Raw genomic sequence first — 112,738 nt, 5'->3', positions numbered from 1 at the left:
GCAACTGCGCCATAATGCCTGATGCGACGCTTAACGCATCTTATCAGGCCCACAAAAAGCACTGTTCCCGTAGGCCGGATAAGGCGTTCTCGCCGCATCCGGCAACTGCGCACTAATGCCTGATGCGACGCCTGCCGCGTCTTATCAGGCCTACAAACGGCATTATCTTTTTTGGTAGTCACACTCCACTAACACCAGCAATAACTGGCTTAGTGCCGCGTAAAAACCAAAGCGGTCATACTGTCGACAACGCGCAGCAAACTCTGGTAACCATTCCCGCAGAGCCGTCAGTGTTTTTTGCCGCAAACCGTCGATTCTTCGCGCAGGAACGGTCCCCTCTCCCAGCGAAAAATGCAGATGACTCAACAACTCGAGATAGATCGCCAGATGATCTGCCGGTTCGTTGAAATTGCCGCTGGTTTCCATCCCCGCCTCAACTAACAAGCGTTTAATCTCTTGCTCGTCCTGTTTGTAGGCCGATGCATACGGCAGCGCCGCTTGTTTGTCGGTCATCAGAAACAGGCCGCAAAAGTCAGCGGCCAGTTCCAGACGGGCATCGTCACGTACTGTCAGAGTGGCAATACTGTTTTCCAGCCCATTCACCGCCGCAGTGAGCGGAGGTTCGCTTTTCAGCAACGAAAACCATTCAGCCATCTGCGCACTGGCGATTTGCGTCAGTTGTTCATCGTCCAGTTCACGGGAGAACAACTGCGCCAGCCAGGCGTAAACACAGGCAATCTGTTGTGCTGTCAGCGTGGTCATGATTTCACCTGCGACGCGGGAACATATTCGCACTGCGCCACCATCTCCACGGGGCCGTTAAACGCCGTCACCTGCTCCACTGTTCCGTTGTACTTCTCAATTTCCACCAGCGTAGTGTGCGCACTGGTCGCCTGCGCCAGCTGCGAAGTACCGATGTCGATGGTCAACACGTTGGGGTTACCGTATTTGCACAGCGCCCCTGGCTCGCCGCCTTTGTCCGGATCGTACCATGCCCCTTCGTGAATTCGCGCCACGCCGGGTGCATAACGGTCAGAAACCACTGCTCCAGCCAACACCTGACCACGAACGTTAAAGACGCGTACCACATCACCGTGACGAATACCGCGCGCGCTGGCATCCTGCGGGCTAATAAATACTGGCTCTTTACCCGCTACGGTATATTGCTGACGCAGAGTTTCCGACTCACATAACTGCGAGTGAAGTCGGAAATCCGGATGCACAGATTGCAGATGCAACGGATACTTCTGCGAGCCAGGCCCACCGTGGGAGCGTTCGATTTTCTCAAACCACATCGGATGCCCCTGACAATCGTCGTAGTTCATGTCGGCGATGGTTTTTGAGTAGATCTCAATCAGGCCACTCGGCGTGCCCAGCGGTTCGAGATCCGGATCTTCGCGGAATGCCTGGTGGCGAACAAACATCTGCGGATGGTCAAACTCGACGTACTCTTTGTTATTCCAGAAGTCATCAAACGCTGGCAGATGAACGCCGCGTCCTTTGCCTTGTTGTACACCTTCCTGCCAGATGCGTTTCAGCCAGCCCATCTCGTCCAGCCCTTCGGTAAAGGCTTCTTCGCGATTAAAGCGGCGGCACAGCTCGCGGAAAATATCAAAGTCGTTGCGCGCCTCGAACTGCGGCGGCACGACCTGTTTCATGGCGATGATGCCACGATTGGAGTGGTTGCCGTACTGGTCGAGATCGTTACGCTCAAACTGCGTGGTCGCAGGCAGCACGATATCGGCAAAGCGGCAGGTTGAGGTCCACTGGTTATCTATGGCGATAACCGTTTCCAGCTTGCGCCAGCCTTCAATAATGCGGTTGATCTGCTGATGGCGATGGAACGGGTTAGTTCCGGCAAAAATACACATTTTCAGCGGCGGCAGTTTTACCGATTTACCGTTCCAGTTGATCACTTTCCCCGGTTCGAGGATCGCATCGATAAAACGGGCAATCGGAATGGTGCTGCTGTAGCCTTTGTAGTCACTGTTGTCGTGAACAGGCGGAATCGACGTAGAGCCGGAGAAACCACTCAAAATAACGCCTTTACGCCCCGGCGTGCCTGCGCCGTTATAGTGCCAGCCAAAACCAAAACCACCACCTGGCAGGCCAATTTGCCCCAGCATCGCCGCCAGAACGACAATCATCCACGCCCACTGTTCACCGTGCTGCATACGCTGTACGCACCAGCCAGCAATAATCTGCGTTCTGTTCGCCGCCATCTGCCGTGCCAGCCCACGAATGGTTTCGGCATCAATGCCGGTCAGTTTTTCTGCCCATGCGGCATCTTTCGGCTGACCGTCTTTCTCACCCAGCAGATACGGCAGGAACTGCTCAAAACCCACACAGTAGTTAGCGAGGAAGTTTTTGTCGTACAGGTTTTCGCTGTACAGCGTATGCGCCAGCGCCAGTTGCAGCGGCACGTCAGTTTGCGGGTTAACCGCAATGTGCTTCACATGCTCGCGCCCCAGATACTCATGGGTGGATGTAACAACCGGATCGATGCTGATGACCTCAATTTCACCGGCGGCGACTTTCGCTTTCAACTGCTCGTAATATTCATAAACATCGTGATCCGGGCACCACCAGTTCGCCTGCTGGTTTTTCAGCAAATCGGAGCCCCACAGCACAATGGTTTTGCTATTCTGCAATACCAGCGGCCAGGAGGTTTGCTGTTCATACACTTCCATTGAGCCAACCACGCGCGGCAAGATCACCTGCGCAGCACCGGTAGAGTAATCTCCGCCCGTACCAACGCTATTACCATGCAAGGCAATAGCTTTCGCCAGCATCCCCGAAGCGTTATGGAACATCCCCGTCGATTGCCAACCACTGGCGGTCAGCAAGGCACTCGGCCCGTGAGTTTTCTGTACGCGTTCCAGTTCTTCATAGAACATGTCGAGGGCTTCATCCCAGCTCACGCGCACAAAACGGTTATCACCGCGCTGGGAGGTGTCGCTCAGATGGCGCTTACGCAGCCAGTCCACGCGTACCATCGGGTAACGAATACGCGCCGCGTTGTGTACATGATCCGGCAATCCGGCGATCATTTTCGACGGATATTTATCCAGTTCGAACGGTTTTGCTGCCACAAAGCGACCATCCTTCACCGTCGCTCGGATAGCCCCCCAGTGCGACCCGGTAAGAATGCCCTCTTTCGAGATGACAGCCTCAGTCGCCGCTTGCGCCGCAGTCGCACGGCGCGGCGTTAACAATGACGTCCCCAGCATCCCGGCGACGGTTAAGCCGCCGAGTTGTGCCAGAAAACGCCGACGTGATGCCTGAAAGAGATCGTTATTGTTCATTATTTTTCTTCCTTCTTATCGCCGTGAGCCTTACCTGCGGTGTCAGACGCATTCATTTGCAGATATTTCAACAAGGTGCGTTCTTCACGTTTATCGAGGCTGGTAAAGCCAATCATGCCGTTGAGCGTGCCGATCCAACCGTTAGCGTCAAAGTGGGATATTTCCGGTGCGCCGTGGCACTGGTTACAGGTGCCGTTGTACAGCGAATCCGCATAAGCCCAGATCGGTTTGATATCGTTCACCATGTCGCCTTTCTTCATCCACGCAGTGGCCTGCAACTTGCTCCACTCGGTATTGGTGTCGGCAACGGTGGTTTTCTCCAGTGTTTTCACCTGCTGCTGCACATCACCACGAATCGAGGCAACAAAGATGCGTTTACCTGGGAATTGGGTGAGTACACGCTGACGTCCTGCACTTTCCGTCCAACCAGTGATTTCAATTTGCAGCCAGTCGCCGTCACGTTTAAGGACTTTCACTTCCGAAGCAGGCAGCAGAGAACCAGAGGCTTCTTTATCGCCTTTCGCCGCATAAATTGGCTTAATATCAATAGAGTACAGCGTGTCACCACTGTCATTAGCACTGGCGCGCAGCTCATCGAACTGCTTACGGAAGCCGCTACTCATATCCGGTAACTGGTGGGCAATACCTTTATGACAGTCGATGCAGGATTGATTATCTTTCGCTGCCACCTTCATCTGACGTGCCGCTTCAGGATGCTGCTTCGCATGATCCATCGCATCGTAGTTATGGCAGGAGCGGCAGGTTGCCGAGTTGTTTTCTTTCATTCGCGCCCATTCACGCTCGGCAAGTTCCGCGCGTTTGGCTTCAAATTTCTCAGGTGTATCAATGGAGTGGGCAATAAAGGTCTGGTAAATGTCGTTGCTCGCTTCCAGTTTGCGCTTCACCATGCCTGGAATATCCGGCGGGATATGACAGTCATGGCATTCAGCTCGCACGCCGGAGGCGTTCTGGAAATGCACCGACTGTTTATATTCTTCATACACCGGTTGCATACTGTGGCAACTGACACAAAATTCGGTTGTGCTGGTGACTTTGATCCCAACGTGTGGCAATACAATCAGCGCAATGCCAATCACAATCCCAGTAGCGACCAGCGCCAGTACCGACCAACGAGCACTGGGTCGGCGTAGCGCGTTCCAGAGTTTCCGCATAATAGCCCCTGTAAAATTATGGTTTAGTGAAGCGATCTTAATGAGCAAATATGAACAGCGGCACTGGTCAGGATGAACGGCTTACGGCAGAATATGAACAGATATGAACAGAATGAGTAAAACCCTCTGATGCCACATCACATTGTTATTGTTGAAGATGAGCCGGTTACCCAGGCGCGATTACAATCTTACTTCACTCAGGAGGGGTATACCGTTTCCGTTACGGCGAGCGGTGCCGGGCTGCGGGAAATTATGCAGAATCAGCCGGTGGATTTGATTCTGCTGGATATCAATTTGCCCGATGAAAATGGCCTGATGTTAACCCGCGCCCTGCGAGAACGCTCAACGGTGGGGATTATTCTGGTTACCGGACGCAGCGATCGGATTGACCGTATTGTTGGGCTGGAAATGGGCGCAGACGATTACGTCACCAAACCGCTGGAGCTGCGCGAACTGGTGGTACGAGTGAAAAATTTGCTCTGGCGAATCGACCTCGCGCGACAGGCGCAACCGCACACTCAGGACAACTGCTATCGCTTTGCCGGTTATTGCCTGAATGTGTCGCGCCATACGCTGGAGCAGGATGGCGAGCCGATTAAACTGACCCGCGCAGAGTATGAAATGCTGGTGGCATTTGTGACTAATCCGGGCGAAATTCTCAGCCGTGAACGTCTGCTGCGTATGCTCTCTGCGCGTCGGGTGGAAAACCCTGACCTGCGCACCGTCGATGTGTTAATTCGTCGTTTACGCCATAAACTCAGTGCGGATTTACTGGTGACACAACATGGCGAAGGTTATTTCTTAGCCGCTGATGTGTGCTGATAAAAATAAACCGGACGAAATCCCCCTGGTGACAGCGAGCGGCGGATATGTTCGCGGTCGGCATTTTTCGGCGTCATGACTAAAATCGGTGGGCTGACATTATCAGACACCGATTGCCCCTGTAATTGCCTGATAGCCTGCTCAACCGCCAGTTCCCCCTGCCAGACCATTTGATCGCTGGCTGCCATAATCACTCTTCCCCGCTTCAACCCGCGATACACCTGATGTGAAAGATAAAACGACACCACGGTAAGCGGCGTTTTCAGGTTGCGCCCTTCCCCCATTGCCGCCTCTGCCGCAATGGCCGTTCCGGCAACGACGTCGATTTCTGGATGGCGTTCCAGCATCTCCTGCAACAGGTTACGCTGGATTTCAATATCGTTATCACCGAGCGCAATATCAACAATACGTACCGGGCTTCCGGCAATGGCTGCGCGAAAACCCTCTACCATCTCCTTACTGCCCCCGGCGTTATCGGGGCCGGGCATCAACAGCACGTTCAGTGGTTTACCGTGCGCCCATTGCACCAGATATCGCCCTGGTTGATAGCCCATCTGAAACCAGGGCACACCAACGTGGCTTTTCACCTGGGGAGCATCAATAGCATTCACCAGTTCGATCACCGGCAGATTTGCTACCTGCTTTTGCAGATCGGGAAATGACGTCGTGCTACTACCGAGCAAAATGGCCTCTGCGCCCCACTGTTTACACTGGTCGATTTGTGCTTGCTGGGTAGCCAACTGGCTGTAGCCGCCTGCCTCCAGCACTTTTAAATCCACACCGTAGCGGCGAGCAGCCTCCTGCATACCATAGTTCAACGATAACCAGTATGAATCTTTCAAACTGGGATAAAGCGCGCACAGTTTCCATGCGCGTTTGGCTTTTAGCGGCGTAGAGGCTTGCACCGTGTAATGCTGTGCATCATGCCAGCGCAACAGGTTATCAGCCGAAAATGCCGATAACATGAAAAGGGAAAGTAGTAACAATAGCAGTACGCGCATGATAGCCTCATCAATAATAAGGCTTTATGCTAGATGCATTCCGCTTTGCGACTCAACCTTTTTCACCTAAAGTGCACCGACCGTGAATTTAACCCTGACCCGAAGACTCTGGATGGGCTTTGCCCTGATGGCGCTGTTAACCCTGACCAGTACCCTGGTGGGATGGTACAACCTGCGCTTTATCAGCCAGGTGGAAAAAGACAACACTCAGGCATTGATTCCTACCATGAATATGGCGCGCCAGTTGAGCGAAGCCAGCGCCTGGGAACTTTTCGCCGCGCAGAACCTGACCAGTGCCGATAACGAAAAGATGTGGCAGGCGCAGGGGCGAATGCTCACCGCACAAAGCCTGAAGATTAATGCGTTGCTGCAAGCGTTACGGGAACAAGGTTTTGACACCACCGCTATTGAACAACAGGAGCAGGAGATCTCCCGTTCGTTACGTCAGCAAGGGGAACTGGTGGGACAGCGTTTGCAACTGCGCCAGCAACAACAGCAACTCAGTCAGCAGATAGTCGCCGCCGCCGATGAGATCGCACGCCTGGCGCAAGGTCAGGCGAATAATGCGGCAACCTCCGCCGGAGCGACCCAGGCCGGGATTTACGATTTGATCGAACAACATCAGCGTCAGGCCGCAGAAAGTGCACTCGATCGGCTGATTGATATCGATCTTGAGTATGTTAACCAGATGAATGAACTGCGCCTTAGCGCCCTGCGGGTGCAGCAAATGGTGATGAATCTGGGGCTGGAACAGATCCAGAAAAATGCGCCAACGCTGGAAAAGCAGCTCAATAATGCGGTGAAAATTCTGCAACGTCGGCAAATACGCATTGAAGATCCGGGTGTTCGTACTCAGGTAGCAACAACGTTAACTACCGTTAGCCAATATAGCGATTTGCTGGCGCTGTATCAGCAGGACAGTGAAATCAGCAATCACCTGCAAACTCTCGCCCAAAATAACATCGCCCAATTCGCGCAGTTTAGTAGCGAAGTCAGTCAGCTGGTCGACACCATTGAGCTGCGTAATCAGCACGGGCTGGCACATCTGGAAAAAGCCAGTGCACGCGGGCAATACAGCCTGTTATTGCTGGGATTAGTTTCTCTTTGCGCACTGATTCTGATCCTCTGGCGCGTGGTTTATCGCTCAGTCACGCGCCCTCTTGCAGAACAAACGCAGGCGCTGCAACGCTTGCTGGATGGTGATATCGACTCCCCTTTCCCGGAAACCGCTGGCGTGCGGGAACTGGACACCATCGGGCGGCTGATGGATGCGTTTCGCAGCAGTGTTCATGCACTGAATCGCCACCGCGAACAGCTGGCGGCGCAGGTCAAAGCGCGTACAGCTGAATTGCAGGAACTGGTGATAGAACACCGACAGGCACGGGCGGAAGCAGAAAAAGCCAGCCAGGCAAAATCGGCGTTTCTGGCGGCGATGAGCCATGAGATCCGCACACCGCTGTACGGTATTCTCGGCACCGCGCAACTGCTGGCAGATAACCCCGCACTTAACGCCCAGCGCGATGATTTGCGGGCGATTACCGACTCTGGTGAATCGTTGCTGACCATCCTCAACGATATTCTCGATTATTCGGCTATCGAAGCAGGCGGCAAGAATGTTTCGGTCAGCGATGAACCCTTTGAACCGCGCCCGCTGCTGGAAAGTACCCTGCAATTAATGAGCGGAAGGGTGAAAGGTCGCCCGATTCGCCTGGCAACAGAAATTGCCGACGATGTACCGACTGCGTTAATGGGCGATCCGCGGCGTATTCGTCAGGTCATCACCAACCTGTTGAGCAACGCCCTGCGTTTCACCGACGAAGGGCACATTATCCTGCGTAGTCGCACTGATGGCGAACAATGGCTGGTCGAAGTGGAAGACAGCGGCTGCGGTATTGATCCCGCGAAACTGGCAGAAATCTTCCAGCCATTTGTTCAGGTTAGCGGCAAACGCGGCGGCACCGGGCTGGGGCTGACTATCAGTAGCCGTCTGGCCCAGGCGATGGGCGGCGAACTGAGCGCCACCAGCACGCCGGAGGTTGGAAGCTGTTTTTGTTTACGCTTGCCGTTACGTGTTGCCACTGCACCCGTGCCAAAAACAGTCAATCAGGCGGTACGTCTGGACGATTTGCGTTTGCTGTTAATTGAAGATAACCCGCTCACCCAGCGAATTACTGTCGAAATGCTGAACACCAGTGGTGCGCAGGTCGTTGCAGTAGGAAATGCCGTGCAGGCTTTAGAAACACTGCAAAATAGTGAACCGTTTGCTGCCGCACTGGTGGATTTTGATCTACCGGATATCGACGGCATTACGCTTGCCCGACAACTGGCACAGCAATATCCGTCGCTGGTTTTGATTGGCTTTAGCGCCCATGTCATTGACGAAACACTGCGACAGCGTACCAGTTCGCTATTTCGCGGGATTATCCCTAAACCGGTGCCGCGTGAAGTGCTCGGTCAATTACTGGCGCACTATCTCCAACTGCAAGTCAATAACGATCAACCACTGGATGTATCGCAACTCAATGAAGATGCTCATTTAATGGGGGCGGAGAAGATCCACGAATGGCTGATATTATTTAAACAACATGCCCTGCCGCTTCTCGATGAAATCGACATTGCCCGCGCCAGTCAGGATAACGAGAAAATAAAGCGTGCCGCACATCAGCTAAAAAGCAGTTGCTCGAGTCTGGGAATGCGTAGCGCCAGCCAGCAATGCGCACAACTGGAGCAGCAGCCATTATCTGCCCCCCTTCCACACGAAGAAATTACACGCAGTGTTGCCGCTCTGGAAGCATGGTTAATAAGAAAGACCTGAACGCGATTTGAATCAATATCAGCCAGTTAAGAACAACTAGAATAGTGGCATTTGGTATGCAACTTAACGGACTGGCAAAATCATGGCAGAGAAAAAAAGAACCCGCTGGCAGCGGCGGCCAGGCACGACGGGCGGCAAATTACCGTGGAATGACTGGCGCAATGCCACGACCTGGCGTAAAGCGACGCAATTATTACTGTTGGCTATTAATATTTATATTGCCATCACGTTCTGGTATTGGGTGCGCTATTACGAAACGGCAGGTAGTACGACATTTGTCGCCAGACCGGGAGGTATCGAAGGCTGGCTACCGATTGCCGGTCTGATGAATCTGAAATATAGCCTTGCAACAGGTCAGTTACCGTCCGTCCACGCCGCCGCGATGCTGTTATTGGTCGCTTTTATCGTCATCAGTCTATTACTCAAAAAGGCCTTTTGTTCATGGTTATGCCCGGTTGGTACGCTTTCGGAATTAATCGGCGATCTCGGTAACAAACTGTTTGGTCGGCAATTTGTCCTTCCCCGCTGGCTGGATATTCCTCTGCGCGGCGTGAAGTATTTGCTGTTGAGTTTTTTTCTCTATATCGCGTTATTGACGCCCGCTCAGGCGATTCACTATTTTATGTTGTCGCCCTACAGCGTGGTGATGGACGTTAAAATGCTCGATTTCTTTCGTCATATGGGGACCGCGACATTAATCAGCATGATCGTTTTGCTGATTGCCAGCCTGTTTATTCGCCATGCCTGGTGTCGTTATCTTTGCCCATATGGCGCGCTGATGGGCGTGGTTTCGCTATTATCGCCGTTTAAGATTCGTCGCAATGCCGAAAGTTGTATCGATTGTGGCAAATGCGCAAAAAGTTGCCCATCACGGATCCCGGTCGATAAATTAATTCAGGTACGAACAGTGGAATGTACCGGCTGTATGACTTGCGTAGAGTCATGTCCGGTAGCCTCAACATTGACCTTTTCACTGCAAAAACCTGCGGCAAATAAAAAAGCCTTTGCGTTGTCTGGATGGTTAATGACGCTACTGGTTATGGGGATTATGTTTGCGGCGATTGGTTACGCAATCTATGCGGGAGTATGGCAAAGCCCGGTGCCGGAGGAATTGTACCAACGCTTAATTCCGCAATCGCCAATGATTGGTCACTAAATTAGCAACAAGCGGAACATCACCTCGCACGGGGTGATGTTCACAAAATCACATTATTTTGATTTTGACATCATAACTTTCAAGCCCGGTCATTTTTTCTCGTGCGGTGAAGCGAATTTCAGAGACTTCTTTCCCTGTATTCTTGTTCAGCTCGGCGATTTTTTGCGCGATAAAGTCGGCGATTTCCGTTTCGGCTTGTTTTTTTAACTCTTCAATATTCACTGTTAACCTCTTCTGGTCTTAAAAGACAGCAACACGCCAGTAAGGTGTTGGTTCCCGGTACCCTGGTCAGGTAAGAAATGTTATAAGCCATCTCCCCGAAAGATTCAATAATCAACAGGTTATCGCTTACTATACGTACAGCATTGAAGAAAAATAAGGCAGATATAAAAAAGGCTCCACGAGGGAGCCTGATATTATTTTGTGAAATCCAGCGGCGCATGGTCAGTGCGTATTTGCAGCGCGACGTTATCAAAGGTGATCATCGTCGATTTACAAAAAATGCACTTTGCTCCTAAAGGATTTCGCTCCGTCACATCGAATGCCGATGTGCGGTACTGTGAACCATGGCAACATGGACAGCGGAAATGGAGATGTTGAGTAATAACGGCAACCTTAGAGCGTAACAACGTTCGCTGCCGCGGGACCACGTTGCCCCTGCTCAATAGAAAATTCAACTTTCTGATTTTCGTTCAGCGTGCGGAATTCATTGCTCTGGATGGCAGTGAAATGGACGAAAACGTCTTTGCTGCCATCATCAGGAGTGATAAAGCCAAAACCTTTATCTGCGTTAAACCATTTTACTAAACCAGTCATTTTATTAGACATATTTTACTTCCTTCATTTTGGGCCTTTCGGCAAACAGGGCTTTAATACAGAAACTACTTAGTGTTCAGGAGAGAGACTCAAAAGAAGGGGATAATGCCTGATAATGAGAACTGCTTTAGTAAACTACTTTGTATGCTGTCTTTCAAACCGACGCAGCTATTAACGCATGATAATTGAGATTAAGCAAATTTTATTTTAGCCGTCCGGCGGTCTTAAATATCGCTGGCTTTATTTTATTAACCCCGTATAGTGCAGCGCAGTATTTTCAGTAAGGAATTTGTTTGTCCCGTAAAATGACAGGAATTGTCAAAACCTTTGATCGCAAAAGCGGCAAAGGATTCATTATCCCCTCCGACGGTCGTAAAGAAGTCCAGGTCCATATTTCCGCATTCACTCCCCGCGACGCAGAAGTGCTTATACCAGGATTACGCGTGGAATTTTGCCGCGTAAATGGCCTGCGTGGACCAACAGCGGCAAATGTTTATTTGTCTTGATGGAGAGCGCACGCTGGTATGCGTGCTTCATTCACGATTTGCGTAAAACCGGCCAACGAACACATGCCCTGCGCATTTCGCTCTTCACATCCTGCCAGGGTCAGTTTCACCTCTCCGGGCGGCTTATTTAATGACAGCGGCGTTTTATTACGCATCTGCTGTAAAGTCTGGAAGACCAGCGAAACCTGAATCCACTGGCTGTTATCGCTGAGCCGACGCCAGCGTTCAAACACTAGTTCACCACCTGGCGGCGTGTTATCCGGCTGACCTGGAAGCGTCCAGTTGAGCTCCAGTGCGCCGCCGAGATTTGCCAGATTAGTATCGTGTCCGGCGATAAACAGCACTGAAGTGGGTAATGTCACACCATACACCTGTTTTTGCGGTGGATGGGGCGCCAACGCTGTCATGATCAAATCCAATAACGGGGTGGCGCGACTGCGGGCAACCTCTGGTGTGCGTTGCAGCAAATAAAACTGCGCGTTATGTAGACTTAGCAAGGTGTTCCACTGGTGTGAATCGGTGATCCTTCCCCACCCCGGCTCCGGCATTCCCTGTGCTTGTTGCAGGAGAAATATCTCCGTCAGCATTGATGCGAGGCTTACCGCACCGGTTAATGAGACATTGTCGGCGCTCACCTTGAGTTCCGATGGTAATGCCTGCGTTAATGAACAGCTTTCGTCCTGTTTCTTACGGTTAAGGCACAAGTTTGATTGCGGGAAATTAAGCACCCGTTCCAGTTCGCGAAACGCCGTTTGCCGATGCCCGGTAAAGTCAGCAATTGACCCTCCTGCCCTGCTGAGGATCGCGTCAGTCACGTTCGCGTTATCCAGTTGGCAAACGCCAGTTTTTAGAGGATTAAATAACGGATCGGGACTGGACGTATCTGCCTGGGTATGTACGGTTATTGCACAGTCAGGTGCCAGCCCGGCGGCGAAGGCTTCGCCTGTTTTACGGGTACGTTCGTCGACATCAGCAATAACCGCGACCTGACCTGGCTGCGGGCAGCCCTCTTTTGCCAGCAATCCGTCGGCCACCAGACGCTGGCGTTGGTAATGTCCGAGATAAGCGATTAACTCACCACCGCGCGGTGTCAGCCAACCCAGTTTTACCGGCCAGGTTGGCCATGCGTCTGGGGTGACATCCTGCATCAGTTGCGTGGCCTTGGTTGGTGCACGCACACCGTGACGACTGACAATCACCACGCTTTCCAGCTTCAGCTCCGGCTCACTCTGAGCGAATGCAGATTTCGGTGTTAACGGAATCAGAAGAGATAAGAATGGGATCAAGATCGCTTTCATCGATATGTTTCCGCTTTTCATATCCGACATTATTGATTGCCTGATGCGACGCTAATGCGCCTCATCGGGCTTACCTTCGTTAACTTTTCAATCGCGGGTCCAGCCATACCAACACAAGGGTGGAGAGCGAACACATCAACAAAATGCCGACGAACCAAAGTAAATACCACATTGTTCCTGCTCCTTAGTACAGCTCGTTTTCGTTACGGCGGAGAGTTTCTGTCGTCATGCGCCCCCACATTTTGTAGTAGCTCCAGAGAGTGTAGAGCAACACAATGGGCAAAAATATCAGCACGATTACCAACATAATGCTCAGCGTCAGCTGACTGGAAGTGCTGTCCCACAACGTCAGGCTGGAGATCGGACTCACGCTTGACGGCATGACAAAGGGGAACAGCGTGATGCCTGCCGTGAAAATCACGCCAAATTGCATCAATGACGCCATCAAAAATCCCCAACCCGGGCGACCACGATAAATCGCCATCACCGTCAGCAATGGGCAGAAGAACCCCAGCAGCGGGAAGATCCACAAAACGGGCGATTCGACGAAATTATTCATCCAGGCACCAGGTAGCACTGCCACCAGTTTCATTAACGGATTGGAAGGACCGTTAGCATCCTGGGCGAGCAGTACAAAGCCATCAATACCAACCCACAGCCAGTAACCCGCCAGCAAAAAGCACAGCATCACCAGTAGTGCGGCGCGTTTGGTCGCCAGCTGTGAACGCAGATGAATCACACCAACAGTTTTCAGTTGTAACCAGACGCCACCTTGCAAAATCACCATCCCAAGACTGAGCAATCCACACAATAAAGGGAATGGCGTCAGCAGTTGCCAGAAGCTGCCGAGATATTCCACGCGTAATTGCGGTGTGAAGGCAAACGGCACACCGAGCAGCAAGTTGCCGAATGCAATACCGAAGACTACCGGCGGCACCAGACTGCCGATGACCAGTCCGGCATCCCACATTTTACGCCAGCGTGCATCGGCGATTTTTCCGCGATAATCAAAGGCCAGCGGGCGGAAGAACAGCGAGCACAGCACCAGAATCATCGCCACATAAAAGCCGGAAAACGCCGCTGCATACACTCTGGGCCAGGCGGCAAATAATGCCCCACCTGCGAGGATCAACCAGACCTGATTACCTTCCCAGTGCGCGCCAACGCTGTTTATCACTATCCGACGTTCATCATCATTACGCGCCACCAGCGGCAGCAGACAGCCGATCCCCATGTCAAATCCGTCGGAGATCATAAAGACCACCAGGATCACGCCAATAAGCAGCCACCAGATGAAGCGCAATGTTTCATAATCAAACATGATTTTCTCCTTTACCCCTGTTGCTGCGTCGGTTGTTCACTCTGCATCGCGCTCGGCCCCAGACGGGCATATTTCTGCATCAGGTAGACTTCGGCGATTAAGAACAGGGTGTAAAGCCCTACGATCATGATCAGTGAGAAAGCCAGTTGTCCTGTGGTTAAGGCGGAGTGCGCGGAGTATGTCGGTAAGATGTCTTGTATCGCCCACGGCTGACGACCAAACTCGGTCATAAACCATCCGGCTTCAATCGCAATCCACGGCAGCGGCAAACTCCAGAGCGCCATTTTCAGCACCCAGCGATGCTGGTCGATTTTGCCACGCAGCGTCTGGACAAGCGCAATCAGCATCACCAGTAGCAGCAGGGAACCACAGCCCACCATGATGCGGAAACTCCAGAATACCGGCGCAACCTGAGGTATCGCGCCACGCATCGCCGCCTGGTACTGTGCGGCTGTGACATGATTCATATCCGGCGCATAGCGGGAGAGCAACATGCCGTAACCCAGGTCGCCTTCCAGCTCCCGGAATGCCTGCAACACATGCGGCTCACGATTGCCTTGCGATATTTCCTGCATTAACAGCCACGCCATACGTCCGCGTTGCAAGCGTGGGTAGGTTTCAGCCATCAAATTCTTCAGACCCGGCACGGGTTTATCTAATGAATGAGTGGCGAGGATTCCTAGCAGCGCGGGAATTTTGATGGCAAAGGCGTTACGCTCTTGATCCTGTTCCGGCCAGGCAACCACATGGAACGGTGCAGGTGCAGGTTCCGTTTGCCACTCCCCTTCCATCGCCGCCAGTTTTACCGGTTGTACTTGCGCGACTTCATACGCAGAACTGTCTCCGAGTTGCAGCGTACCGATAATCGCCAGAGTACCGAAGACGGAACCGATGGCAAACGAGCGTAATGCGACATCGCGCTCCCGTCCGCGCAGTAAATACCAGGCGCTGATCGCCATAATAAACATAGCCCCGGTCACGTATCCCGCCATTACGGTGTGCACAAATTTCACCTGGCTGACCGGGTTAAAGACCAGCTCGCTGAAACTGGTCATCTCCATACGCAGGGTGTCGATATCAAAATGCGCACCGGTCGGGTATTGCATCCAACCGTTGGCATTCAATATCCACAACGCAGAGAGATTTGAACCGAACGCCACCAGCCACGTCACCAGCAGGTGCTGGTATTTATTCAGCCGTTGCCAGCCGAAGAAGAACAGCCCGACAAAGGTGGATTCGAGGAAGAAGGCCATTAATGCTTCCATCGCCAGCGGTGCGCCAAAAATATCGCCCACATAGTTGGAATAAAATGACCAGTTAGTACCAAACTGAAACTCCATCGTCAGGCCGGTAGCCACGCCAAGAGCAAAATTGATACCGAAGAGCTTACCCCAGAAGCGCGTCATATCGCGGTAGATTGTTTTGCCGGTGACCACGTAAATGGTTTCCATGATAGCCAGCAAAAAAATCAGCCCCAGGGTAAGGGGTACAAATAAAAAGTGATACAGCGCGGTCAGTGCAAACTGCCAGCGCGATAAATCAATGACATCCCACATGCGCACTCCTGTAGGCGAAGAGAGAAAAATAACCCGATAATGGTAGATCTCCCTCTTTATCCTGAAACTCTACGACCAGAGGTATTCGCCGATTGCGATATTCATAAGCCTGAAAGCGATACTTACCGTCTTTTTACGTCGGTGCCCCCTCCGCCAGCCACTGGCATACCTCGCTAAGCCGCTGCGCAGAGTCGACCAAATCTTCTGGCGCTGCCAGCACCACTTCCGGTATTGGGCAGATTTCATAACTTTCCAGTAACGGGCCTTTTAAGGTGTCCGTACAGCGTAAATGCCAGACATGGCGTAACCCCGTGGCGTTGATATAGCTCTCGCCATAGCCAATGGTACGAATCTGAATATTTCCCGGCCCACAGAGACGTGAGAGAAAAAGCCGGTCAGCTTCGCTGATGGGTAATTGAGTCAGATTAATGCTGTGCGGCTGCGCGTCGGGGTTACGTACATGTGCCAGTAATTCATGGGCCAACGGTAGGCCATTCATCAGGCCATCAATGGGCGGCGGTAACAGCGAATCTGTCGGCAAGACGTTTTGCGTTGCCGCCTGCCACAACGCCAGCGGTGCGCAGCCAGCCTCCAGTTTGTCTTCCAGCAACTGTTCGCCGTGACGTCTGCGCACCCGCCATAATCCGCAGAAGATCGCCTCCTGAATTTCACTTTCACTGTCGTTAGCCTGCTGAATGCGCACTGACACTTCCCCTTCCCCGAGAAGCGTATTGATAAAGTGACGATCGTCGGCGTTGAGATTTAACAGATCGACTGCCAGTACCTCACCCAGCGGCGGCTGGCGTTCGCTTAGTTGATGTTGTAACTCGTTTAACAGCGCAATCACCTGCGGGCTGTGAGCACATTGCTCCAGGGCCGCCATACTCGGTTCACCATTCACCCGACAGGTGATCGGCAGTGGATTCATGCTGAAACTGTCATCGTTCGGTTGCGTTCCTGGCCCCAGCAGATGGAAAAAAGTTTCGCTCATGAAGCACGCTCCTGTTGCGGTTCGACAAGCCCGCGCATCAGGTTTATCAGTTCCGCCCACGGGTGAATACCATTCAGCACGCCGCGATAGTTTCCGCCGGTAAACACTAATGTGGCGGGAAAGCGAAAGACGCCAAAGCGATCGCCGATGGCTTCGCTCTGCTCAAGATCAGCAATCGCTACCTGCCATGTATAGTCGGGAAATTCGCGCAGTAATTCGCCAATCATTACCGGGTTATCGCTGACTTCTGGCGTGCGTTTCGGGTCACTGCTTAATAACACCACGCCGTCTGGCGCTTGCGTAAGCCAGTCGTCAAGACGGCATTCACTGACCGGCGTCCAGCCACGCGCCAACATTCGTTGCCACAACGCATCAAATGGTGTGTCGTTGCTCATCCCTGTTCCTCCAGCCTCATCCTGTACTGACGCAAGCGAACGCCTTCGTAATTTTCCATCGACAGACAGTCATAATTGAGACAGCGCGATTCATTAGCCGGTTGCGGCACAATTCCCCACGCAGCCAGCTGCGCCAGCGCCGCCTGTTCCGCAGCGGGCAGTTGCTCCCGCGCCAGTTCGCTCAGGCTGCCGCCGTAGTCGTCGAGCATCGCGGGTTGCAGACCGACGAGGGCAATATGTGCTGGCAGATGTCCGCGGATATCTGCCAGCGCCAGCACTTCGGAGAAACTGTTCTGGTGCAGGCTCATTTTCTTCGCGCTGAGATAAGCCGGAATGCGTTCTCCGGCATACGTTCGTAGCGTTCCGGGTTCCAGCCCGTAATCAATGGCATCGAGAATCAACAGATGACCGGCGCTTTCGACATACCCCAGCAAGTTCAGTCCTTGGGTGCCGCCATCGACAATCTCCACATCCTCGGGCCAGTGGTAATGGGCATACAGCCGTTCCGCCACCCGCACGCCGAAGCCTTCATCGGCCCACAGCAGGTTGCCCAGCCCCATTACCACCACGCGTTGCTCGCTCATGAACGCTCCTTGTTACTTATTTTGCCAAATTTGTGGCTACGGTAGCCGTTGACCATAGTGGAGATCACCGTGTCGTCGGACATGATGTCTTCACGCAGCGCCATGTAGACATGACCGATCACAAACGCGCCAATCAGCCACATCCCCAGCCGATGCCAGCTGTGAATGTCCATTGAGTTGCCACCCGTCCAGTAGAAAAATTCCACCACATAACGGAACGGCGCAAAAATAGCGTACTGGCTGTGTTCGCTGTACAGCGCAAAGCCGGTGATGATCATAAAAACTGACATCAGGAAATAGCCGAACATCGCCGCCTGGGCGATGGGGTTATGGCCTATATCGGCACTCGGACGTTTTGCCAGAAACAGATACCAGCGGATTTCATACCACACGCCCTGCCACCAGCTTTTACGCCATACCGGCACGATAAACAGCTCGCGGGAGTAACGATTGCCAACAAAAGCCCAGTAGATCCGCATCAGCAAGACCACGGTAAAAATCATCCCGGCGCTGAAGTGAATTAACCTGATGTAGCCCATATAGAACAGATACGTCGCCTCGCCGCTGACGGAAGGTAGCGGCTTGCCGATAAAGTAACCGGTGACCATCAACACCGCCATGCATAACACTGTCAGCCAGTGCCATATCCGCACGGGTGCTTCAAAGACATAGTGACTGACAACGTTGTCGCTTTTCTGTTGCATGATGATTCTCCTTCGCTGTTAACGCACCTGCACGGAGATAAGCTCGCTACCGTCGTCGCCCAGCACGTGTGTTGAACAGGCGAGGCACGGGTCAAAGCTGTGCAGAGTACGCAGGATCTCCAGCGGTTGCTCGGGGATCGCCATTTTGGTGTTCATCAGCGCCGCTTCATAAGCGCCAATCTGCCCTTTGGGATCGCGCGGGCTGGCGTTCCAGGTGGTCGGCACCACGCACTGGTAGAGATCAATCTTGCCATCGCGAATGGCAGCCCAGTGGCCTAACGCCCCGCGCGGCGCTTCGGTAAAACCGACACCACGGCACTCTGTCGGCCAGGTTGCTGGTTCCCATTTTTCCGTGGAAGCGGTGGCAAGATTGCCGTTTTTCAGGTTGGTCATCAGTTTATCGAAGAAATACTGCAACTTACCTGCGGCCCACTGCGCTTCGTGCGCGCGACACAAAATGCGGCCCAACGTTGACTGGATGCCGGAAAGCGGCAGTTTCAACGCCGACATCATACGATCGACCGACTCAACGGTCGCAGCATCGCCTTTGTGATAAGCGATTAACGTGCGTGCCAGCGGCCCCACTTCCATCGCGTTACCGCGCCAGCGTGGCGCTTTGATCCACGAGTAGCGTTCCTGTTCATTCAGCTGCTGAATGTTGGTATCGCTGCCTTTGACATCGCCGGGGTTGTACCACGGGTCGGTAATGCCATCGAACGGATGACGCCCCACCTGATCGTTGGGATAACGATACCAGGCGTGGTCGACAAACTCCTGCACCTGCTGCGGATCAACCAAATCCACTGGCAGCACATTGTTGAAGTCGCCGTTAATCACCGCGCCGCCAGGCATCAGCAGACTTTTCTCGCCAAAGTCGTTGGCAATATCCGGGAATGCGCCGTAGCTGAGGACACATTTATCAGAAAGACCCGTGCCGATTTCGCTCCACGGTTTGTTGAACTGGCCGATGGCTAAGGCGTCGGGGATCATCACGTTGTTAATGAAATCCGCCGTACGGGTAATGATCGACTGCACCAGGTTCAGGCGTTCCATATTGACCGCCCCGACTGCGCCGCTTTCGTCAATGTTAATGGCGCAAGGCATCCCGCCGACAATCCAGTTTGGATGCGGGTTTTTACCACCAAAGACCGCGTGGATTTTGACAATTTCACGCTGGAAATCGAGAGCTTCGAGATAGTGGGCAAAGCCCATCAGGTTGGCTTCTGGCGGCAGTTTGTACTGCGGGTGCCCCCAGTAGCCATTGCGGAAGATCCCCAACTGCCCGCCTTCAACGAATTTCTTCAGGCGGTTTTGTACGTCGAAGAAATAGCCAGGGGATGATTTCGGCCATGAGGAGAGGCTTTGCGCCAGTTCGGAGGTTTTCCGCGGGTCGGCTTTCAGCGCATCTAACACATCGATCCAGTCCATCCCGGCAAGCTGATAGAAGTGCACCAGATGATCGTGGCACCAGAGCGTTGCCAGCATAATGTTGCGGATGATATTGGCGTTGTCCGGCACTTTAATACCGATGGCATCTTCGATGGCGTAAACCGAAGCCAAGGCGTGTACGCCAGTACAGACGCCGCAGATACGTTCAACGAACGCCCACGCATCGCGCGGGTCACGCCCTTGCAGGATGATCTCCAGCCCGCGAAACATGGTGCCGCAGGAGACGGCATTGGTGATCACATTCTGATCGTTAATATTCACTTCGCAGCGCATGTGGCCTTCAATGCGCGTAATCGGGTCGACCACCAGGCGGCGTCCGGCATTGTTGATGGTGTATCCCTGAGTTTCGTACTGAGTGCTCATGCCTGTTTATCCTCATTGCCTGGCTGATGTTCGGTTTCTGTAGGTTGCTGGTTATGACGTCTGCGCTGGTCAACGGCGCTGGCGGCTGCGTGCACACCAACAGCCGCTGCCACCACGCCAAGCGCGGTTAAACCGACGGTGTCGGCGGTGGAATGGGTACCCATTTGTGGAATATCGACCACGCGGCTGTAGAACGAACCGCGATCCCAGAAACCATTTTCCGCACAACCCAGGCAGCCGTGACCTGACTGGATCGGGAAGGAAACGCCATCGTTCCAGCGTGTGGAGGAACAGGCGTTATAGGTGGTAGGCCCTTTGCAGCCCATTTTGTACAGGCAGTAACCTTTGCGGGCAGCGTCATCATCCCAACTCTGGACGAACTCTCCGGCGTCGAAGTGAGCACGGCGATAGCATTTATCGTGGATACGCTGACCATAAAACATCAGTGGACGGCCCATTCTGTCGACATCCGGCAGACGATCAAACGTCACCATGTAAGTAATGATGGCGCTCATCACATCCGGGATCGGCGGGCAGCCAGGTACTTTGATAATGGGTTTGTCGGTGATGACTTTGTCGATAGGCGTTGCCTGCGTCGGATTAGGTCGCGCGGCCTGCACGCAGCCCCAGGACGCGCAGGTTCCCCAGGCGATAATCGCACTGGCTCCAGCGGCGGCACGCTTGAGTTTCTCAATAAACGGTCGTCCGCTGCTGATACAGAACATCCCCTGCTCGCCCAGCGGCGGATTACCTTCAACGGCGAGGATATATTTGCCATTGTATTGCGCGATGATGTCTTCAAAGACTTCTTCCGCCTGGGTTCCGGCGGCAGCCATCAAAGTATCGTCGTAATCGAGGGAAATCAGGGAAAGGATGACGTCCTTCGCCAGTGGGTGAGCGGAGCGGATAAAAGATTCGGTACAGCAGGTGCATTCAAGACCGTGGATCCACACCACCGGAATGCGCGGTTTATTCTCCAGCGCCCAGGCAATCTTTGGTGCCATTCCCGCGCCTAATCCCAGCGACGTGGCAGCCAGACTACAATATTTGAGAAAGCTGCGCCGGGTAACGCCCTGACGCCGCATGGCCTGGTAAAATGTTTCCTCGTTATTCATATCGCACGTCTCTTCTCCTTGCGACACCGGCAGGACACCGGGCGCACATGGTCGGCAAGCGACGTCCCTGTAGCAAGGCAAACCATCGCTTCACGTGAGATGCTGAAAACGAAAGCTCATCCTTCTGCACTGGCGCACGTCGCCAGAAAGTATTGTTAATAAAGCGTAGTGAAACTTTTGCACAAAACAATACAAACTGTGTGGATTTATCTTTTAGCGATAAAAATGGACCTATTTTTCTTTTTGCCGGGCAGTGGGGATGTTTAGCCGGTTGCTAAACGAGTAAAAGAGAAGGAATTCATGGTGATGAAATGATCAATCTGCTGTTATTTCACGCTATCAATGCACTTTTGGCTGTTTTTCAGGCAAACAAACAAATTAGGGGTTTACACGCCGCATCGGGATGTTTATAGTGCGCGTCATTCCGGAAGTGTGGCCGAGCGGTTGAAGGCACCGGTCTTGAAAACCGGCGACCCGAAAGGGTTCCAGAGTTCGAATCTCTGCGCTTCCGCCAAATAAGATAAGGGGTTAGCTAAATGCTAACCCCTTTTTCTTTTGCCTGTCGAAATTCTCAGGGCGTTATATTTGCTTAATGACCTGATAATCCGCTGTTAAACCTGTTCCAGATCAAATGCGTAAAGATGGGTAAAACTTCTGTGTACCTTCCCACATTATCATTATGCTGCTTAATTAATTACATCTGTCATAGAGAGTGACTCAATGGATCGTATAGTTAGTTCTTCACATGACCGTACATCGCTGCTTAGCACCCATAAGGTGCTGCGTAATACCTATTTTCTGCTGAGCCTGACGCTGGCCTTTTCGGCGATTACCGCAACTGCCAGTACGGTGCTGATGCTGCCATCTCCGGGTCTGATTCTGACGCTGGTGGGTATGTATGGTTTGATGTTCCTGACCTACAAAACGGCGAATAAGCCGACCGGGATTATCTCCACATTCGCCTTTACCGGTTTTCTGGGATATATCCTCGGACCAATTCTGAACACCTACCTGTCTGCTGGAATGGGTGACGTAATCGCTATGGCACTGGGCGGAACGGCGTTGGTGTTCTTCTGCTGCTCTGCGTATGTGCTGACCACCCGCAAAGATATGTCGTTCCTTGGCGGTATGCTGATGGCGGGTATTGTGGTGGTGCTGATTGGTATGGTTGCTAATATCTTCCTGCAGCTGCCTGCCCTGCATCTGGCGATCAGCGCGGTCTTCATTCTGATCTCCTCTGGCGCTATTTTGTTTGAAACCAGCAACATCATTCATGGCGGTGAAACGAACTATATTCGTGCCACGGTTAGCCTGTATGTTTCGCTGTACAACATCTTCGTCAGCCTGCTGAGCATTCTGGGCTTCGCCAGCCGCGATTAATCTCACCCGCTAACACTTTCATAGCCTCGCTTTATGCGGGGCTTTGTTTTTTGTTACACTGCCGCCAGTCTGATTAAGGTAGTAAAGAATTATGCTGATCTTCGAAGGTAAAGAGATAGAAACGGATACCGAAGGCTATCTCAAAGAAAGCAGCCAGTGGAGTGAGCCACTGGCGGTGGTGATTGCAGAGAACGAAGGGATTGCGCTGTCGCCAGAACACTGGGAAGTGGTGCGTTTTGTGCGTGATTTCTATCTGGAATTCAATACTTCTCCAGCGATTCGTATGCTGGTAAAAGCGATGGCGAATAAATTTGGCGAAGAGAAAGGCAATAGCCGCTATCTGTACCGACTGTTCCCGAAAGGTCCGGCAAAGCAAGCCACCAAAATTGCTGGCCTGCCTAAACCGGTAAAATGCATTTAACGGATACGAAAATCCGTTAACTCCCCGGAGGGATGATGCGGCTCGCTAAGCACCCGTTCCACACGCGCTGAACGCGGGCCGCCACTTTTTAACCACTGCATTAATTTTTCCACCTGCCCTTCGTCACCGCAGGCAACCACTTCCACGCTGCCATCGTCAAGATTTTTGGCGTACCCGGTTAGTCCCAGTTTTTTCGCTTCGTACTGCGTGGTGTAGCGGAATCCTACGCCCTGAACTCGCCCGTAAACCCAGGCAATTATGCAGACTTTCGACATTGCTGCTCTCCTTATCCTTAATGGACGCGTTGCAAATCCATGGAAAACTCCGGACAATGACGCCCATTTCTTTGCATCGACAGAAAAGTAAATTATGAGTGTACGTTTAGTGTTAGCCAAAGGGCGCGAAAAATCATTACTTCGTCGCCATCCGTGGGTCTTTTCCGGGGCCGTTGCCCGCATGGAAGGTAAAGCCAGCCTCGGTGAAACCATCGATATTGTTGATCATCAGGGAAAATGGTTAGCACGCGGCGCTTATTCGCCAGCTTCGCAAATCCGGGCGCGCGTCTGGACGTTTGACCCGTCAGAGTCTATCGACATTGCTTTTTTTACCCGCCGTTTGCAGCAAGCACAAAAATGGCGTGACTGGCTGGCGCAAAAAGATGGCCTCGACAGCTATCGTTTAATCGCCGGAGAATCTGATGGCCTGCCGGGTATTACTATCGATCGTTTCGGTAATTTTCTGGTGCTGCAACTGCTGAGTGCTGGCGCAGAGTATCAGCGCGCGGCATTAATTAGCGCCCTGCAAACGCTGTACCCGGAATGTGCTATTTACGATCGCAGCGACGTCGCGGTACGTAAAAAAGAAGGGATGGAGCTGACTCAGGGCCCCATCACCGGCGAGTTGCCGCCTGCCCTGCTGCCGATTGAAGAACACGGCATGAAACTGCTGGTGGATATTCAGCACGGACACAAAACGGGCTACTACCTGGACCAGCGTGACAGCCGCCTGGCTACCCGCCGCTACGTCGAAAATAAACGCGTACTTAACTGTTTCTCCTATACCGGTGGTTTCGCCGTATCGGCATTGATGGGCGGTTGCAGCCAGGTTGTCAGCGTTGATACCTCCCAGGAAGCGCTGGATATTGCACGGCAGAACGTTGAGCTGAACAAACTGGATCTGAGCAAGGCAGAGTTTGTCCGTGATGATGTCTTTAAATTGCTGCGTACTTATCGCGATCGCGGTGAAAAATTTGATGTTATCGTGATGGACCCGCCGAAGTTTGTTGAGAATAAAAGCCAGTTGATGGGCGCGTGTCGTGGTTATAAAGACATCAACATGCTGGCGATTCAGTTGCTGAATGAAGGCGGTATTCTCCTGACTTTCTCCTGTTCCGGTCTGATGACCAGCGATTTATTTCAGAAAATCATCGCGGATGCCGCAATTGATGCCGGTCGTGATGTACAATTTATAGAGCAGTTCCGTCAGGCAGCCGATCATCCGGTGATCGCTACCTACCCGGAAGGGCTATATCTGAAAGGGTTTGCCTGTCGCGTCATGTAACTTGAAATGTGGAATTTTACCCTTATATCAAAGGTAAAGATTTCCCGGGAGGTGACTATGATTGCCAGCAAATTCGGTATCGGCCAGCAGGTCCGCCATTCCCTGTTAGGTTATCTCGGAGTGGTCGTGGATATCGACCCGGTTTATTCGCTCTCTGAACCGTCGCCTGATGAGCTGGCGGTGAATGACGAGCTTCGCGCCGCTCCGTGGTATCACGTGGTGATGGAGGACGATAACGGCCTACCGGTTCATACCTACCTGGCTGAAGCCCAGCTAAGTAGCGAATTGCAGGATGAACATCCTGAACAGCCATCCATGGATGAGCTGGCGCAGACCATCCGCAAACAACTCCAGGCCCCGCGTCTGCGTAACTAATCCCTGAACAAATCCCCGGAAGGTTTTTGCCTTCCGGGGATTTTTTATTTGGCCAGGCCCAGGCGAGGGATCTCAATAGCCGGGCAGCGATCCATCACTACATTTAATCCGGCATCCCGAGCCAGTACTGCCGCTTGCTCATTAATCACCCCCAGTTGCATCCAGAGGGTTTTCGCGCCGATGGCGATCGCTTCCTGCGCTACGCCCCACGCCGCTTCTGAATTCCGGAAAACATCGACCATATCGACTTTTTCCGGAACTTCTGCCAGCGTGCCATACCCCTGCTGGCCCAGCAGTGTTTTGCCAGCAACTTTTGGCGAAACCGGAATGACGTGATACCCCTGGTCGAGTAGATATTTCATCACGCGATAGCTGGGACGATCGGGTTTGTCGCTTGCCCCCACCAGCGCAATGGTGTGAGTGGACGTTAAAATGCCTGCAATATCGGTTTCTTTCATTATTTCCTCCAGACTGTTTAACAAAGTGTACGACAAAGCCGACATGCCAACCATGCAGCTAATACGAATGAATGAGAGCAAAAGCGGGAAATATGTCTATATGTTAGTAAGTATGATTAAAGAAAAATTTTGACACATTATTATTCGGGCGGTCTTTTGACAGGAGCTACCTATGAAAACCGGCATCGTGACCACCTTGATTGCATTATGTTTGCCGGTATCCGTTTTTGCCACCACGCTGCGGCTTTCTACCGATGTCGATCTTCTGGTACTCGACGGTAAGAAGGTTTCCAGCTCTCTGCTGCGCGGTGCGGACAGCATTGAACTGGACAATGGACCGCATCAGTTAGTGTTTCGCGTTGAGAAGACGATTCATCTTTCCAATAGTGAAGAACGGCTCTATATCTCCCCTCCACTGGTGGTTAGTTTTAATACCCAGCTCATCAACCAGGTCAATTTTCGCCTGCCTCGCCTGGAGAATGAGCGGGAAGCTAACCATTTTGATGCCGCGCCGCACCTTGAATTGTTGGATGGCGATGCGACGCCGATTCCGGTAAAGCTGGATATTCTCGCCATTACCTCAACTGCAAAAACGATTGATTATGAGGTCGAGGTTGAACGCTATAACAAATCCGCGAAACGCGCTTCACTACCGCAATTTGCCACGATGATGGCAGATGACAGTACGCTGCTTTCGGGTGTTTCCGAGCTGGATGCTATTCCGCCGCAGTCTCAGGTGCTCACAGAACAACGGCTGAAGTATTGGTTTAAACTGGCTGACCCACAAACGCGAAATACTTTCCTGCAATGGGCGGAAAAACAACCATCCTCCTGAGATTTTTGTGCCTGTGCGCAGGCTTTTTCAGTCTTTATCTTGCAGCGATAAGTACTTACAGTAATCTGTAGGAAAGTTAACTACGGATGTACATTATGGAACTGACGACTCGCACTTTACCTTCGCGGAAACATATTGCGCTGGTGGCACACGATCACTGCAAACAAATGCTGATGAGCTGGGTGGAACGGCATCAACCGTTACTGGAACAACACGTACTGTATGCAACAGGCACTACCGGTAACTTAATTTCCCGCGCGACCGGCATGAACGTCAACGCGATGTTGAGTGGCCCAATGGGGGGTGACCAGCAGGTTGGCGCATTGATCTCAGAAGGGAAAATTGATGTATTGATTTTCTTCTGGGACCCACTAAATGCCGTGCCGCACGATCCTGACGTGAAAGCCTTGCTGCGTCTGGCAACGGTATGGAACATTCCGGTCGCCACCAACGTGGCAACGGCAGACTTCATTATCCAGTCACCGCATTTTAACGACGCGGTCGATATTCTGATCCCCGATTATCAGCGTTATCTCGCAGACCGTCTGAAGTAATATTGCACAGGTGGCAAACGCCACCTGTTTCTTACGGTTTTCTCGCCACCGGCACATCCAGATTTTTCAGTATATCCACAAAGGGAGAGGGATTCTCTTTGTTAAACAGTGCCCATACCCGATGACGTGCCCGGGTCAGCGCCACGTACATTAACCGCCGTTCTTCAGCGTCCGGGAAATCCTCAACCGGTGGCAGTAGCGCCTCTTCCATAATCGACTCCCGCGCCGCAGCCGGAAAACCATCACTCCCCTCCTGCAAGCCAACGATGATGACGTAATCCGCCTGTTGCCCTTTGCTGGCATGAATGGTCATAAAGTCGATTTGCAACTTCGGCCAGCGTGTTGCTGCTTTTTCCAGGCTGGCAGGCCTCATGTGATGGTAACGCGCCAGGATCAGAATGCGCTCTTCCGGTTTGGCATAACCAGAGAGTTTATCCAGCAAAGCGTCAAGTTGACCCTCATCCAATAACGTGACGGCTTTTTTGTCTCCATTGGTTAAGCTGTTTAGCGGCTTTTTAAGCTGGCCTGGGTTCTGCTGAATAAACCTGTTTGCCACCTCACCGATACGACTGTTAAAACGGTAGGTCGTGTCTAAATCACAGCGATCACCTTCACCAAAGTTTTCATGGAAAGCCGTGGTAAGCGACATTTGCGCACCGCTGAATCGGTAAATCGCCTGCCAGTCATCACCAACAGCGAACAACGTCGTTTGACTATTTTGCTTGCGTAATGCCGCTAACAACGCTGCACGCTGCGGCGAGATATCCTGAAATTCATCAACCAGAATATGCTTCCACGGGCTGATAAAGCGACCTTTCTCCAGAATCACAATCGCCTGGTGAATAAGGCCCGAAAAATCGACAGCGTTTTCTGCCTTCAGCGCACCTTTCCAGGCTTTTAATAACGGGGCCATCAACTTGATACGTTTACTGAACAGATCGCGAATCTCTTCGGGTGCACTGGCAATCATTTCTGCCTGTGCACCACCGTGCATCCGCATCAGACTTACCCAGCGATCGAGGCGAGAGGCAAGACGACGCTGTAATTTTTCATCATCCCAGAAATTACCTTCTGGCACTGACCACTGCATTTCTTCCGTCAGCCATTGCCGCCAGCCCTTCGCCTGCGCTTTCTTTTCGCTGCATTGCTTGCGCCACTCAGCAATAAAAAGTTCATGACGGGCAGCGGTATCATTTTCCAGTTTGCTGACTATCGGAACTTTTTTGCTGCCCTGCTGAATAATATGCAGCGCCAGCGCATGAAACGTGCGTGCGGTAATGTCTTCGGTATGTAGTCGTTCTCGAATACGCTCGTGCATCTCTTCAGCGGCTTTGCGACCAAACGCCAGCAATAAAATTTGCTCAGGGGACGCTTCACCACGCGCCAGCAACCAGCCTGCACGGGCCACCAGCACCGACGTTTTTCCGCTTCCTGCACCAGCCAGCACTAACAAAGAATGCTCGCCATTAACGACTGCCCGGGCCTGCGCCGGATTCAGCGGTGAAGACTCGACCTGGCGGAAAAAATCCGCATACTCGATAAGCATGGCTTCGGTATACGCCTGATTATGCTGCAACCGAGCGCCTTCAATGTCTTTCAACCAGGCCTGACATTTACGCCACGCCTCACGGCAGTTATCGAATTCTTCCAGTCGGTTAACCGGCAATGGTAACGCCGACAAAGCCTGGCGGATTTGTTGCTGCACGCCAGAGGTTTGCTCACGCGTCAGCCATTTATTTTCTCCGGTGCGCGTGGCAATCAAATCCAGTTGCTGACGTAAAACGCCAGACGCAATTTCGCTCATCTCGCCACTCCACCGCCGCCAGTGAGCATCAAGATGATGGTAAAAACGCTGCGTCTCGCCCCATTCGGTGCCGTGCAGACGCACCACTTTTTCGTCCGGCAGTACAAACTCCAGTTCGCCCCATACCAGACCGCGCTTACAGTGAATCGCCAGTAATTGATTGAAAGGAATAAGGTATTCGTGGCGATCGCCGGAGACTTTAATCCCGGCATTGAGGATCACCGCCCGATCGTAAGGGTGCTGTGCCAGACGTTTTCCAAGCGTTGTCGCTTTCAGTTCCATGACTCTGTAGATCCACACGAAATTATTTCTTATCAGTGTAACCGTCAGAGAAAACGTGCTCCAGCCCAAAAAAACGTTACAATTGCCGCCCATTACTGAAAACCACAGTAAAGCGAGGTTTTATGCGTACCGTTTTGAACATTCTGAACTTTGTGCTTGGCGGATTTGCCACCACTCTGGGCTGGCTGTTGGCGACTCTGGTCAGTATTGTGCTGATTTTTACCTTACCACTGACACGATCCTGCTGGGAGATCACCAAACTGTCTCTGGTGCCTTATGGCAATGAAGCTATTCATGTCGATGAACTGAACCCGGCTGGCAAAAATGTGCTGCTAAATACTGGCGGTACGGTATTGAATATTTTCTGGCTGATTTTCTTTGGCTGGTGGTTATGCCTGATGCACATTGCAACGGGCATCGCACAATGTATTTCCATCATTGGCATTCCTGTCGGTATTGCGAACTTTAAAATTGCCGCTATTGCACTATGGCCGGTCGGTCGTCGCGTGGTATCGGTAGAAACAGCGCAAGCTGCGCGCGAAGCCAATGCTCGTCGTCGTTTCCAATAATCCACTAATATGGCCTTTATGCTAAGTCCTTTGCTCAAACGCTATACCTGGAACAGCGCCTGGCTGTATTACGCGCGTATTTTTATTGCGCTTTGTGGAACCACAGCGTTTCCGTGGTGGCTGGGTGATGTAAAACTGACGATTCCGCTGACGCTTGGGATGGTGGCAGCGGCGCTGACCGATCTCGATGACCGACTGGCGGGACGTTTGCGTAACCTCATCATTACGCTGTTCTGCTTTTTTATCGCCTCGGCCTCAGTAGAATTGCTGTTTCCCTGGCCCTGGCTATTTGCGATTGGCTTAACGCTCTCTACCAGCGGCTTCATTTTGCTCGGCGGTCTGGGTCAACGCTATGCAACAATTGCCTTCGGTGCATTGCTGATCGCCATTTACACTATGTTGGGAACATCACTGTATGAGCACTGGTATCAGCAGCCGATGTATCTTCTGGCCGGTGCCGTCTGGTACAACGTCCTGACACTTATTGGTCATCTGCTGTTCCCGGTCCGCCCGCTGCAGGACAACCTGGCGCGTTGCTATGAACAACTGGCGCGTTATCTTGAGCTCAAGTCGCGCATGTTTGATCCTGATATTGAAGATGAAAGCCAGGCACCGCTGTACGATTTGGCTCTCGCCAACGGTCAGCTGATGGCGACATTGAATCAGACGAAACTCTCGCTGCTGACCCGCTTACGTGGCGATCGTGGTCAACGAGGAACGCGTCGCACACTGCATTATTACTTTGTCGCACAGGATATTCACGAGCGTGCCAGCTCTTCTCATATTCAATATCAAACATTGCGTGAACATTTTCGCCACAGCGACGTGCTGTTCCGTTTTCAGCGGCTGATGTCGATGCAGGGCCAGGCGTGCCAGCAACTGTCACGCTGTATTTTGCTGCGTCAGCCTTATCAACATGATCCGCATTTTGAGCGCGCTTTTACGCATATTGATGCTGCGCTGGAGCGGATGCGCGATAACGGCGCTCCTGCTGATTTACTCAAAACACTGGGATTTTTACTGAACAATTTACGTGCCATTGATGCCCAACTGGCAACAATTGAATCAGAACAGGCCCAGGCACTGCCCCATAATAATGACGAAAATGAGCTCGCTGATGACAGCCCGCACGGATTGAGTGATATCTGGCTGCGTCTTAGCCGTCACTTCACGCCGGAATCCGCCCTCTTCCGTCATGCGGTAAGAATGTCGCTGGTGTTGTGCTTCGGCTACGCCATCATTCAGATAACCGGAATGCATCACGGGTATTGGATCTTGCTGACAAGTTTGTTTGTCTGCCAGCCAAACTATAACGCCACGCGCCACCGGCTGAAGTTAAGGATTATTGGTACGCTGGTAGGTATCGCAATTGGTATTCCTGTGCTGTGGTTTGTGCCATCACTGGAAGGGCAGCTGGTGCTGCTGGTTATTACCGGCGTGCTCTTTTTTGCCTTCCGTAACGTGCAATACGCCCATGCAACGATGTTCATCACACTTTTGGTGCTACTGTGTTTCAACTTGCTGGGTGAAGGTTTTGAAGTGGCGTTACCTCGCGTAATCGATACGCTGATTGGTTGTGCCATTGCGTGGGCGGCAGTGAGCTACATCTGGCCTGACTGGAAGTTTCGCAATCTGCCGCGAATGCTCGAACGCGCCACAGAGGCCAACTGCCGGTATCTAGATGCCATACTGGAACAATACCATCAGGGGCGTGATAACCGTCTGGCGTATCGTATTGCCCGCCGCGATGCACACAACCGTGATGCTGAACTGGCGTCGGTGGTATCAAATATGTCCAGCGAACCGAACGTTACCCCGCAAATTCGCGAAGCCGCGTTTCGGTTGCTGTGCCTTAACCATACGTTTACCAGCTATATCTCAGCCCTCGGTGCTCACCGGGAGCAGTTAACTAATCCTGAAATTCTGGCGTTTCTTGATGACGCCGTTTGCTATGTTGATGACGCGCTACATCATCAACCTGCTGATGAAGAACGCGTCAATCAGGCATTAGCTGGCCTGAAACAGCGGATGCAGCAACTTGAACCACGGGCAGACAGCAAAGAACCTCTGGTCGTACAACAAGTTGGGTTATTGATTGCATTACTGCCAGAGATTGGTCGTCTGCAACGCCAGATTACTCAAGTTCCGCAGGAAACTCCTGTTTCGGCGTAAGAGAGTCAGCCCATTCTGCAAGCTCCTGGCGGCGTGCCACCGGGAGCGCAGCTTCATGAATGCCGATAATGGCCCCTTCAAGCATAAACAGAATCTTTTCTGTCACCAGACTGTTTTGCTGCCGCAGTCGCAACCAACACATTTTTGCCCCAAGTATACGTAACGCCCGTACATCCTTAATCCCCACCTCCCCGAGAATCGCTTCCAGATGAAAAGACATATTGGGCAAATCTTTCAGTCTTTCCCGAATATTGCGCGTGCTTTTCTCTTTCAGCGCTGCATCGAGAGAATATTTCGACAGACGCACCAGCTTCAGTTGATTTCGCCATAGACTTTCATCAACCCGATAGTAATTGAGGGTAACGGATCGGCCACACTTTTTATATGTCAGCCAGACAGGCGGATGTTTTACACAGTACGGTGCACTTTGCTCACAAGCCCGAAGATACAACTCACCATCAGAAACCATCGCAAACACCGTGTCGTCAACGGTTAGGCTGTAACTACCAAACAATGATCGGTATTCAATTGTGCCCAACGTTGCCAGGTATTCTTGTGATTTATAGATCCGCTTATAGGAGAGGCTTTTCATAAAATTCCTTTTAAAATCATAACATAAAAGAATGATTCACATTAACGGATCCGTTAACTACGAAAATAGGCAACTTATTCTTAAGGGGCAAGATTAATTTATGTTTTCCCGTCACCAACGACAAAATTTGCGAGGCTCTTTCCGAAAATAGAGTTGATCTTTGTCGTCACTGGATGTACTGTATATTCATACAGTAACTCACAGGGCTGGATTGATTATGTACACTTCAGGCTATGCACATCGTTCTTCGTCGTTCTCATCCGCAGAAAGTAAAATTGCGCGTGTCTCTACGGAAAACACTACAGCCGGGCTTATCAGTGAAGTTGTCTATCGCGAAGATCAGCCCATGATGACGCAACTTCTACTGTTGCCATTGTTACAGCAACTCGGTCAGCAATCGCGCTGGCAACTCTGGTTAACACCGCAACAAAAACTGAGTCGCGAATGGGTTCAGGCATCTGGGCTACCCTTAACGAAAGTAATGCAGATTAGCCAGCTCTCCCCTTGCCACACCGTGGAGTCAATGGTTCGCGCTTTACGCACGGGCAATTACAGCGTGGTGATCGGTTGGTTGGCAGATGATTTGACTGAAGAAGAGCATGCTGAACTTGTTGATGCGGCAAATGAAGGTAACGCTATGGGGTTTATTATGCGTCCGGTAAGCGCATCCTCTCACGCAACGAGACAACTTTCCGGGCTAAAAATTCACTCTAATTTGTATCATTAAGTAAATTTAGGATTAATCCTGGAACTTTTTTTATCGCCCAGCCAATGCTTTCAGTCGTGACTAATTTTCCTTGCGGAGGCTTGTCTGAAGCGGTTTCCACGATTTTCTTCTGTAAATTGTCGCTGACAAAAAAGATTAAACGTACCTTATACAAGACTTTTTTTTCATATGCCTGACGGAGTTCACACTTGTAAGTTTTCAACTACGTTGTAGACTTTACATCGCCAGGGGTGCTCGGCATAAGCCGAAGATATCGGTAGAGTTAATATTGAGCAGATCCCCGGTGAAGGATTTAACCGTGTTATCTCGTTGGAGATATTCATGGCGTATTTTGGATGATAACGAGGCGCAAAAAATGAAAAAGACAGCTATCGCGATTGCAGTGGCACTGGCTGGTTTCGCTACCGTAGCGCAGGCCGCTCCGAAAGATAACACCTGGTACACTGGTGCTAAACTGGGCTGGTCCCAGTACCATGACACTGGTTTCATCAACAACAATGGTCCGACCCATGAAAACCAACTGGGCGCTGGTGCTTTTGGTGGTTACCAGGTTAACCCGTATGTTGGCTTTGAAATGGGTTATGACTGGTTAGGTCGTATGCCATACAAAGGCAGCGTTGAAAACGGTGCATATAAAGCTCAGGGCGTTCAGCTGACCGCTAAACTGGGTTACCCAATCACTGACGATCTGGACGTATACACTCGTCTGGGTGGTATGGTATGGCGTGCAGACACTAAATCCAACTTTGATGGTAAAAACCACGATACCGGCGTTTCTCCGGTCTTCGCTGGCGGTGTTGAGTATGCGATCACTCCTGAAATCGCTACCCGTCTGGAATACCAGTGGACCAACAACATCGGTGACGCACACACCATCGGTACTCGTCCGGACAACGGCATGCTGAGCCTGGGTGTTTCCTACCGTTTCGGTCAGGGCGAAGCAGCTCCAGTAGTTGCTCCGGCTCCAGCTCCGGCACCGGAAGTACAGACCAAGCACTTCACTCTGAAGTCTGACGTTCTGTTCACCTTCAACAAAGCAACCCTGAAACCGGAAGGTCAGGCTGCTCTGGATCAGCTGTACAGCCAGCTGAGCAACCTGGATCCGAAAGACGGTTCCGTAGTTGTTCTGGGTTACACTGACCGCATCGGTTCTGACGCTTATAACCAGGCTCTGTCCGAGCGTCGTGCTCAGTCCGTTGTTGATTACCTGATCTCTAAAGGTATCCCGGCAGACAAAATCTCCGCACGTGGTATGGGCGAATCCAACCCGGTTACTGGCAACACCTGTGACAACGTGAAACAGCGTGCTGCACTGATCGATTGCCTGGCTCCGGATCGTCGCGTAGAGATCGAAGTTAAAGGCATCAAAGACGTTGTAACTCAGCCGCAGGCTTAAGTTCTCGTCTGGTAAAAAACCCCGCTGCTGCGGGGTTTTTTTTCGCCTTGCGTAAATTGAACTGACTTTTGACAGTTATTCCTTACCCAGCAATGCCTGCAGATCCTGCTTCAAAGAAGACATTTTATTCGCGTATTTCTCTTTGTTTTCCGCATCTTCAATCAGCTGAACAATCGTTTCAGAAAGCGTTTTACCGCGACGCTGCGCAAGGCCAGCCAGACGGTGCCAGACGATAAATTCCAGATCGATCGATTTTTTGCGCGTATGCTGGTGTTCTGCATTAAAATGGCGCTTCCGTCTGGCCCGAATGGTCTGCTTCATGCGATTGACCAGTTCCGGATTCATATGCTTGTCAATCCAACCATTTACCAGCACGGGTTCATTTTCCAGCGAGAGCAACTCATCGACGGCTTCCTGGGCGGCACTGGCTTCTATGTAACGGGTGATTAACTCCCCTTCGCGGTGCTTCTTCACCAGATACTTCCATTTCCAACCGCTTTCAAGATTTTCAAGTTGTTGATATTTCATAGCGATCTCAATGTTACCGTGTAACTCTTTACAGAATATCAGCTTTTTAGGCCAGTGAAGAAAAGAATCTCCATCCTGTGAGCTTTAACGCCCATGCCAGGCGTATTGTCGTTGCTTTCTACGTGTGCTGCAGTGCCGGTTACGGTATAATCGCGGCTTTGACAACAGACTAAAAAACATCAACTTTGACCATTACGAAACTTGCATGGCGTGACCTGGTTCCTGATACCGATAGCTATCAGGATATATTTGCTCAGCCACATTTGATTGACGAAAACGATCCTTTATTCAGTGATACTCAACCGCGACTGCAATTTGCGCTGGAGCAGTTGCTGCATACGCGAGCATCCTCCTCTTTTATGCTGGCGAAGGCCCCGGAAGAGTCTGAGTATCTGAATCTTATTGCTGATGCCGCGCGTACGCTACAAAGCGATGCAGGCCAACTGGTGGGCGGTCACTATGAGGTTTCCGGCCACACCATCCGCTTACGTCACGCAGTGAGTACAGATGATAATTTTGCGACTTTAACGCAAGTTGTCGCTGCCGACTGGGTAGAAGCAGAGCAACTCTTTGGCTGCCTGCGTCAGTTTAATGGCGATATTACCCTGCAGCCTGGTCTGGTGCATCAGGCAAATGGCGGTATTCTCATCATCTCTTTACGTACACTGCTGGCGCAACCTCTGCTGTGGATGCGGCTGAAAAATATCGTTAACCGCGAGCGTTTTGACTGGGTTGCGTTTGATGAGTCGCGCCCTCTCCCCGTCTCTGTGCCTTCGATGCCATTGAAGCTGAAAGTCATTCTGGTAGGCGAACGCGAATCATTGGCTGATTTCCAGGAGATGGAGCCAGAGCTTTCAGAGCAGGCTATTTATAGCGAATTTGAAGATACTCTGCAGATTGTCGATGCGGAGTCAGTAAGCCAGTGGTGTCGCTGGGTGACATTTACCGCCAGACATAATCACTTACCAGCACCGGGAGCGGATGCCTGGCCGGTACTTATCCGCGAAGCAGCACGCTACACTGGTGAACAAGAAACACTTCCGCTTAGCCCGCAGTGGATCCTCCGCCAGTGTCAAGAGGTCGCCTCCCTGTGTGATGGCGACACCTTCTCCGGCGAGCAGCTAAACTTAATGCTACAGCAGCGTGAATGGCGCGAAGGTTTCCTCGCTGAACGCATGCAGGATGAGATCCTTCAGGAGCAAATCCTGATTGAAACCGAAGGCGAACGCATCGGGCAAATTAACGCCCTTTCGGTCATTGAATTTCCGGGTCATCCACGCGCTTTTGGCGAACCTTCTCGCATTAGCTGCGTTGTGCATATTGGCGATGGTGAATTCACCGACATCGAACGCAAAGCGGAGCTTGGCGGCAATATCCATGCGAAAGGGATGATGATCATGCAAGCGTTCCTGATGTCGGAACTACAGCTTGAGCAACAGATCCCCTTCTCAGCATCGCTGACATTTGAGCAGTCATACAGTGAAGTGGATGGCGATAGTGCCTCGATGGCTGAACTCTGCGCCCTGATAAGCGCCCTCGCCGATGTGCCGGTGAATCAGAGTATCGCTATCACAGGTTCAGTCGATCAGTTCGGTCGCGCCCAGCCAGTCGGTGGTTTAAATGAGAAAATCGAAGGCTTCTTTGCTATTTGCCAGCAACGTGAGTTAACGGGGAAACAAGGTGTCATTATCCCCACAGCTAACGTTCGCCATTTAAGTCTTCACAGTGAACTGGTGAAAGCGGTAGAAGAAGACAAATTCACCATCTGGGCAGTAGACGATGTGACTGACGCACTGCCGTTATTATTAAATCTGGTGTGGGATGGCGAAGGCCAAACGACGCTGATGCAAACCATCCAGGAACGTATCGCACAAGCATCGCAACAGGAAGGACGTCACCGTTTTCCATGGCCATTACGTTGGCTGAACTGGTTTATTCCGAACTGATCGGACTTGTTCAGCGTACACGTGTTAGCTATCCTGCGTGCTTCAATAAAATAAGGCTTACAGAGAACATGGTAGATAAACGCGAATCCTATACAAAAGAAGACCTTCTTGCCTCTGGTCGCGGTGAACTGTTTGGCGCTAAAGGCCCGCAATTGCCAGCACCAAACATGCTGATGATGGACCGTGTGGTCAAAATGACCGAAACGGGTGGTAACTTCGACAAAGGGTATGTTGAAGCAGAGCTGGATATCAATCCGGATCTGTGGTTCTTCGGATGCCACTTTATCGGCGATCCGGTTATGCCGGGATGCCTGGGCCTGGACGCAATGTGGCAGCTGGTAGGGTTCTACCTCGGCTGGCTGGGCGGCGAAGGTAAAGGTCGCGCGCTGGGCGTAGGTGAAGTGAAATTCACAGGCCAGGTGCTGCCGACGGCGAAAAAAGTGACCTATCGTATTCACTTTAAACGCATAGTTAACCGTCGTCTGATTATGGGCCTGGCTGATGGCGAAGTGCTGGTTGATGGTCGTTTGATCTATACCGCCAACGACCTGAAAGTAGGTCTGTTCCAGGATACGTCTGCATTCTGATTTTAATCAGACAGAGTATATAAAGGCGAAACCTCCGCAATGCGGAGGTTTCTTTTTAAAGAGACAGAATCAGGCCATGACTACCCTGTCCGCCATGGCTTCTCGCCAGCCTCCCAGCCATTGTGACCTTTGATTCAGCGTCTGATAGGGACACATTTCTTTTGAGCGTCCGGCGATGCCGGCCTGATAACCACGTTGATGTGCCCGTTCCAGGCGATCTCGTTTTTGTCTCTTCATGCCTCGTTTCCCTCATACTGGTTTCTGGTGGAAAAGAAAACAGTGATTACTAAATATGCAATCACAGTTAAGCAATACCGCGAATCATAACTGCCGTCAATGCGCAAAATTCACGCCACTGTCATATTTGTGAGCTACACGGGCATGTCGGTTGTACAAAAAATGTGAAGAGGAACAACTTTTTCCGCACGTTAGAAACAAAAAAACCGCCTCAGGCAACATACCGGAGACGGTTATATTTACAAATCTTTATGATTAAGGTAGACGCTTTATCTCTTGCGCAATAGAAGTGGCTTCCTGACTCCAGACACTGGCCAGCACTTTAACCATCTCATCGTAACCATCCTGAGTTTGCACTCCTTCCAGACGGAACGGACGTTTGATCAGTTGTCCCTGGTGGTTCAACAGCCACTCACCACTGACAATGACCTTGCCATCATAGCGACCGTTAAACTCCGTGACGGTAACATTGAGCGTGTCCTGGGCGCTTCCCAGAGGCTGGGAGGCAACCACCCAGCCGGGTAGTTGCGTACTCAGGTTGGCAACCAGGGTGTTGCGCAACTGTTGATCCAACGGGCTGGCCCACAGGTTGTTGTTGGCAATCACATACTTCACATCACTGGTTTGATAAACCACACCATTCCCCGCCAGATAGTCAGGAACAGCGACCTGCTCAACCCATAACAGGCGATTACCCTGGCTGGCGGTGCTTTGTGTACCGCTCTGCACCACAGGTAACTGGTAATAGTTTTTATTAATTTCGCCGGAGCTGCATCCGGCCAGCCACAGTGCCGCAATCGTCACTAGCCACTTTTTCATTGTTTCGCCCTCTTCGGCTCTGGATCTTTTTTGTCCTTCGCTTCAAATACCAGCGCGTTACTCTTCTCGTTGAGCGTTTTCAGCACCGGTTGCAGTTCTCGCAACACCTGATCAAGGCGCTGCATATCCGCCACCATCTTGTTGTAGGCTGCGGAACCAGGCTGGAAGCCCTGCATGCTGCGATTCAATTCACGCAACGTTGACTGCATATCCGTCGGTAACTGCTGCATCGACTGGCTGGCAAGGATCTTGTTCATGCTATCCAGCGTCGTTTGCAGGTTTTTCATTGTGCGCTGACTTTCAGAAAGCGTACTGGTTGCCTGTTCAATCATCGGATTCAGTGGCAGTTTGTTGATCTTATCCAACGCTTCCATCAGTCGTTGCTGGATTTGCGCCAGGCCGCCGCTGACGGTCGGGATAATCTGATAACCATTAAATTCACGAATACCGGTTATTGCAGGCGTATTTGGATAGAAATCGAGATCAACATACAGTGCGCCAGTGACCAGGTTTCCGGTTTTCAGCGATCCGCGTAAACCACGTTTCAACAATTCGCCAAGGTGCTCAACAACATCCGCATTTTCGCCAAGCTGCATTTTCAGCCGCTCTGGCTCGATACGAATCAGTACCGGAATACGGTAATCATCGTTAAATGTCTGACGCATATTCGGCGCAAAGAATGGCACTTTGCTTACGGTACCCAGGCGAATACCCCGGAATTCTACCGGAGCTCCCGGTTGCAGACCGCGTACCGAATCTTTAAAGAACATCAGATAATCAATGTGATCGGTGTACAACGAATCCTGAATGCTCTTCTGATCATCATACAAAACGAAAGCTGTTTTCGGTGCCACTGGCTGCCCTAAATCCAGACCTTCCGGCACATCAAAGCTGACACCGCCACTAAGCAGCGTTGTCAATGAGCCCATCTCCACACGCATTCCCGCTGACGTCAGATCAACCGCAATGCCACTATCTTTCCAGAAACGAACATTGCTGGTCACCAGTCGGTCATAAGGTGCATTGATGAACAGTTGATAGCTGATATTGCGTTTTTGCGTATCGAAAGTGCTGGTTTCAACCGAACCTACCCGATAGCCACGGAACAGCACCGGATCTCCTGGCGAGAGCTGCCCGGCTTTTTTGCTATCGAGAAGCACACGGATACCTTTCGCATCAGGCGGGGCCAACGGTGGCGAGTCCAACAAATCGTATTTATCCATTTTGCTGCCTTTCGCGCCTGGCTGCAGTTCGATATAAACCCCAGACAGTAGCGTTCCCAGGCCGCTAATCCCTTCTCGACCAATCTGCGGTTTCACCACCCAAAAGACGGTATCTTTATGCAGCAATTTTTCCATACCGGAATTCAGCCGCGCTTTGATTTCAACGTGCGTCAAATCATCAGCCAGTGTGGCGCTTTCAACCACGCCGACGTCAACGCTACGGCTTTTAATGGTGGTTTTGCCACCTTCAATTCCTTCCGCATTCGCGGTGATCAGGGTCACTTCCGGTCCCTGATGGCTGTAATGATAAAAAAGAACCCAGGCCCCAATGAGCGCCGTGACGATAGGAAATATCCACACGGGAGACCAGTTCTTCACTTTCTGGATTTTGGCTTCCCCATTATTAGATTCCATACTGTCAGGACTCCTCATGCTCTGATTCAGGTTGACGATCCCACGACAAACGCGGGTCAAACGTCATAGCAGAAAACATTGTCATTATGACGACTAAAGCAAACATTAATGCACCCATTGCCGGATAAATACTCATTAAACCTCCCATACGCACCAGCGCCGAGAGCACCGCGATAACGAAAACGTCAATCATCGACCAGCGGCCTACAAACTCAACAACTTCATAAATCAAATGCATTCTTTCACTGTCGCGCTTGCCGTGTCCTTTGGCATCCCAACACAGCCACGCAATGGCGATCATCTTTAACGTTGGCACCATAATACTGGCCAGAAAAATCACCGCAGCGACGGGATAAGAGCCTTCGCTCCATAACAGAATGACCCCAGCGAGAATCGTCGACGGCATCTTCGAACCTAATAAATCCGTCACCATGATGGGCAAAATATTAGCCGGAAGATACAGCATGATGGACGTTACAAGCAGCGCGAGTGTCCACTGCAGGCTGTTTCTACGCCGAACGTACCCTTTGGTACTACAACGCGGGCACACGGGTTCATCAGCAGGAAGGATTGCCGTACAACAGGAGCACGAACGCAGCCCCTGACGTATCCCCGTGACACCTGGTTTTAGCGGCTGGCGCAGTTCTGGCATCGGGGCGATGTCGTCCCATAACCAGCGACGATCAACGCACTGAAAAGCGCGCAGTTGCAGAACACAAAATAAACACCAGGGGAGAAAGCTGCTGCCTACCCCAATGCTGCCGTAAGCCATCAGTTTAACGAAACTGACCAGCACACCCGCGAGGAAAATCTCCGCCATTCCCCAGGTTTTGAGTTGAAAAAGCACCCGTGCCAGTTGCTCTTTTAAACGGACCGGTAATTCCGCGCGATTCACCAGTAACAGAATGGTTATCAGACAAAACGCGGGAACCAGTTGCACAAACAACAGGAAAAAGGTGCCGAGGCTGGCGTAGTCCTCAGAAAAAAGCACGCCGGGAATTTCCAGTAATGTAATTTCACTGGTAACTCCTGCAACGTTCATATTCACAAAAGGAAACAAGTTGGACAGCAACAGCATGAACAGTGCAGCCAACGCATAGGCGGTGGGACGCTGCCGAGGGGCATCCCACGCCACGGTTAACGTTGTGCCACACCGGGGACATGCCGCTTTCTGACCATGCTCAAGGCGCGGTAACGCCACCAGCATGTCACACTGCGAGCACAGGATGTGCTTCGCGGCATGATGATGTTCGCACATTGGTACTCCTTAATGATGCGCTATTTTGCAGATGACTAACAAAGTGTTGGTTTTCATGCCTGATAAACCCAGTACATCAGGCACTTTTACCGTTGTCAGCAGTCTCTGTTTAAATCGACTATTTTGCGATCAGCCACCATTTTTTAACGCTTCAAGATACTCCCAGCGTTCAAAGGCTTGCTCCAGCTCCTGCTCTGCAGCAGCCATATCGGCGAGCACTTTTTGCGTCTGCTCATGCGGCTGACTGAAGAAGGAAGCATCCGCCACTTGCGTCTGTAAAGCTTCCAGCTTCGCCTCCAGATCTTCAAGCAATTGCGGTAGCAGCTCCAGTTCACGCTGCAATTTATAGCTTAGTTTGCTACTGCTGCGTTTTACAGTTTCTGCTTTTGGCGCGGCGGCTTCTTCGCTTTTTTTCACCGCAGGCTGTTTGAGCGCCACATACTGTTCTTGCTGACCACGGGCATCATGATAACCGCCAACATAACGACCAATTTTACCGCCGCCTTCGAAGATCCAGCATTCTGTAACGGTGTTATCGACAAACTGACGATCGTGGCTAACCAGCAATACCGTGCCCTGATAGCTGTCGATCAGTTCTTCCAGCAGTTCCAGCGTTTCGACATCAAGATCGTTGGTCGGTTCGTCAAGAATCAATAAGTTGCTTGGTTTGAGGAACAAACGCGCCAACAGCAAGCGGTTCCGCTCTCCGCCAGAAAGTGCACGTACTGGCGTCATCGCGCGTTTCGGATGGAACAGGAAGTCCTGCAAATAGCCCAATACGTGGCGTGGCTTGCCGTTAACCATCACCTCTTGCTTACCTTCGGCAAGGTTATCCATCACCGTTTTATCGGGATCCAGTTCCGCGCGGTGCTGATCGAAATAAGCTACTTCCAGTTTGGTGCCAACGTGAATACGCCCGCTGTCTGCTTGAAGCTGACCGAGCATTAGTTTCAGCAGCGTGGTTTTGCCGCACCCATTCGGACCAATCAGGGCAATTTTGTCGCCGCGTAGAACCTGGGCAGAAAAATCTTTCACCAGTTGCTTACCGTCAACCTGGTAGCAAACGTCCTCCATTTCGAAAACGATCTTACCGGAGCGGCTGGCTTCTTCCACCTGCATCTTTGCGGTACCCATTACTTCGCGACGTTCACCACGCTCACGACGCATTGCTTTCAGGGCGCGTACGCGGCCTTCATTACGGGTACGACGTGCTTTGATCCCCTGGCGGATCCACACCTCTTCCTGCGCCAGTTTGCGATCGAACTCGGCATTTTGTAATTCTTCCACGCGCAGGGCTTCTTCTTTTTCCAGCAGGTACTGGTCGTAATTCCCTGGATAGGTCACCAGCTTGCCGCGATCGAGATCAACAATGCGCGTCGCCATATTGCGGATAAACGAACGGTCGTGGGAAATGAAAATAATTGTCCCATTGAAGGTTTTGAGGAACCCTTCCAGCCAGTCGATGGTTTCAATATCCAGGTGGTTAGTCGGTTCGTCGAGCAGCAATACGCGCGGATTGCTCACCAGCGCGCGTCCTAATGCCGCTTTACGCAACCAGCCGCCGGAAAGCGACGACAGCGCAACATTAGGATCTAATCCCAGTTGCGCCAGCACTTCGTTGATGCGGTTTTCCAGCTGCCACAGGTTGTGGTGATCCAGCTGTTCCTGAACCTTCGCCAGTTCGTTGAGATTTTTCTCGCTCGGGTCGTTCATCACCAGGCGCGAAATATCGTGATAGCTTTTCAGGTATTCCGCTTGTTCTTCAATGCCTTCGGCAACGAAATCATAAACGCTACCCTCAACGTTACGCGGCGGATCCTGTTGCAGACGAGCTACAATCAAATCTTGCTCATAAATAATGCGACCGTCATCCAGCCCCTGTTCACGGTTGAGGATCTTCATTAACGTCGATTTGCCTGCGCCGTTACGCCCCACCAGACAAACACGTTCGTTATCTTCGATATGCAGTTCTGCGTTATCGAGAAGCGGCGCGTCGCTGAACGACAGCCATGCGCCATGCATACTGATTAATGACATTACTATTCCTTTCAGGCTGCGGTAATCAGCCAGCAGTTGTGGATCTGGCGGTTACGGGCGAAATCCTGGGAGAGCGTTTTTTGCGTAATTTCTTGTGCTTTCAGTCCCAGTTTCGCCAGACCGTCGAGATCCATACGGAAACCGCGTTTGTTGTTCGAGAACATGATCGTCCCACCTGCACGCAGCAGACGTTTCAAATCTTTCATCAGCGCCAGATGATCGCGCTGAACATCAAACGCATCTTCCATTCGTTTTGAGTTAGAAAAGGTTGGCGGATCGATAAAGATCAGATCGAACTGTTCATTTGCCTCACGCAGCCACGCCAGGCAATCGGCCTGAATCAGGCGATGCGCACGGCCAGTTAAGCCATTCAGACGCAGGTTGCGTTCTGCCCACTCCAGATAAGTACGCGACATATCCACGGTGGTGGTGCTGCGTGCACCACCTAATCCCGCATGCACGGTGGCGCTGCCGGTATAAGAGAACAGGTTGAGGAAATCTTTGCCTTTGCTCATCTGACCAAGCATACGACGGGCGATACGGTGATCGAGGAACAGACCGGTATCGAGGTAATCCGTCAGGTTCACCCACAAGTGAGCGTTATATTCGGTAACTTCCAGAAACTCGCCCTTCTCGCCCAGTTTCTGGTACTGGTTTTTGCCCTTCTGGCGTTCACGGGTTTTCAGCACCAGTTTGTTTGGCGCAATCCCCAGTACCGAAATGGTTGCAGCGATAATATCGAACAGACGCTGACGCGCTTTGTGCGCATCAATAGTTTTTGGCGGCGCATACTCCTGCACCACCACCCAGTCGGCATAACGGTCAACAGCAACGTTATATTCCGGCAGATCGGCGTCATACAGGCGGTAACATTCAATTCCTTCCTGGCGAGCCCACTTCTCGAATTTTTTGAGGTTCTTACGCAGACGGTTGGCGTAGTCCTCCGCTGCCATTGCCGGTTTGCTGTCTGGTGTGCTTTCGGCAACATGGTAGTTTTTCTGTACGCAGTCCAGCGGGCCGTTTTTCGCCTTGTACTGTTTGTCTGCACGCAGCTGCAGGCAGCTTAGCAGATCCGGCGAGGCACTAAACAAAGAGAGATTCCAGCCACCGAACTGGTTTTTCATGATTCGGCCCAGCAGACTATGCAGCGCAATCAGCGCCGGTTCGCTGTCCAGACGTTCACCGTATGGCGGGTTGCTCAACACTGTACCGTACGGCCCTTTCGGCAGCGGATTGGTCAGTTGCGCGACATCTTTCACCTCAAAGGTGATCAGTTCACCAATCCCCGCAAGACGGGCGTTAGTGCGCGCACGTTGAATCACCCGTGCGTCACTGTCCGAACCGTAGAAATGGGAACTATACTCCGCCAGGCCTTTACGGGCACGAGTTTGCGCTTCCGCTTTCACTTCCTGCCAGATAGCTTCATCATGCTGCGCCCAGCCGCTAAAGCCCCAACGGCCACGGTGCAAGCCCGGTGCGCGGTCGGTCGCCAGCATCGCTGCTTCAATCAGCAACGTACCGGAACCACACATTGGATCGAGCAGTGGTGTTCCTGGCTGCCAGCCGGATCGCATCACAATAGCGGCTGCCAGGGTTTCTTTGATCGGCGCAATGCCAGCACGATCACGATAGCCACGCAGATGTAAACCATCACCACTGAGATCAAGGGCGATACTGGCGGTTTCTTTATGCAGCCAGACGTTAACGCGGATATCCGGGGCATCGCGATCAACATTTGGACGCGGCAGATTTTTCCGCGTGAAAGCATCGACGATCGCGTCTTTCACTTTCATCGCACCGTACTGACTGTTGCGTATGGTGTCATTCAAACCACTGAAGTGGACAGCGAAGGTCGCGCCAGGATTAAACATCTCTGTCCAGTTGATCGCCTGAACACCGAGATAGAGGTCTAAATCGCTGTAAACCTTACACTCGCCCAGCGGCAACATAATACGCGAGGCCAGGCGGCTCCACATCAGGCTCTGGTAAACAAGCCGTGTGTCGCCCTTGAAATGGACCCCACCCTGAACCACCTGGCATTCAACGGCCCCCAGGTTTTCCAGTTCAGTTTTTAACAGCTCTTCCAGCCCACGGGCCGTACTGGCAAACAGAGAATTCATATTGTCACTTTTACTCTAAGAAAATTGTTGCGCATTATAGCTAATAAGCGCGTCATGTCATAAAGTTGAGGGCTTATTTTCATTTGAGGACCGCACCGTGGCGACATTAACCCGGCTTTTTATTCATCCTGTTAAATCGATGCGCGGCATTGGTCTTACACATACCCTGGCAGATGTCAGTGGTCTGGCCTTCGATCGCATCTTTATGATCACGGAACCTGACGGTACGTTTATTACCGCTCGCCAGTTTCCGCTAATGGTACGGTTTACTCCTTCACCCGTGCATGATGGCTTGCATCTCACCGCACCAGATGGCAGTAGTGCATATGTTCGTTTTGCTGATTTCGCCACACAAGACGCACCAACCGAAGTTTGGGGCACACATTTTACCGCGCGAATTGCGCCAGACGCGATCAACAAATGGCTAAGTGGATTTTTCTCCCGCGAAGTGCAATTACGCTGGGTGGGGCCACAAATGACCCGGCGCGTGAAACGCCACAACACTGTACCCCTGTCATTTGCTGATGGCTATCCTTACCTTCTTGCTAACGAGGCCTCGTTACGTGATCTCCAACAACGTTGTCCGGCCAGTGTAAAAATGGAGCAATTCCGCCCCAATCTGGTGGTTTCCGGTGCATCGGCCTGGGAAGAAGATAGCTGGAAAGTGATTCGCATTGGTGATGTCGTGTTTGATGTGGTTAAGCCTTGTAGCCGCTGTATTTTCACCACCGTCAGCCCAGAAAAAGGGCAAAAACATCCGGCAGGCGAACCATTAAAAACGCTGCAATCTTTCCGTACTGCCCAGGATAACGGCGATGTCGATTTTGGTCAGAATTTAATTGTCCGTAATAGCGGCGTGATTCGCGTTGGCGATGAGGTGGAAATTCTGGCAACGGCTCCGGCTAAAATTTACGGCGCAGGTGCCGCTGATGATACTGCCAACATCACGCAACAACCGGACGCAAACGTAGATATTGACTGGCAGGGACAGGCATTTCGTGGAAATAACCAACAGGTGCTGCTGGAGCAATTAGAAAATCAGGGAATTCGTATCCCTTATTCTTGCCGCGCGGGCATTTGTGGAAGTTGCCGTGTTCAGCTTTTAGAAGGCGAAGTCACGCCGCTAAAAAAATCAGCAATAGGCGATGATGGCACTATTCTTTGCTGTAGTTGTGTACCGAAGACTGCGCTTAAGCTGGCGCGTTAGACTGCCTGTTCGAGGCTGAAGCTGTCAACATTAACCTGCGGTTTCAGCCTGTCGTTCATGATTTTAATGGCGTCGCCCAACTGCATCGCGCGACCCGCAATAACAACGCAGGGTTGTGCCAGTAGACATAGCGCGGCATTCTCGCCAGATTCAACGACCAGTAAATTCACTTGCTCATGAGTGTCGCTCAACCAAACGTAGGCCGCATCGCCCGGCATGGGCATCCACATTTCACCATGAGATACAAAATGCCAGCTTTTCGGCATTTGCGGTTTGAGATAACGAATTGCTACCAGTGCATTCAGCACCAGTTCGGCTTTTTGTTCTTTAGATAAATTAAAATCGCGGCACTTTTCTTCAAAAGAGAAATAGAGCGCGGCGTCATCAACGCAAAAACCTGCGGGAGAAAAGGCATCTGGAGTCAACATTTTGCGCGCAAAACGTGAGCGAAATAGCATACCATTGGCTAAATCGAGCATCATTCGATCGTGCTCTTCATCGTAATACCAACGCCAGTTATCGTCTGGTTTAATTCGCATCTGCCACTCCCCAACCTTATAAAACCGCAGCGACACAATCCATTGTCGCTTCGCTTAATAACCTCAACAATAAAAGTACAAAATGTCTAAATAAGCAACAGCGATGAATATAAAACAACCAGGGCTGAAAATAAAGCCCTGATTATCTTATAAAGAGGAATTTGAAGAAATAATTAGATATGGGTAACGATTTCTTTAATCAGCGGCGGGCCTTTAAAAATAAAACCAGAATAAATTTGCACCAGTGAGGCACCCGCAGCAATCTTTTCACGCGCAGCGATAACCGAGTCAATGCCGCCAACACCAATAATCGGCAAGCGTCCGTTTAATTCCTGTGACAAGCGGCGAATAATTTCGGTGCTTTTTAACTGAAGCGGACGACCACTTAAGCCACCGGTTTGATCACAATTTTTCATTCCCTGAACCAGAGAACGATCGAGTGTGGTATTGGTTGCAATAACGCCATCAATATTATGGCGAACTAAACTATCGGCAACCTGGCTCAATTCTTCTTCAGAAAGATCCGGCGCGATCTTCACTGCGATCGGCACATATTTATGGTGCATCACTTGCAAATCATTTTGTTTATTTTTAATCGCAGTTAAGAGATCATCCAGCGCTTCACCATATTGCAGTGTGCGTAATCCTGGGGTATTTGGCGATGAAATATTGATGGCGATATATCCCGCATAGGCATAGATTTTTTCCATACAAATCAGATAGTCATCTTTACCCTGCTCCACCGGCGTATCTTTATTTTTGCCGATGTTAATACCCAGAACGCCGTCATAATGGGCTTTTTTTACGTTCTCTACGAGGTTATCAACGCCAAGATTATTAAAGCCCATACGGTTGATCAAACCTTCGGCATCTACCAGACGAAAGAGACGCGGCTTGTCATTACCTGGCTGGGGACGTGGCGTGACGGTACCGATCTCGATGGATCCAAATCCCATCGCGCCTAACGCGTCAATGCACTCCCCGTCTTTATCAAGACCGGCTGCCAGACCAAGCGGATTTTTAAACGTCAGGCCCATGCAGTTAACAGGTTTCGCAGGCACTTTCTGCCGCACCAGTGCTTCAAACGGCGTTCCTGTAATACGGCGTAATTGCTGAAAAGTAAACTCATGAGCGCGCTCTGGATCGAGCTGGAAAAGGGCTTTACGAACGAAGGGGTAGTACATGAACTCTCCTGGATTCCCGGTGTGCAAACCGGGGGCGTATTATGTGCGAGTTCGGACCAAAAGGGAATTGACCTGCGGCAATAAATAGCAAACGTTTTCTTATTGCGCTTTTTTTATGCTTTTTTTGGCTTTTCTTCCTCAGATAAATCATTTCGACTCGCGGACGCCCTCTGTCAGACTGACCGAATTGTTATCAATGTTAACAAAACAAGAACAATTGGTTATAAGGAGAGAGTATGCGTGTCATCACCCTGGCGGGTAGTCCTCGCTTTCCTTCTCGCTCCAGCTCCTTGCTGGAATATGCGCGGGAAAAACTAAATGGCCTGGATGTAGAGGTTTATCACTGGAATTTGCAAAACTTCGTCCCGGAAGATCTGCTTTATGCTCGTTTCGATAGTCCGGCACTCAAGACCTTCACCGAACAGCTGCAACAGGCCGATGGGCTGATTGTCGCCACGCCTGTGTATAAAGCCGCCTATTCCGGTGCACTGAAAACCCTGCTCGACCTGCTGCCAGAACGTGCGTTGCAAGGCAAAGTGGTGCTGCCGCTGGCGACAGGCGGCACCGTGGCCCATCTGCTGGCGGTCGATTATGCCCTTAAGCCAGTTTTAAGTACGCTGAAAGCCCAGGAGATCCTGCACGGCGTGTTTGCCGATGACTCGCAAGTAATTGATTACCAACACAAATCCCAGTTCACGCCAAATCTGCAAACTCGTCTTGATACCGCGCTAGAAACTTTCTGGCAGGCGTTGCACCGCCGCGATGTTCAGGTTCCTGACCTTCTGTCTCTGCGAGGTAATGCCCATGCGTAAGATCATTAAACTGGCGCTGGCGGGTTTACTTAGCGTCTCTACACTTGCTGTTGCCGCGGAGTCTTCGCCAGAGGCGTTACGTATAGGCTATCAAAAAGGCAGTATTGGTATGGTGCTGGCAAAAAGCCACCAGTTACTGGAAAAACGCTATCCGCAAACAAAAATCTCCTGGGTCGAGTTCCCCGCTGGCCCACAGATGCTGGAGGCGTTAAACGTTGGCAGTATCGATCTCGGCAGTACCGGGGATATTCCGCCAATCTTTGCCCAGGCTGCCGGGGCTGATTTGGTATACGTGGGCGTCGAGCCACCGAAGCCCAAAGCCGAAGTGATTCTGGTGGCAGAAAACAGCCCGATCAAAACCGTAGCCGATCTTAAAGGTCACAAAGTTGCCTTTCAGAAAGGTTCCAGTTCGCACAATCTTTTACTGCGAGCCCTTCGCCAGGCCGGGCTTAAATTCACGGATATTCAGCCCACTTACCTGACGCCTGCCGATGCCCGCGCCGCGTTCCAGCAAGGTAACGTTGACGCCTGGGCTATCTGGGATCCCTACTACTCCGCTGCATTATTACAGGGCGGCGTGCGGGTGCTGAAAGACGGCACCGATCTCAATCAAACTGGATCGTTTTATCTGGCAGCTCGTCCGTATGCAGAAAAAAACGGCGCTTTTATTCAGGGTGTGCTGACAACCTTTAGTGAGGCCGATGCGTTAACCCGCAGCCAGCGCGAACAAAGCATCGCTTTACTGGCAAAAACGATGGGCTTACCGGCACCGGTTATTGCCTCGTATCTGGATCATCGTCCTCCCACTACCATCAAACCGTTGAGCGCTGAAGTTGCCGCCTTACAGCAGCAAACGGCAGATCTGTTTTATGAAAACCGTCTGGTGCCGAAAAAAGTCGATATTCGCCAGCGTATCTGGCAGCCCACTCAACTGGAAGGAAAACAATTATGAGTCTGAATATGTTCTGGTTTTTACCGACCCACGGTGACGGGCATTATCTGGGAACGGAAGAAGGTTCACGTCCGGTTGATCACGGTTATCTGCAACAAATTGCGCAAGCGGCGGATCGTCTGGGCTATACCGGTGTGCTGATCCCGACGGGGCGATCGTGTGAAGATGCGTGGCTGGTGGCGGCGTCGATGATCCCGGTGACACAACGGCTGAAGTTTCTTGTCGCCCTGCGCCCCAGCGTAACCTCACCTACCGTTGCCGCCCGTCAGGCCGCCACGCTTGACCGTCTCTCTAACGGACGTGCGTTGTTTAACCTGGTCACAGGCAGCGATCCACAAGAACTGGCAGGCGACGGCGTGTTCCTTGATCATAGCGAGCGTTACGAAGCCTCGGCAGAATTTACCCAGGTCTGGCGGCGGTTGTTGCTTGGCGAGACTGTGGATTTCAACGGCAAACATATTCATGTACGCGGAGCCAAACTGCTCTTCCCGCCGATTCAACAGCCTTATCCTCCGCTTTACTTTGGCGGATCGTCAGATGTCGCCCAGGAGCTGGCGGCAGAACAAGTTGATCTCTACCTCACCTGGGGCGAACCACCGGAACTGGTAAAAGAGAAAATCGAACAAGTGCGGGCGAAAGCTGCCGCGCATGGACGCAAAATTCGTTTCGGTGTTCGTCTGCATGTGATTGTTCGTGAAACCAACAACGAAGCGTGGCAGGCCGCCGAGCGGTTAATCTCGCATCTTGATGATGAAACTATCGCCAAAGCACAGGCCGCATTCGCCCGAACGGATTCCGTAGGACAACAGCGAATGGCGGCGCTACATAACGGCAAGCGCGACAATCTGGAGATCAGCCCCAATTTATGGGCGGGTGTTGGCTTAGTGCGAGGCGGTGCCGGGACGGCGCTGGTGGGCGATGGTCCTACGGTCGCCGCGCGAATCAACGAATACGCTGCACTTGGCATCGACAGTTTTGTGCTTTCGGGCTACCCGCATCTGGAAGAAGCGTATCGGGTCGGCGAGTTACTGTTCCCACATCTGGATGTCGCCATCCCGGAAATTCCCCAGCCACAACCGCTGAATCCACAAGGCGAAGCGGTGGCGAATGATTTTATCCCCCGTAACGTCGCGCAAAGCTAAGGAACACGATGATGGCAACGCCAGTGAAGAAGTGGTTATTGCGCGTTGCTCCCTGGTTTTTACCGGTGGGCATCGTGGCGGTGTGGCAACTGGCCTCCTCGGTTGGCTGGCTATCGACGCGTATTTTGCCCTCACCGGAAGGAGTGGTGATGGCGTTCTGGACGCTCTCTGCCAGCGGCGAACTGTGGCAGCATCTGGCGATCAGCTCCTGGCGTGCGTTGATTGGCTTTTCAATTGGCGGATCACTGGGATTAATTCTGGGGCTGATTAGCGGGCTGTCACGCTGGGGAGAACGGCTGCTGGATACCTCAATTCAGATGTTGCGCAACGTGCCGCATCTGGCGCTGATCCCGCTGGTGATTTTGTGGTTCGGCATTGATGAATCCGCAAAAATATTTCTGGTGGCGCTCGGTACGCTATTCCCCATTTATATCAACACCTGGCACGGCATCCGTAATATCGACCGTGGGCTGGTGGAGATGGCACGTAGCTATGGATTATCCGGCATACCGCTGTTTATCCATGTGATCCTGCCTGGTGCCCTGCCCTCAATTATGGTCGGTGTGCGTTTTGCTTTGGGCCTGATGTGGCTGACGCTGATCGTTGCCGAAACTATTTCTGCCAATTCAGGCATTGGTTATCTGGCGATGAATGCGCGGGAGTTTCTGCAAACGGACGTGGTGGTAGTCGCCATTATTCTTTACGCCCTGCTCGGCAAACTTGCTGACGTCAGCGCGCAGCTGTTAGAGCGTCTCTGGTTGCGCTGGAACCCGGCTTATCATTTGAAGGAGGCCACGGTATGAATACTGCTCGTCTGAACCAGGGCACACCATTGTTGCTCAATGCAGTAAGCAAACATTACGCGGAAAATATCGTCCTGAACCAACTGGATTTACATATTCCGGCAGGTCAGTTTGTGGCGGTGGTGGGCCGCAGCGGCGGTGGCAAAAGTACCCTGCTGCGCCTGCTGGCAGGTCTGGAAACGCCAACCGCAGGCGACGTGTTAGCGGGCACCACACCGCTGGCTGAGATTCAGGATGATACGCGAATGATGTTTCAGGACGCGCGTCTGCTGCCGTGGAAATCGGTGATTGATAACGTTGGGTTAGGCCTTAAAGGCCAGTGGCGCGATGCGGCGCGTCAGGCTCTGGCTGCGGTAGGACTGGAGAATCGCGCGGGGGAATGGCCTGCCGCACTTTCTGGCGGGCAGAAACAACGTGTGGCGCTGGCAAGGGCGCTGATTCATCGACCAGGTTTATTGTTGCTTGATGAACCACTCGGTGCGCTGGACGCTTTAACGCGACTCGAGATGCAGGATTTGATTGTGTCGCTTTGGCTGAAGCACGGTTTTACCGTTTTGCTGGTGACGCATGATGTGAGCGAAGCGGTGGCGATGGCTGACCGGGTGTTGTTAATTGAAGAGGGAAAAATTGGTCTGGATTTGACGGTGGATATCCCCCGTCCGCGCCGGTTAGGGTCGGTACGATTAGCAGAGCTGGAAGCGGAAGTGTTGCAGCGGGTGATGCAACGTGGGCACTCTGAACAACCGATTCGACGTCATGGTTAATATGCCGGATGTGGCGCACAAAACCAGCATTTTCAACGGGATTGTAGGCCTGATAAGACGCGTCAAGCGTCGCATCAGGCAGTTGGGCACGACTGCCTGATGCGGCGTGAACGCCTTATCCAGCCTACAAAACCAGCAATTTCAACGGACTTGTAGGCCTGATAAGACGCGTCAAGCATTTTGGCTCAAAAGTATCAAGCCAGTGCTTTGGTGATCTTCTCGTACAGATCGCCAGAGAGATTTTCCAGCCCTTTCAACTGTTCCAGCGCCGCGCGCATTTTCTCCTGACGTTTGGCATCGTAACGTTTCAGGCGAATCAGCGGCTCAATCAGGCGTGAAGCCACCTGCGGGTTACGGCTGTTGAGGTCGGTAAGCATTTCCACCAGGAACTGGTAACCGCTGCCATCTTCGGCATGGAACGCTGCCGGGTTGCTGCCCGCAAACGCACCAATCAACGAACGAATGCGGTTCGGGTTGCTCATGGTAAATGCGCGATGCTGCAACAGACCACGTACCGTCTCCAGCACATTCGCCGCCGGGCTGGTGGCTTGCAGGATAAACCATTTATCCATCACCAGACCGTCCTGATGCCACTTGTCGTCGTACTCCTGCATCAGCGCGTCACGGCATGGCAGTTGTGCAGCAACCGCCGCAGAAAGCGCCGCCAGCGCATCAGTCATATTGTTTGCTTCGTGGAACTGCTTGCTCACCAGCACGTCAGCCAGATGCGTTTCACCAAAAGCGAGGAAGCGCAGGCAGGCATTACGCAGAGTGCGTTTTGCAATATCTTCATGCTCAACACGGTACTCGCTCTGGTAATTCGCGTTGTAAATAGCCAGCAGCTCATCTGCCAGTTCAGTCGCCAGAGTACGAGTGAGTGCTTCGCGTACTTCGGCAATAGCAATCGGGTCGATGATATCGAACAGTTCTGCCATTTCATTGACGGAAGGCAGCGTCAGGATTTCTGCCGCCAGCGCCGGATCAATCTTCTCATCGAGCAGCACCGCGCGGAAAGCGTCAGCCACATGCACCGGCAGAGACAACGGCTGCCCTTGCTGATGACGGGCGACGTTCAACTTGATGTAGGTTGCCAGCAAACTTTGCGCCGCGTCCCAGCGAGAGAAATCATTACGCGCATGACGCATCAGGAAGGTCAGTTGCTGATCGCTCCACTTATATTCCAGTTTCACTGGCGCAGAGAATTCGCACAGCAGCGCAGGCACCGGCTGGAAGTAGACATTATCAAAAACAAAGGTCTGTTCCGCCTGGGTGACGTTCAGCACGGAATTCACCGGATGACCGCCTTTCTGCAACGGGATCACTTTGCCTTCGTTGTCATACAGTTCGATGGCAAACGGAATATGCAGCGGTTGTTTTTCTGCCTGATCCGGCGTAGCTGGCGTGCGCTGGCTGATGGTCAGGGTGTACTGCTCAGTTTCCGGATTGTAGTCGTCTTTGACGGTCACAACCGGCGTGCCGGACTGGCTGTACCAACGGCGGAAATGGGAGAGATCGACATTCGACGCATCTTCCATCGCCTGCACAAAGTCGTCACAGGTCGCTGCGCTACCATCATGACGCTCGAAATAGAGCTGCATCCCTTTCTGGAAGTTTTCTTCGCCAAGCAGAGTGTGGATCATACGAATCACTTCCGCGCCCTTCTCGTAAACGGTCAGGGTGTAGAAGTTGTTCATTTCAATGACCATATCCGGGCGAATTGGGTGCGCCATCGGGCTGGCGTCTTCTGCAAACTGCAATCCGCGCATGGTGCGCACATTATTGATACGGTTTACCGCGCGGGAACCAAGGTCAGAGCTGAATTCCTGATCGCGGAAGACGGTTAAACCTTCTTTCAGACTGAGCTGGAACCAGTCGCGACAGGTGACACGGTTGCCGGTCCAGTTATGGAAATATTCATGGCCGATAACGCGTTCAATATCGAGGTAATCTTTGTCGGTGGCGGTGTCGGTGCGGGCCAGCACATATTTGGAGTTAAAGATATTCAGCCCCTTATTCTCCATTGCGCCCATATTGAAGAAATCCACCGCGACGATCATATAGATGTCGAGGTCATACTCCAGGCCGAAGCGTTCTTCATCCCATTTCATGGAGTTTTTCAGCGAGGTCATTGCCCACGGCGCACGATCAAGGTTGCCACGATCGACATACAACTCCAGCGCCACTTCACGGCCAGAGCGGGTAGTGAAGGTATCGCGCAGTACATCAAAATCACCTGCCACCAACGCAAACAGGTAACACGGTTTCGGGAACGGGTCCTGCCACTGTACCCAATGACGTCCATTTTCCAGTTCACCTTGCGCAACGCGGTTACCATTGGAAAGCAGGAAGGGATATTTGGTTTTATCGGCAATAATTTTGGTGGTAAAACGCGCCAGCACATCCGGGCGGTCGAGATAATACGTAATATGGCGGAAACCTTCGGCTTCACACTGGGTGCAAAGCGCATCGCCTGACTGATAAAGCCCTTCCAGCGCAGTATTCGCCGCCGGGCTAATTTCATTAACGATCTTAAGCGTAAAACGCTCCGGCAAATTACTGATGACCAGTGCGCCCTCTTCTTCTTTCCAGGCGGTCCACGGCTCATCATTAATATAAACAGAAACCAGTTTGAGGTCTTCGCCGTTGAGACGAAGCGGAACATCTGATGCACCATGACGGACAGCCTGGCTGACCGCGGCAACGACCGTCTTTTGCGCGTCCAGGTCAAAGGTCAAGTCAATATCAGTAATCTGGTAATCCGGCGCACGATAATCGTGACGGTATTTGGCTTGTGGCTGTTGAGTCATAAATAACCTTTAGCATCTTTTATAGAGTCTGGTGTTCAGTCTATTCCTGTTGCGTAAATCGCGCTATGCAGAATCTTCATCTTTTCAGGTACAAACGCCTTTATTGCTACATTTTTATAACATACACCGCGTTATGCCATCGACCAGAAAGGTGGCATATGGTGTGATCGGGGTTCAATAAATTGCGAAACAAGGTATACTCCAGCAGTTCCTGAAGATGTTTATTGTACTAAACGCTCCTGTACGAGGACGCTACTGCGCACCTATGACACAATTCGCTTCTCCTGTTCTGCACTCGTTGCTGGATACAGATGCTTATAAGTTGCATATGCAGCAAGCCGTGTTTCATCACTATTACGATGTGCATGTCGCGGCGGAGTTTCGTTGCCGAGGTGACGATCTGCTGGGTATTTATGCCGATGCTATTCGTGAACAGGTTCAGGCGATGCAGCACCTGCGCCTGCAGGATGATGAATATCAGTGGCTCTCTGCCCTGCCTTTCTTTAAGGCCGACTATCTTAACTGGCTACGCGAGTTCCGCTTTAACCCGGAACAAGTCACCGTGTCCAACGATAATGGCAAGCTGGATATTCGTTTAAGCGGCCCGTGGCGTGAAGTCATCCTCTGGGAAGTTCCTTTGCTGGCGGTTATCAGTGAAATGGTACATCGCTATCGCTCACCGCAGGCCGACGTTGCGCAAGCCCTCGACACGCTGGAAAACAAATTAGTCGACTTCTCGGCATTAACCGCCGGTCTTGATATGTCGCGCTTCCATCTGATGGATTTTGGCACCCGCCGCCGTTTTTCTCGCGAAGTACAAGAAACCATCGTGAAACATCTGCACCAGGAATCCTGGTTCGTGGGCACCAGCAACTACGATCTGGCGCGTCGGCTTTCCCTCACGCCGATGGGAACACAGGCACACGAATGGTTCCAGGCGCATCAGCAAATCAGCCCGGATCTAGCCAACAGCCAGCGAGCTGCACTTGCTGCCTGGCTGGAAGAGTATCCCGACCAACTTGGCATTGCATTAACCGACTGCATCACTATGGATGCTTTCCTGCGTGATTTCGGTGTCGAGTTCGCCAGTCGCTATCAGGGCCTGCGCCATGACTCTGGTGACCCGGTTGAATGGGGTGAAAAAGCCATTGCACATTATGAAAAGCTGGGAATTGATCCACAGAGTAAAACGCTGGTTTTCTCTGACAATCTGGATTTACGCAAAGCGGTTGAGCTATACCGCCACTTCTCTTCCCGCGTGCAATTAAGTTTTGGTATTGGGACTCGCCTGACCTGCGATATCCCCCAGGTAAAACCTCTGAATATTGTCATTAAGTTGGTAGAGTGTAACGGTAAACCGGTGGCGAAACTTTCTGACAGCCCTGGAAAAACTATCTGCCACGATAAAGCGTTTGTTCGGGCGCTGCGCAAAGCGTTCGACCTTCCGCATATTAAAAAAGCCAGTTAATATCATCAGGGAGCTAATCGGCTCCCTTTTTTTACCTTTAATTCCGAAATCTTTCGCTGCATTTGCGAATTCTGCTTGTCTGATTGCAGATGCCAGGTAACATAGGTATCCCCCCATTTACGGGTGGACAAGTGTTTATTTTTTCCGACTATTAACAGAGAGAATATTATGAGCGTTGTGCCTGTAGCCGACGTACTCCAGGGCCGCGTAGCCGTTGACAGCGAAGTCACCGTGCGCGGATGGGTACGTACCCGCCGAGATTCAAAAGCTGGCATCTCCTTCCTCGCCGTTTATGACGGTTCCTGCTTTGATCCTGTACAGGCTGTCATCAATAATTCTCTGCCCAATTACAATGAAGACGTCTTGCGTCTGACCACCGGCTGCTCGGTCATTGTGACGGGTAAAGTCGTGGCGTCGCCGGGCCAGGGGCAACAATTTGAAATTCAGGCCAGCAAGGTTGAAGTTGCTGGTTGGGTTGAAGATCCAGACACTTACCCGATGGCGGCAAAACGCCACAGCATTGAGTATCTGCGTGAAGTCGCTCACCTGCGTCCGCGCACAAACCTGATTGGTGCCGTCGCGCGCGTTCGCCATACGCTGGCGCAGGCGCTGCATCGCTTCTTTAACGAGCAGGGATTCTTCTGGGTCTCAACGCCACTGATTACCGCATCTGATACCGAAGGTGCAGGCGAAATGTTCCGTGTTTCTACGCTGGATCTGGAAAACCTGCCGCGTAACGATCAGGGCAAAGTGGATTTCGACAAAGACTTCTTTGGTAAAGAGTCTTTCCTGACCGTATCTGGCCAGTTGAACGGCGAAACCTACGCTTGCGCATTGTCCAAAATTTATACCTTCGGCCCGACTTTCCGTGCTGAAAACTCCAACACCAGCCGTCACCTGGCGGAATTCTGGATGCTGGAGCCGGAAGTGGCGTTTGCTAACCTGAACGATATCGCAGGTCTGGCTGAAGCCATGCTGAAATATGTCTTCAAAGCGGTTCTCGAAGAACGCGCTGACGACATGAAATTCTTCGCTGAACGCGTAGATAAAGATGCCGTTTCACGTCTGGAACGCTTCATTGAGGCCGATTTCGCGCAGGTGGATTACACCGACGCAGTGACCATTCTCGAAAACTGCGGCAGGAAGTTTGAAAACCCGGTTTACTGGGGCGTCGATCTCTCTTCTGAGCATGAGCGTTATCTGGCGGAAGAACACTTTAAAGCACCGGTAGTGGTTAAAAACTATCCAAAAGATATTAAAGCGTTCTATATGCGCCTTAACGAAGACGGTAAAACCGTTGCGGCTATGGACGTTCTGGCTCCGGGCATCGGTGAGATCATTGGTGGCTCCCAGCGTGAAGAACGTCTGGACGTGCTGGACGAGCGTATGCTTGAAATGGGCCTGAACAAAGAAGATTACTGGTGGTATCGCGATCTGCGTCGCTACGGTACTGTTCCGCATTCAGGTTTCGGTCTTGGTTTTGAACGCCTGATTGCTTACGTAACTGGCGTGCAAAACGTACGTGATGTTATTCCGTTCCCACGTACTCCGCGTAACGCCAGCTTCTAATTTAGCGTCTTCAAGAGCCAGCGCCCGCTGGCTCTTTTTTTATCCTTTCTGTCAAGTTATCTGTTTGCAACCCCACCATAACGATCATCCTGTTACGGAATATTACGCTGCAACATTTACGCACAAAAAATAATCTGCATTCTTATTGCGGATTAGTTTTTTCTTAGCTGATAGCACAATTTTCATACAATTTTTTTGGCATTCTGGATGTCTGAAAGAAGATTTTGTGCCTGGTCGATAAAGTTTCCATCAGAAACAAAATTTCCGTTTAGTTAATTTAAATATAAGAAAATCATATAAATAGATAAAAATTGCTGTAAATATCATCACGCTTCTATGGAAATATGACGGTGTTCACAAAGTTCCTTAATTTTTACTTTTTGTCACACATTTTTTCTTTTTGAAACCAAATCTTTATCTTTGTAGCACTTTCACGGTAGCGAAACGTTAGTTTGAATGGAAAGATGCCTGCAGACACATAAAGACACCAAACTCTCATCAATAGTTCCGTAAATTTTTATTGACAGAACTTATTGACGGCAGTGGCAGGTGTCATAAAAAAACCATGAGGGTAATAAATAATGATGAAGCGCAATATTCTGGCAGTGATCGTCCCTGCTCTGTTAGTAGCAGGTACTGCAAACGCTGCAGAAATCTATAACAAAGATGGCAACAAAGTAGATCTGTACGGTAAAGCTGTCGGTCTGCATTATTTCTCCAAGGGTAACGGTGAAAACAGTTACGGTGGCAATGGCGACATGACCTATGCCCGTCTTGGTTTTAAAGGGGAAACTCAAATCAATTCCGATCTGACCGGTTATGGTCAGTGGGAATATAACTTCCAGGGTAACAACTCTGAGGGCGCTGACGCTCAAACTGGTAACAAAACGCGTCTGGCATTCGCGGGTCTTAAATACGCTGACGTTGGTTCTTTCGATTACGGCCGTAACTACGGTGTGGTTTATGATGCACTGGGTTACACCGATATGCTGCCAGAATTTGGTGGTGATACTGCATACAGCGATGATTTCTTCGTTGGTCGTGTTGGCGGCGTTGCTACCTATCGTAACTCCAACTTCTTTGGTCTGGTTGATGGTCTGAACTTCGCTGTTCAGTACCTGGGTAAAAACGAGCGTGACACTGCACGCCGCTCTAACGGCGACGGTGTTGGCGGTTCTATCAGCTACGAATACGAAGGCTTTGGTATCGTTGGTGCTTATGGTGCCGCTGACCGTACCAACCTGCAGGAAGAGTCTTCCCTTGGCAAAGGCAAAAAAGCTGAACAGTGGGCTACTGGTCTGAAGTATGACGCGAACAACATCTACCTGGCAGCGAACTACGGTGAAACCCGTAACGCTACGCCGATCACTAATAAATTTACAAACACCAGCGGCTTCGCCAACAAAACGCAAGACGTTCTGTTAGTTGCGCAATACCAGTTTGATTTCGGTCTGCGTCCGTCCATCGCTTACACCAAATCTAAAGCGAAAGACGTAGAAGGTATCGGTGATGTTGATCTGGTGAACTACTTTGAAGTGGGCGCAACCTACTATTTCAACAAAAACATGTCCACCTATGTTGACTACATCATCAACCAGATCGATTCTGACAACAAACTGGGCGTAGGTTCTGACGACACCGTTGCTGTGGGTATCGTTTACCAGTTCTAGTTCTAATAGCACACCTCTTTGTTAAATGCCGAAAAAACAGGACTTTGGTCCTGTTTTTTTTATGCCTTCCAGAGCAATCTCACGTCTTGCAAAAACAGCCTGCGTTTTCATCAGTAATAGTTGGAATTTTGTAAATCTCCCGTTACCCTGATAGCGGACTTCCCTTCTGTAACCATAATGGAACCTCGTCATGTTTGAGAACATTACCGCCGCTCCTGCCGACCCGATTCTGGGCCTGGCCGATCTGTTTCGTGCCGATGAACGTCCCGGCAAAATTAACCTCGGGATTGGTGTCTATAAAGATGAGACGGGTAAAACCCCGGTACTGACCAGCGTGAAAAAGGCTGAACAGTATCTGCTCGAAAATGAAACCACCAAAAATTACCTCGGCATTGACGGCATCCCTGAATTTGGTCGCTGCACTCAGGAACTGCTGTTTGGTAAAGGTAGCGCCCTGATCAATGACAAACGTGCTCGCACGGCACAGACTCCGGGTGGCACTGGCGCACTACGCGTGGCTGCCGATTTACTGGCAAAAAATACCAGCGTTAAGCGTGTGTGGGTGAGCAACCCAAGCTGGCCGAACCATAAGAGCGTCTTTAACTCTGCAGGTCTGGAAGTTCGTGAATACGCTTATTATGATGCGGAAAATCACACTCTTGACTTCGATGCACTGATTAACAGCCTGAACGAAGCCCAGGCTGGCGACGTAGTGCTGTTCCATGGCTGCTGCCATAACCCAACCGGCATCGACCCTACGCTGGAACAATGGCAGACACTGGCACAACTCTCCGTTGAGAAAGGCTGGTTACCGCTGTTTGACTTCGCTTACCAGGGTTTTGCCCGTGGTCTGGAAGAAGATGCTGAAGGACTGCGCGCTTTCGCGGCTCTGCATAAGGAGCTGATTGTTGCCAGTTCCTACTCTAAAAACTTTGGCCTGTACAACGAGCGTGTTGGCGCTTGTACTCTGGTTGCTGCTGACAGTGAAACTGTTGAACGCGCATTCAGCCAAATGAAAGCGGCGATTCGTGCTAACTACTCTAACCCACCAGCACACGGCGCTTCTGTTGTTGCCACCATCCTGAGCAACGATGCGTTACGTGCGATTTGGGAACAAGAACTGACTGATATGCGCCAGCGTATTCAGCGTATGCGTCAGTTGTTCGTCAATACGCTGCAGGAAAAAGGCGCAAATCGCGACTTCAGCTTTATCATCAAACAGAACGGCATGTTCTCCTTCAGTGGCCTGACAAAAGAACAAGTGCTGCGTCTGCGCGAAGAGTTTGGCGTATATGCTGTTGCTTCTGGTCGCGTAAACGTAGCTGGGATGACACCAGATAACATGGCGCCGCTGTGCGAAGCGATTGTGGCAGTGCTGTAAGCGTTAAAACCGATGAAGCCCGCTTGAAAGCGGGCTTTTTTATGCACCTTTACCAGACGGGCATTTCGTCTTGCAGGAAGGGATTATGCAGGCGCTCATAACCAAGTGTGGATAATGGTCCGTGACCCGGAATAAATGTCACGTCATCCCCCAGTGGCAGCAATTTATCTTTGATTGAAGAAATCAGTTGATTATGATCGCCACGCGGGAAGTCACTGCGCCCTACTCCACCTTTGAAAATAACGTCGCCAGAAATCAGCAGCTTTGCCCGATCATCAAAAAACACGACATGACCCGGCGTATGCCCAGGGCAATGTAACACCTGTAAAGTCACATTCCCTATGCTGATGGTATCGCCTTCGTTCAGCCAACGATCTGGCGTCAGCGGCTGGCACTCTTCCAGACCAAACATACGACTTTGCGCAGGCAAGCCTTGCAGCCAGAACTCATCTTCTTTTTCCGGGCCAAAAACCGGCACGCCGTAATGTTGCGCCAGTTCCGCCGCTGCGCCAACGTGGTCCAGATGACCATGAGTCAGCAGGATCTGCATCAGTGTCAGGCCGCTGGCATCAACTTCCTGTTTGATTTTTTCCGCATCGCCGCCAGGATCGACCAGTGCGGCCAGACGGGTTTGTTCACACCAGATCAATGAACAGTTCTGGGAGAATGCGGTGACCGGAATAATACGATAGTTCATACTGCCCCTGTTTCGTTAAGCGATTACTACCAGTGCCGTGCTGGCCCGGTATCAATATGCACAAAGTTACTACGTGGGTAATATCCTACACCACCTGCGCGCATAGATAACGCGGCTTTGCGAATATTGCTTAACGCGATACCTTCAATGTGGAAATCCATCGCCTGGCCTTTAGTGTGATAGCTTTTCTTCGCTACTCCACGGCTGCGGGCGCGTAGTTCATTGTTGGTATCAATGGAACGATAACCGGAAATGAGTTGCACCGGTTTGCGGGTGCCTAACAACCCTTGCAGGCGATACAACTGGTCGAATAATCCTGGGTCGATGGACTTTATTTTGTTCGCGCGGTAATCGCGGAAAAAATGGTTAAGTTTTGCCAATTCTTCCTGAATATAGCCTCTGCCATCGAAAAACTCCGCTTTGATTGACTCTCCGGTATGAAGATTATTGAGTGTCAAAATGCGCGGGCGTGGGGTAGAGAGTGTTGCAAACGCCGGGGTCGGCAGGATGGCGGCACCGAGTGCAACGCCACCAAGCGCCAGCAGTTTGCGGCGATTAGCGTCGAATTTGTCCATGATAATCAAGTCTACAGGTCAATGTTATCGTTTATATGCACTTCTGGCGCACAAGAGGCACCTTAACCGCCCGTAAAGCAGACGTCAAGATGACTCAACCCCAGCAGTGACGAGGGCTGCAGAGAATCGCCCCCGATCATGCTAATTATTACGACAACTGATTTCCCCGAACTACTTCATTTACCTGATTAATTGTTCCGCTTTCGATACAATTTGCGAGCTGGATCGCGCAGGCAGATCATAATTGTAAATATCTGTACGATACTGGGTACGACCATCTGCACCAACAAAGGCCGTCAGATAGTAGAGATTCACCGGAATCGACTGCCGAATATTGACGTAACGCGTATCGCCCTGCTTCAGCGCATCAGAAATACGTTTGTCATTCCAGCCTGCATCCTGCAACAGCATATTCGCCAGATCGGAAGCTTTATTCACTCGTACACAGCCTGAGCTAAATGCGCGTGTATCACGCTTGAACAGATTGTGGTTCGGCGTGTCATGCAAATAAATGGCCTCTGAACTCGGCATATTGAATTTATAGCGCCCCAGCGAGTTCCGTGGGCCTGGAGCCTGCTGGAAGCGGAACGGTAAATTCGAGGCCGTGATTGTAGACCAGTCAACCTGCCATGGGTCAATCGCTTCTCTGCTGTTCCAGCCGCGCATCACCGTATAGCCATGGCTTTCGAGATACCCAGGATCATTGCGCACTTTCGGCAGAATATCTTTGCGTGCCAGAGTTGGTGGTACGTTCCACGGCGGGTTTACCACCACGTTGTTAAGGGCACTGCTCATCATCGGCGTTTTGCGATCGGGGCGACCGACAATGACTCGCGAATCCAGCACCTGATTGCCGTTCTGATAGTAGACCAGCGAATAGGCCGGAATGTTAACCATGATCCCGGTAGAAAGCTCTGTTGGCAGCAAGCGCAATCGCTGGATGTTGAGTGCCAACACGCCAGCACGCTGGGCGGGCGTTACGTTTAACCAGTCACGCGTTGCCGGGCCAATAGCACCATCTGCTCCCAATCCTTGCCATGTCTGAAAACGTTTAACGGCTTCCACCAGTTCATTATCGTAGGCGGCACGAACGACAGGCACAGGTTTACTACGAGACGTAGTTTGCTTGTCCATCGGCTTAGTTTCTGCTGTTTCAATAGTAACAGCGGATGGGCTGACTATCGCGTCAGTTGGCGTGTCATCGCCAGGTAGCGTAATTTTCGGTCCCCCGTCCAACATGCCTGTACGTTGCAATATTTCGCGCAACGCCGGTACGTCGTTACTCCACTGTCCTGGGCGCAACGTTGCTTTGCCGGTCAGTTGGGGCCACGGTTTGGTGTCACTGAGTAAGGCCAGTAACGATTCATGCATCGCCGCATATTGCGGATGCTGCGGTGCCAGTCCTGCAACAAACGTCGGCAATTGACCTTTATCCAGCGCCAGCTGCCATTGGTTAATCACCGAAAGCGGCGGCGTTGAAAGCGCATAAGGTTTACTGCTATATAGCCAGCGAGTGCCTTTGACCGGAATATTTGCAATGAAATGGAGATAGCCCATCATCGCATCAGAGAGCACCACGTCGCGTGTCATCCCGTTAACACCAGGATCGGTCAGTAACTCTACCCATTTATTAAACTGCGGCTGGAAACCGGCAATCGCCACCTCTGCCAGCTGTTGCTGGAAGGCTTTAACAGCATCACGGTTTTCCCACATGGGTTGCATATCGCGTGCGGCATACAACAATTGAAGCTGGTTAAGATAAACCGGCTTATAACCTGCGGGTAATTGAGATTCGATTTGCGTGCGGGCTTTTTCAGCCGCACCTTCAGGCAATGGCTGGATCCCCGCCATTATTGCCGTGGCTTGCGCCTGCGGCAGTGCCTCGCCCTGTTCACTGACAGCCACCGGGCTGTCGCCAGGGATTACTTCAGGCTCATCGGCCTGCGCATTGAACAGTGGAGCGAATGTTACGGCCAGGCACAAACTGATTGCCGACAGCCGACGACCACACATCATATTAAGCAACATCCCTTGCCCCCTGTTTTTATCATACTCTGAATAGCCAGGCTGTTATTTTACGACTTGCCTGTACAACGCCAATACTCACGAAAGTATGACGAGCAAGCCTGTTACTCATCAGGCTTATCTTCAGTATATAAACGCCGATACGTTTTTACATAACCTAATGTAAAGAAGTTTAAAGAAAAGCGCGCCGTAATGTGCCACTTTTTTAGTGCAGAAACGGAGTTTTCGGAAAAAGAAAAGGCGGCATTGCTGCCGCCTTAATTTTAACTCGCCTGAGAAGGCGCTTCGTCACTTCCTGGAAGCGTTTCAGGGAGTTGAGGCGCAAATCCTCGCAGGCCGACGACGTGAACGTGTTCGGTATTCTGGAAGACTTTACGCACCAGTTTATAGGTGGTGCCTTTCTCCGGGCTGATATTTTCCGGCGCTGCGATAATGAGCTGCATTTGCAAACGTTCACACAATTCAAACAGCGTGGCGATGGAACGGGCATCCAGTCGCGCTGCTTCATCGAGGAACAGCAGGCGGCAAGGAGAGATATCTTTACCGCGCAGGCGGCGAGATTCATCTTCCCAGCTTTGTACCACCATCACCAGAATCGACATACCGGTACCAATAGCCTCACCGGTCGACAGTGCGCCAGACTCCGCGCGCAGCCAGCCATCGGAACCACGGTTAACCTCAACTTCCATTTCCAGATAGTTGCGGTAATCCAGCAGTTCTTCACCGATGGTCTGCGGCGTGCGCTGCCCCATATCAATCTGCGGGTTAAGACGTTGATACAGTTTCGCCAGCGCTTCTGAGAAGGTCAGGCGGTTGCTGTTAAACAGATCCTGATGCTGCTCGTGCTGTTCAGAGAGCACATCCAGCAGCATGGCGTGCGTTTCACGTACGTTCACGTTCAGACGTACGCTGTTCACCTGGCCAAACGATACGTTCTGCAACCCCTGGTTGAGCATACGGATACGGTTCTGCTCGCGCTGAATGGTTTTGCGAATGATGTTCGCCACGCTGCGGGAACTGATCGCCAGTTTCTGTTCACGGGAGGTTAATTCTTCGGTCAGACGGCTAAGCTCGATCTCCATCTGTTCGATAGCTTCCACCGGATCATCGGTACGAATAATATCCTGACGAATACGTTCACGCAGATGCTGATAAACCGCCACGAAGAACTGAATTTTACGTTCCGGACGTTTTGGATCTTCCGACATCCGCAGCACGTCGCGCAGATGTTCGTTATCCGCCACCGCCAGACGCAGCGCACCTAACGCCTTATCCGACATGGAGCGCAAATCATCAGCGGAGAGATAAGCCAGCTCACGACGGTGTAAGCGACGCTCAACGCCATTATCTTTCACCATGCGCATCACCGCACACCAGCCCGCTTTGGCGGTCACTACCTGCTCGCGCATCTCAAAGTAATCCCGCTCCAGCTTGCGCAGTTTACGGGTCAGGTTGTCCATCTCCGCTTCGCAGAATGTAAGCGCTTTTTCCAGTTGATTGCGTCGTGAACGGTTATTGCTCAGTTGCGCGTGCAACTCGTCACGGCGAATACGTGCCCGCTCTTCTGCCCCGCTATCAGCACGCACGCCGATATCCTGCAATTCACGTTGCAGATCGTTAAGTAGCTCTTTTTTGGTGTCATACGAACTTTTCAGCGAAGCCAGCACCTGGTTGTACTGATTCAACTGCACTGCGTGTCCGCGCAACGCTTCACGAGCGCGGGTACGCTCCGCTTCCGCCTGTTCCAGACGTTCACGCAGTTTTTCGTTGAGATCGCTGTTACCGCTAAGCATTTCTGCCGAGTCAGAGTAGCTAAAGTGCGCACGACGCTGCACCACTTCCGTCAGGGCAAACGCCTGCTGACGGGCATCGCGCTGCATCTGCTGAGAGTACGCGTAATCTTCTTTTAACTGTTCGAACTGTTCCGGGTCGCTCTGCAATACCGAAACGATCGGTTCCAGTTTCGCCAGTTGATTGCCAAACTGCTGAACAAAACGCGCGGCTTCCTGGGCTTCATCCAGACGTTCGCGGATTTCATCGACGCGATCCGCCAGGCTGTCATCAGCCAACAGGTTGAGACGCGGCAGAATGCGGTTCAGCGCCGTAACGCCCTCTTTCGCCTGCTCAAACTGAATACGCTGCTGCTGGTTATCATTTTCATGATTACTCAACGCCCGTTCCAGTTCGACGCGACGGCTGTTCAGTTGACGGATTTCTGCTTCCGGGTCAGACTCAAACGCCACCGCCAGATGACTGCCGATAAAGCGGCTGAACGCCTGATGCAGACGCTGGGTTTTCTGTACATCAAAGGAGAGCGTGGCGAAGCGTTCGGAAAGCACTTCACGCTCGGCATGGAGGCTTTCAATACGGCTTTCACGCGCAGCACGACCAAACAGCGGCACTTCCGGGAAACGTGAATAACGCCACTGACGATCGGCGATTTTCACCACCACCGCTTTTTCCAGCTCATCAACGCTGAACACGCTGTCATCGAATGACTGCGGATCCCCTTCGATCAAATAGAGATCTTCCGGGCAATCGGTCAAGCCTTCCAGGTGTTCGGTTACCTGTGACAGATCTGGCACCACGATGGCGTGGCGTGACGGGCCATACAGTGCTGAGAAGTACGGCGCATCTTCCAGGCTAACGTCGTCATAAATTTCTGACAGCAGCACACCACCAAAACGCTCCGCCAGCGCGTTCAGACGCTGATCTTCAGAACCACCTGGCTGGCTTAAACGTTCGATCTCTTCATCGACGGCGTTTTTGCGCGCGCCTACTTCATCGCGTTCAACAATTGCCTCGCGCTCGCGCTCCAGCAACTGTTGCAGAAATTCGGTGACATCCTGGCTGGAGGTGAACTCTTCGCCGCACTGTTCGCTCAACTGGTTGAGACTGTTTTGCGCTGCCAGCCAAACCGGCGCACGCTGCATCAAACTCTGAATGCGAGACTGCAGCTGTTCCTGCTCCTGGCGCAGTGCCATCCGCTCTTCTCGGGCGTTAGAGACGCTATCGGAAAGAGAGGCAATGCGTGCTTCCAGCTCCTGATGCAGAGCTTCCAGTTCATCAATATCAAAATTCTTGCCCTGACGTTTGCAGAAATCTGCCAGCAGACGCTCAGCTTCTTGCTGCTCACGCAGACGCTGTTCCAGTTCGCTTAAGCGCATCCGCAACGGCTGAACCTGCTCTGCCAGGTGACGCTGATCGACCCCTTCGCGCAATAGTTCGCGAGCGACATCCCACGCCTCGTTACGCGCCAGCGGGCCGTTGATTGCCACCACCAGCTGATAAGCCTGCTCAAACTGGCTGTGCGCGGTTTGCGCCATGCTCATTTTCTGCTCAAGAGAGAGCATTTTTTCGGTCGCTTCCAGCTCTTTCGCCTGGAAGGTTTCCAGCCATTCGGCAGCGCTGTCGGCGGTTAAGTCCGGCAGATGGCACAGTTCTTTGGCACGATTAAGCGCAGCAATCGCCTGGTTATACTGGATCGCGCGCGTTTGCTGGACGTCCAGCGCCTGCTGGTAGTCAGCAAGCTGGCTTTTCAGCTCGTCCACTTCCAGTTCGGCAGCTTCCGCACGAGCCTCGTTCTCTTCCTGGCGTTCGATGGCTTCTGCCACCACTTCGTTTTGCTCTTCCAGACGGATCTGCAGCTCATCGAGATCCGCTTCGTAGCGTTCGATCTTCTCCTGCTGACGCAGTGCGGTTTGCACCAGGTTCAGGTGATCGCTGGCCGCCTGATAATCCGCTTCCAGATCGCCTTCGGCACCGTTGTGCTCTGCCAGCTCACGCGCCATATCGACGTGTTTGTACTGCTCAGCCGCCAGTTGCTGACGCGAAGTATGTAGCTCGCGACGAAACTCCAGGGCCTTATCGAGATGAACACGGCGCTCGTTGGCGTGACGCATGTAGTCCGCCGCCACGTAGTTGGTGGCTTCGCTGATCAGATGCTTAAACAGGTCACGGTCCGACTGGGTGACACGAATCGCTTCCAGCGTCATGCGGTTTTCACGCAGCGCCGCTTCCATGTCCTGGAACGCTTTCCGCACCCCACTGTTTTCCGGCAACAGGTAGTCGCGCAGAGAACGAGTAATGGCGCTGGAGATCCCGCCATACAGCGAGGCTTCGATCAGACGATAGAATTTACTACGGTCAGACGCTGAGCGCAGACGACGCGCGATGATGCCCAGATCGAACATCAGCGAGTGGTAATCGGTAATGGAGTTGAACTGTTTAAACTGCACGCCTTCCATCGCCTCGAGCTTGTCTTTCAGCTCGTTAAGCGGCAGCACGCGCGCCTGGCGTTCGTTCAGAGTTTCGGTCACCAGTTGTGTCGGCTGCACCGACATCGGCAGGCCCTGAATGGCAAATGGTTTGATATCCACTTTACGATCGCGTCCGGCAACCTGTTGCAGACGCACACCGACCACTACACGCTGGTGGCGCGAGTTAATGGTGTCGAGCATCGAATAACAGACACCCGCTTTCAGCTTACCGTGCAGACCTTTATCGCGCGAACCGCTGGTGGCCCCGGCTTCCGTAGTGTTACGGAAATGCAGCAGGGTCAGATCGGGGATAAGCGCCGTAACGAACGCCGCCATGGTGGTGGATTTACCCGCCCCGTTACCGCCAGAAAGCGTCGTGACCAGCTCGTCAAGGTCAAAAGTTCGGGCAAAAAAGCCGTTCCAGTTAATCAGCGTCAGTGAGCGAAATTTACCGCGTTCAATCATTATTCTTCCTCTCCGCTATCTGGCTGACTCTCTTCGGTTTCATCGTTGAGTTGCAGATGATTTTCAATCGGCATTGCTTCGCCGTCACGAATCAGGCGACGCTGTGCTTCACGGGGATCGTCGCCAGCACGCACATCGGCTCCGAAGCGGAACACCGATTCGGTAATGCGGAACTTGCTGCTGTCGTGGCCCATAAACCACACCATGCCTAAACGACGCAGACGGTTGAGCGAAGAACGTACTTTTTCCTGCAACTTCTGACGGTCAACGTCTGAACCGGTTGAACGGTTGTTCACCAGTTTCAGCAGTTTCGCTTCATCGGCCAGGGTGAGCAGTTCGTCGTACAGTTCCTGTTGAGTAAAAATCCCCTCATTCGCCAGCCGTTCCGGGCTGAGATAGAGATAACAGAGGATTTTCCCGACCATCATATCCAGTTCCGACAAGACGGAACGAGGGATCAGCGTGGTGGAACGTGGGCGTAGATAGAAGAACCCTTCCGGTGCACGAATAAGCTCAACGTTATAACGCGCGTAAAACTCTTCCAGATATTCCTGAAAATCCATCAGGAATGCATGATTATCCAGTTCGTCGAGGCCAATATGGCGGCCTGAACGTAAGGCGCTATCCAGCGCCGGAAATAACGGATTCGCCAGCGCCTGCGCCAGCTTAACCGGCATCACTTGTTCAATATTTGTCGATGACATGCGCCTGTACCTTGGCTCCGTAATCATTAATCGGCTGCCATTTCGCTGGCAGTCCGGTGAAATCTGCTTGCGCTACGCCAAGACGTACCGCCTGATCAATAACAATGCGCGCAACGTCAAAGTGACGTGCACGCGGATACTGTGACAGATATTCGCGTACCACCAGACCAAGATCCAGCGGCACTTGTCTGGTTTTGTACACGGCAAGTTGTTCTTCGATGATCGCCGCCAGCTGTTCGCGGATCTCGTTAAACTCTTCGTACTCCAGATCCTCAGGAAGTTCCCCAGTCACTTCTTCATCGCGCAGTACCATCTCTTCGTCACGCATATCCAGCAGACGATCGGCATTGGCATAAGTTAGCGCCCACGGCTCATCAAAATAGGTTTGTACCGACTGACGTAACCGCTGAGCAAAGACGCGGTTTTTATCCATATCGATTGCGGTACGGATAAATTTGTGTACGTGGCGGTCGTAGCCAATCCACAAGTCGATGGATTGCTGGCCCCAACTGATAATACGGTCAAGTTTGCTCTGCAGATCGAACACCAGACGATCGACAAAATGCAGATCGTCATGGGTCATCGTCGCATCCTGAATGCGCAACAGATTAGCCTGCAATTTGTCGCCTGCCGCTTCCAGCGTATCCTGCAATTCACGCAGCGTTCCGGAAGTTTCTGAAAGCAACAATTCACAGCTGGAGATCGCCGCCCGCCAGTCTTTGTTCAACAACTGGGCGATATCATCTTTCACCTGCTGCTGCTGTTCGTCCATCAGACGTTGCGTCAGGTCAATACTGTCGAAAATTTCTGCTACCGAATATTTCAGTGGCGCATAGACATTACGGTGCCAGTGAAATTCATCACCGCCCTCTTCGGCGGCATCTGCTGCGCGTTTTAGCTCACCCGCCACAATCGACAACTGCATAGAAAGACGCAGCGTAGAAAACTCGCGCTGACGAATGTAATAGTCAGTGATGCCGATGCCGAGCGGCGTCAGACGGTAAATTGCGTTCCCTTCCGCCTGCTCGCTGGTAAAGCGGTTCAGCAGACGTTGACGCACCATGTCGTTGATCGCGTTGTTGGCGCGCACGCCGATGGTTTCGCTGGTTTGCTCAAACGCATCACTCACATGGCGGAATGCATCCACCAGCTCGCCTTCACTCATCTCACCATCCAGACGCTCGCCGTTCAGCGTGGCAACCGCCAGCAGAAAAGAGAGTCGGTCTACCGGCAGCGAGATGGAGAAGTCATTTTTTCTGGCCCAGGCAACCAGTTCGGGGACTGTCTGGGAAAATTCACTCATACTTTATCCTTGCTCTGCGGTTTGCGCGCGGTGACATGAATATAACGCCCCAGGGTAATATACGGTTCCTGACGGCAATAACGCGTTTCTAATTCAAGTAATGCTTCATAGCAGTCGCGCTGCTGGTGCTTCTCGCGCAGATAATCATGAAACACGCGAACGCCTGTCTTACCCATAATTTGCCAACCAGCTTCTTCCAGCCACAGATAAACCTGCGCCGGGTCGCGTGGATAATCTGGCGAAAGCGTCCGTTTTTTCTTTTTCGGCATTCCCGCCTGCACGTAATCAAAATTCCCGGCGACCATGTTATGCATCAACAAACCATGCGCATTGTAGAACATTAACGACAACACACCGCCTGGACGCAAAACTGACCACAGGGTCTGTAATACGCTGCGGGGATCGGCCACCCACTCCAGCACCGCATGGAACAATATCAGATCAACGGGCGTTTCCAAATGCGAAGCAACATCCTGAGCGGCGCAATGTATAAATTGCATGTCGTCGCTCACACCTTTTGCTTCTGCCGCCTGTTTTGCGCGGTCGATCATCTGCGCAGAAAGATCGCATAAAATGACCTGATGCCCGCGCTCGGCCATTTTGATTGCGGTCTGCCCTTCTCCGCCGCCAGCATCCAGCACACGCAGTTTTTGCGGGCCCATTTCCGCCAGCACGCGATCGAGATCCTGCCACAGAATAGCCTGTCGAAGCTGCCCTTTGGTGGTGCCGTAAATGTTACGGGAAAACTTTTCCGCAATATCATCAAAATTGCGATCCTGCATTGCTTTCTCCACCGGTTGGCTAAGACGTTTTCTGATAAAGACGCTATTTTGTCACAGCCACGGCGAGAATGAACCCGTCTGGTGTAATATCGCTGGCGATCCCTTGCTATATGGTCAAAAAAGGAACCAGAAAGGATGCTTTTTACACTGAAAAAAGTGATTGGCAATATGTTGCTGCCACTTCCGCTGATGTTGTTGATTATTGGCGCTGGCCTGGCGCTGCTGTGGTTTAGCCGTTTTCAAAAAACCGGGAAGATTTTTATTAGCATTGGGTGGCTGGCGCTCTTGTTATTGAGTTTGCAACCGGTAGCCGACCGCCTGCTGCGTCCCATCGAAAGCACCTATCCGACATGGAATAATTCGCAAAAAGTGGACTATATCGTGGTGCTCGGAGGTGGTTATACCTGGAACCCGCAGTGGGCACCAAGCTCGAATTTAATCAATAACAGTCTGCCCCGCCTGAATGAAGGTATTCGCTTATGGCGCGAAAATCCGGGATCAAAACTGATCTTCACGGGAGGCGTAGCAAAAACCAATACGGTGAGTACAGCCGAAGTAGGTGCAAGAGTTGCGCAATCGCTGGGCGTGCCGTGCGAGCAAATTATCACTCTGGATTTGCCAAAAGATACCGAAGAAGAAGCTGCGGCAGTGAAACAGGCAATTGGTGACGCCCCTTTCCTGCTGGTGACCTCCGCATCACATCTGCCGCGGGCGATGATCTTTTTTCAGCAGGAAGGGCTAAATCCGCTGCCAGCCCCGGCGAATCAGTTGGCCATCGACTCGCCGCTTAATCCGTGGGAACGGGCAATCCCTTCTCCGGTTTGGTTGATGCATAGCGATCGTGTTGGCTATGAAACGCTTGGCCGCATCTGGCAGTGGCTAAAAGGTTCGTCAGGCGAGCCACGGCAAGAGTGATTTTGATGCCAGATCGAAGTTACGCCGACTAAATCGTCCGGTGTTGACCAGTTGCGCAACTTCATCCCATAACACATACAACCAACGCCGCCAGATGAACGACTCCGCCACTGGCGCGCGTTGCAGATAACTCCAGAGCAAATCTTCCGCCAGAGAATTATCCATTAGTCGGAACAGTTCGTATTCTCGCGGTGCCCAAAGCATTAGTCCCGGTCCGACCATCGCCAGTAACTGATCGCTGCGCGAATCTTTCAGCATGCTACGTAAACAGAAGTTACCGTGAATCAGTACACAATTGTCGTTAAAGCCTTCAAATAATGCCGGGAGACATTCGCGAGTGCGAAACAGGATCCGCTTATCCTGCATCGTTAGACCGGTGTTATTGAACTGATTGAGCGTGGTCCATAGCACTTCAACATGTTGCCGGTACCATGAGGGCCAGAAATTTTCCTGAGTATTGTCGACCGCGCCGACGCAACCGCGACTGTCCTGACGGTGCCAGGCCAGTAAGGCTTCAACGATTTGATCTTTGAGTTGTTCCCAGCGTTCTGGTGTTCGGGCTGGTGCCTCCACCGAAACACCACGCATTCGCTCCAGTAGCAGGACATCGGGGCCGGGGTGTTCTTCATGCGTCATCACACCATAAATAGTCGGCATACGGACAGTCCCACTTCTTGCCAGCATGGTGGTTTTCCATGCCAGTTGTCGGGCTTTTCCGGGCGTACTAAAGCTTCTTGCCATTAACGGCATTGGGTTTCCCTGGCTGTCATACAAAGCCCACAACGCCGTATCCGCTTTTTCATTGACGCACTCAATACGACTGAGTTTTTCGCCCAGTAAATGGCTTAATTCGGCACGCAGCTGTTCCATTCAGATTACCCTCATAAAAGCTACTGCTTTCATAATGAGCGCCAATATAAAAGATGTCACCTGAATGAGATCAATTGTTGAAAAGAAAAATTGAGGAAAATCGTAACGGTACGACACTCCTCCCAAAATTGGCTGGAGTGTCGTGAAGTGAAATTAGCGCATTTCAGCGCGAACGCGCTCGAGATCTTCAGGGGTATCCACACCTGTGCCAGGAACTTCCTGGGCGACAGCAACATGGATTTTTTCGCCGTACCACAGAACACGAAGCTGCTCTAACATTTCGATGTGTTCTAACGGACTTGGCTGCCAGTTGACGTAACGACGGATAAAGCCTGCACGGTAGCCATAAATACCAAGATGACGCAGGAAGTTATCGCCAACGGTTTCAAGGCCTTTTGCAAAACGATCACGATCCCAAGGAATGGTGGCGCGAGAGAAGTACAGTGCATACCCTTCAGCGTCGAGGACCACTTTCACCGCATTCGGGTTAAACGCTTCCTCCGCATTGTGGATTGGCACCGCCAGAGTCGCCATACCCACCTGACGCTGGGCGAGATTATCAGCAACCTGACGAATGATTGTCGCAGGGATCATCGGTTCATCCCCCTGCACATTAACGATCACCGTGTCGTCGCTGAATGCGCATTTTTCGACAACTTCCGCCAGACGTTCTGTTCCTGACTGATGATCGGCGCGCGTCATACATACTTCACCGCCAGCGGCTTCAACAGCGCGGGCAACATCCTCATGATCGGTTGCCACGATGATGCGCTCGGCACCTGATTCGCGCGCGCGTTCAAGAACATGAACAATCATGGGTTTGCCGTTAATATCAACCAATGGTTTACCGGGCAGACGCGTGGACGCGTAGCGCGCGGGAATAATGACCACAAAACTCATGATTTACTCTCATCAGCAGTCAGCACGCGGGCTTCCGTTTCCAGCAACACTGGAATACCATCGCGCAGCGGGAAAGCCAGGTTGTCCAGTTTGCAAATAAGTTCTTGTTTTTCCTGGTTATACCAAAGTTTTCCGTTGCAAACCGGGCAGGCAATGATTTCAGGCAGACGATGATCCATAGTTCCTCCAGATGGATCGGGTTATGAATGCATAAATCTTATCATAATCATTTATGCGACGGGGTCTATTTCCCAGCCGGTGCGGCAATCAGTAAAGAGGCCTTGCGGGCAGCGTCCTAATGTCACCCGCGTTGCCTGCTGCCAGTTAGCGAAATCAGTAATCGCCTGACGTAACCCTTTTTGCAGCGTTGTCGTTGGTTTAATGCCTTCCTGTAACCACAGAGAGATAACTTCAAGGATGCCTGTCTGGCGATGCATTTTGGCATCCATTCGCCCAACTAATTGCCCACGATGTAATAACGGCAGAACAAAATAGCCATACTGGCGTTTCGGCGCTGGGGTATAGCACTCCAGCCGGTAGCTAAAATCAAAAAGCTGCTCTGCGCGTTTGCGATCCCAGACAACAGGATCAAAAGGCGAAAGTACCGCGCTGTGCGTTGCAGTGAGCTTTCCGGCGAGCGCACGCTCGAGTAGCGGCAGCAAATCAGCATGCAGCCAAAGATTGCCCAATTTTTCAACATGCACAGCAATGATTTGCTGCAGTTCAGCCCTCGCTTCGCGCCAAGCCGCCAGTGCCGGACGTTTCAGCCGATAGTAATCTGCCAGCCACTGTTCGCGGAATATGCCCAGGCTACGCGCACTGTTATCCAGCATGATGATTTCTGCTTCTGCTTGCGAAACGAGATCGCGCTCATCATCCCAGTCAGGCATGACACGGTGAGTTAAATCATAAACGCGCTGGAAGTTGCGCCGTTCAATCACCATCACCTTTCCGGCAGTAAATAAACCTTCCAGATGTCGTTTATGCGGCTTCCACTCCCACCAGCCGCTCGCCCCTTTACGAGGATGCTCGAAATCGGCTGAACGTACCGGCCCCTTATCATGAATATGCTGAATTAACTGTGCAATTTCCGCCGCATGTTCCTGCATCCAGGCGTCTTTGTATTTCCAGCCCATTTTTTCAGGTGCCAGCATGCGGTGGCGAATAAGACGAAAATCGCTACGCGGCATAAAGCAGGCTTCATGCGCCCAGTATTCCATTAATTCGCCACGCGCCAGAGACTCATCCAGCCACTGGGCAGGATAATTTCCCAGACGACTGAAAAGCACCAGATATGGGCTACGGGCAACAATATTAATGGTATCGATTTGCAGCAAGGACATGCGGGAGATCGTTGCCGGAATATCCTCCAACGACGCTCGACGGCGGGGTTTGTTTAACAGGCCTTGCGCGGCGAGGTGAAGATTACGCGCATCAGCAAGAGAGAGGTGCGGCAGCGACATTCATGACTCCATCAATCGAACGCTGCCGCGGCGTAACTAGTTGCCAGAAGCCAGCGAGGTTAGTTGCGCAAGCAGTTTCGCTGGTTCATCACCTGAAAGCTGTGCGTCTACAGGCAAATACCACCAATTTTCTTCTGCAAAGGCCCGGCATTTCACCGCATCTTTTTCAGTCATTACCAGCGTTTGCCCGGCGCTTACCAACGCGCTGACATCCGCATGATTCAAAGACTGATGATCGGCCAGCGGTACACATTTTTCCGGTTGTACGCCACACATCTTCAGCGTGGCAAAAAAGCGCGGCGGATGTCCAATCCCCGCCATCGCCACTACATGTTCAAGCTGAGCAACGTCACAACGAGTACCGGTACGTAAATTCACCGCCTGACCCGGCAGCAGATGCATGGGGATTTCACCGCTGCGGGGGACACCGCCGTTGACGATTACCGCATCAACCGACTTTAAGCGCCCCGCTCGCTCACGCATTGGCCCCGCCGGCAACCACCAGCCATTGCCAAAGCGACGCACACCATCAATAACGACAATTTCCACATCACGCGCCAGACGATAATGCTGTAAACCATCGTCGGTTACGATGATCTGCACATCAGGGTGTTGCGCCAGAATGGCATTTACCGCGTCAGAACGCACGGGAGAAACCGCAACAGGTGCGCCAGTGCGTTGATAAATCAACACAGGTTCATCACCCGCCTGTGCTGTGGTGGTATCTGCCGACAATAACAGCGGATAAGATTCAGCCTTACCACCATATCCCCGCGATACAACCCCCACGCGAATACCGCGCTGTTGCAGCTGTTCCACCAGCCAGACAACGACCGGGGTTTTTCCGTTGCCGCCTGCGGTGAGATTACCAACCACGACAACCGGTATGGGGGCACGCCAGGCGCGCTTCAGTTTTAGTTTATAGCAAAGACGGATCGCGCCACTCACCAGGCCATACAACCAGGAGAGTGGCAGCAATAGCCGCCATAAAGGGGATTCACCAGACCAGATTTTTTCGATCATTGGCCAAACTGCATTTTGTGAAGTTGCGCGTAAACGCCACGGTGCTCAAGCAAATCGTTATGCGTACCGCGTTCCACAATGACACCATCCTCGACAACCACGATTTCGTCTGCCTTTTCAATGGTAGACAAGCGGTGGGCAATCACCAGAGAGGTACGGTTTTTCTGCAACTCATCCAGTGCCGCCTGAATCGCACGTTCGGATTCGGTATCCAACGCCGAGGTAGCTTCGTCCAGAATCAGTATCGGGCTATCACGCAACAAGGCTCGAGCGATAGCAATACGCTGACGCTGACCGCCAGAGAGCAACACGCCGTTTTCACCAATGACTGTATCGAGACCGTTATCCATCTTATTGATGAAGTCCATGGCGTAGGCCATACGCGCAGCTTCTTCAATTTGCTCACGGCTGTACTGTTCAGTCCTTGCGTAAGCAATGTTGTTGGCAACCGTATCGTTAAACAGATGGACATTCTGCGACACCAGAGCAACCTGGTTACGTAATGACGCCAGGGTATACTCGCGCAGATCGTGACCATCCATCAGGATTTCGCCTTCATCAATATCGTAAAAACGTGTGATTAGGCTGGCGATGGTTGATTTACCTGAACCAGATCGTCCAACCAGAGCAACCGTCTTCCCTGCCGGAATTTTCAGGTTGATGTTACGCAATGCGGGCACGTCACGTCCTGGATAAGTAAAGGTGACATTGCGAAATTCCACGTCGCCAGTTGCACGCTCGATCACGCGCTTACCTTCGTCTTTCTCCTGCTCACTGTCCAGAATGGTAAACAGCGTCTGACAAGCCGCCATACCACGCTGGAACTGGGCGTTAACGTTGGTCAGCGATTTCAGCGGACGCATAAGTGCAATCATTGAAGAGAAAACAACGGTAATCGTACCGGCAGTCAGGCTATCCATGACACTTGGGAAGCTTGCTGCATACAGAACAAACGCCAGCGCCAAAGAGGCGATCAGCTGAATGATCGGATCAGAGATAGAAGAGGCTGAAACCATTTTCATCCCCTGAAGACGCATTCGGTTACTGACTTTATCGAAGCGTTTCGTTTCCACTTCCTGACCACCGAAAATCAATACTTCTTTATGGCCTTTCAGCATTTGTTCGGCGCTGGTGGTCACCTGCCCCATGGTGTTCTGCATGTTTTTACTGATGTTGCGAAAACGCTTCGATACAACGCGAATCGCAATCGAAACAATCGGTGCCAGCACAATCAAAATGATCGACAGTTGCCAACTGTAATAGAACATCATGATGAACAGGCCGATGATCGACGCACCTTCACGCACAACAGTAATCAGTGCGCCGGAAGAAGAAGAAGCGACCTGTTCGGAATCGTAGGTGATACGTGACAACAGCGTACCCGTTGACTGTTTGTCAAAGAATGAAACCGGCATTCCCATCATGTGACCAAACAGGCGGCGACGCATAGTCATTACCACCTTTCCTGATACCCAGGAGATACAGTAGCTGGAGATATAGCTGGTGATACCACGTAAAATCATCAGCCCGATCACCACCAGCGGCATCCACATCAGCACGGAGCGATCTGTTTTACCAAAGCCATCATCAAGAAGTGGCTTAAGGAGCGATAACATGAAGGTATCGCTGGCTGCGTTGAGGATTAACGCTACGCCCGCCACGATCAGACCCGCTTTAAAAGGCGCAATGGTTGGCCACAGTCGGCGGAACGTCTGCCACGTAGAGAGATCTTTGTCGTTATGCATTCAAAAAACCAGCATTTGTTGAAATAGCCGCATATTCTACCCGTTATCCACTGGCACGCCAAACCACTGATGATACCAACGAGGTAAAATTTGCTCTCTGAGGCTGCTAATCCGCCAGCCTTGCGCTGAAAAATTGACCGTTATTTGACCCTGATGTGGAGTATCAAGCCACTTATAACCCTGTTGTTGATAGCGATGTTTAACTTTGCTTGAGGGCAGTCGCCATGCGTTATAGCGCGATGCCGATGCGAGTGCCACTTTTCCATTCACTCGCTGAATTAATGGCAACGATGATGAGGTATTACTGCCATGGTGAGGTACCTGAAGTAATGTTGCCTGCATTTGCTGCCAGTAACGGCTTAGCATCTTTTGTTCAGCGGGGGCTTCAATATCACCGGTTAGAAGAATGCTATTCGTCCCGTCATCAATCTTAACCACACAGGAATGGTTATTTCCTTTATCGTTGCTACCTTGTAAAGGCCAGTGCGCGCTGAAACGCAATCCTTGCCATTGCCACGCTTCACCACGCACACAGGGCTGATGATGTTCCCAGTTTAACGGACTTCGGATCCATAACATCGGCCATGTGTGCAATATTGAGTCCAGCCCTCCCCGGTGATCCAGATGTTCATGACTCAAAATAACGCCTTCCGGTTCAAGATTATGCCAGTGGAGCCAGGGGATAATCAGTTGTTGCCCACTATCCCCTTCGGGCCAGGCCAGTCCCGTGTCATAGAGAATCGCTTTGCCGTTTCGCGCAATGACCATTGCCAGCCCTTGCCCGACATCAAGCATGTACACTTGCCACTCGTCAGGTCGAGGTTTTTGCCACAGCGGCAAGCACATCAGCAAGCCTACAGCCACACACATTGCTGGCAACGTTCGCCAGGCGTTTAATCGCCATACCACCAGTAAGAACCATGGGGAAAATGTTAGCCATTGCCAACGTTCAGCAATGTTGATCCACCCTTCCGGCAAACTCTTTAACCCCCAGAAAAGTAAAGCCAAAGACCGGTCGGCAAGAAACCATAACCCTTGTTCCAGAATAAACGGCCCGCTTAAATGCACAACCATCGCGGCGAGAATCAACGGAACCGTGATAAATGTCACCAGGGGAATTGCAAAAAGATTTGCAATAAACGAGGTCAGACTAATGCCATGAAATATGACAATTTGCACGGGCATAAGCAGGAGGGTGATTCCCAGTTGCAGATGGATGAGGGAAACAACCACGCGCAATACCGGCGGCAGCTGCCACTCCGGACAGGGAAACCACTGATACCAAAAAATCAGTGCCGCGACCGCAGCGGCAGAGAGCCATAAACTTTGCGAGAGAATGGCAACAGGATCCATCAGCAAAATTGCCGCCAGACAACATATCCATACATCCCAGCCACTCCATTGTCGTCCACTTAACTTAAGCATTCCCCAAATGGCAAGCGCCACCACGGTACGCAATGCAGGAGGTTGCATTCCCGTAAGCCAGGCATAAAAAGCAGCACAGCAGATTCCACCAATTAATGGCATTTGCCAGTGGATCCAGCACCCAGGCAGAAAAACTTGCCCACCGCGAATGAGTCCTGCAGCCAGCAACGCCGCAAAAGCGATGTGCAATCCTGATATTGCCATTAAATGCGCCGTTCCAGTATCACGCATGATATTTTTGATTTCTTTGGGGACGGATAACCGTTCCCCCATACCTAATCCAAGAATAACCGCGTTCCACATATAGGGTTGCAGCGTTGTTTGTAGTGACGCCAGATACTGTGCACGCAGGCTACAATTCGGTTCAATGACACTTGCCTGCAGAAAACGGCCGGTGAGCGGTTGATGCTGGGCAATGGCATAACGCTGGCTATCAAAGCCGCCATCATTAAGTTGACCATGAACTGCACGAACTTTGAGTTTCATTGACCATACTTGTCCGGCACAAACCGCTTGCGGAAGATATTCGCCATACAGTACGAGGCCTGGCGCAGGGAATATACGTCGACCTTGTAGATGAGTAATTTGACCGTAATGAGTGGTCATGCCGTCAGTAGCAATGATCTCAACAATTGCATCCTGCGTCGCGCCAGTTAAGGTTTCTCCTGCCCACAAAATTTGCTTTGCTGCTAATATGCCCCAAACGAAAAACAGCAACGTCAGCACGATATAACGGACGGTTTTAACAGGGATAAATGCCAGTACACAGGCGAAGATAGTCAGAAACGCAAGGGTTACTGTCCCAGGCAATTGGGGCAAAATCAGCAACGGAAAAATTCCGCAAATTATGCATACGCCGACTGTCGTTATTTTCATGCACCCTCCCTGTTTATAGAAAGTGTGCAACTTTGTTGAACGGTTGTCTGGTGGGAGTTTTGCGTTCCCCGAGGCACGTTCAGAAGAATTTAACGATAGGGTGAAAACTGCTCAAAACTCTGCGAGGCAGCTTCCAGTTCCAGATTAGAGAAATGAAAAAAGCACCCGACAGGTGCTTTTCTCGCGTTCAAGTTTGAGTAAAAACTTAACCGTAAATATTGGCGCGATCGCGCAGTTCTTTACCTGGTTTAAAGTGAGGAACGTATTTTCCTTCCAGTTCTACTTTATCGCCAGTCTTCGGATTACGTCCGGTACGTGGTGCGCGGTAGTGCAAAGAGAAACTGCCGAAACCGCGGATTTCAATACGCTCGCCCTGCGCAAGAGTCGAGGCCATATGCTCCAGCATCTCTTTTACTGCATCTTCAACCGTCTTGGCGGGAATGTGCGATTGCTGGGTGGCAAGTCTTTCTATCAATTCTGACTTGGTCATGATTCCTCCGGTTCCTTAAAGGCAAATTAAGCGGCTGCTGTTGCTGCATTGATTAAGGGCGGCCGTAGCCGCCCTTAGTGCTTGATTACAGGACGAAACCTGCAATCTGTCAAGTAAACTCAACAAACTTCGGAATAAAAATCCCGAAGAGTCAGAGAATTACTCGCCTTTAGCTGCTTTGAAAGCTTCAGCCATTGCGTTGTTGGAGAAGTTTGCATCTTCCTGTTTGTTAACAGTTGCGATTGCATCTTTCTCGTCAGCTTCGTCTTTCGCACGAACAGACAGGCTGATTGCGCGGTTTTTACGATCAACGCCGGTGAATTTAGCTTCAACTTCGTCGCCAACGCTCAGAACCAGGGTAGCGTCTTCAACGCGGTCACGGGATGCTTCAGAAGCACGCAGGTAACCTTCAACGCCGTCAGCCAGTTCTACGGTTGCGCCTTTAGCGTCAACTGCAGTTACTTTACCGGTTACGATAGCGCCTTTCTTGTTCAGAGCAACCCAGTTGTTGAACGGATCTTCTGCGAGCTGTTTAACGCCCAGGGAGATACGTTCACGTTCTGCGTCAACCTGCAGAACAACTGCAGCGATTTCGTCGCCTTTTTTGTATTCACGAACTGCTTCTTCGCCTGCAACGTTCCAGGAGATGTCAGACAGGTGAACCAGGCCGTCGATGCCGCCATCCAGGCCGATGAAGATACCGAAGTCAGTGATAGACTTGATTTTACCTTCAACACGGTCGCCCTTGTTGTGGGTTTCCGCGAACTGCTGCCACGGGTTAGCTTTGCACTGTTTCAGACCCAGGGAGATACGACGACGTTCTTCGTCGATATCCAGAACCATAACTTCCACTACATCGCCAACGTTAACAACTTTGGACGGGTGGATGTTTTTGTTGGTCCAATCCATTTCGGAAACGTGTACCAGGCCTTCAACGCCTTCTTCGATTTCAACGAAGCAGCCGTAGTCGGTCAGGTTGGTCACGCGACCAGTCAGTTTGGTACCTTCCGGATAACGTTTAGCGATAGCTACCCACGGATCTTCGCCCAGCTGTTTCAGGCCCAGGGATACACGGGTACGTTCGCGGTCGAACTTCAGCACTTTAACAGTGATTTCGTCGCCCACGTTGACGATTTCGCTCGGATGCTTAACGCGTTTCCAGGCCATGTCAGTGATGTGCAGCAGGCCGTCAACGCCGCCCAGATCAACGAATGCACCGTAGTCAGTGAGGTTCTTAACGATACCTTTAACTTCCATGCCTTCCTGCAGGTTTTCCAGCAGCTGATCGCGCTCTGCGCTGTTTTCGGATTCGATAACGGCACGACGAGAAACAACAACGTTGTTGCGCTTCTGATCCAGCTTGATTACTTTGAATTCAAGCTCTTTGCCTTCCAGGTGCAGAGTGTCACGCACCGGACGAACGTCTACCAGAGAACCTGGCAGGAACGCACGAATACCGTTCAGCTCAACAGTGAAGCCGCCCTTAACTTTGCCGTTGATAACACCGGTAACAGTTTCAGCATCTTCGTAAGCTTTTTCCAGCGTGATCCAGGCTTCGTGACGTTTAGCTTTCTCACGGGACAGCAGAGTTTCACCGAAGCCGTCTTCTACTGCGTCCAGAGCAACGTCAACTTCGTCACCTACCTGGATTTCCAGCTCGCCCTGGGCGTTTTTGAACTGCTCAGCCGGGATGGCGGACTCAGATTTCAGACCAGCGTCAACCAGTACTACGTCTTTGTCGATAGCAACAACAACGCCACGAACGATAGAACCCGGGCGGGTTTCGATTTCTTTTAAGGACTCTTCAAAGAGTTGAGCAAAAGATTCAGTCATGTTTAATCTTCAGGTTTATATTTAACGTCCACCTGGCTCCATGCCGGATGGGGTTGTTTAACATACCCGCTGTCATTCCATTGCAACGGGGGTACTGCAAATTCGGTCGCTTATGCGAGAGCCAATTTCTGGCGCGCGTATTGTAGCGCTTTTTCAATCACTTGCTCAATGCTTAAGGTGGTGGAATCCAACACTAAAGCATCGACTGCCGGAACCAGTGGCGCTACCGCTCGGTTACGATCGCGGTCGTCGCGTTCTTTGATCTCGGCCAAAAGGCGCTCAAAGTTAACACTAAAGCCCTTCTCCTGCAACTGTAGCATGCGGCGATGCGCACGTTCTTCCGAGGAGGCGTCAAGGAAAATTTTCACTGGCGCATCAGGGAATACCACCGTTCCCATGTCGCGGCCATCGGCAATCAGGCCTGGTAATTCGCGAAACGCGCGTTGGCGACGCAATAATGCTTCACGAACGCGTGGGAATGCCGCGACTTGTGAAGCAGCATTCGCCACTTCCTGAGTACGAATTTCGCCGCTGACATCTTCCCCTTCGAGGATCACTTCCAGATTACCGTTGGTTGACACAAAACGTACATCCAGATGGGATGCCAGCGGCACCAGCGCATCTTCCGATGCAACATCAACATGGTGATGTAATGCCGCTAGTGCCAGTACGCGATAAATTGCACCCGAATCCAGCAGATGCCATTGCAACGCTTCCGCCATAGCCTTACACAAGGTGCCTTTCCCTGCACCGCTTGGGCCATCAATGGTAATAACCGGGGCAATTGCCGTCATCTTTATCTCCTTAAAACAGGCGTACCGTTAACATAACCGCGCGCATTATACGCGCCGACGCCACAAATCGTTAACGTTGTGTGCAAAAACCAGTTTTGTCTGTATTCAGATGGGGATTTATTGCGCAATTATAGCGGGCTGGCAGAAGACCAGCCCGAAAGATGACAATGATTTACTTACCAGAGGCGATACGATCACGGATGTGTTGCGCACGCTCTGTTGATGGTGGGTGAGAATCAAACATGGACTGGGTGCGACCGCCATCCAGGCTGGCCAGTTTTTCAAAGCTACCAACCAGCCCCTGGGTACTGATGCCACGTTTCTTCAACAGATCAAAAGAGAAATCATCTGCTTCGGATTCTTTATCACGGGAGTATTTAGCATTGATAGCGCCTTCTGCGATATCACCTAATTGTGAACGGGAAAGCTGGGAAGCCACACCGCTGGTAGCTGAAATGGCATCGCGTGCGGCCACGATCGCATAAGAAGCTTTCATTTCAGCCAGCGAGTGACCCAACGCGACGTGGCCCAGTTCATGGCCCAGAACGCCTTCAATTTCGTTGTCGTTCATCATGTCCATCAGGCCACTGTAGACACGAACACAACCGTTCGCCATCGCCCATGCGTTGACGTCGCTGGTCATATAAACCTTATAGTTGACTGGCGTGCCATTAATATTGTTACCCAATGCTTTGGCGATTTTTGCCAGACGTTTCCCGTACTTGCTGGATTTGCTTGCCACTTTATTGCCGCTGTCCATTTCGACACAGCCCTGATTGGCGATTGCTTTAGCATCAGCATCGCTTAATGTTGCGGCTTTATAAGCATTCAGACCTGAGCTGATAGCCAAATCGGTATTAATACCGTGCGTATTCTGACATCCTGTCAGTAAGGCTGCAGAGGTCGCAATCGCCAGCAATAATTTAGTATTCTTCATGTGAATCATCCGTTGATTAATTATATATAAACATTATGTATCAACAAGTTACATTGATAATTAACGCTACCATTAATAAAAATACCCCACAAGGTCCGAAAAAAAACGCCGGCAATGTGCCGACGTCTTTGAAAAGAAAGGATTGTCTATGTTATCGCCCGTTATTCATTCAGCCGGGTTGACTTATCCGCGCCAATTGCTCGAAATAGTCTGGAAAAGTTTTAGCGGTACATTTTGGATCAAGAATCGTCACAGGCGTATCTGATAATGCGACCAGCGAGAAACACATCGCCATCCGGTGATCATTATAAGTGGCGATCTCAGCAAATTTCAGTTTTTCCGGTGGCGTAATGCGAATGAAATCATGCCCCTCTTCGACTTCCGCACCGACTTTACGCAGTTCTGTTGCCATCGCAAACAGGCGATCGGTCTCTTTAACACGCCAGTTATAGATATTGCGCAGCGTGGTGGTGCCTTTTGCAAATAACGCCGCGGTGGCAATGGTCATCGCCGCATCGGGAATATGGTTCATATCCATATCAATGGCGTTCAGTTCACCACGCGTGCAGGAAATATAATCATCGCCCCAGCAAATGGTCGCGCCCATTTTTTCCAGAACATCAGCAAAGCGAATATCACCCTGCATACTGTTGCGTCCAATGCCGGTCACTTTTACAGTGCCGCCTCTGATTGCTGCTGCTGCCAGGAAATAAGAAGCCGAAGATGCATCGCCTTCAACCAAATAAGTGCCCGGAGACTGGTAAGACTGCCCCCCTTTTACGACAAATTGTTGATAGTGCTGATTTTCAATTTCAACACCAAACGTCTTCATCAGATTGAGTGTGATGTCGATATAAGGTTTAGAAACCAGATCGCCTTTAATACGAATCACCGTATCTTCCGGCGCAAGAGGTGCAGTCATTAACAGTGCGGTGAGGAACTGGCTTGAAACGGAGCCATCAACATCAACGTTGCCGCCAGTAAAGCCGCCCTGTAAACGCAATGGCGGATAATTTTCTTGTTCCAGGTAAGTGATCTTCGCCCCGCCCTGGCGCAGCGCATCCACCAGATGACCAATCGGGCGTTCTTTCATTCGCGGTTCACCGGTCAGTACAATATCATTGCTACCCAGGCAAAGTGCTGCCGCCAGCGGACGCATTGCCGTTCCGGCGTTACCGAGGAACAACTCCCGGGCACTTTCTGCGTGTAATGGCCCACCGTTACCGATAATTTCGCAACGCGTACGATCGGCTGAAAGCGTATAGTTTACCCCTAACGCTGTTAATGCATTCAGCATATGGCGCACGTCATCGCTATCCAGCAGATTGGTTAATACTGTTTTGCCGTGTGCTAATGCTGCCAGCAATAAAGCGCGGTTAGAAACGCTCTTGGAACCGGGCAGATTAATAGTGCCATCGACACGAGCGATGGGTTGTAACGTTAGGGATTCCATGAACTCAACTCTCTACAACAGAAATAAAAACCCCACAGGCTGGCTGTGGGGATTATGCAAAATTTCGACATTAGCCGTGACGGCGTTCGAACTCAACCATGAAGTCTGTCAGCGCTTTAACGCCTTCCAGTGGCATGGCGTTATAAATAGACGCACGCATTCCGCCGACCACTCGGTGGCCTTTCAGCGCATGTAAGCCCGCAGCGAAAGACTCTTCGAGGAACAATTTATCAAGCGCGCTATCCGCCAACTGGAACGGCACGTTCATCCGCGAACGGTTAGCTTTCGCCACATCATTGCGGTAGAAATCGCTGTTATCAATCACCCCATACAGCAGTTCTGCTTTTTGCTGATTGATCTTATCCATTGCAACCACACCGCCGTTCGCTTTCAGCCATTTGAAGACCAGGCCAGATAAGTACCAGGCAAATGTCGGCGGCGTGTTGAACATGGAATCGTTATCGTTGAGGATGGAGTAATCCAGAATCGATGGGCAGGCGATATTCGCTTTGCCCAGCAAATCTTCACGAACGATGACGATTGTCAGGCCAGCCGGGCCGATATTTTTCTGCGCGCCAGCGTAAATTACACCATAACGGCTGACATCAATCGGACGGGAAAGAATGGTTGAAGAGAAGTCAGCGGCGACCACCACGTCTTTACCGAAGTCTGGTGTTTCATCGATAGCGATACCGTCAATGGTTTCGTTCGGGCAGTAATGCATATAAGCAGCATTATCAGAGAGTTGCCATTCACTCATTGGCTTAACTGCGCGAAGACCATCAACGGTCACTTTCGCATCAAACACATTTGGTGTGCAGTATTTTTTCGCTTCTTTGATAGCACTTGCTGCCCAGTAACCCGCATCAACATAATCTGCAGTGGTTTTATCACCAAGAATATTCAGCGGTACAGCAGCAAATTGACCGCGACCACCGCCATGGCAGAACAATACCTTGTAGTTGGAGGGGACGTTAAGAAGATCGCGAAAATCCTTCTCGGCTTCCTCTGCAACCTGAATGAACTCTTTGCCACGGTGACTCACTTCCATCACCGACGTACCAAGACCGTTCCAGTCGCGCAGTTCCTGTTGAGCCTGTTTAAGCACCTCTGCCGGTAGCATTGCCGGACCAGAACTAAAATTGAAGATTTGAGCCATTTCCCCTCACCACGTTGCGTTGCCATTAACCCGCGGTCAATCAATTGCGACCACAGGCAATACATTATTCCAGTGGCTATCGGTTTTATCATTCAGTGACACACATCGCAATGAGTAAAACCGTTGAGGGCAAAAATGTGGCTTGCATCACACAAAAGAATCTCTCGGATTATTAGCAAAAAGCCGATGTTTTTGCTGTCAGGTCACCCGTTTAGCTCGACTTGCCTTCGTCCATTCTGGATTTGCACAGCGCGGACATAATTGTTTTTCCCCCGCGTTCATATGAATGATTTCACTGCAACGGATGCAGGCATAGTCCGCCGACTCCGGCACCACTTTGTAACGCTGAGTACAGTCACTGGGTAAAATAAGTAATCCCGGTTTCACCTTGTCATCTTCAAAGAAATAAACACTGATTTGCCCGTTGGTTTCGAGAATCGCCAGACGTACCTGCCCCAACTGCTCTACACCGCGCAATCGTAGCTCCATAAAGAACTCAAATTCCGTCATGTTGGAGTTATTGAGTTTCGACCAGGCCAGCTCGCCATCTTCAATAATGACAACCGGCTTGCCTTCCAGAAGATATTCCAGTTTTTCACTGTGCGCCATCAACCACATTACCAGGCGGTATAACAACGCCAGAGTAATAAAGACGATAAGTACCGGGACCATCGGCACATCATCATAAAACGCCACATCTCCCGCCGCTGAACCCAGTGTCAGAATGATTAACACTTCAAACAGCGACATCTGCCGCACACCGCGTCTTCCGGTCATTTTGAGGAACAAAAAAACCAGTACAAAGGTATAAAGACTACGTAGTGCAACTTCGCCAAGGAAATCAAAAGGCACTTTATCAAATGCCATACGGTGGAGATCGAACGCCTTCATTTTTATGCTCTTATCGTGGTTTATCCGCTAAAAGCATAGCCAACAGTTCATCGGCATGGCGGCGGTGATAGCGCCTTTGAGATAAAACCCGTATTATTGCGCGCTTTCCGTACGACTAAAGTGATTTTCATGACGCAAACATTTATCCCCGGCAAAGATGCCGCTCTGGAAGATTCCATCGCACGCTTCCAGCAAAAACTTTCAGACCTCGGTTTTCAGATTGAAGAGGCCTCCTGGCTGAATCCCGTGCCTAATGTCTGGTCTGTACATATTCGCGACAAAGAGTGCGCACTGTGTTTTACCAACGGTAAAGGCGCAACCAAAAAAGCGGCGCTGGCTTCTGCCCTCGGTGAATATTTCGAGCGTCTCTCAACCAACTACTTTTTTGCGGACTTCTGGCTGGGCGAAACCATCGCCAACGGCCCATTCGTGCATTATCCCAACGAAAAATGGTTCCCACTGACCGAAAATGACGATGTACCAGAAGGGCTGCTCGATGACCGTCTGCGCGCATTTTACGATCCGGAGAATGAACTGACCGGTAGTATGCTGATTGACCTGCAATCCGGTAACGAAGATCGTGGTATTTGCGGTCTACCGTTTACGCGCCAGTCCGACAATCAGACCATTTATATTCCGATGAATATCATTGGTAACTTGTACGTTTCTAACGGTATGTCTGCTGGCAATACCCGTAACGAAGCACGCGTTCAGGGGTTGTCCGAAGTTTTCGAACGTTACGTGAAAAACCGCATTATTGCTGAAAGCATCAGCTTGCCGGAAATCCCGGCAGACGTGCTGGCACGTTATCCAGCAGTAGTTGAAGCGATCGAAACGCTGGAAGCGGAAGGTTTCCCGATCTTCGCTTATGACGGTTCGCTTGGCGGCCAGTATCCGGTGATTTGCGTGGTACTGTTCAATCCTGCTAACGGTACCTGCTTTGCCTCATTCGGTGCGCATCCTGATTTTGGCGTTGCACTGGAACGTACCGTGACCGAGCTGCTGCAAGGTCGTGGCCTGAAAGATCTGGATGTGTTTACTCCACCAACCTTCGATGATGAAGAAGTCGCTGAACATACCAACCTCGAAACGCACTTTATCGATTCCAGCGGTTTAATCTCCTGGGACCTGTTCAAGCAGGATGCCGATTATCCGTTTGTTGACTGGAGCTTCTCCGGCACCACGGAAGAAGAGTTCGCCACGCTGATGGCTATCTTCAAAAAGGAAGATAAAGAAGTTTATATTGCCGATTACGAGCATCTGGGTGTCTACGCTTGCCGTATTATCGTGCCTGGCATGTCCGATATTTATCCGGCTGAAGATCTGTGGCTGGCGAATAACAGTATGGGCAGCCATTTACGTGAAACGATTCTTTCGCTACCAGGTAGCGAGTGGGAAAAGGAAGATTACCTGAACCTCATCGAGCAACTGGATGAAGAAGGTTTTGATGACTTTACCCGCGTGCGTGAACTGTTGGGTCTGGCGACCGGGTCGGATAACGGCTGGTACACTCTGCGTATCGGTGAATTAAAAGCCATGCTGGCGCTGGCTGGTGGCGATCTGGAACAGGCTCTGGTCTGGACCGAATGGACGATGGAGTTTAACTCATCAGTATTCAGCCCGGAACGCGCCAATTATTATCGCTGCCTGCAAACGTTGTTATTACTGGCGCAGGAAGAAGATCGCCAGCCGCTGCAATATCTGAATGCGTTTGTTCGCATGTACGGCGCAGATGCCGTGGAAGCCGCCAGTGCGGCAATGAGCGGCGAAGCGGCGTTTTATGGCTTGCAACCAGTAGATAGCGATCTGCACGCGTTTGCTGCACATCAGTCGTTGTTGAAGGCCTACGAAAAGCTGCAGCGCGCCAAAGCAGCATTCTGGGCAAAATAAAATCAAATAGCCTACGCAATGTAGGCTTAATGATTCGTCTGAGTTATATTACGGGGCGTTTTTTTAATGCCCCGCTTTACATATATTTGCATTAATAAAATAATTGTAATTATAAGGTTAAATATCGGTAATTTGTATTTAATAAATACGATCGATATTGTTACTTTATTCGCCAGGTGCTCCCTTTTAATTAACTGTTTTAGCGGAGGATGCGGAAAAAATTCAACTCATTTGTTAATTTTTAAAATTTATTTTTATTTGGATAATCAAATATTTACTCCGTATTTGCATAAAAACCATGCGAGTTACGGGCCTATAAGCCAGGCGAGATATGATCTATATCAATTTCTCATCTATAATGCTTTGTTAGTATCTCGTCGCCGACTTAATAAAGAGAGAGTTAGTGTGAAAGCTGACAACCCTTTTGATCTTTTACTTCCTGCTGCAATGGCCAAAGTGGCCGAAGAGGCAGGTGTCTATAAAGCAACGAAACATCCGCTTAAGACTTTCTATCTGGCGATTACCGCCGGTGTTTTCATCTCAATCGCATTCGTCTTCTATATCACAGCAACCACTGGCACAGGTACAATGCCCTTCGGCATGGCAAAACTGGTTGGCGGCATTTGCTTCTCTCTGGGGTTGATTCTTTGTGTTGTCTGCGGAGCCGATCTCTTTACTTCCACAGTGTTGATTGTTGTTGCCAAGGCGAGTGGGCGCATCACCTGGGGTCAGTTGGCGAAAAACTGGCTAAATGTTTATTTTGGCAACCTGGTCGGCGCACTGCTGTTTGTACTTTTAATGTGGCTTTCCGGCGAGTATATGACCGCAAATGGTCAATGGGGACTAAACGTCCTACAAACCGCCGACCACAAAGTGCACCATACTTTTATTGAGGCCGTCTGTCTTGGTATCCTGGCGAACCTGATGGTATGTCTGGCAGTATGGATGAGTTATTCTGGCCGCAGCCTGATGGACAAAGCGTTCATTATGGTGCTGCCGGTCGCGATGTTTGTTGCCAGCGGTTTTGAGCACAGTATCGCAAACATGTTTATGATCCCGATGGGTATTGTAATCCGCGACTTCGCATCTCCGGAATTCTGGACCGCTGTCGGTTCTGCACCGGAAAATTTTTCTCACCTGACCGTGATGAATTTCATCACTGATAACCTGATTCCGGTTACGATCGGTAATATTATCGGCGGTGGTTTGTTGGTTGGGTTGACATACTGGGTCATTTACCTGCGTGAAAACGATCACCATTAATGGTTGTCGAAGTACGCAGTAAATAAAAAATCCACTTAAGAAGGTAGGTGTTACATGTCCGAGCTTAATGAAAAGTTAGCCACAGCCTGGGAAGGTTTTACCAAAGGTGACTGGCAGAATGAAGTAAACGTCCGTGACTTCATTCAGAAAAACTACACTCCGTACGAGGGTGACGAGTCCTTCCTGGCTGGCGCTACTGAAGCGACCACCACCCTGTGGGACAAAGTAATGGAAGGCGTTAAACTGGAAAACCGCACTCACGCGCCAGTTGACTTTGACACCGCTGTTGCTTCCACCATCACCTCTCACGACGCTGGTTACATCAACAAGCAGCTTGAGAAAATCGTTGGTCTGCAGACTGAAGCTCCGCTGAAACGTGCTCTTATCCCGTTCGGTGGTATCAAAATGATCGAAGGTTCCTGCAAAGCGTACAACCGCGAACTGGACCCGATGATCAAAAAAATCTTCACTGAATACCGTAAAACTCACAACCAGGGCGTGTTCGACGTTTACACTCCGGACATCCTGCGTTGCCGTAAATCCGGTGTTCTGACCGGTCTGCCAGATGCTTATGGCCGTGGTCGTATCATCGGTGACTACCGTCGCGTTGCGCTGTACGGTATCGACTACCTGATGAAAGACAAACTTGCACAGTTCACCTCTCTGCAGGCTGATCTGGAAAACGGCGTAAACCTGGAACAGACTATCCGTCTGCGCGAAGAAATCGCTGAACAGCACCGCGCTCTGGGTCAGATGAAAGAAATGGCTGCGAAATACGGCTACGACATCTCTGGTCCGGCTACCAACGCTCAGGAAGCTATCCAGTGGACTTACTTCGGCTACCTGGCTGCTGTTAAGTCTCAGAACGGTGCTGCAATGTCCTTCGGTCGTACCTCCACCTTCCTGGATGTGTACATCGAACGTGACCTGAAAGCTGGCAAGATCACCGAACAAGAAGCGCAGGAAATGGTTGACCACCTGGTCATGAAACTGCGTATGGTTCGCTTCCTGCGTACTCCGGAATACGATGAACTGTTCTCTGGCGACCCGATCTGGGCAACCGAATCTATCGGTGGTATGGGCCTCGACGGTCGTACCCTGGTTACCAAAAACAGCTTCCGTTTCCTGAACACCCTGTACACCATGGGTCCGTCTCCGGAACCGAACATGACCATTCTGTGGTCTGAAAAACTGCCGCTGAACTTCAAGAAATTCGCCGCTAAAGTGTCCATCGACACCTCTTCTCTGCAGTATGAGAACGATGACCTGATGCGTCCGGACTTCAACAACGATGACTACGCTATTGCTTGCTGCGTAAGCCCGATGATCGTTGGTAAACAAATGCAGTTCTTCGGTGCGCGTGCAAACCTGGCGAAAACCATGCTGTACGCAATCAACGGCGGCGTTGACGAAAAACTGAAAATGCAGGTTGGTCCGAAGTCTGAACCGATCAAAGGCGATGTCCTGAACTATGATGAAGTGATGGAGCGCATGGATCACTTCATGGACTGGCTGGCTAAACAGTACATCACTGCACTGAACATCATCCACTACATGCACGACAAGTACAGCTACGAAGCCTCTCTGATGGCGCTGCACGACCGTGACGTTATCCGCACCATGGCATGTGGTATCGCTGGTCTGTCCGTTGCTGCTGACTCCCTGTCTGCAATCAAATATGCGAAAGTTAAACCGATTCGTGACGAAGACGGTCTGGCTATCGACTTCGAAATCGAAGGCGAATACCCGCAGTTTGGTAACAACGATCCGCGTGTAGATGACCTGGCTGTTGACCTGGTAGAACGTTTCATGAAGAAAATTCAGAAACTGCACACCTACCGTGACGCTATCCCGACTCAGTCTGTTCTGACCATCACTTCTAACGTTGTGTATGGTAAGAAAACTGGTAACACCCCAGACGGTCGTCGTGCTGGCGCGCCGTTCGGACCGGGTGCTAACCCGATGCACGGTCGTGACCAGAAAGGTGCTGTAGCGTCTCTGACTTCCGTTGCTAAACTGCCGTTTGCTTACGCTAAAGATGGTATCTCCTACACCTTCTCTATCGTTCCGAACGCACTGGGTAAAGACGACGAAGTTCGTAAGACCAACCTGGCTGGTCTGATGGATGGTTACTTCCACCACGAAGCATCCATCGAAGGTGGTCAGCACCTGAACGTTAACGTGATGAACCGTGAAATGCTGCTCGACGCGATGGAAAACCCGGAAAAATATCCGCAGCTGACCATCCGTGTATCTGGCTACGCAGTACGTTTCAACTCGCTGACTAAAGAACAGCAGCAGGACGTTATTACTCGTACCTTCACTCAATCTATGTAATTAGATTTGACTGAAATCGTACAGTAAAAAGCGTACAATAAAGGCTCCACGAAAGTGGGGCCTTTTTTAGCACGAGAGCCTTTTTTGTCAGCTATCTATACTTTAAGGTGACTGCCAAAACAGACTCGACGTAGCCTTCGAGCTGCGCACCAACACGGCCTCAGATGGGCCACATCTGGAGAAACACCGCAATGTCAGTTATTGGTGACATTTTTTGATATCTAATCACATGAAATAAAAGGATTTATTTCTGGTCACGTCCACACATTGACCACATCGACAAAAAAGCCCCTCGACTGAGGGGCTTCCTGTTTGTAATTACATCCACATAATTTGCTGCCCTGACGGCAACGGGTGCGGCCTTACGGCGTGGACTTCTCCCGGCTTCACGATGTATCGCTGTACCGACTCATAAGTGATGAACGTGGCGCTGCAATTCACGTTCTGACACTGGTGATAACGCTCTTTTGTCGTGTCAGTGATATAGCGACTTGTACGCGCATGTGCGGCATGCTGGCATAAAGGACAATGAAACATCGCGAGCACCTCTTCCGGTTTTGTTGATGGTGCCATTTTAGTTAATTTATCCTTATAAAACAAACAGATAAAATAAAAACATTACTCATCATCTTCGGTTTCGTACTCCACATCAGAAAGCCTGACCTCAAGCTCTAAGGACGTCGTGAAGCCGCTATTATTCAGAAAATGTGTCACCTTAGTGATTGTCCAGTCCTGCTCGTCTATGACGCGCTTAAAGCCTGACACTCTGACCGGTGTTTCCGTGTAAATATCAGCACGACCAGTGGCAAGGCTGATGGAGAACTCCGCAACACCCCGTTGCAGCTTATCCCACTTCGCCTGAGCGGCGCGCATGGCCTGCGCTTTCGTGGCATATACCGTGGTCAGGGCAAAAACGTTGTCAGCCTCACCGGCCATGTATTCACCTTCGCGCGCTTCCGGTACTTTTGGCGCTTTCTTCTGCGTGACTGGTTTCGCTTTCGGGTGCTCCAGTGCGCGCAGGTGTTTTTCTTTCTTTTTGCGTTTCAGTTTTACCTTCTGCTTTTGCGGCTTCGGGTCTTTGGTGTGAAGCCACTTTGCCGTTACGCCGGTATAGGCTCCACGGTCAGCAATCGCAAAATGATGACGATCGCCGTCGCTGCGGGTGATGGTGACCTGCGGGATTTTTTTACCGCTGGCCGTCACCCCCTGCCCCGCTTTGAGAAACAGCAGTTTTCCCATTTTTACCGACACCTCACCGCCGTTGCGTTCTGCAAGACGGGTCAGAAATTTCGCATCAGACTCCTGCGACTGGTCGATGTGCGGGATTTTAATTCCGGCCAGTGACGGAGCGACACTGGCTTCCAGCCTGTTACGGGAGGCTATCGCCTCAACAATCGCACCGAGCGTGGTGTCATGCCATGAGCCTTCACGGCGGGAATTGAGCGTCCCGCGAAAATCTGCACTCCGGGCGCGGATGGTGACCACATCCGGTGCGCCCCGGTGTTCAACCTCATCAACGGTAAATTTCCCTTTGCATACCAGGGCAAAACCTTTCCAGCCGATATACACCGTCAGGACAGCGCCACGAATCGGTAGTCCGACCTGCCCGTCGGCATCGTTCAGTTCAATATCAAGCTGGTCAGCCTCAAAGCCCCGGTTATCCGTCAGGGTCATGCTCATCAGACGGTCGCTGATATTGCCGGTAATATCCCTGCTGTCGAGCATCAGCATGTAATCCGGCGTCAGCGTACTGCCTGCATCAAATGTCAGTGCATCCAGCATTATCCCGCCCCCGTCATACCCGTGAATTTAGTCGCCATACTGCCAGCCTTACCGATGAGCGACTCCGCCTGTTTACCGATATCGCCATAAAGCGCGGCCAGTGATTCATCAACGCGGGTGAGCGACAGCGTAAAATCAATTTTCCGGGGTGTGCCATCTGCAAAGAAAATACTCCCTGTTTCACTCACCTTGCTGATGACATACATGCCGTAAATCATGCCGGTGCCATCCAGCAACGGCCACGCCCGGCCTTCCTCTGCCATCAGCCTGAGCGTGGTCATCGTCAGCTTTCCGCCGGTCAGTTCGGGATAAAGCACACCGGCAAGCGTGATGTTTTCCTCACCAACGCCGAGAAACTGGTAGGCATCCCGTTTACCGATACGGGAATTTGACGGCCAGCGATAATCTGATTCACGCTGCATGGTCTGGTGTGGCAGCGTCTGGCGCATAAAAACAAACATACCTAACGCGAGCATCATTTTTCGTCACCTCCTTAACCGTCATGCATCATGCTGGCACGGGCGCGCGCACGTTTATCCCGCTCGTATTTTTCGAGCGCATCCTGTAACTGGCGGTCAAGCTGTGTTTCCGGCGCAGTACCGCCCGTCAGGTTGATGTGATATTCGTTTTTACTCTGGTCCACATAAGAGCGGCCAGCCGGTGCCGTAACCGGCTGATAAGCCTGATAGCCTGCATAAGAGCTGGTCGCCGGAATATAACCACCAGTGCCATACGTGGCGGCATGAGTCCTTGCGGCGGTCTGGTCAAGTGTGTCTGACTCTTTGTTGATAACACCGAGTTTTTCCAGTACCCAGTCAATACCACTGCGCAGTTTGTTGAACGCATTAAGCGGCAGCATCAACGCGTCAGCCAGTGCCTGCCCGAACATGACGCCCGTGTCACGGCAACGGTTCAGAGTGTCCTGTGTGGCTTTAACCGGGGCAATCAGGTTTTTAAACCACTGCCACGCGGCCTGTAACTTTTCGCCCAGCCAGTCAAACACCGGCTTAAGTGGCGTGAACAGTTCCCCCACCGGCGCAAATGCCGCTTTCAGCCCTTCCACCACACCGCCAAAGAATGCGCTGACAGGCTCCCAGTATTTACGGATAAGCAACGCCCCGGCGACAATGGCGGCCACCACGGCCACAACCGGCCAGCTAATCGCCCCGATGGCCGTCATAACAGCACTGCCAACCGTCGTGAAGATTGCCCCCATTGCGCCTGCTGCCGCGATAATGGCATTGATGCCGGTGATAACCGGCCAGGCTACAAGACCAATGGCACCGATGATGCCAATAAGCGCCAGCGCGCCACCGACAATGAGGCCGATGGTTGACGCCAGTGATTTGTTTTTCTGGATCCAGCCGTCGAGTTTTAACACATACTTTGTGGCCGTCTGAGTGAGCTTACGCAGTGCGCCTTCCTGCTGGTCAAACAGGTCTGTCCCCACCGCCTCATAAGCGGACTGAAACTCCTTAAAGTCACCGCCGAGGTTATTCTGCATGATATTTACCAGCTCGGCGGTCTTCCCGTCTGAGGCTTTAAACGCAGCGGTCAGTTTGTCCAGCTTTCCGGTTGAGGCGGCAGTCATCAGCACGGCGGCGGCTGAGCTGGCCTCCTCCCCGAAAATAGTTTTCATGTATTCAGCCTGCTGGGCAGTACCGAGCCGGTTTTTCTCAAAACTGGCCTGCATTTCTTTCAGAATGGTAAATATTGGCCGGGTGTTTCCTTTGCTGTCTGAGGTTTTCACTCCAAGCTCTTTGAGTGCATCCCATGCTTTTCCCGTCGGTGCCTGCAGGCGGCTTAACACGGCACGACTTCCCGTCCCCGCCATTGAGCCTGTGATTTTTGCATCATGCAGCGCCCCGACCATTGCGGCGGTTTCTTCAATGCTGACACCGGCATTTTTTGCCACAGGTGCGGCATAGGTCAGCGCATCACTCATGCCGTCAAAATCGGCGGCGGTTTTGTTCATCGTCATGGAGAGAACATCCCCGATATGAGCGACCTTATCGTTTGAAAGCTGAAAGGCGGATTTCATCCCCATCAGCAGGGCGGCGTTTTCTTCCATCGTGCGGCGGTTCGCCAGCGCCATATTCAGCGTGACCGGCGTTGCCGCCTGAATGGCATCAACATCCCCACCCGCTTTCGCGATGATTATCTGTGCACCGGCCGCATCATCCGCCGAGGCGGCGGTATTGTCGCCGAGCTGGCGCGCCTGTTTGCGTAGTGCGGTCATTTCGGCGGAGTCTTTTGCCACTCCGAGCACGGCCTGCAATTCTGAGTTTTTCTGCGCAAACTCATAACCGGGCATCAGCAACTTAACTCCGGCCATCGTTCCCGCCGCCGCAATCCCCACACCGGCAGCGCCCACCGAGGCCATATTTCCGGCCAGTTCCTTTCCGGCCTGATAACGCTGTTTTACTGCATTAAGTTTTGCCTGTTGCGCACTGACACGCGCCAGCGCGTCACGCTGCCGGTTAAGCTGTGCGGTGGTTTCACTGATACGGTTTTTCAGTCCCTGCTCATCATGTGCAAGATTGCGGGTATTAATTCCCACAGCGGCCAGTTCCCGCTGCTGGCGCTTAACGGAATCCGTCAGGCGGTTATATTTCGCCTGTAAGTCCTCCGCCGCACGCTTTGCGGATTCCAGCACTTTCGCCTGAGCACGGGTCGGACGTTCAGTGTTTTTAAACTGTGTGGCAAGTGCTTCGGCTTCCTGCCGAGCCTTTTCAAGTGCATGACCAGTCACGGCGAGCTGTGCACTGGTCTTGCGAAATCCCTCAATACGGGATGCCTGACCGTTCAGCTCGCGCAGTGATTTTTGTGTTTCCCGGATATCCCCCGACAGCGACCTGCTCGCTGTGCGGATGGATTTAAACGGGCGGGATGCCTGGTCAACAGCCCTGAGCAATACCTGTAATTTTACATTGTTACTCATTCGTGTTTCCGCTTCGCCGGAGCGCCTTTTCGCGCCATGTGATGAGTTCGGTCAGGCTCATGGGATACAGTTCTGATGGCGGCCAGTGAAATATCACTGCCACATCCGCCATCAGGTCATCGACCGACAGATTTTTCGGAAACGTCACTGCACCGAGTTCGGCGACAAAAAACCGACCACCTTACCGGCCAGCGCCACAAGGTCAGGCAGTTCCAGCGCGGCGACTTCCTGCTCGGTCAGCATCGGTGCCGTCATGCGCGGCAGCACCTTAATCAGTGCATCGACTTCGGAGTTCGCGACCGCTGCCAGACTGACACCGCGCAGCGTCCCGGCACTGGGTTTCATCAGCGTGACCTGTTCGATGACCTGCTCACCTCGCTTGACCGGATTGTCCAGGGTAATCACATTTTCTTTGTTCATGGTTTTCTCACTTCTGAATCAGGGTTAACCGGTCAGCCTGGCTGACCGGATGAAAATTACAGGCCGATATTGCGGCGGTGTTGCTCCAGCCGGTCGACGCCGTTCACCTTCTCAATCATGTTGATGGTGTCGATTTCGACCAGCTCCTTACCGTCCATCGTCAGCCGGAAATAGGTGCAGACTACGGAGATTTTCGACTCGGTGTCTTCACCCTGTTTACCCTCACCGGTGTCGATTTCTTTCTGACGTCCACGCATGACCACTTCGACGGCCACCGTTTCACCGGTATCGTCGCGCTGGTAAGAGCCTGCAAAACGAATCGGCACGGCATCCACACCGGTTGCGGCGTAAAGCTCCCAGATAACCGAATCCGGGAAGCCCCCGAGCGACCACTCCATTGACAGCGCATCGTCATCAAGGCCGAGGTCTACTGGTGCGCTGCCGTTCATCCCCGCACCGCGATAGTTTTCGAGCTTACGGGTCAGTTTTGGCAGCGTGACGGACTTTGCAACGCCCTGATAGCTGTAGCCGTTCAGAAAGACGTTCATTAACTTGAGTTTGCGCGGCATTGCCATCGGTCAGGCTCCTTAATTGCTGTTAACCGAGGTGACCAGATTTGCCAGGTATTTATCGGTAATACGCTGGCGCAGGGTCAGGTTTTCAAGAGGAGGCACCGGTGTATAGTCGTAGTCGATATACAGTTTTCCGGCCTTGAGGGTTTCCGCATCGTTGGATTCTTCGCTGAACCAGCAGGTCGCATCCACGATATAGCCGTTTGTTTTCAGCTCACGGAATTTGGCATTGATGCCGTCAACAATGTCGCGAATCAGCGTTGCGGTGATGGGCTTGTCCACCGCCCACATGTGCGCCTCAGCCATCGTGTCGGCCAGCACCTGCGCGGTGCGGGTGTAGTTTTCAAAGAGGAACAGCGGGTCATCGGAGCAGGTACGGTTACCCCAGAAGCGGAAACCGTCGCGGCGAATCAGCGTTGTGACGCCTGACTCGTTAAGCAGGTCAGCATCGGTGCCGGACTCCTGCAAATCCCAGAATACAGATGCGCTGATGCCGGTAACACCGTTTACCCCGACGTTGGACAGCGTTTTATGCCAGCCCTGCTCCTGGTCGATTTTGGCACGCAGACCCAGCGCACGGGCGGTGGCATACGCGGTGGCGGTGGTACTGGTGACCGTATCCCATGCGAGGAAATCCGGCCAGATGACCATCAGCTCACGCTGGCTGAAATTCTGGCGGTAGGCTTTCACCTCGGAAATGGTTTTACAGCCCCATGCGCTGATATATCCGAAAGCGCGCAGCTTCTGACAGACGGATGCCAGTGCAACAGCCACCTCTTTGGTATCCAGCCCCGGCACACCAAGAATACGCGGTTTAACACCGGTTACCGACTCCGCCGCCAGCAGGGCTTTCAGTCCGGTGTACTGACCGTTTTCGTCAGTGGTGCCGATGATATTGGAAACGGTCTGCGCGAGTTTCGTTTCCTCGTCGTCGCCGGTGCCGTCTTCCACACGCACGACAACGGTGACCGGTTTTGACTGGTCGGCGATGGCCTGCAACGATGCCGCCAGCGTGCCTTTTTTACCGGCCTTTGCAATTGCGCTCTGCACATTGGTAATCAGCACCGGTTTATTGAGGGGGAAGGTTTCCGCATCCGCATCGCTGGCCGTGCAGACCATGCCGACAATGGCAGTGGATACGGTGGAAATGACGCGGGTGCCGTCGTTAATCTCCAGCACCTGCACGCCGTGATGATAGTCACTCATCCGTTTAACTCCGTGGTTAATGGGTGAGTGATATTTTCAGTTGTGCCGGAGATGTCAGGCTATTTGTCCCGGTTGGCTAAGGGATGACACAATTTATTTTTTGTCACGGAGGCGGGGAATTTTTTATAGAGCGTGGACAGGCCAATATCAAAAATCAGTGCCACGCGTTGACGTGATTCCCCTGCAGCCAGCAACCGCCCGGCCTGCTCCCACTCACTCGCGGTGAGTTTCGGACGTCTGCCACCAATACGACCTTTAGCTCTGGCCGCTTCCAGTCCGGCGCGTGTCCGCTCGACAATGAGTTCTCGCTCCATTTCAGCCAGGGCACCCATCACATGAAAGAAAAAACGCCCCATCGGCGTGCTGGTATCAATAGCATCCGTCAGGCTGCGAAAATTAACGCCGCGTTCGCGCAGCTCCTCAACCAGAATGACCAGATGCCGCATACTACGCCCCAGCCGGTCCAGCTTCCAGACTACCAGTGTATCCCCCTCCGATAATGTCCTGAGCAGTTTTTTCAGTCCCGGCCTGTCGGACTTCGTGCCGCTGATTTTGTCCTCAAAAATCAGCTCACATCCTGCGCACTCCAGCGCGTTACGCTGCAATTCCGTGTTCTGGTCATTTGTTGACACGCGTACATAGCCAATAAGCATGAGCATCCCCCTGAATAAAAACCGGAGATGATGCCAGTTGCCCGTTATCTCTGCATTTTCATAAACGTTGGTTTGGGAGAAGCAGCTAAAAGGAATGTAGGGACAGGGGCAAATCAGATACCTGATATGGGTAGCTTCACGCTTTCTGTTTCAGGTACTGGATATCAAAAATTACCATCAGGTTTTATTCTTCAGTGGGGCTCAATCGGCGCACCAGGCATTGCACAGGATGTAGTAACCCATTTCCCGATTGCATTTCCAAACAGATGTCTGCGTGTTTTGGTCTCACAAGACTACACACCAGATAGCGGGGCTGTTGGTTATATTGCCTGTGCAGGTTTTAGTCCCGACCCGGTTAAATTTATATCCAGAGCCAGTACTCCTGGCCTCGGCGCTTCATTTTTAGCGTTAGGCTGTTAATTTAGCTATATGGAGTGAAAAATGAATTACATATATTCCGCGACTACAAACTCTTTCTATCCGCTGGAGATGAAAGAGGATTACACTCAAGCTGACTCATGGCCAGATGATGCTGTTGAAGTTGATGAGCAAGTGTATATTGAGTTTTCCGGATTACCGCCGAAAGGAAAAATCCGTATCGCTGGAGAAAATGGTTTTCCTGCATGGTCCGAAATTCCACCACCAACACATGAGGAACAAATTGCTGCAGCCGAATTGGAGAAGCAGCAATTGATTAATCAGGCCAACGATTATATGAACAGTAAACAATGGCCTGGTAAAGCGGCTATTGGTCGTCTGAAAGGTGACGAACTGGCGCAATATAATTTGTGGCTGGATTACCTGGACGCACTGGAACTGGTCGATACTTCCGGTGCGCCAGATATTGAATGGCCTACGCCTCCGGCAGTTCAGGCCAGATGACATCCGGCGCGGTGCTGGTATCTGTTGCCGTCACCGCGTCAATGTAATCCAGCACAGCGTTAAGTCGGGTGGTTTCTGCCTGCGTCAGCTTCCGCCCGGCCTGCAATTTCAGTTGAATCAGACTGATGGAAGCCATTGCAGTATCAATCAGTGACTGACGCTGTGCTTCTGCCGCGTCTACTGCGACGCAATGCTGTGCCTCAGTATCGGTCACCCATTTCTCACCATCCCATTTATCGAATGGCGTTAACGGGGCGATAGTGGTTGTATTTTCAGGGTAATCACCCGGAGCTGTGATTTCTTTTGATTCTCCTGTTTCAGTGCTATATACCGTTTCACCACGGTGGTCTGGCACATATACCCATGAGTTAAAATCTGCAGAACGGCAGATTGCATAACCAGCTTTATATGAGTCAGGAGCATCTAAACAGGAGCATGCCGGAATGCCGACACCCACAGCAAGATATTCAGTTGATGTGAAAATATATTCCCGTGTTTCACCATCATAGTTATAAACAGTAATATTTCCTGCCTGGGTGGCGATAAATTCGTTATTTAATACGGCGTAATCCATTATGCAGCCCTCACGATATACGCAAATGCCAGGTTCCGTGGTCTGGTTTCTTTAATTAAAGAGGAGGCATCAGGTGAACTCACTGATTCAGCACCATTTCTTCCACCAGTGGTATAAGTAAAAACTCTTTCACTGTTAGACCAGTAATCCACACCAACTGTTTTTGCTGATGAAAAAATGGTTTCATCAGATATAACCTGTTCTATTCCATACGGGATATTAGTAACTGACCCCACTTTTGTAGGTATTCCATGATTATGAGAAATTACTGCATGCTCTTGATTCGTTAATAAAGTACGACCGCTATCCACTCCACGCCCGTCATCCCAGCCACGAATAAACTCACCACGTAAATCAGGCAATTTATTTGTCGGGTAAGCCTTTGCCAGTTCCGGGTATTCTTCAGGAGAAAAAGCCGCACCGTTGCATTTCAGCCAGCCTGTTGGCGGAGTAGCGGAAGGCCACGGAACAGGCACACCAACGGGTAATGCTGAACCTTCTCCCAAACCAAGGTATGCAAGAAGACCGGCAACATCCTTCCCACTCAAATGAGTCAGCGTCTCATCCAGTGGCTGCTTACCTGACAGCGCATTGTTAATGGTGGTGCTGAATTTCGGGTCATTGTTAATGGCTGCGGCAATTTCTTTCAGTGTATCCAGCGTGGCAGGCGCACCGTTAATCAGAGCGGTAATAGCCGCCTGAACAAACGCAGTGGTCGCAATCCGCGTGGTGTTATTTCCTGCAGCAGGCGTCGGCGCTTTTGGTTCTCCGGTAAATGTCGGATTATGTTTCTGCGCATACTGGGTATGAGGATCCTGTGCGGCAATGTGGTTTCTCATCTGGTCATCCACATACAGCTTTAATTCCAGGACTTCATCATCCACGTATTTACGGGTCGCCAGTACCACCGACGGGTCGATTTTCAGCGTAATAGCTTCGGTATTCGTGACAACCAGAATCATGCGGATAGTCTGGGTACGACCACTGCCTTCCTGCAACTGCGGTTTGTACGTTTCCGGGCAGTTCGCCACCGCAATGAGTACGCCTTCATCATCATAAAGCCCAATCTCACGGATCCAGAATCCGCCCTCGTTCTCAGGGATGATTTGCTCCGCAATAATCTGGCTCTGGTTGTTCGGGTCAACACTCAGAAGATTCAGCGGCGCGATGCGTTTCTGGTTAATCAGTTTTGTCTGTGCCGGGTCTGGTGTCGGCAAGACACCATTCGCATCACCAACGGCCATTTGCGTCAGATTCAGCTTACTGCCGAGCATCGTCGCGTTAGCCAGCCGTGCCGCGCCCTGATTAGTCAGAATGGCGTAGTATTTCACTGTCATGCGTTTACTCTCAGGTTATCAATTAAATGAATGGCCGAGGCCGGGAAATAATCCCCTCCGACAATAATGGCCTCCGGGGTGTAGGGATAAACCGTCAGGGCGTCACCGTGATAGCATCCCGCACCGGCAAAAATGTTGCCGGTTGTACTTAAACTGATAGCCAGTCCCGTCAGATGGCGGCTTGCCGGTTTTGCATCAGCAACGAGACGCTCCAGCTCCTGATACATTTCTTCGGTAATACCCTGCTCAAGCACGCCAACAACGATACGGAACGTCCCCGGCTCCTCGTTGAGCTGCCACCACTCCCTTACCTCAATCAGATAGCCGAGCGGCTCCACCACACGCCGGATTGTGCCTATAGTGCCCTTATGGCAGTGAATGAAATACGCATCGCGGATAACAGCGCGTTTTGTTGCTTCCGGCCACGTATCATCCCAGCGGTCAACCGAAAATGACCACGCCAGCCACGGCAGCAGATTTGCCGGGCAGGTGTCCGGGTTCCACAGCTCACGAATACTGACCGGCGTTTTTTCAATTTCCGCACAGGCTTTTGCGGCGGCGACTTCAAGCGGTGATGAGCCGGTCGGCAGCAGGCGCGAATCACTCATCCGAGCCTCCGGTCACGACGCTGTATTCGGTGCAGAAAGACGCCTGCGTACTGTTGAGCACAATGTCAGCCAGAGGTGCAGTCAGTTCGACACGCTGCACGCCTTCCACATGCAAAGCGGCATAAATGGCAGACAGACGGATGTCGCGCCCAAGCCGGTGCTGTGCCGTGATGTACGCTTCCAGTTTTTTCACGGCAGCAGCGCGGATGGGTTCGCTTTCAGGACCTGGGTAAAGGTAAAGCGTGGCGTTTATCTGATATTCAACAATGGCGGCAGACTGCACGGTCACGCGGTCGGCCACCGGCCTGACGTCCTCGCCATTAAGGGCGTTACGCACCACGGCCAGCAGGTCTTCGGATGCGACGCCGTTATTTTCACGTGACAGCACGGAGATAGTGACGCAGGCCGGAGACGGACTGGTGACAGAGATATCCGCGACACGCCCGTCAGCACTGCGACCATGATACTGATAGGCTCCCACCGACCCGGCGACGCTTAAGCCCTCAAACGCCTGCTGAATACGCAGACGATAATCGGTGTCAGACTCCATCACTGCCGGTGTCGGCGGGATAGTCGAATCATCTGCCGGGGTGATAATCAGGCGCGTGGTGTTGTAATTGGCACCAATCACATCAAGGTCATTACCGGCGGCACAGGCCAGCATCACCGCCCGTGCGGCCTCATTCACACGCTGACGCCAGATAAGCTCACGATAAGCATTTTCCTCCAGAAGTTTGACGAGAGGCTCGGATTCCAGCGTCAGGGTACGGGCGACCGCCTCCTGCTGGTCTTCCGGGTAAAGGGAAATCAGTGTCGCCTTGCGTTCAGCGAGAATGGTTTCAAAGTCCAGCTCCTCGACCACATCCGGTGCGGGTAGCTGGTTCAGGTCGATAATCGGCATGGTTTCAACTCACAGGGATGGTTAACGAAAGTGGCTGGCCGGTGTCGTTGTGCTGGCCGGTTAACGTAACTGTCATTCGCCCGTCAAAACTGCGCGCCGTGGTGACGGATGACAGGGTGACGCGGGGTTCCCATTTCAGCACCGCCATGTAACAGGCGACCTTAATCTGCAACTCAAGCGCCGGGGTCTGCGGCTGGTCAATCATTGACGCCAGCAACGAGCCGTAATCACGACGCATCACCCGTGAGCCGACCGGTGTACGCAGGATATCGCCGATACTCTGGCTGATATGCTCAAGGTCAGTGACAGTCAGGCCATCACTGCGATTCATTCCGAGATAACGCGCTGTCATAGAGGACTCCCGGTTGTGCCGCCGCTGTCGCCGGGGTGTTTATGGGTATGCAGTACCTTACCGTTTGATGAGAGTTCACCGCCGGTGTGTTCAATGTTGCCGCGCATCGTCCCGCCCTTCTGCACTTCCAGCGTGCCGGTAATCAGCCTGTTGGTGCAGACCACCTCCGGTGTGTCCAGGGTGACGCGGGTTGATGCTTTCACCGTGACCACCGGCACCGTGGCAGTAACAGAATCAGAAGCCGTCACGCTGGCCGTTTTAATTCCGCTTACCGTGAGTGCACTGGTTTCGGGTTCATACTCAATCACCGCCCCGTCAGGGAAACGGATATGCAGGGCATCCGCCGACGCAGACGGCGCGGGGTTATCGCCGGAATAAATCCCCGGCAGAACAAACGCCGTGTCAAGTTCACCGCCCACGGCCAGAATCAGCACCTGCTCCCCCACGGAAGGTGCCCACCATGTGCGCGAACGCCCGGCACGACAGGTCAGCCACTGAAGCCAGTCGGTGCACATGCCGCCGGTCTGCACACGGCAGCGACCGGCGTTAAGGTCGGTTTCGACGACAAGGCCGGTGCGAATCATGTTGCGCAGTGCGCGCGCGAGTTCCTGAATATTTGCGAGAGTGTTCATAACGGGAAGGATGCCGCCGGGTCATACCGGCGGCAATGTGACGATGAGGTGTCGGGGATGGCACAACTAACGGTCGAGGTGCGCCAGAATAATCTCTTCAATCATCTGCACATCCTCACCGGTAAAGCCGAGCAGAGGACGCGCCGGATAATCAATTTTCTTACCGTCTTTCCGGGTTTCTTCCGACAGACCGAACTGATGCACACTGGCGATTTTCGGCGACTTCCCGCCGTAAAATTCCATTGATGCCTGTTCCGGGCTGGCGCAGATATGCAAAAAACGACTGGTGATAAGTTTCGCAAACATTTTTCGCTTAACACGACCGGTCTTTTTTCTGGCGCTCTGCTGCTGGCGTGGCGCGTAGGGTGTGCCGTCCGGGGCTTTCTGTGCCATCACCCGACGCTGCTGACTCTGCCGCAGACGTTTCGCCAGTTCGGCGCTCAGTCGCCGACGCCCTGACGGTGACAGCGACTCAATCAGTCCGGTCAGCCGGTCTTCAAAACGCTTAAACTCATTCATCCCACTTGCTCACCAGTTCGCCATTGATATAAAGCTCCATCGGGCGGGTGACCGGCTCCGGCGGCGTGGGTTCCGGGATATTCTTCACATGCAGTGCGCCGTCCACCTCACTGACCAGCGTGCGCTCGGTCAGCATCAGGCTGATGCTGATATCAAAGCTGCTGTCATTGTTGATGTCTGCATAAAACGTGAAGCCCTTTTTCTGGCCTGCGTCGGTGGTCATGATGTCGGGCTGATTTTCCCGCAGCCACGCCAGCACCGGCACGATGAGCAGGTCAAAATCACCGGTAAAGTCGGTCACAATCACATTGAGCGTGTAACGCTTTTCGAATGACAACGACGTCGCCAGCGTGGAGGCAATACTCCCGTTATCAACGAATATCCGCAGCATCTCGGGACTGGTTTTCAGCACCGTGACGGCATCAGTCAGCGCCCTGCGCAGGCTGTCGGGTTTGAGCATCGTTTTCGTCCTGACAGTGTTTAATCATTTTTACCTGGCTGGCACAGCGTGCCAGCGCGTTCTCAAGCTGCCGGATATCGGCACTTAAATCACCGTTCGTCTCCGGGTCACTGCCCGGCATCGGGCAAAGGCTCACTTTCGGGCAGGCGTTGTGGGCAATCACTGGCGTCAGTGCAGGCCGGGCGCTGGTGCAACCGGCGCACAGCATCAGGCAGGTCAGCGCCGTACCAGCGGCGAAAATCTTCGTTTTCATTCAGTAACCTCGTGATGGTTTTCTCGCGCTGTGCTTCACGCTTCGCGGCGTTTTCCAGTTCCTGACGCAGTGCAACCTGCGCCAGCTCGTTTTTATCTGCCCTGGTGAGCGCAACATGAAACTGTTTTTTCAGCATGGTGATGGTCATCTGCTGCCCGCTGGCGACATTGTTTGCCCTGTCCAGCGAGGCGCGCAGGCTGGCATTTTCATGCTTCGCCAGAAACAGCCCCGCCACCGCCAGTGATAACAACACAACCAGCACAATCATCAGTTTTGACATGGCTCCCGCCCCTCAAAACGCTGACGGCAGGCCGTACGTATCAGCCGGAAGAACAGCGACGCCACGAGGTAAATCAGCGCAGTAAAAATCCACCCGGCAGCGACCAGCGAGATAAACGTCGCCACCATCACTACCAGAGCCACTGACCGCCTGCGCCACGGCACCGGCTGCAAAAACAGCGCCGTGACAATCTTCACGGCCAGCGATTCCGGCGGCAGCTCCCGCCCGTAGCGTTCCAGCACATACTCAGTGGCATACACGCCGACACCACCGGCAACCACACAGATAACCGTCGCCAGAATCGCCCAGGTGGCGACAAAATTGACAGCCACGCTCTGCGGGTAAATCAGGGACAGTGCCAGCATCAGCGCCAGCGACACGTTCAGCATCAGTGAAAGGGATAATTTCTTCATGGTGTTTACTCCGTTTAAGCCGGTACGCCGCCAGCGGTACGCCAGACGGTGACCAGTTTTTCCAGTGAATGCTCACGCTGACCGTAACCGGCACCCGGCAGGGACGCCCAGATATTGCGACAGCGTGAAATGGCGCGCTCAATGCGTCCCGCCCGGATGTCATCCAGTGCACCGCGTTCGCGGATCAACTGAATGGCGAGTCTGTCCTGTGACAACGGACTGAAATCCGGCAGGGCAAGCTGTTTGCGGTAATGCGGCCAGAACAGGTAAAGCTGCTGATAGCGACCGGAGGCCGTGGATTTTTCACCGCGACGGTTAAACACCTTCGCCGGTCGGCCATGCGCGAACGGGTGATCACTGTAGTCGGTGAAGATTTCCGGCTTCCCGTCCAGTCCGGTGACTATCACGTCATAGCCCCGGTTTTTCGTCAGCGGATGATTCGCCGTCCCTTCGGACACGGCCAGCATGTCGAGAAAGGCGGCGATATTCTGATGCGTGTTAATTACCGGCATTACGGTTTCCCCCTGCCCTTAAAGCGGCGCTGAATGGCAATCTCAATCACCTGATAACCGGCGATACCCAGCATGGAGCCGATGCCGCACACCGCAGGCAGTGACAGGTCAGGGAACTGCACCAGAACAACACCGGCAACCATCGAGACAAAACCACCGAGCAACATGCGCCCGATAAACAGACGCGGGGTGATGGGTTCACCACCGGCAAGCACCTTGCCGACAACAATCAGCACCCCAATCATGAAAAGCGACAGGACGCTTTTTTCTTCTGCTGTCATGCGTTACTCCCAAAGATTGACAGTTTCAGCCACGGGCGCGGTCTGAACGTCGGGCAGTTCGACGGCGGTGCCGTGTGGCAGCACCGCACCCAGTTCAGCCAGTCCCGGATTTGCGGCGAGCACGGTCTCAACCACGCCCTCAGTGCGCCCGTAATACCGGACACAAATGGCGTCGAGCGTGTCGCCCTGTAGCGCAAAGGTCTTCATCAGATTTGACTCACGATGCAGCGCGGCTTGCCCTGGATGCGCGCCACTGCCCAGCGCATATCCCGCCACAGCTCATCAATGGTGCTGTCAATGCTGTCGGCCTTCTTGTCGCCTTTCGCACTGGCATCCACACCGCGATAACGTTCATAAAGCGACGCGGTCGCCATCGCACACACGGCGCGCTCGTAGTAAAAAACTTTGATGCTTTCACCGTCGATGTCGTCCGCCGGGACGTCCGCCAGACGCGTAAAACCGGCGGCAATTTTCTGTTCGCGGTACTCGTACAGCTCCGCATTCGTCTCCGCCATGCCTGACTTGATGGCCTCACGCAGACGGGCGGGGGCGACGGTCTGCTCAAGGCGCATACGTTCCCGGACGCGCTTCGGGTCGATATCGGGAAAAAAGAACGTGTTTTTAATCACCGGCTCGTCGCCTGCCGGTTGCGGGATGACCACCGTACCCTCACCGGACACGGGAGCCTCCTTTCGCGGAATAATCAGCGTCATCATGACTACCTCTGAAAAGTCGGGCGGTGGACGCCGGTGCAGTGTCAGGTGATTCACCCTCACTGACCGGCGTGCCGCCCTGGCGCGGGGCGCATTCGGTTGTTAACTGGCTTTCTTTTTCGGGCGTCCACGTTTTGCCGGTGTCACGCTCCGGATCTTACGCGGGGCGCGGGTGGCCGCTTTGGGCTGCGGCTCCGGCTTCGGTTTCAGCTCCCGCTCCAGTCGTTCAATCTCTTTTTTGACGCCTGCCTGACAGTCGAGCTGTGTCGCACGTTGCAGGTGAGCCAGCGCACCGGCGGCATCACCACCGTCACGCAGAAACAGACCGGTGATTTTGTGCAGCTTTGCGCGCACTTCATCAGGCATGTCAGCCGTGGCGGTCAGTTCAAGGGTGTCCGTCAGCAGGCGGGTATCCACAGACTCACCCGCAGCGTGAGCGCGCATGGCCGCAAGCGCCACCTCCTCGGTGAACATGTACGGCGGGGTGCGGCGGTGTTTACCCGGCATGGTCAGACCGTACTTCAGGGCATAACGGGCAATCTCCAGCGCACCGGCAATATCGCCGGTATCCAGACGCCACAGCATGACCGTCATCAGAATGTCATCCTGTGCACCTTTGCCCTGCTCCAGCACGCCGTTCACCCACGGCAACCAGAACGGCAGCAGTTCGCGTTTTTTTGCGGCCTTCAGCTCTTTTGAATAAATCGCTTTCAGTGTGCGCTGGTCTGCGGCGAGCTTAACCAGCATCTGCTCATAGACAGTTGCATGTCGCAGCGGGGCGGCTTCCCGCTGCGCGGTCATCGCTGCCGAGACCCGCATCATGTGGCGCTGTGCGGGACTCGTCATCGGTTACGCTCCCGGCTCTGCGGTCGCTTTAGCCAGTGTGGAGAAATCACCGACCTTAATTTTTTCCACCAGACAACCGGCGGCGTAGTCTTCCACCACGTAATCAATGTTCATTGACTCGTAGTTCTCCACGCGGTCGAGTTTCGGGTTTTCCTCAATCACGCGGCGATGGCTGTCATCCATGTAGTAGATGGACAGGTTTTCCAGCTTTGTGATGAGCATCGCATCCGCCGGGAAGTACGGGACGCGTACCGCCGGCAGGTTACCGATGCGTTTCTGGCTGATGATGACGTCAGCGGCCAGCATTTCGCTGTTGTCCTGCTCCTTGTTGACGATGGGAAAATACTTGTCCGCCAGTAGCTGACGTCCCACAATCACCACAAGGTCAGGGTCTTCCTGATACCACGGCTCAATCAGGTTGTTGGTCGCATCCATCACCAGTGCGTCAAGGCTGGCATAATCACCGCCCTTACCCACGCGGATAACCTCAGAGGTGGTGTGCCCTTCCTCGTCAGTGACCTTGCTCATCACGCGCGCCGGGGCTTCATTGCGGTATTTCTGCAGCC

At 51.9% G+C, this 112,738-nt stretch carries 110 protein-coding genes, 1 tRNA gene and 1 pseudogene; 33 read left to right on the top strand and 79 right to left on the bottom strand.

Features of this window, described 5'->3' with window-relative positions; all coding sequences use genetic code 11:
• Window positions 1-162: 162 nt before the first annotated feature.
• From torD to torC, 3 genes are read right to left on the bottom strand one after another with little or no spacing between them, the layout of a single operon-like run.
• Entirely contained in the window at window positions 163-762 is a 600-nt protein-coding gene (torD, locus tag ACJHYO_RS19920; protein WP_000209904.1) for a molecular chaperone TorD, read from the bottom strand.
• The gene (gene torA, locus ACJHYO_RS19915; protein WP_001063182.1) at window positions 759-3,305 is read right to left on the bottom strand and encodes a trimethylamine-N-oxide reductase TorA; all 2,547 of its coding nucleotides are present in this window, start codon (window positions 3,303-3,305) and stop codon (window positions 759-761) included. Before torA ends, torD begins: the two co-directional genes overlap by 4 nt.
• The gene (gene torC / locus ACJHYO_RS19910; RefSeq protein ID WP_001230247.1) at window positions 3,305-4,477 is read right to left on the bottom strand and encodes a pentaheme c-type cytochrome TorC; all 1,173 of its coding nucleotides are present in this window, start codon (window positions 4,475-4,477) and stop codon (window positions 3,305-3,307) included. The genes torA and torC overlap by 1 nt, the downstream gene beginning before the upstream one ends.
• Before the next feature lie 129 nt (window positions 4,478-4,606).
• On the opposite strand from torC, the gene torR reads away from it, so the two are divergent.
• Window positions 4,607-5,299 carry a two-component system response regulator TorR gene (gene torR, locus ACJHYO_RS19905; protein WP_001120110.1) on the top strand — a complete coding sequence of 231 codons (693 nt, stop codon included), beginning with the start codon at window positions 4,607-4,609 and terminating at the stop codon, window positions 5,297-5,299.
• Here the strand turns inward: torR and torT are convergent.
• The gene (torT, locus tag ACJHYO_RS19900; RefSeq protein ID WP_085455301.1) at window positions 5,272-6,300 is read right to left on the bottom strand and encodes a TMAO reductase system periplasmic protein TorT; all 1,029 of its coding nucleotides are present in this window, start codon (window positions 6,298-6,300) and stop codon (window positions 5,272-5,274) included. The genes torR and torT overlap by 28 nt on opposite strands.
• An 82-nt stretch (window positions 6,301-6,382) precedes the next feature.
• Here torT and torS point away from each other — a divergent pair.
• Together torS and ACJHYO_RS19890 are read left to right on the top strand one after the other, a co-directional pair.
• Window positions 6,383-9,126: pseudogene (gene torS, locus ACJHYO_RS19895) on the top strand (TMAO reductase system sensor histidine kinase/response regulator TorS).
• A 71-nt stretch (window positions 9,127-9,197) separates the two neighbouring features.
• Complete coding sequence (locus tag ACJHYO_RS19890) at window positions 9,198-10,271, top strand: 4Fe-4S binding protein (protein ID WP_085455269.1); 1,074 nt, start codon at window positions 9,198-9,200, stop codon at window positions 10,269-10,271.
• 48 nt (window positions 10,272-10,319) lie between these two features.
• On the opposite strand, the gene ACJHYO_RS19885 is transcribed toward ACJHYO_RS19890, so the two are convergent.
• The 4 genes from ACJHYO_RS19885 to cspG are packed head-to-tail and all read right to left on the bottom strand — an operon-like array spanning window position 10,320 to window position 11,099.
• Window positions 10,320-10,493, bottom strand: coding sequence for a GnsA/GnsB family addiction module toxin (locus ACJHYO_RS19885; protein WP_001019197.1), 174 nt, complete (start codon window positions 10,491-10,493; stop codon window positions 10,320-10,322).
• Window positions 10,483-10,713: a protein YmcE gene (gene ymcE / locus ACJHYO_RS19880; protein WP_012896763.1), complete on the bottom strand. Its 231-nt coding sequence runs from the start codon at window positions 10,711-10,713 to the stop codon at window positions 10,483-10,485. The genes ACJHYO_RS19885 and ymcE overlap by 11 nt, the downstream gene beginning before the upstream one ends.
• The gene (locus tag ACJHYO_RS19875; protein WP_071524879.1) at window positions 10,688-10,876 is read right to left on the bottom strand and encodes a cold-shock protein; all 189 of its coding nucleotides are present in this window, start codon (window positions 10,874-10,876) and stop codon (window positions 10,688-10,690) included. Before ACJHYO_RS19875 ends, ymcE begins: the two co-directional genes overlap by 26 nt.
• Window positions 10,877-10,886: 10 nt before the next feature.
• Entirely contained in the window at window positions 10,887-11,099 is a 213-nt protein-coding gene (gene cspG / locus ACJHYO_RS19870; protein ID WP_000066490.1) for a cold shock protein CspG, read from the bottom strand.
• A 281-nt stretch (window positions 11,100-11,380) separates the two neighbouring features.
• Between cspG and cspH the strand changes: the two genes are divergently transcribed.
• Window positions 11,381-11,593 (top strand): cold shock-like protein CspH, encoded by a 213-nt coding sequence (gene cspH / locus ACJHYO_RS19865; protein ID WP_000087763.1) that lies wholly within the window; start codon window positions 11,381-11,383, stop codon window positions 11,591-11,593.
• Here the strand turns inward: cspH and appA are convergent.
• The 10 genes from appA to hyaA all read right to left on the bottom strand — a co-directional run bounded on the left by appA (window position 11,581) and on the right by hyaA (window position 21,369).
• Window positions 11,581-12,891: a bifunctional acid phosphatase/4-phytase gene (gene appA, locus ACJHYO_RS19860; protein WP_085455482.1), complete on the bottom strand. Its 1,311-nt coding sequence runs from the start codon at window positions 12,889-12,891 to the stop codon at window positions 11,581-11,583. The genes cspH and appA overlap by 13 nt on opposite strands.
• 79 nt (window positions 12,892-12,970) lie before the next feature.
• Entirely contained in the window at window positions 12,971-13,063 is a 93-nt protein-coding gene (cbdX, locus tag ACJHYO_RS19855) for a cytochrome bd-II oxidase subunit CbdX (RefSeq protein WP_000270305.1), read from the bottom strand.
• A 12-nt stretch (window positions 13,064-13,075) separates the two neighbouring features.
• A complete protein-coding gene (gene appB / locus ACJHYO_RS19850; RefSeq protein ID WP_000460803.1) occupies window positions 13,076-14,212 on the bottom strand; it encodes a cytochrome d ubiquinol oxidase subunit II in 1,137 nt (378 codons plus the stop codon).
• Between the two features lie 11 nt (window positions 14,213-14,223).
• A complete protein-coding gene (gene appC / locus ACJHYO_RS19845; protein WP_000263563.1) occupies window positions 14,224-15,768 on the bottom strand; it encodes a cytochrome bd-II oxidase subunit 1 in 1,545 nt (514 codons plus the stop codon).
• A 133-nt stretch (window positions 15,769-15,901) separates the two neighbouring features.
• Window positions 15,902-16,759, bottom strand: coding sequence for a hydrogenase expression/formation protein (locus tag ACJHYO_RS19840; RefSeq protein WP_000004936.1), 858 nt, complete (start codon window positions 16,757-16,759; stop codon window positions 15,902-15,904).
• Window positions 16,756-17,154, bottom strand: coding sequence for a hydrogenase-1 operon protein HyaE (gene hyaE, locus ACJHYO_RS19835; RefSeq protein ID WP_000063964.1), 399 nt, complete (start codon window positions 17,152-17,154; stop codon window positions 16,756-16,758). Before hyaE ends, ACJHYO_RS19840 begins: the two co-directional genes overlap by 4 nt.
• Window positions 17,151-17,738, bottom strand: a complete 588-nt coding sequence (hyaD, locus tag ACJHYO_RS19830) for a hydrogenase 1 maturation protease (protein ID WP_000003636.1) — start codon at window positions 17,736-17,738, stop codon at window positions 17,151-17,153. The genes hyaE and hyaD overlap by 4 nt, the downstream gene beginning before the upstream one ends.
• Window positions 17,735-18,442, bottom strand: a complete 708-nt coding sequence (hyaC, locus tag ACJHYO_RS19825; RefSeq protein ID WP_001186413.1) for a Ni/Fe-hydrogenase b-type cytochrome subunit — start codon at window positions 18,440-18,442, stop codon at window positions 17,735-17,737. The genes hyaD and hyaC overlap by 4 nt, the downstream gene beginning before the upstream one ends.
• Before the next feature lie 18 nt (window positions 18,443-18,460).
• Window positions 18,461-20,254, bottom strand: a complete 1,794-nt coding sequence (gene hyaB / locus ACJHYO_RS19820; protein WP_000107378.1) for a Ni/Fe-hydrogenase large subunit — start codon at window positions 20,252-20,254, stop codon at window positions 18,461-18,463.
• Window positions 20,251-21,369 (bottom strand): hydrogenase 1 small subunit, encoded by a 1,119-nt coding sequence (gene hyaA, locus ACJHYO_RS19815; RefSeq protein ID WP_001331914.1) that lies wholly within the window; start codon window positions 21,367-21,369, stop codon window positions 20,251-20,253. Before hyaA ends, hyaB begins: the two co-directional genes overlap by 4 nt.
• 426 nt (window positions 21,370-21,795) lie before the next feature.
• On the opposite strand from hyaA, the gene ACJHYO_RS19810 reads away from it, so the two are divergent.
• The 3 genes from ACJHYO_RS19810 (at window position 21,796) to tusE (ending at window position 23,170) form a co-directional block, all read left to right on the top strand.
• Window positions 21,796-21,883 (top strand) — tRNA-Ser (locus ACJHYO_RS19810).
• A gap of 206 nt (window positions 21,884-22,089) precedes the next feature.
• Complete coding sequence (gene yccA, locus ACJHYO_RS19805; RefSeq protein ID WP_085455268.1) at window positions 22,090-22,749, top strand: FtsH protease modulator YccA; 660 nt, start codon at window positions 22,090-22,092, stop codon at window positions 22,747-22,749.
• Between the two features lie 91 nt (window positions 22,750-22,840).
• Window positions 22,841-23,170: a sulfurtransferase TusE gene (tusE, locus tag ACJHYO_RS19800; protein ID WP_000904439.1), complete on the top strand. Its 330-nt coding sequence runs from the start codon at window positions 22,841-22,843 to the stop codon at window positions 23,168-23,170.
• On the opposite strand, the gene yccX is transcribed toward tusE, so the two are convergent.
• Window positions 23,167-23,445, bottom strand: a complete 279-nt coding sequence (yccX, locus tag ACJHYO_RS19795) for an acylphosphatase (RefSeq protein WP_000048231.1) — start codon at window positions 23,443-23,445, stop codon at window positions 23,167-23,169. The genes tusE and yccX overlap by 4 nt on opposite strands.
• 94 nt (window positions 23,446-23,539) lie before the next feature.
• On the opposite strand from yccX, the gene rlmI reads away from it, so the two are divergent.
• Together rlmI and hspQ are read left to right on the top strand one after the other, a co-directional pair.
• Window positions 23,540-24,730: a 23S rRNA (cytosine(1962)-C(5))-methyltransferase RlmI gene (rlmI, locus tag ACJHYO_RS19790; protein WP_000116317.1), complete on the top strand. Its 1,191-nt coding sequence runs from the start codon at window positions 23,540-23,542 to the stop codon at window positions 24,728-24,730.
• Window positions 24,731-24,787: 57 nt separating this feature from the next.
• Window positions 24,788-25,105 carry a heat shock protein HspQ gene (gene hspQ, locus ACJHYO_RS19785; protein WP_001295356.1) on the top strand — a complete coding sequence of 106 codons (318 nt, stop codon included), beginning with the start codon at window positions 24,788-24,790 and terminating at the stop codon, window positions 25,103-25,105.
• Window positions 25,106-25,149: 44 nt separating this feature from the next.
• Here hspQ and ACJHYO_RS19780 read toward each other — a convergent pair whose 3' ends face one another.
• The gene (locus tag ACJHYO_RS19780; RefSeq protein ID WP_000665218.1) at window positions 25,150-25,563 is read right to left on the bottom strand and encodes a CoA-binding protein; all 414 of its coding nucleotides are present in this window, start codon (window positions 25,561-25,563) and stop codon (window positions 25,150-25,152) included.
• A gap of 172 nt (window positions 25,564-25,735) precedes the next feature.
• Here ACJHYO_RS19780 and ACJHYO_RS19775 point away from each other — a divergent pair, with 172 nt between their 5' ends.
• Window positions 25,736-26,398 (top strand): DUF2057 family protein, encoded by a 663-nt coding sequence (locus ACJHYO_RS19775; RefSeq protein ID WP_000847785.1) that lies wholly within the window; start codon window positions 25,736-25,738, stop codon window positions 26,396-26,398.
• 95 nt (window positions 26,399-26,493) lie between these two features.
• Window positions 26,494-26,952: a methylglyoxal synthase gene (gene mgsA / locus ACJHYO_RS19770; protein ID WP_001295939.1), complete on the top strand. Its 459-nt coding sequence runs from the start codon at window positions 26,494-26,496 to the stop codon at window positions 26,950-26,952.
• 31 nt (window positions 26,953-26,983) lie between these two features.
• On the opposite strand, the gene helD is transcribed toward mgsA, so the two are convergent.
• Window positions 26,984-29,038 carry a DNA helicase IV gene (gene helD / locus ACJHYO_RS19765; protein ID WP_001580558.1) on the bottom strand — a complete coding sequence of 685 codons (2,055 nt, stop codon included), beginning with the start codon at window positions 29,036-29,038 and terminating at the stop codon, window positions 26,984-26,986.
• Between the two features lie 122 nt (window positions 29,039-29,160).
• Here helD and ACJHYO_RS19760 point away from each other — a divergent pair, with 122 nt between their 5' ends.
• On the top strand, window positions 29,161-29,607 hold the full coding sequence (locus tag ACJHYO_RS19760) for a YccF domain-containing protein (protein ID WP_001261236.1): 447 nt from the start codon (window positions 29,161-29,163) through the stop codon (window positions 29,605-29,607).
• 9 nt (window positions 29,608-29,616) lie between these two features.
• Window positions 29,617-31,779: a YccS family putative transporter gene (yccS, locus tag ACJHYO_RS19755; protein WP_000875041.1), complete on the top strand. Its 2,163-nt coding sequence runs from the start codon at window positions 29,617-29,619 to the stop codon at window positions 31,777-31,779.
• Here yccS and sxy read toward each other — a convergent pair.
• On the bottom strand, window positions 31,742-32,371 hold the full coding sequence (gene sxy / locus ACJHYO_RS19750; RefSeq protein WP_000839136.1) for a CRP-S regulon transcriptional coactivator Sxy: 630 nt from the start codon (window positions 32,369-32,371) through the stop codon (window positions 31,742-31,744). The genes yccS and sxy overlap by 38 nt on opposite strands.
• Window positions 32,372-32,588: 217 nt before the next feature.
• Between sxy and sulA the strand changes: the two genes are divergently transcribed.
• Both sulA and ompA read left to right on the top strand, forming a co-directional pair.
• On the top strand, window positions 32,589-33,098 hold the full coding sequence (gene sulA, locus ACJHYO_RS19745; RefSeq protein ID WP_021523910.1) for an SOS-induced cell division inhibitor SulA: 510 nt from the start codon (window positions 32,589-32,591) through the stop codon (window positions 33,096-33,098).
• Window positions 33,099-33,453: 355 nt separating this feature from the next.
• Window positions 33,454-34,494 carry a porin OmpA gene (gene ompA, locus ACJHYO_RS19740; protein ID WP_001313715.1) on the top strand — a complete coding sequence of 347 codons (1,041 nt, stop codon included), beginning with the start codon at window positions 33,454-33,456 and terminating at the stop codon, window positions 34,492-34,494.
• Between the two features lie 75 nt (window positions 34,495-34,569).
• On the opposite strand, the gene matP is transcribed toward ompA, so the two are convergent.
• Window positions 34,570-35,022, bottom strand: a complete 453-nt coding sequence (gene matP, locus ACJHYO_RS19735; RefSeq protein ID WP_000877152.1) for a macrodomain Ter protein MatP — start codon at window positions 35,020-35,022, stop codon at window positions 34,570-34,572.
• A gap of 185 nt (window positions 35,023-35,207) precedes the next feature.
• On the opposite strand from matP, the gene ACJHYO_RS19730 reads away from it, so the two are divergent.
• Window positions 35,208-36,968, top strand: a complete 1,761-nt coding sequence (locus tag ACJHYO_RS19730) for a Lon protease family protein (RefSeq protein ID WP_033549876.1) — start codon at window positions 35,208-35,210, stop codon at window positions 36,966-36,968.
• A 68-nt stretch (window positions 36,969-37,036) separates the two neighbouring features.
• Entirely contained in the window at window positions 37,037-37,555 is a 519-nt protein-coding gene (gene fabA / locus ACJHYO_RS19725; protein ID WP_000227926.1) for a bifunctional 3-hydroxydecanoyl-ACP dehydratase/trans-2-decenoyl-ACP isomerase, read from the top strand.
• A 69-nt stretch (window positions 37,556-37,624) separates the two neighbouring features.
• Here fabA and rmf read toward each other — a convergent pair whose 3' ends face one another.
• From rmf to rlmKL, 6 genes are all read right to left on the bottom strand, one after another.
• Complete coding sequence (gene rmf, locus ACJHYO_RS19720; protein WP_000828648.1) at window positions 37,625-37,792, bottom strand: ribosome modulation factor; 168 nt, start codon at window positions 37,790-37,792, stop codon at window positions 37,625-37,627.
• A 255-nt stretch (window positions 37,793-38,047) separates the two neighbouring features.
• Window positions 38,048-38,611 carry a membrane integrity-associated transporter subunit PqiC gene (gene pqiC, locus ACJHYO_RS19715; protein WP_024704915.1) on the bottom strand — a complete coding sequence of 188 codons (564 nt, stop codon included), beginning with the start codon at window positions 38,609-38,611 and terminating at the stop codon, window positions 38,048-38,050.
• Entirely contained in the window at window positions 38,608-40,248 is a 1,641-nt protein-coding gene (pqiB, locus tag ACJHYO_RS19710; RefSeq protein WP_000445547.1) for an intermembrane transport protein PqiB, read from the bottom strand. Before pqiB ends, pqiC begins: the two co-directional genes overlap by 4 nt.
• A 4-nt stretch (window positions 40,249-40,252) precedes the next feature.
• Window positions 40,253-41,506: a membrane integrity-associated transporter subunit PqiA gene (pqiA, locus tag ACJHYO_RS19705; protein WP_000333176.1), complete on the bottom strand. Its 1,254-nt coding sequence runs from the start codon at window positions 41,504-41,506 to the stop codon at window positions 40,253-40,255.
• A gap of 129 nt (window positions 41,507-41,635) precedes the next feature.
• Window positions 41,636-43,543, bottom strand: a complete 1,908-nt coding sequence (locus ACJHYO_RS19700; RefSeq protein WP_033555419.1) for an ABC transporter ATP-binding protein — start codon at window positions 43,541-43,543, stop codon at window positions 41,636-41,638.
• A gap of 11 nt (window positions 43,544-43,554) precedes the next feature.
• Window positions 43,555-45,663, bottom strand: coding sequence for a bifunctional 23S rRNA (guanine(2069)-N(7))-methyltransferase RlmK/23S rRNA (guanine(2445)-N(2))-methyltransferase RlmL (gene rlmKL / locus ACJHYO_RS19695; RefSeq protein ID WP_001086514.1), 2,109 nt, complete (start codon window positions 45,661-45,663; stop codon window positions 43,555-43,557).
• Window positions 45,664-45,760: 97 nt separating this feature from the next.
• Here rlmKL and ycbX point away from each other — a divergent pair, with 97 nt between their 5' ends.
• On the top strand, window positions 45,761-46,870 hold the full coding sequence (gene ycbX / locus ACJHYO_RS19690; RefSeq protein WP_001552705.1) for a 6-N-hydroxylaminopurine resistance protein YcbX: 1,110 nt from the start codon (window positions 45,761-45,763) through the stop codon (window positions 46,868-46,870).
• Here ycbX and zapC read toward each other — a convergent pair.
• On the bottom strand, window positions 46,867-47,409 hold the full coding sequence (gene zapC / locus ACJHYO_RS19685; protein WP_001295935.1) for a cell division protein ZapC: 543 nt from the start codon (window positions 47,407-47,409) through the stop codon (window positions 46,867-46,869). The two genes, ycbX and zapC, sit on opposite strands and share 4 nt — an antisense overlap.
• 173 nt (window positions 47,410-47,582) lie before the next feature.
• Complete coding sequence (gene pyrD / locus ACJHYO_RS19680) at window positions 47,583-48,593, bottom strand: quinone-dependent dihydroorotate dehydrogenase (protein ID WP_033555418.1); 1,011 nt, start codon at window positions 48,591-48,593, stop codon at window positions 47,583-47,585.
• A 236-nt stretch (window positions 48,594-48,829) separates the two neighbouring features.
• Between pyrD and ssuE the strand changes: the two genes are divergently transcribed.
• Genes ssuE through ssuB form a run of 5 tightly spaced genes read left to right on the top strand, consistent with a single transcriptional unit; the run spans window position 48,830 to window position 53,066 of the window.
• The gene (gene ssuE / locus ACJHYO_RS19675; protein ID WP_001263946.1) at window positions 48,830-49,405 is read left to right on the top strand and encodes an NADPH-dependent FMN reductase; all 576 of its coding nucleotides are present in this window, start codon (window positions 48,830-48,832) and stop codon (window positions 49,403-49,405) included.
• Entirely contained in the window at window positions 49,398-50,357 is a 960-nt protein-coding gene (gene ssuA, locus ACJHYO_RS19670) for an aliphatic sulfonate ABC transporter substrate-binding protein SsuA (RefSeq protein ID WP_001226260.1), read from the top strand. The genes ssuE and ssuA overlap by 8 nt, the downstream gene beginning before the upstream one ends.
• Window positions 50,354-51,499, top strand: a complete 1,146-nt coding sequence (gene ssuD, locus ACJHYO_RS19665) for an FMNH2-dependent alkanesulfonate monooxygenase (protein ID WP_000055986.1) — start codon at window positions 50,354-50,356, stop codon at window positions 51,497-51,499. The genes ssuA and ssuD overlap by 4 nt, the downstream gene beginning before the upstream one ends.
• A gap of 11 nt (window positions 51,500-51,510) precedes the next feature.
• Complete coding sequence (ssuC, locus tag ACJHYO_RS19660; protein WP_000235189.1) at window positions 51,511-52,302, top strand: aliphatic sulfonate ABC transporter permease SsuC; 792 nt, start codon at window positions 51,511-51,513, stop codon at window positions 52,300-52,302.
• Entirely contained in the window at window positions 52,299-53,066 is a 768-nt protein-coding gene (ssuB, locus tag ACJHYO_RS19655; RefSeq protein ID WP_001090484.1) for an aliphatic sulfonates ABC transporter ATP-binding protein, read from the top strand. Before ssuC ends, ssuB begins: the two co-directional genes overlap by 4 nt.
• A 194-nt stretch (window positions 53,067-53,260) precedes the next feature.
• Here ssuB and pepN read toward each other — a convergent pair whose 3' ends face one another.
• A complete protein-coding gene (pepN, locus tag ACJHYO_RS19650; protein ID WP_085455266.1) occupies window positions 53,261-55,873 on the bottom strand; it encodes an aminopeptidase N in 2,613 nt (870 codons plus the stop codon).
• 265 nt (window positions 55,874-56,138) lie between these two features.
• On the opposite strand from pepN, the gene pncB reads away from it, so the two are divergent.
• The 4 genes from pncB to aspC all read left to right on the top strand — a co-directional run bounded on the left by pncB (window position 56,139) and on the right by aspC (window position 61,961).
• Window positions 56,139-57,341 carry a nicotinate phosphoribosyltransferase gene (gene pncB / locus ACJHYO_RS19645; RefSeq protein ID WP_085455265.1) on the top strand — a complete coding sequence of 401 codons (1,203 nt, stop codon included), beginning with the start codon at window positions 56,139-56,141 and terminating at the stop codon, window positions 57,339-57,341.
• 168 nt (window positions 57,342-57,509) lie between these two features.
• Window positions 57,510-58,910 carry an asparagine--tRNA ligase gene (asnS, locus tag ACJHYO_RS19640; protein WP_000117881.1) on the top strand — a complete coding sequence of 467 codons (1,401 nt, stop codon included), beginning with the start codon at window positions 57,510-57,512 and terminating at the stop codon, window positions 58,908-58,910.
• A gap of 581 nt (window positions 58,911-59,491) precedes the next feature.
• Window positions 59,492-60,580, top strand: coding sequence for a porin OmpF (gene ompF / locus ACJHYO_RS19635; protein ID WP_000977927.1), 1,089 nt, complete (start codon window positions 59,492-59,494; stop codon window positions 60,578-60,580).
• Between the two features lie 190 nt (window positions 60,581-60,770).
• A complete protein-coding gene (aspC, locus tag ACJHYO_RS19630) occupies window positions 60,771-61,961 on the top strand; it encodes an aspartate transaminase (RefSeq protein ID WP_001682772.1) in 1,191 nt (396 codons plus the stop codon).
• A gap of 49 nt (window positions 61,962-62,010) precedes the next feature.
• Here the strand turns inward: aspC and gloC are convergent, their stop codons facing one another.
• The 7 genes from gloC to cmoM form a co-directional block, all read right to left on the bottom strand.
• Window positions 62,011-62,658 (bottom strand): hydroxyacylglutathione hydrolase GloC, encoded by a 648-nt coding sequence (gloC, locus tag ACJHYO_RS19625; RefSeq protein ID WP_001109453.1) that lies wholly within the window; start codon window positions 62,656-62,658, stop codon window positions 62,011-62,013.
• A 26-nt stretch (window positions 62,659-62,684) separates the two neighbouring features.
• Window positions 62,685-63,233, bottom strand: a complete 549-nt coding sequence (locus ACJHYO_RS19620) for a YcbK family protein (RefSeq protein WP_001295932.1) — start codon at window positions 63,231-63,233, stop codon at window positions 62,685-62,687.
• Between the two features lie 180 nt (window positions 63,234-63,413).
• On the bottom strand, window positions 63,414-65,261 hold the full coding sequence (gene ldtD / locus ACJHYO_RS19615) for a L,D-transpeptidase (protein ID WP_085455264.1): 1,848 nt from the start codon (window positions 65,259-65,261) through the stop codon (window positions 63,414-63,416).
• Window positions 65,262-65,521: 260 nt separating this feature from the next.
• Complete coding sequence (mukB, locus tag ACJHYO_RS19610) at window positions 65,522-69,982, bottom strand: chromosome partition protein MukB (protein ID WP_021523903.1); 4,461 nt, start codon at window positions 69,980-69,982, stop codon at window positions 65,522-65,524.
• Window positions 69,982-70,686, bottom strand: coding sequence for a chromosome partition protein MukE (gene mukE / locus ACJHYO_RS19605; RefSeq protein ID WP_001295931.1), 705 nt, complete (start codon window positions 70,684-70,686; stop codon window positions 69,982-69,984). Before mukE ends, mukB begins: the two co-directional genes overlap by 1 nt.
• Window positions 70,667-71,989, bottom strand: a complete 1,323-nt coding sequence (gene mukF, locus ACJHYO_RS19600; RefSeq protein WP_001288856.1) for a chromosome partition protein MukF — start codon at window positions 71,987-71,989, stop codon at window positions 70,667-70,669. Before mukF ends, mukE begins: the two co-directional genes overlap by 20 nt.
• On the bottom strand, window positions 71,986-72,771 hold the full coding sequence (cmoM, locus tag ACJHYO_RS19595) for a tRNA uridine 5-oxyacetic acid(34) methyltransferase CmoM (RefSeq protein ID WP_001313712.1): 786 nt from the start codon (window positions 72,769-72,771) through the stop codon (window positions 71,986-71,988). The genes mukF and cmoM overlap by 4 nt, the downstream gene beginning before the upstream one ends.
• A 135-nt stretch (window positions 72,772-72,906) precedes the next feature.
• Here cmoM and elyC point away from each other — a divergent pair, with 135 nt between their 5' ends.
• Window positions 72,907-73,686, top strand: a complete 780-nt coding sequence (gene elyC / locus ACJHYO_RS19590) for an envelope biogenesis factor ElyC (protein WP_085455263.1) — start codon at window positions 72,907-72,909, stop codon at window positions 73,684-73,686.
• On the opposite strand, the gene ACJHYO_RS19585 is transcribed toward elyC, so the two are convergent.
• The 14 genes from ACJHYO_RS19585 to ACJHYO_RS19520 form a co-directional block, all read right to left on the bottom strand.
• Window positions 73,663-74,556: a YcbJ family phosphotransferase gene (locus tag ACJHYO_RS19585; protein WP_000436922.1), complete on the bottom strand. Its 894-nt coding sequence runs from the start codon at window positions 74,554-74,556 to the stop codon at window positions 73,663-73,665. The genes elyC and ACJHYO_RS19585 overlap by 24 nt on opposite strands.
• Before the next feature lie 153 nt (window positions 74,557-74,709).
• Window positions 74,710-75,456 (bottom strand): 3-deoxy-manno-octulosonate cytidylyltransferase, encoded by a 747-nt coding sequence (gene kdsB / locus ACJHYO_RS19580; protein WP_000011612.1) that lies wholly within the window; start codon window positions 75,454-75,456, stop codon window positions 74,710-74,712.
• On the bottom strand, window positions 75,453-75,635 hold the full coding sequence (gene ycaR / locus ACJHYO_RS19575; RefSeq protein WP_000350072.1) for a protein YcaR: 183 nt from the start codon (window positions 75,633-75,635) through the stop codon (window positions 75,453-75,455). The genes kdsB and ycaR overlap by 4 nt, the downstream gene beginning before the upstream one ends.
• 51 nt (window positions 75,636-75,686) lie before the next feature.
• Window positions 75,687-76,919: a crosslink repair DNA glycosylase YcaQ gene (gene ycaQ, locus ACJHYO_RS19570; protein WP_000056511.1), complete on the bottom strand. Its 1,233-nt coding sequence runs from the start codon at window positions 76,917-76,919 to the stop codon at window positions 75,687-75,689.
• A gap of 36 nt (window positions 76,920-76,955) precedes the next feature.
• A complete protein-coding gene (gene lpxK, locus ACJHYO_RS19565; protein ID WP_000570512.1) occupies window positions 76,956-77,942 on the bottom strand; it encodes a tetraacyldisaccharide 4'-kinase in 987 nt (328 codons plus the stop codon).
• Window positions 77,939-79,687, bottom strand: coding sequence for a lipid A ABC transporter ATP-binding protein/permease MsbA (msbA, locus tag ACJHYO_RS19560; protein WP_000551259.1), 1,749 nt, complete (start codon window positions 79,685-79,687; stop codon window positions 77,939-77,941). Before msbA ends, lpxK begins: the two co-directional genes overlap by 4 nt.
• A gap of 36 nt (window positions 79,688-79,723) precedes the next feature.
• Complete coding sequence (locus tag ACJHYO_RS19555; RefSeq protein WP_085455262.1) at window positions 79,724-81,988, bottom strand: ComEC family protein; 2,265 nt, start codon at window positions 81,986-81,988, stop codon at window positions 79,724-79,726.
• 205 nt (window positions 81,989-82,193) lie between these two features.
• Window positions 82,194-82,478: an integration host factor subunit beta gene (gene ihfB / locus ACJHYO_RS19550; RefSeq protein ID WP_000167336.1), complete on the bottom strand. Its 285-nt coding sequence runs from the start codon at window positions 82,476-82,478 to the stop codon at window positions 82,194-82,196.
• Window positions 82,479-82,637: 159 nt separating this feature from the next.
• Window positions 82,638-84,311 (bottom strand): 30S ribosomal protein S1, encoded by a 1,674-nt coding sequence (gene rpsA / locus ACJHYO_RS19545; RefSeq protein ID WP_000140327.1) that lies wholly within the window; start codon window positions 84,309-84,311, stop codon window positions 82,638-82,640.
• Between the two features lie 110 nt (window positions 84,312-84,421).
• Window positions 84,422-85,105: a (d)CMP kinase gene (gene cmk, locus ACJHYO_RS19540; protein WP_001524427.1), complete on the bottom strand. Its 684-nt coding sequence runs from the start codon at window positions 85,103-85,105 to the stop codon at window positions 84,422-84,424.
• 172 nt (window positions 85,106-85,277) lie between these two features.
• A complete protein-coding gene (ycaL, locus tag ACJHYO_RS19535) occupies window positions 85,278-86,042 on the bottom strand; it encodes a metallopeptidase YcaL (protein ID WP_001313710.1) in 765 nt (254 codons plus the stop codon).
• A 169-nt stretch (window positions 86,043-86,211) separates the two neighbouring features.
• Complete coding sequence (aroA, locus tag ACJHYO_RS19530; RefSeq protein ID WP_001764391.1) at window positions 86,212-87,495, bottom strand: 3-phosphoshikimate 1-carboxyvinyltransferase; 1,284 nt, start codon at window positions 87,493-87,495, stop codon at window positions 86,212-86,214.
• Window positions 87,496-87,565: 70 nt separating this feature from the next.
• A complete protein-coding gene (serC, locus tag ACJHYO_RS19525; RefSeq protein ID WP_000057159.1) occupies window positions 87,566-88,654 on the bottom strand; it encodes a 3-phosphoserine/phosphohydroxythreonine transaminase in 1,089 nt (362 codons plus the stop codon).
• Between the two features lie 198 nt (window positions 88,655-88,852).
• Window positions 88,853-89,545: a DUF421 domain-containing protein gene (locus tag ACJHYO_RS19520; protein WP_000642856.1), complete on the bottom strand. Its 693-nt coding sequence runs from the start codon at window positions 89,543-89,545 to the stop codon at window positions 88,853-88,855.
• A gap of 129 nt (window positions 89,546-89,674) precedes the next feature.
• On the opposite strand from ACJHYO_RS19520, the gene ycaO reads away from it, so the two are divergent.
• The 3 genes from ycaO (at window position 89,675) to pflB (ending at window position 95,035) form a co-directional block, all read left to right on the top strand.
• Window positions 89,675-91,435, top strand: a complete 1,761-nt coding sequence (gene ycaO, locus ACJHYO_RS19515; RefSeq protein WP_000194829.1) for a 30S ribosomal protein S12 methylthiotransferase accessory factor YcaO — start codon at window positions 89,675-89,677, stop codon at window positions 91,433-91,435.
• Between the two features lie 405 nt (window positions 91,436-91,840).
• The gene (gene focA, locus ACJHYO_RS19510; RefSeq protein WP_000642546.1) at window positions 91,841-92,698 is read left to right on the top strand and encodes a formate transporter FocA; all 858 of its coding nucleotides are present in this window, start codon (window positions 91,841-91,843) and stop codon (window positions 92,696-92,698) included.
• Window positions 92,699-92,752: 54 nt separating this feature from the next.
• Window positions 92,753-95,035 (top strand): formate C-acetyltransferase, encoded by a 2,283-nt coding sequence (gene pflB, locus ACJHYO_RS19505; protein ID WP_001292822.1) that lies wholly within the window; start codon window positions 92,753-92,755, stop codon window positions 95,033-95,035.
• A gap of 318 nt (window positions 95,036-95,353) precedes the next feature.
• Here the strand turns inward: pflB and ogrK are convergent, their stop codons facing one another.
• The 9 genes from ogrK to ACJHYO_RS19460 all read right to left on the bottom strand — a co-directional run bounded on the left by ogrK (window position 95,354) and on the right by ACJHYO_RS19460 (window position 102,609).
• Window positions 95,354-95,572, bottom strand: a complete 219-nt coding sequence (gene ogrK / locus ACJHYO_RS19500) for a prophage transcriptional regulator OgrK (protein WP_000468308.1) — start codon at window positions 95,570-95,572, stop codon at window positions 95,354-95,356.
• Between the two features lie 81 nt (window positions 95,573-95,653).
• Window positions 95,654-96,817 carry a phage late control D family protein gene (locus tag ACJHYO_RS19495; protein ID WP_000882941.1) on the bottom strand — a complete coding sequence of 388 codons (1,164 nt, stop codon included), beginning with the start codon at window positions 96,815-96,817 and terminating at the stop codon, window positions 95,654-95,656.
• Window positions 96,817-97,296 (bottom strand): phage tail protein, encoded by a 480-nt coding sequence (locus tag ACJHYO_RS19490; RefSeq protein WP_000978905.1) that lies wholly within the window; start codon window positions 97,294-97,296, stop codon window positions 96,817-96,819. Before ACJHYO_RS19490 ends, ACJHYO_RS19495 begins: the two co-directional genes overlap by 1 nt.
• A gap of 14 nt (window positions 97,297-97,310) precedes the next feature.
• Entirely contained in the window at window positions 97,311-99,758 is a 2,448-nt protein-coding gene (locus ACJHYO_RS19485; RefSeq protein WP_328078072.1) for a phage tail tape measure protein, read from the bottom strand.
• Window positions 99,751-99,906: a GpE family phage tail protein gene (locus ACJHYO_RS19480; RefSeq protein WP_000143830.1), complete on the bottom strand. Its 156-nt coding sequence runs from the start codon at window positions 99,904-99,906 to the stop codon at window positions 99,751-99,753. Before ACJHYO_RS19480 ends, ACJHYO_RS19485 begins: the two co-directional genes overlap by 8 nt.
• Entirely contained in the window at window positions 99,903-100,178 is a 276-nt protein-coding gene (locus ACJHYO_RS19475; protein ID WP_001031307.1) for a phage tail assembly protein, read from the bottom strand. The genes ACJHYO_RS19480 and ACJHYO_RS19475 overlap by 4 nt, the downstream gene beginning before the upstream one ends.
• 56 nt (window positions 100,179-100,234) lie before the next feature.
• Entirely contained in the window at window positions 100,235-100,753 is a 519-nt protein-coding gene (locus ACJHYO_RS19470; RefSeq protein ID WP_001251408.1) for a phage major tail tube protein, read from the bottom strand.
• A gap of 12 nt (window positions 100,754-100,765) precedes the next feature.
• A complete protein-coding gene (locus tag ACJHYO_RS19465) occupies window positions 100,766-101,956 on the bottom strand; it encodes a phage tail sheath protein (RefSeq protein ID WP_001286716.1) in 1,191 nt (396 codons plus the stop codon).
• A 59-nt stretch (window positions 101,957-102,015) separates the two neighbouring features.
• Entirely contained in the window at window positions 102,016-102,609 is a 594-nt protein-coding gene (locus ACJHYO_RS19460; protein WP_000905099.1) for a recombinase family protein, read from the bottom strand.
• Between the two features lie 27 nt (window positions 102,610-102,636).
• Between ACJHYO_RS19460 and ACJHYO_RS19455 the strand changes: the two genes are divergently transcribed.
• Window positions 102,637-103,029 (top strand): gp53-like domain-containing protein, encoded by a 393-nt coding sequence (locus ACJHYO_RS19455; protein ID WP_227662212.1) that lies wholly within the window; start codon window positions 102,637-102,639, stop codon window positions 103,027-103,029.
• A 21-nt stretch (window positions 103,030-103,050) separates the two neighbouring features.
• Window positions 103,051-103,491 carry a tail fiber assembly protein gene (locus ACJHYO_RS19450; protein ID WP_001106828.1) on the top strand — a complete coding sequence of 147 codons (441 nt, stop codon included), beginning with the start codon at window positions 103,051-103,053 and terminating at the stop codon, window positions 103,489-103,491.
• On the opposite strand, the gene ACJHYO_RS19445 is transcribed toward ACJHYO_RS19450, so the two are convergent.
• The 17 genes from ACJHYO_RS19445 to ACJHYO_RS19365 all read right to left on the bottom strand — a co-directional run.
• On the bottom strand, window positions 103,463-104,065 hold the full coding sequence (locus tag ACJHYO_RS19445; protein WP_410232551.1) for a tail fiber assembly protein: 603 nt from the start codon (window positions 104,063-104,065) through the stop codon (window positions 103,463-103,465). The genes ACJHYO_RS19450 and ACJHYO_RS19445 overlap by 29 nt on opposite strands.
• On the bottom strand, window positions 104,065-105,402 hold the full coding sequence (locus ACJHYO_RS19440) for a phage tail protein (RefSeq protein WP_410232550.1): 1,338 nt from the start codon (window positions 105,400-105,402) through the stop codon (window positions 104,065-104,067). The genes ACJHYO_RS19445 and ACJHYO_RS19440 overlap by 1 nt, the downstream gene beginning before the upstream one ends.
• On the bottom strand, window positions 105,399-106,010 hold the full coding sequence (locus ACJHYO_RS19435; protein ID WP_410232549.1) for a phage tail protein I: 612 nt from the start codon (window positions 106,008-106,010) through the stop codon (window positions 105,399-105,401). Before ACJHYO_RS19435 ends, ACJHYO_RS19440 begins: the two co-directional genes overlap by 4 nt.
• Complete coding sequence (locus ACJHYO_RS19430) at window positions 106,003-106,911, bottom strand: baseplate assembly protein (protein WP_001121479.1); 909 nt, start codon at window positions 106,909-106,911, stop codon at window positions 106,003-106,005. Before ACJHYO_RS19430 ends, ACJHYO_RS19435 begins: the two co-directional genes overlap by 8 nt.
• A 4-nt stretch (window positions 106,912-106,915) precedes the next feature.
• Entirely contained in the window at window positions 106,916-107,263 is a 348-nt protein-coding gene (locus ACJHYO_RS19425) for a GPW/gp25 family protein (RefSeq protein WP_000127163.1), read from the bottom strand.
• Window positions 107,260-107,895, bottom strand: a complete 636-nt coding sequence (locus ACJHYO_RS19420) for a phage baseplate assembly protein V (protein ID WP_001093731.1) — start codon at window positions 107,893-107,895, stop codon at window positions 107,260-107,262. The genes ACJHYO_RS19425 and ACJHYO_RS19420 overlap by 4 nt, the downstream gene beginning before the upstream one ends.
• A 66-nt stretch (window positions 107,896-107,961) precedes the next feature.
• Complete coding sequence (locus ACJHYO_RS19415) at window positions 107,962-108,414, bottom strand: phage virion morphogenesis protein (RefSeq protein ID WP_328078023.1); 453 nt, start codon at window positions 108,412-108,414, stop codon at window positions 107,962-107,964.
• On the bottom strand, window positions 108,407-108,874 hold the full coding sequence (locus ACJHYO_RS19410; protein WP_000917180.1) for a phage tail protein: 468 nt from the start codon (window positions 108,872-108,874) through the stop codon (window positions 108,407-108,409). The genes ACJHYO_RS19415 and ACJHYO_RS19410 overlap by 8 nt, the downstream gene beginning before the upstream one ends.
• The gene (gene lysC / locus ACJHYO_RS19405) at window positions 108,837-109,082 is read right to left on the bottom strand and encodes an Rz1-like lysis system protein LysC (protein WP_259281305.1); all 246 of its coding nucleotides are present in this window, start codon (window positions 109,080-109,082) and stop codon (window positions 108,837-108,839) included. The genes ACJHYO_RS19410 and lysC overlap by 38 nt, the downstream gene beginning before the upstream one ends.
• Window positions 108,982-109,407: an Rz-like lysis system protein LysB gene (gene lysB / locus ACJHYO_RS19400; protein WP_000040641.1), complete on the bottom strand. Its 426-nt coding sequence runs from the start codon at window positions 109,405-109,407 to the stop codon at window positions 108,982-108,984. Before lysB ends, lysC begins: the two co-directional genes overlap by 101 nt.
• Window positions 109,395-109,820, bottom strand: a complete 426-nt coding sequence (locus tag ACJHYO_RS19395) for a DNZ54_00345 family protein (RefSeq protein ID WP_095079730.1) — start codon at window positions 109,818-109,820, stop codon at window positions 109,395-109,397. The genes lysB and ACJHYO_RS19395 overlap by 13 nt, the downstream gene beginning before the upstream one ends.
• A 14-nt stretch (window positions 109,821-109,834) precedes the next feature.
• A complete protein-coding gene (locus ACJHYO_RS19390; protein ID WP_001144101.1) occupies window positions 109,835-110,332 on the bottom strand; it encodes a glycoside hydrolase family 104 protein in 498 nt (165 codons plus the stop codon).
• The gene (locus ACJHYO_RS19385) at window positions 110,332-110,613 is read right to left on the bottom strand and encodes a phage holin family protein (RefSeq protein ID WP_000123123.1); all 282 of its coding nucleotides are present in this window, start codon (window positions 110,611-110,613) and stop codon (window positions 110,332-110,334) included. Before ACJHYO_RS19385 ends, ACJHYO_RS19390 begins: the two co-directional genes overlap by 1 nt.
• A gap of 3 nt (window positions 110,614-110,616) precedes the next feature.
• Window positions 110,617-110,820: a tail protein X gene (locus ACJHYO_RS19380; protein ID WP_000846409.1), complete on the bottom strand. Its 204-nt coding sequence runs from the start codon at window positions 110,818-110,820 to the stop codon at window positions 110,617-110,619.
• Window positions 110,820-111,329 (bottom strand): head completion/stabilization protein, encoded by a 510-nt coding sequence (locus ACJHYO_RS19375; RefSeq protein ID WP_000988636.1) that lies wholly within the window; start codon window positions 111,327-111,329, stop codon window positions 110,820-110,822. Before ACJHYO_RS19375 ends, ACJHYO_RS19380 begins: the two co-directional genes overlap by 1 nt.
• A 99-nt stretch (window positions 111,330-111,428) precedes the next feature.
• The gene (locus ACJHYO_RS19370; protein ID WP_039022206.1) at window positions 111,429-112,172 is read right to left on the bottom strand and encodes a terminase endonuclease subunit; all 744 of its coding nucleotides are present in this window, start codon (window positions 112,170-112,172) and stop codon (window positions 111,429-111,431) included.
• 3 nt (window positions 112,173-112,175) lie between these two features.
• Window positions 112,176-112,738, bottom strand: a 563-nt coding sequence (locus ACJHYO_RS19365) for a P2 family phage major capsid protein (protein ID WP_410232548.1), incomplete at its 5' end; no start/stop codon positions are given.

The organism is Escherichia sp. WS1118 (genome assembly GCF_046487695.1).
Taxonomy (GTDB): domain Bacteria; phylum Pseudomonadota; class Gammaproteobacteria; order Enterobacterales; family Enterobacteriaceae; genus Escherichia; species Escherichia coli.
Note: the sequence above shows the minus strand (reverse complement) of the source record. Positions and strands in the feature narration are given on the sequence as shown.

What these genes read in the sequence shown, in the direction of transcription:
- torD (WP_000209904.1), bottom strand. Translation starts at nt 762, where the DNA reads ATGACCACGCTGACAGCACAACAGATTGCCTGTGTTTACGCCTGGCTG.
- torA (WP_001063182.1), bottom strand. Translation starts at nt 3,305, where the DNA reads ATGAACAATAACGATCTCTTTCAGGCATCACGTCGGCGTTTTCTGGCA.
- torC (WP_001230247.1), bottom strand. Translation starts at nt 4,477, where the DNA reads ATGCGGAAACTCTGGAACGCGCTACGCCGACCCAGTGCTCGTTGGTCG.
- torR (WP_001120110.1), top strand. Translation starts at nt 4,607, where the DNA reads ATGCCACATCACATTGTTATTGTTGAAGATGAGCCGGTTACCCAGGCG.
- torT (WP_085455301.1), bottom strand. Translation starts at nt 6,300, where the DNA reads ATGCGCGTACTGCTATTGTTACTACTTTCCCTTTTCATGTTATCGGCA.
- ACJHYO_RS19890 (WP_085455269.1), top strand. Translation starts at nt 9,198, where the DNA reads ATGGCAGAGAAAAAAAGAACCCGCTGGCAGCGGCGGCCAGGCACGACG.
- ymcE (WP_012896763.1), bottom strand. Translation starts at nt 10,713, where the DNA reads ATGCGCCGCTGGATTTCACAAAATAATATCAGGCTCCCTCGTGGAGCC.
- cspG (WP_000066490.1), bottom strand. Translation starts at nt 11,099, where the DNA reads ATGTCTAATAAAATGACTGGTTTAGTAAAATGGTTTAACGCAGATAAA.
- appA (WP_085455482.1), bottom strand. Translation starts at nt 12,891, where the DNA reads ATGAAAGCGATCTTGATCCCATTCTTATCTCTTCTGATTCCGTTAACA.
- cbdX (WP_000270305.1), bottom strand. Translation starts at nt 13,063, where the DNA reads ATGTGGTATTTACTTTGGTTCGTCGGCATTTTGTTGATGTGTTCGCTC.
- appB (WP_000460803.1), bottom strand. Translation starts at nt 14,212, where the DNA reads ATGTTTGATTATGAAACATTGCGCTTCATCTGGTGGCTGCTTATTGGC.
- appC (WP_000263563.1), bottom strand. Translation starts at nt 15,768, where the DNA reads ATGTGGGATGTCATTGATTTATCGCGCTGGCAGTTTGCACTGACCGCG.
- ACJHYO_RS19840 (WP_000004936.1), bottom strand. Translation starts at nt 16,759, where the DNA reads ATGAGCGAAACTTTTTTCCATCTGCTGGGGCCAGGAACGCAACCGAAC.
- hyaE (WP_000063964.1), bottom strand. Translation starts at nt 17,154, where the DNA reads ATGAGCAACGACACACCATTTGATGCGTTGTGGCAACGAATGTTGGCG.
- hyaD (WP_000003636.1), bottom strand. Translation starts at nt 17,738, where the DNA reads ATGAGCGAGCAACGCGTGGTGGTAATGGGGCTGGGCAACCTGCTGTGG.
- hyaC (WP_001186413.1), bottom strand. Translation starts at nt 18,442, where the DNA reads ATGCAACAGAAAAGCGACAACGTTGTCAGTCACTATGTCTTTGAAGCA.
- hyaB (WP_000107378.1), bottom strand. Translation starts at nt 20,254, where the DNA reads ATGAGCACTCAGTACGAAACTCAGGGATACACCATCAACAATGCCGGA.
- hyaA (WP_001331914.1), bottom strand. Translation starts at nt 21,369, where the DNA reads ATGAATAACGAGGAAACATTTTACCAGGCCATGCGGCGTCAGGGCGTT.
- yccA (WP_085455268.1), top strand. Translation starts at nt 22,090, where the DNA reads ATGGATCGTATAGTTAGTTCTTCACATGACCGTACATCGCTGCTTAGC.
- tusE (WP_000904439.1), top strand. Translation starts at nt 22,841, where the DNA reads ATGCTGATCTTCGAAGGTAAAGAGATAGAAACGGATACCGAAGGCTAT.
- yccX (WP_000048231.1), bottom strand. Translation starts at nt 23,445, where the DNA reads ATGTCGAAAGTCTGCATAATTGCCTGGGTTTACGGGCGAGTTCAGGGC.
- rlmI (WP_000116317.1), top strand. Translation starts at nt 23,540, where the DNA reads ATGAGTGTACGTTTAGTGTTAGCCAAAGGGCGCGAAAAATCATTACTT.
- hspQ (WP_001295356.1), top strand. Translation starts at nt 24,788, where the DNA reads ATGATTGCCAGCAAATTCGGTATCGGCCAGCAGGTCCGCCATTCCCTG.
- ACJHYO_RS19780 (WP_000665218.1), bottom strand. Translation starts at nt 25,563, where the DNA reads ATGAAAGAAACCGATATTGCAGGCATTTTAACGTCCACTCACACCATT.
- ACJHYO_RS19775 (WP_000847785.1), top strand. Translation starts at nt 25,736, where the DNA reads ATGAAAACCGGCATCGTGACCACCTTGATTGCATTATGTTTGCCGGTA.
- mgsA (WP_001295939.1), top strand. Translation starts at nt 26,494, where the DNA reads ATGGAACTGACGACTCGCACTTTACCTTCGCGGAAACATATTGCGCTG.
- helD (WP_001580558.1), bottom strand. Translation starts at nt 29,038, where the DNA reads ATGGAACTGAAAGCGACAACGCTTGGAAAACGTCTGGCACAGCACCCT.
- ACJHYO_RS19760 (WP_001261236.1), top strand. Translation starts at nt 29,161, where the DNA reads ATGCGTACCGTTTTGAACATTCTGAACTTTGTGCTTGGCGGATTTGCC.
- yccS (WP_000875041.1), top strand. Translation starts at nt 29,617, where the DNA reads ATGGCCTTTATGCTAAGTCCTTTGCTCAAACGCTATACCTGGAACAGC.
- sxy (WP_000839136.1), bottom strand. Translation starts at nt 32,371, where the DNA reads ATGAAAAGCCTCTCCTATAAGCGGATCTATAAATCACAAGAATACCTG.
- sulA (WP_021523910.1), top strand. Translation starts at nt 32,589, where the DNA reads ATGTACACTTCAGGCTATGCACATCGTTCTTCGTCGTTCTCATCCGCA.
- ompA (WP_001313715.1), top strand. Translation starts at nt 33,454, where the DNA reads ATGAAAAAGACAGCTATCGCGATTGCAGTGGCACTGGCTGGTTTCGCT.
- matP (WP_000877152.1), bottom strand. Translation starts at nt 35,022, where the DNA reads ATGAAATATCAACAACTTGAAAATCTTGAAAGCGGTTGGAAATGGAAG.
- fabA (WP_000227926.1), top strand. Translation starts at nt 37,037, where the DNA reads ATGGTAGATAAACGCGAATCCTATACAAAAGAAGACCTTCTTGCCTCT.
- rmf (WP_000828648.1), bottom strand. Translation starts at nt 37,792, where the DNA reads ATGAAGAGACAAAAACGAGATCGCCTGGAACGGGCACATCAACGTGGT.
- pqiC (WP_024704915.1), bottom strand. Translation starts at nt 38,611, where the DNA reads ATGAAAAAGTGGCTAGTGACGATTGCGGCACTGTGGCTGGCCGGATGC.
- pqiB (WP_000445547.1), bottom strand. Translation starts at nt 40,248, where the DNA reads ATGGAATCTAATAATGGGGAAGCCAAAATCCAGAAAGTGAAGAACTGG.
- pqiA (WP_000333176.1), bottom strand. Translation starts at nt 41,506, where the DNA reads ATGTGCGAACATCATCATGCCGCGAAGCACATCCTGTGCTCGCAGTGT.
- ACJHYO_RS19700 (WP_033555419.1), bottom strand. Translation starts at nt 43,543, where the DNA reads ATGTCATTAATCAGTATGCATGGCGCATGGCTGTCGTTCAGCGACGCG.
- rlmKL (WP_001086514.1), bottom strand. Translation starts at nt 45,663, where the DNA reads ATGAATTCTCTGTTTGCCAGTACGGCCCGTGGGCTGGAAGAGCTGTTA.
- zapC (WP_001295935.1), bottom strand. Translation starts at nt 47,409, where the DNA reads ATGCGAATTAAACCAGACGATAACTGGCGTTGGTATTACGATGAAGAG.
- pyrD (WP_033555418.1), bottom strand. Translation starts at nt 48,593, where the DNA reads ATGTACTACCCCTTCGTTCGTAAAGCCCTTTTCCAGCTCGATCCAGAG.
- ssuE (WP_001263946.1), top strand. Translation starts at nt 48,830, where the DNA reads ATGCGTGTCATCACCCTGGCGGGTAGTCCTCGCTTTCCTTCTCGCTCC.
- ssuA (WP_001226260.1), top strand. Translation starts at nt 49,398, where the DNA reads ATGCGTAAGATCATTAAACTGGCGCTGGCGGGTTTACTTAGCGTCTCT.
- ssuD (WP_000055986.1), top strand. Translation starts at nt 50,354, where the DNA reads ATGAGTCTGAATATGTTCTGGTTTTTACCGACCCACGGTGACGGGCAT.
- ssuC (WP_000235189.1), top strand. Translation starts at nt 51,511, where the DNA reads ATGGCAACGCCAGTGAAGAAGTGGTTATTGCGCGTTGCTCCCTGGTTT.
- ssuB (WP_001090484.1), top strand. Translation starts at nt 52,299, where the DNA reads ATGAATACTGCTCGTCTGAACCAGGGCACACCATTGTTGCTCAATGCA.
- pepN (WP_085455266.1), bottom strand. Translation starts at nt 55,873, where the DNA reads ATGACTCAACAGCCACAAGCCAAATACCGTCACGATTATCGTGCGCCG.
- pncB (WP_085455265.1), top strand. Translation starts at nt 56,139, where the DNA reads ATGACACAATTCGCTTCTCCTGTTCTGCACTCGTTGCTGGATACAGAT.
- asnS (WP_000117881.1), top strand. Translation starts at nt 57,510, where the DNA reads ATGAGCGTTGTGCCTGTAGCCGACGTACTCCAGGGCCGCGTAGCCGTT.
- ompF (WP_000977927.1), top strand. Translation starts at nt 59,492, where the DNA reads ATGATGAAGCGCAATATTCTGGCAGTGATCGTCCCTGCTCTGTTAGTA.
- aspC (WP_001682772.1), top strand. Translation starts at nt 60,771, where the DNA reads ATGTTTGAGAACATTACCGCCGCTCCTGCCGACCCGATTCTGGGCCTG.
- gloC (WP_001109453.1), bottom strand. Translation starts at nt 62,658, where the DNA reads ATGAACTATCGTATTATTCCGGTCACCGCATTCTCCCAGAACTGTTCA.
- ACJHYO_RS19620 (WP_001295932.1), bottom strand. Translation starts at nt 63,233, where the DNA reads ATGGACAAATTCGACGCTAATCGCCGCAAACTGCTGGCGCTTGGTGGC.
- ldtD (WP_085455264.1), bottom strand. Translation starts at nt 65,261, where the DNA reads ATGTTGCTTAATATGATGTGTGGTCGTCGGCTGTCGGCAATCAGTTTG.
- mukB (WP_021523903.1), bottom strand. Translation starts at nt 69,982, where the DNA reads ATGATTGAACGCGGTAAATTTCGCTCACTGACGCTGATTAACTGGAAC.
- mukE (WP_001295931.1), bottom strand. Translation starts at nt 70,686, where the DNA reads ATGTCATCGACAAATATTGAACAAGTGATGCCGGTTAAGCTGGCGCAG.
- mukF (WP_001288856.1), bottom strand. Translation starts at nt 71,989, where the DNA reads ATGAGTGAATTTTCCCAGACAGTCCCCGAACTGGTTGCCTGGGCCAGA.
- cmoM (WP_001313712.1), bottom strand. Translation starts at nt 72,771, where the DNA reads ATGCAGGATCGCAATTTTGATGATATTGCGGAAAAGTTTTCCCGTAAC.
- elyC (WP_085455263.1), top strand. Translation starts at nt 72,907, where the DNA reads ATGCTTTTTACACTGAAAAAAGTGATTGGCAATATGTTGCTGCCACTT.
- ACJHYO_RS19585 (WP_000436922.1), bottom strand. Translation starts at nt 74,556, where the DNA reads ATGGAACAGCTGCGTGCCGAATTAAGCCATTTACTGGGCGAAAAACTC.
- kdsB (WP_000011612.1), bottom strand. Translation starts at nt 75,456, where the DNA reads ATGAGTTTTGTGGTCATTATTCCCGCGCGCTACGCGTCCACGCGTCTG.
- ycaR (WP_000350072.1), bottom strand. Translation starts at nt 75,635, where the DNA reads ATGGATCATCGTCTGCCTGAAATCATTGCCTGCCCGGTTTGCAACGGA.
- ycaQ (WP_000056511.1), bottom strand. Translation starts at nt 76,919, where the DNA reads ATGTCGCTGCCGCACCTCTCTCTTGCTGATGCGCGTAATCTTCACCTC.
- lpxK (WP_000570512.1), bottom strand. Translation starts at nt 77,942, where the DNA reads ATGATCGAAAAAATCTGGTCTGGTGAATCCCCTTTATGGCGGCTATTG.
- msbA (WP_000551259.1), bottom strand. Translation starts at nt 79,687, where the DNA reads ATGCATAACGACAAAGATCTCTCTACGTGGCAGACGTTCCGCCGACTG.
- ACJHYO_RS19555 (WP_085455262.1), bottom strand. Translation starts at nt 81,988, where the DNA reads ATGAAAATAACGACAGTCGGCGTATGCATAATTTGCGGAATTTTTCCG.
- ihfB (WP_000167336.1), bottom strand. Translation starts at nt 82,478, where the DNA reads ATGACCAAGTCAGAATTGATAGAAAGACTTGCCACCCAGCAATCGCAC.
- rpsA (WP_000140327.1), bottom strand. Translation starts at nt 84,311, where the DNA reads ATGACTGAATCTTTTGCTCAACTCTTTGAAGAGTCCTTAAAAGAAATC.
- cmk (WP_001524427.1), bottom strand. Translation starts at nt 85,105, where the DNA reads ATGACGGCAATTGCCCCGGTTATTACCATTGATGGCCCAAGCGGTGCA.
- ycaL (WP_001313710.1), bottom strand. Translation starts at nt 86,042, where the DNA reads ATGAAGAATACTAAATTATTGCTGGCGATTGCGACCTCTGCAGCCTTA.
- aroA (WP_001764391.1), bottom strand. Translation starts at nt 87,495, where the DNA reads ATGGAATCCCTAACGTTACAACCCATCGCTCGTGTCGATGGCACTATT.
- serC (WP_000057159.1), bottom strand. Translation starts at nt 88,654, where the DNA reads ATGGCTCAAATCTTCAATTTTAGTTCTGGTCCGGCAATGCTACCGGCA.
- ACJHYO_RS19520 (WP_000642856.1), bottom strand. Translation starts at nt 89,545, where the DNA reads ATGAAGGCGTTCGATCTCCACCGTATGGCATTTGATAAAGTGCCTTTT.
- ycaO (WP_000194829.1), top strand. Translation starts at nt 89,675, where the DNA reads ATGACGCAAACATTTATCCCCGGCAAAGATGCCGCTCTGGAAGATTCC.
- pflB (WP_001292822.1), top strand. Translation starts at nt 92,753, where the DNA reads ATGTCCGAGCTTAATGAAAAGTTAGCCACAGCCTGGGAAGGTTTTACC.
- ogrK (WP_000468308.1), bottom strand. Translation starts at nt 95,572, where the DNA reads ATGTTTCATTGTCCTTTATGCCAGCATGCCGCACATGCGCGTACAAGT.
- ACJHYO_RS19495 (WP_000882941.1), bottom strand. Translation starts at nt 96,817, where the DNA reads ATGCTGGATGCACTGACATTTGATGCAGGCAGTACGCTGACGCCGGAT.
- ACJHYO_RS19490 (WP_000978905.1), bottom strand. Translation starts at nt 97,296, where the DNA reads ATGATGCTCGCGTTAGGTATGTTTGTTTTTATGCGCCAGACGCTGCCA.
- ACJHYO_RS19485 (WP_328078072.1), bottom strand. Translation starts at nt 99,758, where the DNA reads ATGAGTAACAATGTAAAATTACAGGTATTGCTCAGGGCTGTTGACCAG.
- ACJHYO_RS19475 (WP_001031307.1), bottom strand. Translation starts at nt 100,178, where the DNA reads ATGAACAAAGAAAATGTGATTACCCTGGACAATCCGGTCAAGCGAGGT.
- ACJHYO_RS19470 (WP_001251408.1), bottom strand. Translation starts at nt 100,753, where the DNA reads ATGGCAATGCCGCGCAAACTCAAGTTAATGAACGTCTTTCTGAACGGC.
- ACJHYO_RS19465 (WP_001286716.1), bottom strand. Translation starts at nt 101,956, where the DNA reads ATGAGTGACTATCATCACGGCGTGCAGGTGCTGGAGATTAACGACGGC.
- ACJHYO_RS19460 (WP_000905099.1), bottom strand. Translation starts at nt 102,609, where the DNA reads ATGCTTATTGGCTATGTACGCGTGTCAACAAATGACCAGAACACGGAA.
- ACJHYO_RS19455 (WP_227662212.1), top strand. Translation starts at nt 102,637, where the DNA reads ATGATGCCAGTTGCCCGTTATCTCTGCATTTTCATAAACGTTGGTTTG.
- ACJHYO_RS19450 (WP_001106828.1), top strand. Translation starts at nt 103,051, where the DNA reads ATGAATTACATATATTCCGCGACTACAAACTCTTTCTATCCGCTGGAG.
- ACJHYO_RS19445 (WP_410232551.1), bottom strand. Translation starts at nt 104,065, where the DNA reads ATGGATTACGCCGTATTAAATAACGAATTTATCGCCACCCAGGCAGGA.
- ACJHYO_RS19440 (WP_410232550.1), bottom strand. Translation starts at nt 105,402, where the DNA reads ATGACAGTGAAATACTACGCCATTCTGACTAATCAGGGCGCGGCACGG.
- ACJHYO_RS19435 (WP_410232549.1), bottom strand. Translation starts at nt 106,010, where the DNA reads ATGAGTGATTCGCGCCTGCTGCCGACCGGCTCATCACCGCTTGAAGTC.
- ACJHYO_RS19430 (WP_001121479.1), bottom strand. Translation starts at nt 106,911, where the DNA reads ATGCCGATTATCGACCTGAACCAGCTACCCGCACCGGATGTGGTCGAG.
- ACJHYO_RS19425 (WP_000127163.1), bottom strand. Translation starts at nt 107,263, where the DNA reads ATGACAGCGCGTTATCTCGGAATGAATCGCAGTGATGGCCTGACTGTC.
- ACJHYO_RS19420 (WP_001093731.1), bottom strand. Translation starts at nt 107,895, where the DNA reads ATGAACACTCTCGCAAATATTCAGGAACTCGCGCGCGCACTGCGCAAC.
- ACJHYO_RS19415 (WP_328078023.1), bottom strand. Translation starts at nt 108,414, where the DNA reads ATGAATGAGTTTAAGCGTTTTGAAGACCGGCTGACCGGACTGATTGAG.
- ACJHYO_RS19410 (WP_000917180.1), bottom strand. Translation starts at nt 108,874, where the DNA reads ATGCTCAAACCCGACAGCCTGCGCAGGGCGCTGACTGATGCCGTCACG.
- lysC (WP_259281305.1), bottom strand. Translation starts at nt 109,082, where the DNA reads ATGCTGTGCGCCGGTTGCACCAGCGCCCGGCCTGCACTGACGCCAGTG.
- lysB (WP_000040641.1), bottom strand. Translation starts at nt 109,407, where the DNA reads ATGTCAAAACTGATGATTGTGCTGGTTGTGTTGTTATCACTGGCGGTG.
- ACJHYO_RS19395 (WP_095079730.1), bottom strand. Translation starts at nt 109,820, where the DNA reads ATGAAGAAATTATCCCTTTCACTGATGCTGAACGTGTCGCTGGCGCTG.
- ACJHYO_RS19390 (WP_001144101.1), bottom strand. Translation starts at nt 110,332, where the DNA reads ATGCCGGTAATTAACACGCATCAGAATATCGCCGCCTTTCTCGACATG.
- ACJHYO_RS19385 (WP_000123123.1), bottom strand. Translation starts at nt 110,613, where the DNA reads ATGACAGCAGAAGAAAAAAGCGTCCTGTCGCTTTTCATGATTGGGGTG.
- ACJHYO_RS19380 (WP_000846409.1), bottom strand. Translation starts at nt 110,820, where the DNA reads ATGAAGACCTTTGCGCTACAGGGCGACACGCTCGACGCCATTTGTGTC.
- ACJHYO_RS19375 (WP_000988636.1), bottom strand. Translation starts at nt 111,329, where the DNA reads ATGATGACGCTGATTATTCCGCGAAAGGAGGCTCCCGTGTCCGGTGAG.
- ACJHYO_RS19370 (WP_039022206.1), bottom strand. Translation starts at nt 112,172, where the DNA reads ATGACGAGTCCCGCACAGCGCCACATGATGCGGGTCTCGGCAGCGATG.